The organism is Pectobacterium parmentieri, from assembly GCF_001742145.1.
Taxonomy (GTDB): Bacteria; Pseudomonadota; Gammaproteobacteria; order Enterobacterales; family Enterobacteriaceae; genus Pectobacterium; species Pectobacterium parmentieri.
The window spans coordinates 922742-1038084 of record NZ_CP015749.1 but is presented as its reverse complement, the minus strand read 5'-3'; the positions used below and the strand labels follow the sequence as shown (position 1 = coordinate 1038084).

Genomic DNA, 115343 nt, shown 5'->3' with positions numbered 1-115343 from the left:
CGCACGCTCAACGGCGTCTTTATTACCCGCAATAACCACCTGACCCGGTGAATTAAAGTTTACCGGCGACACCACCTGCCCCTGCGCGGATCCTTCACACGCTTTGGCTATCGCATCGTTATCAAGGCCGATGATGGCATACATCGCTCCAGTACCTTCCGGCACGGCTTCTTGCATCAATTTGCCACGCAATTCAACCAGACGAACAGCCTGTTGGAAATCCAAGACACCAGCGCAAACCAGTGCAGAATACTCGCCGAGGCTATGGCCAGACATCAACACAGGTGTTTTCCCCCCCTGTTGCTGCCAGGCACGCCAGATAGCAACAGAAGCGGTCAGTAATGCAGGCTGCGTCTGCCAGGTTTTATTCAACTCTTCAGCCGGCCCTTGCTGGGTAAGCTGCCACAAGTCATAACCTAACGCTTCAGAAGCCTGAGCAAACGTTTCGGTGACAATCGGATATTCTGCTGCAAGTTCAGCCAACATCCCTACCGTTTGCGATCCCTGACCGGGAAATACCATTGCAAATTGCGTCATATCACAATCCTGTTTAATTAAAAACGAACCAGCGCGGAACCCCAGGTAAACCCGCCGCCAAAGGCTTCAAGCAGCACCAGTTGTCCTGGTTTAATACGCCCATCGCGCACGGCTTCATCAAGCGCTGAAGGCACGGAAGCCGCAGAGGTATTACCATGACGATCGAGCGTCACAACCACTTTGTCCATCCCCATGCCCAGCTTTTTCGCCGTAGCACTGATGATGCGCAAGTTAGCCTGATGGGGTACCAGCCAGTCTAATTCACTTTTGTCCAGTTGAGCCGCTTGCAGCGTTTCTTCAACAATGTGTGCCAGTTCCGTCACTGCCACTTTAAAGACTTCATTACCCGCCATCGTCAGGTAAGCAGGTGTATCCGTGTGGTTACGATCCTGATGCGGTAACGTCAGTAGCTCGCCATAGCGACCATCGGCATGAAGATGGGTAGAAAGAATGCCCGGTTGCTCTGACGGCGTTAATAGTACGGCACCCGCACCATCACCGAACAGAATCAACGTACCGCGATCCTCAGGGTCCAATGTACGAGACAAGGCATCTGAACCGATCACCAGTGCGTATTTCACCGCTCCACTTTTAACATATTGATCGGCAACGCTCAGCGCGTAGGTAAAACCTGCACAAGCGGCAGCCAGATCGAAGGCAATCGTATCCTTTATCCCTAATAATTGCTGAACCTGACAGGCTGAGCTAGGGAAAGCATGGCTTGATGATGTTGTAGCAACAATCAGAAGGCCGACTTCAGAAGCATCGACATTCGCCATTTCCAGCGCTTTCTGCGCGGCACGGTATCCCATGGTCGCAACGTTTTCATCCGGCGCAGCAATACGGCGCTCACGGATTCCAGTACGTGTGACGATCCATTCGTCCGTTGTTTCCACCATCTTTTCTAAATCAGCGTTTGTCCTGATTTCTTCAGGCAGGTAGCTGCCCGTTCCGATTATTTTTGTATACATGTACGCTTAGTCACTCTTGGGTAATACCGCTTCTAGACGAGCGGCAATCCGCTCGGGAAGCTGCCGCCGTACCGTCTGCATTGCCTGTTCAATAGCAACCGCAAACGCTCTCTGGTTTGCTGCACCATGGCTTTTGATTACAGTTCCCCGCAATCCTAGCAGGCATGCGCCATTATATTGATCGGGGTTCAAATGACCGAAACGCTTTGATAAGCGTTTTTGTAACAAACGTCCTAGCCATTTCAACCACCAAGATCGTTTTTGTTTTTGCTCCGGGCCTGAAGCGGGTGATTTCAGCAGTGACAGAAACATCCTTACCACGCCCTCTACCGTTTTCAGTGTGACATTACCCACAAAGCCGTCACAGACCATCACATCTGTTTTTCCAGTCAGCAGATCGTTGCCTTCCAGATAGCCGATGTAGTTTATTGATGGTGCCTTTTTTAGCTGTGCCGCTGCTTCACGGATAGTGCTTAACCCTTTGTTTTCTTCTTCACCGATATTCAATAACGCAACCCGGGGATTCGTCAGTTCCAACACTTCTTCTGCCATCACTGAGCCCATCACGGCAAACTGAACCAGCATCGTACTGTCACAGTCAACATTCGCCCCCAAATCCAACACGACGGTTTTCCCATGTTGCTGGTGAGGCAACACCGTCACCAACGCAGGTCGCTCAATCCCTTCAAGTGGCTTAATCAGGAGCTTAGCGAGCCCCATAAGTGCCCCCGTGTTACCAGCGCTCACGCAGGCCTGTGCCCTGCCATCTTTAATCAACTCAAGCGCGATACGCATTGAGGTACCGCGACTCGCACGAATAGCCTGCGACGGCTTCGCATCACTAGCAATAACCGACTCTGCCGGAACAACTTCCAAGCGGGAGAGCAAATTAGAATCGACTTTGGCAAGTAATGGAATAATCGCAGCAGGATCGCCGACTAATAACAAATTGAGAGTTGGATTAGAAGTCAGTGCCTGCAATGCAGCAGGCACTGTTACGCAGGGACCAAAATCCCCGCCCATCGCATCTAACGCCAGAGTTAGGCGTGTCAAGGTATTGCCTTGCAAATAATTCGCAAGAATTACTTGGCAATGACCTTGCGACCGCGGTAGTAACCGTCCGCAGTGATGTGGTGACGCAGGTGAGTTTCGCCAGAAACTTTATCTACGGATACAGAAGCGGTAGTCAGCGCATCGTGTGAACGACGCATACCACGTTTGGAACGGCTAGGTTTGTTTTGTTGTACGGCCATGGACCTTACTCCTTAATTACTTACGCTTTAAACTGGCTAATACGGCAAACGGATTTGGTTTTTCCGCCTCTGCAGGCAGTTGACCAAAAACCATGTCCGCTTCGGACACTTCACAGTGTTCAGAATCATGCACCGGGGCGATAGGCAACATCAGAATAATTTCATCTTCAATCATTGCCAGCAGATCGACTTCGCCAAATTCATCAACGCCGATCGGCTCATACGCTTCCGGTAACGCTTCGGCCTGCTCATCATTGACGACCGGGCTGAAACAGAATGTCGCATGGACTTGGTGTTCAAACGGCTTTCCGCAACGTTGGCACATCAGAGTGACAGTAACGTCAGCGTTACCGTCAATCACTGCCAGACGCTGATTATCAATATTGAAAGATAAAGAGGCCTGAACATCACTATCCACACTCACCACTGATTCGGCAACACGCTCTACTTGTTCAGCCGAATAGATACCAACGTAATCTAAACGCTTCTGAGCAGTGCGGACCGCATCAAGGGTTAAGGGTAATTTTACCTTTTGCATAGGGCGCGCATATTAACGTCGTAACGACATAGAGTCAAAGAAAAAGGCAGTGGTGCACCACCTTTCACCAATATTCGCTTCCAGAGCGGCGCACAGTTTAAAATGCCTTTCATCATTACGCTACGGTTTATCAAAAAATTATGCAGCAGATTGTTCTCGCCTCAACCTCACCTTACCGTCGAGCCTTATTGGAAAAGCTAACGCTACCCTTTATTTGCGCATCGCCAGACATCGATGAAACCCCTCGCTCCGGCGAAGACGCCATCGATCTTGTAATCCGCCTTGCTGAAAGCAAAGCGCGAACGCTGGCTGCGCACTACCCCAATCACCTGATTATCGGTTCCGATCAGGTTTGCGTATTAGGTAACACCATTACGGGAAAACCACACAATAAGGTTAACGCAACACGGCAATTACAGCAGGCCAGCGGAAAATGTGTGTCTTTCTTTACCGGACTGGCACTTTTCAATAGCGCGACGCAGGAAATACAGAGCCTCGCAGAACCCTTTGATGTCCATTTCCGAATACTAACGAACGCGGAAATTGACGGTTATCTGGAGAAAGAACAGCCGTGGAACTGCGCGGGCAGCTTTAAAAGCGAGGGATTGGGTATTGCCCTCTTTGAACGATTATCCGGGAGAGATCCTAATACACTCATTGGGTTACCGCTGATCGCGCTAATACAGATGTTACAAAAGGAAGGCATGAATCCATTGACGGTATGAAATAAATCGGGATAGCCCAATAGAAAGCTATCCCGACAGACAAAGACATCGTGAGTGATTAGATTTTTGTCTTGCGCAGCACTTGCAGACAGCGGCGTAACCCGCTATCCAATGGTGCTTCAACTCTCAGTGTCTCACCCGTGTTCGGGTGCTCAAAACGCAGTGCCTGTGCATGCAGGAATAGACGCTTTAAACCCGTACCTGTCAGTTGCTGATCGAACTCGCGATCGCCGTAACGGTCATCAAACGCAATGGGATGCCCAGCATATTGGGCGTGTACACGAATTTGATGTGTACGCCCGGTAACAGGGCTCGCCCGCACTAGCGTCGCATGTTCAAAGCGCTCTTCTATTTTAAAACGTGTTTCTGACGGTTTACCTTCGCTGTTGACCCGCACTATGCGTTCACCGCTTTGCAGGATATTTTTCAACAGCGGCGCCTGAACGGCCTTACAGTGAGACTGCCATTGACCGCGAACCAGCGCCAGATAGTCTTTTTGCATACCTTTCAGCCGCAGTTGTTCATGTAGAGACCGTAAAGCCGAACGTTTTTTGGCTACCAGCAAAACGCCCGAAGTATCGCGATCGAGGCGGTGTACTAACTCCAGAAAACGCGCTTCTGGGCGTAAAGCACGTAGCCCTTCAATCACACCAAAGCTCAAGCCACTGCCGCCATGTACCGCCGTACCCGAGGGCTTATTCAGCACCAACAGGTAGTCATCTTCATAGATAATACACTCGGCTAATGCCGCCACTTTGCCAAGACTGGCGGAAACCGGCGTTTCATCTCGTTCGGCCTGTCGCACAGGCGGAATACGAATGACATCACCGTCGAGCAATTTATACTCCGGCTTGACCCGTTTCTTATTTATCCTTACCTCACCTTTTCGCAAGATGCGGTAAACCAGGCTTTTAGGCACGCCCTTTAAGTGGGTATGCAAAAAATTATCGATACGCTGCCCCGCTTCATCTGCGGAGATCGTCACAAATTGTACTGAAGGATTATCTGTTTTCATGATGCGCGATTCTAAATAGAGCAACCCGATAGCGCCACTTCTTTTTCTGTGCTTAACTGTGTGTCTGACTTATGAAGATATTGTTGCACTTCCGGATGCGTTGGGTTGTAGCATCAAACCCTGTCCGTTTTGGTGATCACAACAGGACTATCTTTATACAGACAGGCAAAGTCACCTTGCTATAACGGTATCAGCAGTGGAATAATGCTTTTGCGTTTCCCATGCGGATTTCCGGTAGAACAAGGGGAAATTGCGAAATTATTAAATTTGCCTGATGACGCACACACGCAGCAATGGCGTAAGACGTAATGCGAAATCAAGCAGTTAGCGGGCTGCGGATTGCAGCTTGGCCGGCAAATGGAATCAGATCTGGCGACATTATTCAGAAGCTGTTCCCTCAGTAAATGCGCTGTTTTCCATAAGGAAACACAGGCTACCGAAACATGCGTCTCTATGCAGGCGACAACCGGGAGGTTGACGTCCCTGCGATAAGCCACGAGGCCATCGGTTCACTCCGGTCATGCGGTTCTTTTGTCCGCAGCTCTATCAATAATGCAAGTAAAAATAACGAGTAAGTTGAAGATGAAAAGAATGTTAATTAACGCAACTCAGCAGGAAGAGTTGCGTGTTGCCTTGGTTGATGGTCAACGGCTGTATGATTTGGATATCGAAAGTCCAGGCCATGAGCAGAAGAAAGCAAATATCTACAAAGGTAAGATCACTCGTATCGAACCCAGTCTTGAAGCAGCCTTTGTTGATTACGGCGCTGAGAGGCACGGTTTCCTCCCTCTTAAAGAAATTGCCCGCGAATATTTCCCCAGTAACTATGCTTCCCATGGTCGGCCTAACATTAAAGACGTGTTACGTGAAGGTCAGGAAGTCATTGTTCAGGTGGACAAAGAAGAGCGTGGCAATAAAGGTGCGGCACTGACCACCTTTATCAGCCTGGCGGGTAGCTATCTGGTCTTAATGCCGAATAACCCTCGAGCAGGCGGTATCTCGCGCCGCATCGAAGGCGATGACCGTACCGAACTCAAAGAAGCGTTGGGATCGTTGCAACTGCCCGATGGCATGGGGCTCATTGTTCGTACAGCCGGCGTGGGTAAATCCGCTGAAGCACTGCAATGGGATCTGGCTTTCCGTCTGAAACACTGGGACGCGATCAAAAAAGCCGCGGAAGGTCGCTCGGCACCGTTCCTGATTCATCAGGAAAGTAACGTGATCGTCCGTGCTTTCCGTGATTATCTGCGCCAGGATATTGGCGAGATTCTGATCGACAACCCAAAAATTCTCGAACTGGCGAAAGAACATATTTCTGCGCTGGGTCGCCCCGATTTCAGCAGCAAAATCAAATTATACAGTGGTGAAATCCCACTTTTCAGCCACTATCAGATCGAATCGCAGATTGAATCTGCTTTCCAGCGTGAAGTGCGTCTGCCATCCGGCGGATCTATCGTTATCGATACCACTGAAGCACTGACTGCGATTGATATCAACTCCGCCCGTGCAACACGCGGTGGTGATATTGAAGAAACTGCATTTAATACTAACCTAGAAGCCGCAGATGAAATTGCCCGTCAACTTCGCCTGCGTGACCTCGGTGGTCTAATCGTCATCGACTTCATCGATATGACCCCCGTCCGCCACCAGCGTGAAGTTGAAAACCGCCTACGCGATTCAGTACGTCAAGATCGTGCGCGTATTCAGATCGGCCGGATTTCCCGCTTCGGTCTGTTGGAAATGTCACGTCAACGCTTGAGTCCTTCACTGGGTGAATCCAGCCATCATGTTTGCCCACGCTGTAGCGGCACAGGCACGATTCGTGACAATGAATCGCTTTCACTGTCGATTCTTCGCCTGATTGAAGAAGAAGCGCTGAAAGAAAACACCAAAGAAGTTCATGCGATTGTTCCAGTCCAGATTGCGTCTTATCTGCTGAACGAGAAGCGTGACGCCGTTAACGCCATTGAGACACGCCAGGGCGGCGTACGTGCGATCATCGTGCCACACGACGGCATGCAAACACCGCACTACTCCGTGGTTCGTGTCCGTAAAGGCGAAGAAAAGCCAACACTCAGCTATTTGCTGCCTCAGCGTTTGGAAACAGAAACGCAGCAGTTGCAAGACGAACAAACGATCGAGCGTAAACAGCCTGAGCAACCTGCATTAGCAACGTTCAGCATGGCTGAAATGCCTGAAGAAACCACGCCACCTGTTGCCAAAGCGACTCCAGCAGTAGTGAAAGCCGCGGAAGAAACGCAGCCTGGTCTTATTAGCCGTTTCTTCGGTGCCTTGAAAAGCGTCTTTGCTTCTGAACCAGCCGTAAAAGCTGCGGATAACGTTGACGAGAAGAAAGCTGAAGAAGAAAAATCTACTGAAGGCCAACGCTCTGAACGTCGGAATTCACGCCGTCAGGGTAATAATCGCCGTGACCGTGGCTCTCGTGACAATCGTGACAATCGTGACAATCGTGACAATCGTGACAATCGTGAACAGCGTGATGATCAGCGCCGTAACAAGCGACAAAATGATGAAACGGTTACTGAAACTCGCGTTGCGGAAAATGCGGAGAAAGCGGGTTCGGAAGAACAGCCACGCCGTGAACCGCGAGCTGAACGTCAGCGTCGTCGTCAGGACGAGCGCCGCCCAGCGCCAGCAGAAGAAAAAGTTCAGCCAGCGACCGCGGATTCCGATGACAATGCAGCCGATCAGGATAAACCTACTCAGGTTATGCAGCGTCGCCAACGTCGTCAGTTGACGCAGAAAGTACGCGTTCAGTCTGAAGCGCAGCAGGATACTCTCTCTGATAACACGGCACCGGTTTCTGAAGCACCAGAGCAGGTTCAATCTTACGCTAAGCCAAGCGATGCTGTTGTAGACGGTAACGAGAGCGATAACGAACAAAACGATGCAAATCGTAGCAATGGCGAAAATGGCGGTATGCCGCGTCGCTCACGCCGTTCGCCTCGCCACCTGCGTGTCAGCGGCCAGCGTCGTCGTCGCTATCGCGATGAACGTTACCCATCTCAGTCGCCGATGCAGTTGGAATTTGCTGCTGCATCACCGGAGATGGCATCAGGGAAAGTGTGGGTCAGCTACCCTGTCGCGCAGCCACAGCAGGCTGAAAGCCAACCGTTGGAAGAGGACGTGGCAGCTATCGAAACACCGCTGTTACCCGTCGTTGTCGACGTCGCTGTGACTGCACAAGTCGATACCGCTGAATCTAACGCGATTGAAAACGTTGCAGGCGTTACTGAAACAGTCGTTCAGGAAGATACTGTTGTAACAGCAACAGCGCAATCCGCGGACGTTGTTCAGGACAGCGATATCGCTGATGTCGAAGTGAGTGCGGCGGATCAAAACACCATCGTCGAGCCAGTTACTGAGCACACGGCGATCGATGATGTCATCGCGCCGGTTGCAGTAAGTGTGGTCGAAGAAGTAAAAGCCGCTGAGGTTGATGATACAGCTCAGACAACTGAAGACACACAGACCGTTGAAGCTGTTGTTGCTGTTGAAACTGCTGTTGCTGAAGAAAAATCAGCAGATGACATCGCTGCTGATACGACCGAGACAGTCGATGTGGCAGAACCGGTTTCTACCCCGGTGGTTTCCGCAGTACAGGAAATAAGCCAGCCACAAAGCGTTCAGGATGAGCCAGCGATCGCTACCAGCGCACAAGCTGTTGTAGAAGAACCTGTTCCGAGCGTAACAAAAGCAGTAACCGTCATTGAACAGCCTCGCTATAAACTCCATGCAACGGCACCAATGACTAAAGCTCCGGCTCCGTCATACCACTCCGAGCCTGCTCGACACAGTGATTGGGTCCGTCCAGCCTATCCGTTCTCAGGAAAAGGCTCGGCAGGCGGTCATGCCGCAGTTAATCAGTCAACTGCGCCAGCAACCAAGCCTACGCCAGCCAACGAGTAACGCTGACGTTTATAGACAAATACCCGCCAATTGGCGGGTATTTTTTTATTAACCTAAAAAATTCAATTGCTTGATATCGACACTGTCCGTTTTGCCACCCAGTTCGGCCAAGAAACTTTTGAAGTGCGCACTTTGTTCATGTGATGCCAAAGCGTCCCGATCCTTCCAGCGCTCGAAGAATACAAATGAACCGGGTTTATCTACGACTTCATGCAGATCATACTGCACGTTGCCCGCCTCCTGTCGGCTGGGTGACACCACGCGTTTTAGCGTTGCGGTAACATCAGCAATGAACTCTGCCTTTGCCTGAATAGTGGCAACAATACGAATTTCCATCTACATCCCTTATTTATCAATGAAAAGATAATACTATCAGATGCCAATCTGCGCTTAATTTCAAGCATTCATCAACAAACGGATGCATTCAAATGGCTTTACGCTTATCCTTATCCCCCGCCGTATCAGTCCCAAAACCAACCGAAAGACGATGTTTTTCTACTGACCGCCGGAGCGCAATTCCATGACCGCACAGCCCACTATTCTTAAAATCCGTCGCCCTGACGATTGGCACATTCACCTGCGTGACGATCGGATGCTGGAAACCGTTCTCCCCTATACCAGTCGTTTCTTCGGCCGTGCGATTGTTATGCCCAACCTGACGCCACCGATTACCAGCGTAGCCAGTGCGATTGCGTATCGTCAGCGTATTTTAGCTGCGATCCCGCAGGGCGATAACTTTCATCCGTTGATGACGTGCTACTTGACCGATGCACTGGATGCCAATGAAATTGTGAGTGGCTTTAAGCAAGGCGTCTTTACCGCAGCCAAACTCTATCCAGCCAACGCGACAACGAACTCCAGTCATGGAGTGACCAGCATCACCAATATCTCCGGTATTCTGGAGAGAATGCAGAAAATTGGCATGCCGTTACTCATTCACGGCGAAGTGACCGACCCCGCTATTGATATTTTCGATCGGGAAGCTCGCTTCATCGAAACCGTTCTGGAACCGTTGCGCCAACAGTTCCCTGAGTTGAAAGTCGTCCTTGAGCACATTACGACGAAAGAAGCGGTGCAGTATGTTGTTGCAGGTGATGATTATCTCGCGGCAACCATTACACCGCAGCATTTGATGTTTAACCGCAATCATATGCTGGTTGGTGGTGTTCGCCCTCACCTGTATTGTCTGCCGATCTTAAAACGTAACACACATCAGCAGGCGCTACGTGAAGCCGTCGCCAGCGGTTGTGAGCGTCTTTTCCTCGGTACGGACTCCGCCCCGCATGCCAAGCATAGAAAAGAATCCAGTTGCGGCTGTGCTGGTGTGTTCAATGCCCAGGCAGCATTGAGTACCTACGCCACGGTGTTTGAAGAAATGAACGCGCTTGATAAACTCGAAGCATTCTGTTCCCTGAACGGCCCACGTTTTTATGGCCTGCCGGTGAATGACGGTTGGATTGAGCTTCATCGTGAAACGGTCACGTTCCCAGAAGAAATTGCCCTCGGTGATGAGTCGCTAATTCCTTTCCTGGCCGGACAAAGCCTCAATTGGTCAGTCCGTTAATCGACAAGCCTATCGGCATTATGGCGATGGGCTAAATTTTATTGCACATCTTGTTCTTCATTCTTAATGGCTGTATAAATAAACAGTTAAAATTTGGAGGTCAGCATGCGCGTAGAAATCACTCTTGCAAAGACAACGCCTTTACCCGCTGGTGCCATCGAAGCACTCAGGTGTGAACTGGAAAAGCGGATTCACAAAATTTACCCCGATACCCCAATTCAGGTCCGCTATGCATCCGCCAATAGCCTGACGGTGATGGGGGCTGGCAAAGATGATAAAGATCGTATCTCCGAAATCTTGCAGGAAACGTGGGAAAGTGCCGATGACTGGTTTGCGATAGAGTAATCTAAAGCTTGAAAGATAACGGAGACATAGGCTGTAATGGCACTTTAAAGCGGCATTCCGCCATGTGCTATGACCGAGGGGATCTATTATGACGGTAGAAAAACCAGAAGAGGCAATGACATTCGGGGAACTGCTGGAGCTGATTGGCGAGCAACAACGCAAGATCGATGCTCTGGAGCTCGCCTTCTCGTCCTTGGCATTCTGCTTCGATGAAAAAGCAAACAAGCTGATGATTCACAATCTGACATTGGAATCTCAGAATGAGAATCGGGACCCTGCTGTGAAGAAATACCTTGCTAGACTGGCTGCTGCATTGGAGAAAAATGCAGGTTCCAGCACGGAATAATATTCTACCGCCCAGTAACCTCACCTTCGGGATGAAAATCTATTCGTCCCGATGTCTCATTAGATCCATCCTCTATCCCTTTGCCATCCCTGCAGATGTAATGTTTTACGAAAAATTGAAAATATTTCCCATAAATTAAATAAGCAGCAGTATACTGATAATGCTCGTTTAAGAATAATGAGCCACCTGAAGCCTCGTTAGTCACTCATGTTAGTAACTAGTCAATAAGGGGTATTTATGGATAGAAAAAATGAAGTTATTCAGACACATCCTCTTGTAGGTTGGGACATCAGTACCGTTGACAGTTATGACGCCATGATGATCCGTTTGCATTACTTATCCACCTCGGATCAAGCACCAGATGAAGCCCATGTGGACCGGACGCTTTGGCTAACAACCGATGTTGCCAGGCAACTGATACATATACTCGAAGCCGGTATTGCGAAAATCGAATCGACAGACTGTGACGTCAGTGATTATCGGAAACATTAGCAATTGATAGCGTTATTAATATTACATTCAATACCTATTAATTTTTATTGATAACATTTCCTTTAAAAATATTTTCTTTAGTAACAGTTGTTAAAATAAAAACACCGCCTTTTAGGCGGTGTTTTTATTTTCGGTATATTCTTATTCTTTCATTCCCCACCGCATTTAATGCTAAATCCTCCAATCATAATTAATCACTCCCGTCATTATTATGACGTAAACAGCATCAGTCAAATGCCATATCACCTTATTTTCTCTCACTAACCTTTCTCTTTTTCAGAGAAATAGCGTGTACGCAATACCTATTTCATAAAAATATTCATAACTAAATTGAATAAAATATAAATTTAAATTCAAAAAAATTGTTCATGATTATGATAATGTTAAAATTGAAAAATTTATATTGCTTTTATGTTTTGTGATGATTAATTATTAACCACCACAATGTTATCGATTAGATAAGGAGTTCTTATCATGCTTTGGCGTAATACCCCTTCGCGTTACGGCCATATCAGCATTCTTCTGCACTGGATTGCAGCATTAGTTATCTATGGGATGTTCGCTTTAGGACTATGGATGGTCACATTAGGATATTACGATACTTGGTATCACCGATCGCCAGAAATTCATAAAGCCGTCGGTATGCTGCTCTTTGCCATCATAATTTTTCGCGTAGTGTGGCGTTTTATCTCCCCCCCACCTGCACCGTTAAAAAGTTACTCTACATTAACTCGTGTCAGTGCAACGCTGGCGCATATCACACTTTATGTTGTGTTGTTCGGCATCCTCAGCAGTGGATATCTTATTTCCACTGCTGAAGGGCACCCTATCTCAGTTTTTGGCTGGTTTTCTATTCCGGCCACTATTAGCGGCTTGACGGATCAAGCCGATATCGCAGGTGACGTGCATCTTTATCTTGCATGGGCGGTTGTCGCTTTATCAGCGCTGCACGCTTTAGCCGCATTAAAACACCATTTTATCGATGGTGATAGCACGTTGAAACGGATGTTGGGTCGCAACGTCCCTTAACTTTCTGTACTTATGGAGAAAAATCAATGCTGAAGAAAACACTACTGAGCCTGACCGCTGTATCCATGCTTGCTTCTGCTGGCTCGGCCCTGGCAGCAGAATATAAGTTTGACAAGGAAGGCCAGCACGCGTTTATTGAATTCCGCATTAAGCACCTTGGTTATAGTTGGCTTTACGGTAGCTTTAACGACTTCGACGGCGCTTTTACCTTTGATGAGAAGAACCCATCTGCGGATAAAGTGAATGTCACCATCAACACCAACAGCGTAGATACTAACCACGCTGAGCGCGACAAGCATCTGCGCAGCGCAGAGTTTTTAAACGCATCTAAGCACCCGCAGGCAACGTTTGCTTCAACAGAAGTGAAGAAAGACGGTGAAGGTTACGATATTACCGGTAATCTGACCCTAAATGGCGTCACCAAGCCCGTTAAACTGGATGCCAAACTCATCGGTCAGGGGGATGACCCGTGGGGTAACTATCGTGCAGGGTTTCAGGCAGAAGGTACGATCAAGCTGAAAGACTTCAACATTACGACAGATTTAGGTCCTGCTTCACAGGATGTAGAACTGATTATTGCCGTTGAGGGTGTTCGCCAGAAATAAGGTTCCACCACGCATCTGACAGCAAAAAGCCCTTTCTTTTTGAAAGGGCTTTTATATTTACCACCGAGTCGTTAGCTATTCCGGTTTGTCTTTCGCTACAGGCGCTGGAATATGTAACGTTGACTGCAATAATCCTTTAGATTTATTGAAAATCTTCATTCCATTTTCACGCCCACTGCGTATTGCTCTTTGTTCTTCTAACGGAAGTTTCATTTCATCCTGACACTGCGAGCTACAACAGCCGCCATATTTTGCGGCGCAGTTCGGACATTGAATAAACAGAAGATGGCATCCTTCATTACGGCAATTAGTGTGACTATCACACGACGTACCACACTGATGGCAGTGTGCAATAACGTCATCAGATATACGCTCGCCCATACGTTCATCAAACACGAAATTTTTTCCGATAAACTTCAACGGTAGCCCTTTCGCCTTGGCCTGACGCGCATATTCAATAATACCGCCTTCTACGTGATACACATTCTTAAAGCCATGGTGCAACATATAGGCGCTGGCTTTTTCACAACGAATCCCGCCCGTGCAGTACATGACAATGTTTTTATCACGTGAGCCATCAAGCATATCCACAGCCATCGGTAACTGCTCACGAAAGGTATCCGACGGCACTTCCAGTGCATTCTCAAAATGTCCGACTTCATATTCATAGTGATTACGCATATCAACGAATACGGTATCAGGATCGTCGGCCATCGCATTAACCTGATCGGCTTTCAGATATTGCCCGACATTCGCCGGGTTAAATGTGGGATCGTCGATTCCATCAGCAACAATCCGTTCGCGTACTTTCATACGCAATACCCAGAAGGATTTCCCGTCATCTTCCAAAGCGATATTTAAGCGAATCTGATCGAGTGCCGGATGTGCGCTGAACAAGGTCGCTTTAAAGGCCTCGAACTGACTATTGGGTACGCTAATTTGTGCATTAATGCCTTCAGTTGCAATATATATGCGCCCAAAGACGTTATGCTGTTCAAGCTGGATATACAGACGATCGCGAAATGCTTTTGGATCATCAATCGTAAAATATTTATAGAAGGAAACTGTGGTACGCGGCTCGTTTTCCGCAAGCATACGCGCCTTCAGTTCCTCATTGGACACCCGGTTATGTAACACTGGCATGGTGTACGTTCCTGTCTTCATTGAGGTTAGTGAGCAACATTCACTGCCGAGTCGTAGCCTAGCATAGTGAATCGCCCGGCATCATACCTGATAGCGCCGAGGCTGTCAGGGCATGAAATGCATAGCGAAACGATAAAGAGTGATCTACCGTAAATAGATTACCCTTGAGCGTTCATGCAGCATCATCGAAGGATTTGTCATTATGAGTCAGCTTTTCTCCCCTGTATCTCTTGGTCAACTCAACCTGTCCAACCGAATCATCATCGCACCAATGTGCCAATATTCGGCCGAGAATGGCAAAGCGACAACCTGGCATACCATGCACTTAGGTAATCTGTCACATTCTGGCGCAGGACTGCTCATTATTGAGGCCACGGCAATCTCACCAGAAGGCAGAATTTCCCCGCATGACCTTGGGTTGTGGGATGATGCGACTGAACACGCGCTTGCTAGCGTGATCCGCTCCGTCAAAACCTATTCTGCCATGCCCCTTGGTATACAGTTGGGACACGCCGGGCGCAAAGCGTCAACGGGCGTTCCGTGGAGTGGGCGGGCATTCCTGCGTCCAGAGCAGGGAGGATGGCAGACTCTCGCGCCATCTGCCGTTCCTTATAATGCCAGCGATGATGAACCATTGGCGATGTCAGAACAGCACATCCGAACGCTCGTTGAATCCTTCGTTGACTCAGCAAAACGCGCAGACCGTTTGGGCTTTGATCTGATAGAGATTCACGCCGCTCATGGTTATTTACTGCATCAGTTCCTTTCACCGCTAACAAATCAGCGCACAGATAACTATGGCGGCTCACTTCAAAACCGGATGCGTCTGGTCATTGAAATTTACCGCGCAGTACGAGATGTTTTCCCTGCGCATAAAGCCGTCGGCGTGCGCATTTCTGCAACAGATGGGGTTGAAGGAGGCTGGGATCTAGAGCAGTCCGTACAGCTTAGTAAAGCACTACACGAGTTAGGTTGCGATTTCATCCATGTATCCAGCGGCGGACTCTCACCGTTACAGCAGATTCACCCGGCACCTAATTATCAGGTGCCCTATGCGCAAAGGATCAAACAAGAGGTTGGCATCACCACTATCGCCGTGGGGTTGATAACCGAGCCGGAACAGGCGGAAGCCATCGTTGCAACGGGTGAAGCAGACGCGATTGGGCTGGCTCGCGCTATACTTTTCGACCCACGCTGGCCATGGCATGCTGCCGCCAGACTAGGGGCTCATATATCTGCTCCCCCGCAGTACTGGCGCAGCGAACCGCGTTATGCCAGAGGCATTTTCAAACAATAATTAATACGCAGTTCGGGTGGGTGGGTCTGGTGGGGTCGTCCCTTTTCTATTGCACTACGCGTTATGCTACCAAAGCCCGAAAAAACACGTTCTGGATAGAATGCTATTAACGCTGCCTCTAGAATAGAAAGCAGTTAATAATATGGCAATAATTTGTTTTATTGGCGAATAACCGCAATAATCCGTCTTGTAGTTAACCATTAACTCGTTTTTTAACGGTTCGCGTGCTGACCCGTACCACAATGTTGATACTGAGACTATGACACAAATCCCTTCTTTTAATCGTTCATTACTACATCCACGCTACTGGCTCACCTGGGTGGGAATCGGTATCCTTTACCTTATCGTTTTACTTCCCTATCCCGTTATTTATCGTATCGGCCGCACTCTCGGCTATCTAGCGATGCGCCTGTTGCCGCAACGAGTCAAAATTGCCGCCCGCAACCTTGAACTGTGTTTTCCTGAGATGCCGCAAATTGAACGTGATGCGTTAGTCAGGAAAAATTTCGAATCTGTCGGCATGGGAGTGGTTGAAACAGGTATGGCCTGGTTTTGGCCGAATTGGCGTCTCGAACGCTGGTTTACGGTCACAGGCCTTGAGCACATACGCCCAGAGAATGAAAGAGAACAGGGTGTCCTACTCATCGGGCTGCATTTTTTAACGCTAGAGCTCGGCGCACGAGTTTTTGGCATGCACAACCCGGGTGTCGGCGTGTACCGTCCAAACGATAACAAGTTGATTGACTGGTTACAGACGTGGGGCAGACTGCGCTCCAACAAATCCATGATCGATCGAAAAGATCTTAAGGGCATGATACGCGCCCTCAAACAAGGTGACATCATCTGGTATGCCCCAGACCATGACTATGGCCCGCGCAGTAGCGTATTTGCCCCTCTGTTTGCCGTAGACACTGCGGCCACAACCCGCGGTAGCTATATGCTGATAAAAACAGCACGCCCGGTAATCATCCCTTTTGTACCGTGCCGATTGCCTGAAGGAAAAGGTTATGAACTGCGGATCCAGCCTGCTGAGCAAAGTGCGCCGGTAGACAGTGAAACCGTGACGGCAGCCTGGATGAATAAAGTTGTTGAAAAGAATATTCTGCTCGCACCGGATCAATACATGTGGCTGCATCGCCGTTTCAAAACCCGCCCAGAAGGCGAGCCATCCCTTTATTAACTCATTCAATTTCAGGGACAGTAGTCCCTTGTAAGAAGCGAAAAAAAAGCAACGGCGACTGCCGTTGCTTTATCTCTGACACTAACATTCTTTCACACTACACGCCGTTAGCCCTTGATATGAAGTATGGGAAGTTTTTGATAAGACTCAACCCATGCCGCATACGCTTCCGGCTTTTGCCACACGTGGTAGTGCAAGCGAGAGATCGTAACGGGATCGCTAAGCAGCGCCAGACGCTGATTATTGCTTACCTCTTCCGGTTTACGGCTCAAGGCATCACGTACATTCTGCTCACGCACGTCCTCAATCGCCTGACTGAACCGATGACGCGCCGTCGCCATTGCACTGGCAAGGGCGTTAACAGACGGATCGAAGACAGCCTGCATAAACCCGTTATCAAGCCTACGCTGGTGGTTCAATCGGCAATATTCATCCGTAGCAACCAGTTCACGCGGTGGATTGAACTCTTCCGGTATCATCAGCAGTTTCGCTCGTTTACAACCCAGCCCCAATACCGCTCGGCTTGAATAAACCGACACAAACGGCGACAGAATCAGTGAGAAGACAATCGGCGACAGCCACCACAAGAAGCGCAGATCCAACCATGCCATGCCAATCGCCCAAACCAGCCCGAGAATCAACTGGGAACCGTGGCGCACAAATGCCTCACTCCATGGTGTCGCATCATCGTCACGCTGCGGAGAATTCCACTGCACTGACCAACCGAGGAACGCGCTGACAACAAACACCGTGTGGAACAACATACGAACCGGTGCCAGTAGAACCGAGAACAGCATTTCCAGCAGTAGGGAAAGGAATACCCGGAAAGCGCCGCCGTACTCTTTTGCGCCTTTTGCCCACACCAGAATCACGCTCAACAGCTTTGGCAGGAACAGCAGGACCAATGTTGTAGAGAAGAGTGCGATAGCCAGTTCTGGCCGCCACTGTGGCCAAACAGGGAACAGTTGTCGCGGCTGTAAGAAGTACTGAGGTTCCATCAGCGTATGCACAACCTGCAACGCAGTAGAGAGCACAAGGAACATAAACCACAGCGGTGCCGACAGATAAGACATCACGCCAGTCAGGAAAACGGCACGGTGAACCGGATGCATCCCCTTAACCAGGAACAACCGGAAATTCATCAGGTTGCCATGACACCAGCGGCGGTCACGTTTCAGTTCATCCAACAGGTTAGGCGGCAGCTCTTCATAACTTCCCGGTAGATCATATGCGATCCAAACCCCCCACCCGGCACGACGCATCAGCGCCGCCTCAACGAAATCGTGAGAAAGGATCGCTCCGGCGAATGAACCTTCACCCGGCAACGGAGCTAGCGCACAGTGCTCGATGAACGGTTTAACCCGGATAATCGCGTTATGTCCCCAGTAATGCGATTCACCCAATTGCCAAAAATGCAGACCGGCGGTGAACAACGGGCCGTAAACACGTGTCGCAAACTGCTGGCAGCGCGCATACAGCGTATCCATGCCCGAAGCTTTCGGCGAGGACTGGATGATACCGGCGTTCGGGTTCGCTTCCATCAGTCTGACCAAAGAACTCAGACATTCGCCGCTCATGACGCTATCGGCATCCAGAATCACCATGTAGCTGTATTGGTTACCCCAGCGACGGCAGAAATCATCGATATTGCCGCTCTTACGCTTAACACGGCGACGGCGACGGCGATAGAAAATGCGCCCTGCTCCACCGACATCACGACACAGCTCCATCCAGGCTTTTTGCTCAGCAACACAGATATCGGGATCGTTACTGTCGCTCAGGACGTAAATATCAAAATGTTCAAGATTGCCCGTCGCTTCAACCGATTCATACGTTGCACGTAACCCCGCAAACACACGTTCTACGTCTTCGTTACAAATCGGCATGATCAATGCCGTGCGATGCTCTGGATTCAGGGCTTCGTCACCCACAGTCGTGGAAGAGATACTGTATTTATCCCGACCGATAAGCAGTTGCAGGAACCCCATCAGCGCCGTCCAGAACCCGGCCGATACCCAGCAGAACAGCACCGCAAACAAAACGAGTATCCCGCTTTGTAGCACATAAGGCAGCAGTTGCATCAGTGAGCGCGTCCAAGGCTGACCCGCCATTTCAAACGGATCGATCAGCGCCCAGCCCTGATAAGGCAGGATGGTTTTCATGTACCAGGTTGCAATTGCCGTCTGGAACAGCGTCAGCGCCAGCAGGATATAGCGGCGGATGGTTCCCACCAGACGCCAGCGATTTTCGGATATTTTCTCTTCCGGGCTATAATGAGGACGAGGTGGCACAGTCCGACCTAACAAGCTTTCCCACCAGCGAATCAGCGGGTTAGTCCGCCAAACGTCGGGGAACATCGAAGCGCGGGTAATGACAGGCATCGCTTTTAATGCCGTCCGTCCTTCTCTGTCTGTGCCGAGTTGCTTACCATTGTCCAAACCACCAGACCAAGCCACGTCAAGACGTGCCTCCACGGAATGCAGCGCAACATCATCCTCGGCCTGAACATTAATCTGATTACCTTCAGGCCGGCTACCTTCAGACAAAGCCTGATGCAAAACGGCCTGATCGTTCCAGGCCGCTTGCGGTAACTTTTCACGAAGAACCTCTGCCTGCTCGGCAGGCAGAGGAAGTTTCTCAATATAATCGAGAGAAGAAGTTGACTTATTCATTAGCAGGTAGCTGATTGCTCCAGGTTTCAGTCAATGTCGTCTCGCCATTAACCAACGCAGCCCTCATTTCGATCGGCTGTTTCGCATCTTTCACACGCAAACGCAGCGTCAGACGCCAGCCATGAGTTACTGGGTTATAGCGAACATTATTTTCTACAATCTCGCCGTTGTCGCCAATACTGACCTGAGAGGCTACCGGAGCGTTCTCATCCAACTCTTTTAAATTCGGTCCAACGAAATCCACAATATAAGCGATCGTGCCATCAGGCTGGCGGATCAGGTTAGATTGTTTGACGTCACCGGCAGAACGGCGAGTTTGTTGAACATAGGCAACATCTGGGGAATGCAGTTGATCTTCATCGCGCGTAAAGTGCAGACGATATTTGATATCCAGTGGTTTGCCCGTTTCCGGCAACACATCAGGGGTCCAGAAAGCAACGATGTTGTCATTGGTTTCATCCGCAGTAGGGATTTCCACCAGTTCAACTTTTCCTTTACCCCATTCGCCTTTCGGTTCAACCCAACCACTTGGGCGTAAATCGTAGCGGTCATCAAGATCTTCATAGGCAGCGAAATCACGGCCGCGTTGCAGCAGACCAAACCCTTTCGGATTTTCTACCGCATAGGTACTCACGGATAGATGCTTCGGATTATTCAGCGGACGCCAAATCCATTCACCATTACCAGCATGAATTGACAAACCGTTAGAGTCGTTCAGCGCCGGACGGTAGTTCAGCGTCGGGGACGGTTGGTTCGGCCCAAATAGATACATACTAGTCAGTGGAGCAATACCCAGTTTGCCCACCTTATCACGCAGGAAGACCCTAGCCTGCACGTCTACTACACTGTCACGGCCGGGATAGACGGTAAAGCGGTAAGCCCCAGCGGCACGTGGAGAATCCAGCAGTGCATAAATAACCAGATGCTTATCATTCGGCTTTGGACGTTCAATCCAGAATTCGCGGAAACGAGGGAATTCTTCGCCGGAAGGCAACGCGGTATCGATAGCCAAGCCACGGGCAGACAAACCATAGATCTGGCCTTTGCCTACCACACGGAAGTAGCTGGCACCCAGCATGCTGACGATTTCATCGTTCTTATCTGCTTTATTGATTGGATAGAGAACTTTAAAACCCGCAAAGCCGAGATTTTTAACCGCGTCAGCATCGTGGTTAACGGAACCAAAATCAAAATACTCAGGCGAGTATTTAATCTCATCAACCGTTGTCGCCGTGACTTCATTAACTTTCACCGGGGTATCGAAATACATCCCCTGATGGTAAAACTGTAGCTTGAAGGGTGTCTGTACATTATTCCAGTATGACTTATCGTTATTGAAACGAATTTGCTGGTAGTCCGCAAACTTCATATCACGGAATTGCGCGGGAAGATTACTTTTCGGCGCTTCAAAACCCTTTTGTGCCAGCTTTTCAGCCTGCTGTGCCACATCATCAATAGAGAATGCCCAAGCAGGCACTGCGCTTACAGACAGCATAATAGCGGCGGACAGCCAGCGAAGGCTAGCAACCCGCTGTTTAAACCCAAATTTATTATCCAGCACAGCTCCCCCTGTTGGTGTGCTTCAATCAACTAAAATCCATATTAATGGATAAGTTAGCTTTCCTACAACTTGATAAAGATATTGTTCATCATAATAGGCTAGCGTTTAAACAAAGAGAACGCTAAAGCACGATAAATCGGGTTGTAAAATGGAAAACAGCCACGGACTATAGCGAATATCGATCTATACGGGCGTAGGATTATTCCGTTTAAGTCTGCACCACCTTCTATGACTCCACCGATAAAAATCGGAACGTGTGGCTACGCTAACACACATATAGCCTAAAGCATGACTGGCATAAACATTTGTGTAACAAAGCAAGGCCAAGTAAAGTATCCCTCTTGGCTGAACCCGGTATTGTTAAATTAAGACTGCTATGCTTTTGTCCGCACTACGACGGCGAAGTTTCCCAGCCTGGGTTGGCATCTTCGCTATTTTGACCATCTTCATTGCACCAGTGATTTCACAGACACTGGTACCTCGCGGGCATGGACTTTATGAAGATGGCACAACCGCACATAGCACGACCCCACACGGTAGATCCGGGCATGATATAACCGCGCCTGCCAGTGACAGCGGCGCTATCGCTGAGCAGCATCACTCCCATACTGGACACACGGTGTCCGGGCATCACGCGACGCCATCACACCATTCCTCCTCATCTCCGTCCATGATGATGGATCATGCCGCTTGTGGTTATTGTGCCCTTTTTGCGTATACACCAGCGCTGTTCGCAACGGGCTCACCTAATCCCATATTGACAGCGTCCTTATCCGAAGCGCTAGCCATACATTTTATTTCCCGGATTGCTCTTCCCGATCGTTACGCCTCTCCTGTGGTGCGCGCCCCGCCGTTCTGAATCCTGCATTGCCATGCCTGCGGGCATTTATAACGCATCGCGCCATCCTCTTTCCGGTATGGTGTTTGAGCATTTTTCTGCTAAATGATTTTAGAGGGTTTTATGTCACACCCTAATCAGGCATCAGCCACTGCTGCCGCTTCTGGTGCGCGCCCAACCAGCGAGACTGCGTCGGATAAGCACATAATAGATAATATATCGCCGCGAGCCGCAATCGTTGCCCTGTTGATTCGGCTGCACTTTTATATTGGTATTTTTGTCGGTCCTTTTATTTTCGTCGCAGCCCTGACAGGAACGCTGTACGTCCTAACGCCGCAGATTGAAAATCGGCTGTATTCACACCAGCTTTTCACCGAAAGCCAAGGTACGCCGCACTCACTGGCAGAGCAAATTCATGCTGCGCAGGCGGAGCTTGCACATCATCAGGGAGCCAAACTGCTTGCGATACGCCCTGCCCCAGACGTCGGAGAAACCACTCGCGTCATGTTTGCCTTACCGGAATTGGGGCCATCGGAAAGTCGTGCGGTTTTCATCGATCCCGTTTCGCTGGAAAATCGCGGTAGTGAGATTGTCTATGGCACCAGCGGTATTCTGCCATTTCGTACCTGGCTTGATTACCTGCATCGTGGGCTGCTGTTAGGCGATGTCGGGCGTAATTACAGCGAGCTGGCAGCATCCTGGCTGTGGGTTGCAGCCTTGGGTGGCATCGTCATCTGGTGGTCAACCCGACAGATGACCTCAGCAGGCAAACGGCGGAAATTGAAAAATAGCCAGACGACAGCGGCGAAAACGCAGCGCCTACGTCATTGGCACGCCACGATGGGACTCAGTCTCGTACTTGGTTTGCTCTTTTTCTCCGTAACAGGGTTAACCTGGTCGCAGTGGGCAGGAAGCAATATCTCTGTCGCACGCACCGCTTTAGGGTGGCAAACCCCATCGGTAAAAACCCAGTTGCCCGCACCGATGTCTCACCACGACATGATGCACGGCCACGATATGACGATGACTACGGATGAACATGCGGAGCACCATGCATCAATGCCAATGGGGGATGTTGATGCCTATCCAGCAGCGTTATTTGATGAGGTGCTTATTGCCGCACGTCATGCGGGGATTGACGCCAATAAAATCGAAATTCGCCCCGCAACCAAGCCACACCGCGCCTGGACCGTCAGTGAAATCGACCGTTCCTGGCCAACGCAGGTTGATGCCGTGTCGGTTAATCCAGATACGTTGAATATCGTGGATAAAACCGATTTCAACACTTTCCCGCTTGCCGCCAAACTCACCCGTTGGGGGGTGGATGCACATATGGGTGTGTTATTCGGTTTGCCAAATCAATTGATTCTCGCGGCATTTGGGCTTGGGCTCTGTGCAATGATTGTGTGGGGTTATCGGATGTGGTGGATACGTCGTCCAAAATCTCGTCATAGCGTGAATCCAGTCAACACACTGACGGCAGCATTGTTAGTGATTCCTGTCTTTCAGCGAGTGCTCATTGTACTTATCACACTACTACTGGCAGTGAGTTTACCGGTCATGGGAATCAGCCTGCTCATCTTCCTGCTAATTGACACGGTTCGGTGGTCTATGAGCCATCCCAAGCAGGCTATCGTCAAACGCTGATTTCTTCGTGGGTATCCTCGCTCGACCCAGCAAAAAAACCGCCATTGTGCAACACAATGGCGGTCAATCAGCAATACACAATTAGCGACAAAGGATTAGAACGTAGTCCAGTCAGCCAAATCGCCTTTAGCAGGCGTTTTTTCTGCGCGATTATTTTTAGGTGCAGCCAGGGCAGGCGTTTCTACTTTTCTCGTTAACGCAGCACTTTTATAAGATGCGCCAAGGTTGAATACGCTGACCGTACGCGCGAGGCTATTTGCCTGATCCTGCAAAGAGAGAGCCGCAGCCGCAGACTCTTCAACCAACGCCGCATTTTGCTGGGTTGTGGTATCAATCTGCCCAACGGCCAAATTAATTTGATTGATACCATCACTTTGCTCACGACTGGCCTGCGCAATTTCACTGATAATTCCTGTTACGCCCTGCACGTTCGCCACCAGTGAATTCATCGTGATGCCGGTTTCTTCCACCAGTCCCATACCATCCTGCACTTTCTTAAACGAATCATCGATAAGTTCTTTAATTTCTTTTGCCGCCGTAGCACTTCGTTGAGCCAGTGCACGTACCTCAGTGGCGACAACGGCAAACCCTCGACCCTGCTCACCCGCACGCGCCGCTTCAACGGCCGCATTCAGTGCCAAAATGTTGGTTTGGAAGGCAATGCCATCAATCACACCGATAATTTCCGCCATACGCTGCGACGAATCACGAATGCCGCGCATCTCCTGCGTTACCGTTTCCATCATCGCGCCACTTTTCTTCACCGTTGCAGAAGCGCCAGCCGCAAGATCTGTCGCCTGCGTCGTATTATCTGCGGTATTTCTTATCGTTGACGTTAATTGTTCCATCGATGAGGCTGTTTCTTCCAGCGAACTTGCCTGTTCTTCCGTTCTGGCAGATAAATCCTGATTTCCCGCGGCAATTTGCGATGCCGCACTGGAGATCGTTTCAGCACCATCACGCACCTGACTGACGATCTGCCTCAGACTACCGTTCATATTATTCAAGGCGGATAGCAACTGACCTGTTTCATCTTTGCGATCGGTATAAATTTCAGAGGTCAGATCGCCTTTCGCGACATTTTCGGCAATAACGAGAGCTTCTTGTAGCGGTTGGGTTACGCTACGGGTAATCAATGAAGCAATAATCAACCCAGCCAACGCACTAATTAAAATGATCGTGGCAAGCACCATCAGCGCATTTTTATAGCTGTCACTCACTTCTTGCGCTGAGGATGACATCTTATCATCCTGTATATCGATGAATTCCTTTACTTTTCTGGTGTATTTCTCTTGAGTAACACGTGTTACATTGAAATATTCTTCAGCAGCCGCATCCGTATTCCCAGCAGAGACCAGTGAAGAAAGCTTATTCGCTGAACCAAGAAAATCGCGTCGGATGTCGCCGATATCGCGCAGTACCGTAACAGATTTATCGTCATTAACGGATTGATTTAAATATTCCATGAGTTCAGATATCTTTCCTGAACGCTCTTTGTTCAACGCAAACTGTTTATTGATTTCACTTTCTGATTTAAGTAATAACAACAGTTGCTGATTGTTGAGGTAACCATTTAGCTCATCAATGAGTGTATTGCTCTTGACGGTTAATGGGTAGTTTTGAGAAACGATATCATCCATTTTCTGATGAAAATCACTTAGCTTTGAAATTGCAACGCTGCCAATTATCAGAAGCATTAATACCAGAAAAGAAAACCCTGCTCCTAATCGATATCCTATACGCCAGTTGGACAAACCCATTAACATCTCCTTAACTAATGTTTTCTATCTGCATAAAAATATATAATTTGAAAATTAATATTTATTAATAAATGCAGATAATCCCAATACTCTTTTTCATAACAAAAAACACACATCCCTAAACAGATCGTTTATATTCTTTGGTAAGAAATACAAACAATATGCTGGTTGATATGTTCATCAAACCACACGCATCGTGGCGTAGCCGAATTGATCTAACCCGTTGCAGTACGCGGCACTAAAGCCCTACACCTGCAGACGGTAGAAAATTCATCATCCTTTCCACTTCATCTTTCAGTACGTTTTTCCGTACCATAGTCTGACGCTTGCATACCGCCCATCTCCCATAAAATCCAAGTGAATCACCGTCACTAAAATTAGGGTTGAATAGCAACGGCAAATACCAATACAAGTCAGAACAAATCTTCCATACGCCGAAGGCGGTATCGGCGTTTTTTAGATAATCTTTATATTTTCTAACTTATGGTATTCATATCTATTTAATCGATCATTTTACATAAATCTATCTACTTATAAGATATAAGTATTTTAAACAGACAGGAATATTGCATTTAGGATGTAACAATTAAATCAAAAACAAATAATAACAATTTGTCATAGATTTAAATAAATAACACTTGGATTTATATTATGTTACGGACGGGAAAGAGGAGGTAAACGCATGATACGAAATAAACTTATTTCCAATAACATTCAATTTCCATAAAAGCATCACACGTTGGGTAAAAAATTCACCCAGCCACTTTTTCATCAAGATAGCTGGGTGATTTAATGTTGTTGTTTTCGTTTATGCTACCCAGAGAACCTGGTTATATTCCAGCATCACTTTTTCTTGGAAGTTACTTTGGATTTACCTTTCAGCAATTCCCGAAGTTTCTTGAGTTCTTTTTGCGTCAGTGGCGCTTCGGTACCCACCTCTTCAGTACCCTGGCTGTCCACCGATTCAGACGACAGGTCAGAGGTTAGGTGGCTTTCATCAAAGCTCCGTAGTAAACGAGCACTGACTTCCGCACTGATTGATACTTCGTTTTCCAAAGCTGCAGCTTTGATTTTTTCTTTCAGCTCTGGGGAAATTTTCAGGGACAGGCTAGATATCTCACTCATTTTATTACCTTTCTCATGGGGTAAAAGAGTAACCTATGATACCCAGTCAGTAATGTCCATACTGAAATAAAAATTTAATATTTCTGTCACAAAAATAACCACGTCAATTCATTAGCAAGGGGATTATTATTTCGCTATTTTTATTTCTCCAACAGATGCTATTTATTTCCGTTTTTCATTCTCCACTCGTCAATCATTTTTCTGCTCACATCGCCTTTGTAACAAATTGGCGAATACCCCCCTGCTCGACTCCAGGCACTACGCTTACCACACTGACTACCATTACGAGTAGAATTATAAGGGCAAGGACAATTTCCTGAATAAGCAGCAATTGACGCCTGAATGATCTTTTCTTTGATCTGCTCATCAGAAATCCGAGAGTTTTTCGCCATACTAGGTGTAGAAAAAGAAAACAAGCTCATAGCAAAAACCATCGCGACAGCCAGCGTTATTTTCATACTGAAGGTCTCATTTTAAGCAGCGGTTATTAACAGTAATACGATATAAGTACCACCGAACGCAGCCTTCCCTGACTACTCATTATGGGTTAAAAAATTGATCATAGAATATTAACGACATAAAATGCAGGCGCTTCGAGAATAAAAGGAAACAAACGTGCCACATCACTCCCTATGGGAACTCATTAAGCTGACCTACATGATCGGTTTTGTTGTTTCCTTGATCGTTACTTTCTTGTTAAGTAAAGATAAATCCCTATTCATCCGATTTTTTGCTTCGTTAATAGTCGGGTTAACCTGGCCGTTGAGCTTTCCTGTTGTCTTGCTGTTCTCAATTTTTTAAAGCGGTGTCTATCTTCATGATGGCTCAATGCAGCAACGCCTATGCTCGTCTTTTAGAGGGAATACCCCGCGATGAGTAATATTCTGATCAGCGCCTGCCTATCCGGTTTCCCCATTCGCTATAACGGAACTGAAAAGAAATCTGTCGGCGACTATCTTGATCAGTGGCGACAACAGGAAAGGTTGATTACATTTTGCCCGGAACTGGCTGCGGGTTTATCAACCCCCAGGCCTTCAGCAGAAATTATTCCAGCCTCTGGTGACCATTCGGTCATCACGGCCGGCGCCAGAGTTGTCGAAGCAACCGGCAGCGATGTAACCGCGCGTTATATTCTGGGAGCCTGGTTAACACTGCAAATGGCACAACAGCATAACTGCCGCTTTGCTCTCCTCACGGAAGGGAGCCCATCCTGTGGCAGCAATATTATCTACAGCGGACGATTTGATGGTTCACAAACGGCAGGCAGCGGCGTTACCGCCGAGTTATTACGCCGCCATGGTATCGAGGTATTTTCCGATTGCGAGATCGAACGTTTAATCGAACGCGTTTCATATTGCGATCGTCATACTGATGCATAGCAACGCTGCTGCCGGTAACCAACCCCAAATGAGCAGCAGCGTTATACGAAAAATTAACGGACCACTAATACTGACATTTTCGCATGGCGAACGATGGCAGCGGCATTTGAACCAAGCAAATAGGTTTTCACATCCGGCCGTCGTGAACCGATTACGATTAAATCTGCATTAATTTCCTCTGCCAGCGATAGCACTTCGTCTCTGGCCGATCCAAAACTCACGCTGAATGACACACGCGATGCAGGAAGATCGATCGTTTTGATTAGTGATTTAAGCTTATCGTTCGCTTTCACCACGGCTTCATTCTCAAACTCTTTTATGCCGAAAGAATAAGCAGATAAAAATGCCGACGCATCCGGGAGAGAATGAAAGAGGTGTATTGCAGCACCCGACATTTTGGCCAACCGGACTGCATGCATAAGCGCGTGTGCGGTAAGTTCATCTTCTTCTATATCTACTGGCACCAGGATACTCGTGTACATAATCACCTCTCCCCTACGTGGATAACTGATTACCTGTCAGTATGTAAGAAGCGTAGTCTGCTCGTCGTCAGCAAAATATGATCCCGTTCACTTTTACGCATGTTGCCCGCGGTTTTTAACCTAATGGGGGCATAAAATGCGCCGCTAGCTCACCACCGGTTTGAGCGATCGGGTATAGATGCGTGACGACTCTCCCCAAGGGTGATAGCCCATTCCAGTAAAGTGGAAGCCATATCGCTCGTAAAAGCTGAACAACTCAGTGCACAGATGCAGCGTAGAAAAACCAGCACGCCGAGTTTCCTGAGCAAGGTGTTCGATCAATTGCCCCGCATACCCCTTCCCACGATGGCTCTCTTCAACGTAAAGCGCACACAGCCAAGGATAAAGATCCATACGGCTAATGAAATCATTGGTAATTAACCCTGCACCACCAATAGTGACCCCATCCTTTTCCAACAAATACCAATCAGGCAGTGGGTTTTCAGCATTAATGCAGTGGCTAATGCAGTCTTCATAAAGCATCAACGTTTCCTTTGATGCCCAGTGGCGTTGGAAATAATGGATCGCCTGTTCTTTGTATTCAGGACGATTTCGGATCGAAATAATATTCAACATGGTACTAGCGATCCATCTTCCATGAAGCAACGATGTGCGCCGTTGTTGCTAGCGTAATCGTGTTACCAGGAATAATAAAATTCCGCCACACATCGTTGTAATGCGTGATTAATTGTTCTGCTTTCAGTTCGCCACGATTGGCTGTCGTGTGTGCATCAGCGGCAATAGTCAACGCATAGCCTCGGCTAGCAGCATTTTTAATAGTCGCATCAACGCAATAATCTGTCGCACATCCGCAGATCGTAAGGTGATTAACACTTCGTTCAGCCAGCACATCAGCTAACGACGTGCGATAAAACGCATCGCACGCCGTTTTAGTGACAAACAAACTGCCTTCGGGTTGATGGAGTTCAGGTAATAATTGCCATCCGTCACTGCCTGATAGCATACCGTCCTCTTCATGCTGAATAAAAATCGTCTGATCTGCTGCGCCTGAAAGTTGGTTTATCAATGCGACCGTCTGCGCCTGTCGCGCTCTCGGCGTTGCAAACACGGCATTCTGCATATCAATGACGAGTAAAATCTGCATTTTCTTTCCTTTTTCGGCGCTTAATATCATCATCACGGAGGCAGTAGCGTACCATCATCCCAACAGTTAGATACCCGCTAGATCATGTCTACTATACCGTGAGGATAAAAGTTGATTTTCCCGGATCGCAGCAAATCAATATCAAACCAGCGAGTAACAATCGGAACACCATTTGTCTCGATACCATGAATGATATCTTGCTGATAAAGCGATTCATCCTGAAAACGGGCTTCATAGACAAAGACAATTTCATGCCCCGGTTTACCATTGTAGGAAAAGATATTTTCTGAAACACCCAATAGCGAAAAACCTTGGGTTGCGGCACTAATTTCTTCCAGGACTTCCCTCTCAGCAGCCGCCTGCGACGACTCGCCAAATTCAATACCACCACCGAGTGGCAACACATAATGCTCATCTTTTATGGGATCATACCCTTCAGCTAGTAGAATTTTGTTATTATTCCGGAAAAGACAAACTGCTTTTGATCTGATCTTTCGCATGCCAACGCTCCAGGTAAACAACCGCACTATGTGGGATAAAAAGACATTTTTTATAAAATGGTGTGTATCACAGAAAGATGCCATCTCCTTGTACAGATAAAAATCTGTAGGACGAGATCAAAATACATTAACAGTCTTTATATTCAGTTAACTTTTTCTTCTATCCCCCTCCCTCTCGTAATGCTTAACTCATTGAAGTCATGCTATCTCGTATAATTATTTCAGACATACTATTGGTGGGAAATAGCAATTTCATATTTATTCACCTGACATTGATCGCCGTCATTCTTTCACGATCTTACGAGTTACTGAGTAATCCCGTATTTATTTATCTTATCGACTGGTTTTATGCACGTGATGCGCTAAAGTTAACTAACTGTTTCTTCATACTCGGTGGATAGTGTATTAGCACTGTCTGGCAGCGTGTGCATAAACTCAGTCCAAAGTGCGAAAGTGAGGAAAAGCAATGCATCCAGAGGTGCCCCCAGACGAACTCCCAACATCAGGTGATCTTGGTCTTGACTCTCAGGCCAGTGATATGGAGATACTCGGTAACATCGTGGAAGAAATCATTCGATCCGGTCACTCCGTTAGTAACAAGGCCATCATTGCCCAATTAGTTAAAAAAATTGAAAAAGAGGCCAATATCGCTTTTCAGGAAAAATACCGAACGTTGCTGGAGTTAGTGGTTTATAAAACTCAGGACGATTTCCTGATTTAACGACCTATCAATACGTCCATTATTACCTCCATAAGGTTTTCGTATTATTGAGATGTCATATTATTTAACGAACAGCGACGTCGGTAATAAATAGACTAAGTCGAAATAATGAAAATACATTCATTGCCATACTACTGCCTATTACGAGTAGGTATACTTAAAACTCGATATGAAATATATTTATTTTTTTGCTAATCGTTAGTGTTCATTCACGAATAAATAAGCGATGAATAACTCCCACACAGATTTAAACCGCCTAACACATACCGTCTCTGGCAGAAATAACAACTCCACAATAAAAAAGACTATATCAAATTTCGACCACAGAAACGAAAACGGGTTAACCTAAGCTAACCCGTTGAATTTTTTGGCGGAAGGAGTAGTCCGTTTTTTTCAAGGTCCAAATTCGCCCCACGATGTGACATTTTTATATATAAAACAATATGTTATATTTATTTCTTTGTTCGGGGACGTGTTGCTAAATTCATCTCAATCAGGCATTTTATGCAGTACCGTATGCATGGCGGGTTGTATGACAGGATTTCACTATGCCAAAGAAAGCCAAGGAACTTTCAGGACTTGCTGTATCAAGATTAAAAAACAGAAGGAGCCTATGCTGTTGGTGGCGTTGACGGTTTATATCTTCGCATCAGAGGGCAATCCCGTTCATGGATCCTTTGCGTGGCGATGGGTGTCAGAGTTAACGCACTCGGTAGAACCATTCCAGGACGCTTGAACATGGGTCTTGGCCCCTACCCCGAAGCGTCATTAGCTGAAGCCCGAGACAAAGCGCGTGAACGGCGTAAGCAAATCCGTGATGGTATTAACCCACTTGAGGGAAAACATGCCTCCAGAGCGCAACAAGAAAAACTGGCATATAAGAAAAGGACTTTTGCCGAATGTGCTGCAGATGTTATCGAAATTAAGTCCAAGGAGCTAAAGAACAAAAACACATCGCTCAGTGGCGTTCCACGCTGGAAACCTATGCTTATCCATTTATTGGTCAAAAGGCCGTTAGCGAAATAATGAAAGCCGATCTTTTAGCCATACTGGAACCTATCTGGTTAACCAAAAATGAAACGGCAAGCCGTCTTCGTGGACGCATTGAGATTGTGCTGGGCTACGCGACCAGCACTTCAACATATTGGCCTGCTAATTGCGTCGCCAATGTCGCACAGGATTTATCTGGCACATGGCTTAGCGTGAGTTTTAGAACGTTTGCACCACTATATGCTGGGTTGTATTCCAATAAATAGATACTGCCGACGGAGCTTTAAAAAGGCTATCGACTGATAGTGCTTGTGATGTAAACCCACTGACTAAAAATATGCATAGCCATCTTGTTTTACTGAATGACATAATTCCCCCTGAAATTTTTACGTATACTGAGGAGATAATAAATTTATTTTATGTTGACAAGTATCTGGGATGTTATATTTATTTTTTAATGTTGCTAATTTAGCTCACACCTCTTATGATTAATTCGATAAATAGATTTCAGGATAATAAATTATGAGTGAAGCACTAAAAGTATTAAACAATATTCGTACTCTGCGTGCTCAGGCGCGTGAAATCGATCTGGTGACATTGGAGGAAATGCTGGAAAAGCTCACTGTGATTGTAGAAGATCGCCGTGAAGAAGAAGCTAGCGCGCAGCAACAAAATGCTGAACGTCAGGCCAAAATTGAAGCCCTTCGTGCTCAACTTCTGGAAGATGGTATTGATCCATCTGAATTGCTTGGTTCTGCTTCTACTGCCAAGTCAACAAAATCCAAACGTGAGCCTCGCCCTGCCAAATATAAATATGTCGATGAAAACGGCAATGAAAAATTATGGACAGGTCAGGGGCGTACACCTAAAGCGATTGCTGCTGCTATTGAAAGCGGTAAAAAGCTGGAAGAGTTTAAGATCTGATGCACGTATCAGCCTGCAACCCTATTTATTATAGGGTGCAGGCCGAATAAACATTCATTACTCAGAGTCTTTAAATAATGGAAGACCTTGAGATTTTCTCCACTCCTTAACAATAGAAAAAATTCGTTCTGGCTCTCCATCTTCAGGCGTTTCTGGATAAGCAATTAAATCCCCTTCTTCTGGATGCTCACTAACTAAAATAAAATCACTCAACAAATCATCAAGATATTTTTCTAAATTTTTCCCCTTGAGCATTTTAGCCTGTCGAGTACTTTTCTTGAACTCCTTCAATAAGGAAACAAACTCATCCTCAGTGTATTCAGAAATTTTATCTTTTAGAACTATATATTTCATGAAACTATCTCCGATAATGAATTTCATCATGCAGCTTAGGGGTAACAATGATCTGTCCCTGAAATTATACCCACCTAATTATGCTGCCATTTCATAATCCACCAGCGTTTGATAACCCAGCGTCGAGTGCTTGCGACGGCGATAGAGTTTTTTCCAGTTGTAGAGCGTGTTCTCTTTGATATCAAGCTCCTGTGCCATACGGGCAACAGACTTGCCGCTTTCGAGCAGTAACGCCACGGCTCTGCGCTTGAACTCCGGGGTATATTGTTGTCTCGTCATAGTGACCTCGCTTTCGTTGACTGATTTGAAAACAAGGTGGGCACTAAATTAAGGACAGATCACACCAAACTCCACTTTCTATGCACATCCTTTTAGCGATATCATCTCTTATCAAGCACAGAAATCACGGTCATTCACCTCAGTGAATAGCTATTCTGGCGCTGATACAGACACGTTTTTCGGGTTTTCAGTCGAAAAGTCGTAGCCTATAAGAAAAGTCCTGAGAAACATGCAAGTATTGTGGTGTACAGATATGATGGTAAAAGGAGAGAACGTGAGAGTAGAAATGAAGGAAAAGATCATCAAAACGTGTGAGGCAAAAATTGTGGCTAAGGGCAACAATGTAGGGCTGTCGTTTTATGCTTTTTTTGCCAATAAAAATGATGACCCGGAACTGCTGATGGAGGTTGCACATTGGTGGATTATAGAGATGAAACTGGATCACTTTGAAAAGGCTGAAAAGATAAAATCCCTCGTTTCGTCCATGTAATAAACCATTCGAGCTACGTGGTCTTCGGCAAGGCTGTTCACAACTCGTGATGTTATGATTAATTTTTTACTCAGATTGAACTACTGCTTTACCACTTTCATGACTTCGCTGGCTTTCACTCGCTTCCCTTCCTAATTGTTAGCAGAAATCTCTCAATCCATTTTCTATTGATTTCAACGCCTGGCAACAGGTAAAGATGAATTTTTGACGATATGGACAAGAGGAGATGAGCCGATCATCAAGGGAAATAAGATGAAAAAAACAGGTAGGCCAGAAACAAAAAAGCCTCCGATTAAGGAAGCTTTTATGCTGCACTTTATGCAGGACAGAATCAAAAAAAATTAATAAGCTATTGATTCTATTGAATTCGTGGCGGAGGAGTAGAGATTCGAACTCTAGAACACTTTCGCGTCGCCGGTTTTCAAGACCGGTGCCTTCAACCACTCGGCCACTCCTCCGCAATGACGCGAACTATAAACAGTGTGTGAGATCTTGTAAAGCATCACGGCGCTCAATTGCCTGAAAAACAACCTAACACAACCTAATTGAGCGCAAAACCGTCACACCATGCATGAAATAGAGCAATTTATCCCCACCATTATAAGAAGGGCAGGACAAAACACGAACGCAGGTACAGAGCCATGACAAATTTTGCAGCGTAAAGAAGGGTAAACCATCTTTAATAACGTCTTGAAACTATTTATTCTTTGACATTGAATAATAGCACCCTTAAGAGAGAGTCGCTGATATGGATCGCATTGTTGTTTCTTCTACCCGTGAAAGTTCGTTACTCAGTACTCACAAAGTGCTGCGCAACACCTATTTCCTGCTGTCGCTGACGCTGGGTTTTTCAGCCGTTACTGCAACGGCAAGTACCGTACTTAACCTGCCCGCACCGGGTTTAATTCTGATGCTAGTTGGGTTTTATGGTCTGATGTTCCTGACACATAAATTAGCGAACAGCCCTGCTGGTATTTTGGCTGCATTCGCACTGACTGGATTTATGGGCTATACACTAGGCCCAATCTTAAACTCGCTGATTTCTTCTGGCGCAGGTGACATTGTCATGCTGGCGCTTGGCGGTACGGCTCTGGTGTTCTTCTCCTGTTCAGCCTATGTCTTAACAACGCGTAAGGATATGTCCTTCCTGTCTGGCATGATGATGGCAGGGTTTGTTGTTCTGATTGTTGCCGTTATTGCGAATCTGTTCTTACAGATCCCGGCATTGCATTTGGCAATCAGCGCCCTGTTTATCCTGTTCTCTGCAGGGGCCATTCTGTGGGAGACCAGCAACATCATCCACGGCGGCGAAACTAACTACATCCGTGCAACAGTTAGCCTGTATGTCGCGATATACAATATCTTCGTTAGTCTGTTAAGCATCTTGGGCATCATGCGTAACGATTAAGCCTCATTGATCACCGTACCGAGAAAGCCCCAATTTTGGGGCTTTTTTTATTCCAGTGCAGACAGGAAAATTTGTTAAACTGCGGGCTGAGATATCGTAGGTGGAGAGAAGATGTTGAAGTTTGAAGGGCAAACGATAGCAACAGACGCACAGGGTTACCTGATGGACAGCACAACGTGGAGTGAAGCATTAGCTCTCGCGCTAGCTGAACAGGAAGGCATCGCGTTGACAGAACCACATTGGGAAGTCGTCCGGTTCGTGCGAAATTTTTATCAGGAGTTCAACACCTCACCCGCTATACGTATGTTAGTTAAAGCGATGGCGCAAAAATACGGTGAAGAGAAAGGAAATAGTCGCTATCTGTATAAACTGTTTCCAAAAGGGCCGGCAAAACAAGCAACCAAAATCGCGGGCTTACCCAAACCAGTGAAATGCATCTAGCTTCCCCGTTTCAATAGCGGATCGCAAAGCCTTCGTAGTCTATCTTGCCATGTGGCTCAATAAGCACCTTATCAACTCTGGCGCTTCGTGGGCCTCCTTGCTTCAGCCACTCAATCAACGCGTCTACCGCATAAGGTTCACCGCTTGCCACCACTTCCACGCTGCCATCATTACAATTGCGTGCGTACCCATTGAGACCAAGTTGCCTTGCCTGACGTTGCGTACTGTAACGAAAACCGACACCCTGAACCACACCATAGACATAGGCCGCCATTGCTATTGTTGTCATCTTCCCCACCTTTTTCACCCCAAGCCGCCAAACAACATTTATTAGCCGGACTGTATCTTCTAAAAATTTACACCATACTGTTAATAATGTGTTCAACCTGTGACGCACTAACGGCACATGGCATCATCACTTGAAAAAACCTCTGAACGTTAAAAACGTTATCGGATGCGGCTATCCTCTCCCCGCAACATCCGTAGCGATGTAGAAAGTATAATCAATTTCCAGGGGGTTATATGATCATCAGCAAATTCGGCATCGGACAACAGATTCGTCATAAACTCCTGGGTTTTCCAGGGATCATTATTGATATTGATCCCGAATATTCACTAGAAACACCTACCTGGGAAGAAATTAGCGGCAATGACACACCACGATCCGAACCGTGGTATCACGTGGTGATGGAAGATGACGAAGGCCAACCGATACATACTTATTTAGCGGAGGCACAGTTGATGAAGGAGGAGCTTTCTGAGCACGATCACCCTTCGTTAAATGAATTAGCTGAGGTCATTCAACGTCGTGTCCCCCAGTTGCGCCACTAATTTTTATCAAAAGCGGGGATTGGCGCCACTATCAGGTATCGGCGATGTTGTGATATTCAACATCGCCCAGTGCCTACCACTTATTTATCCAAACCCAGCCGTGGGATTTCAATTTTAGGGCAACGATCCATCACAACTTTCAGCCCTGCATCATGGGCCAAAATTGCCGCTTGCTCATTAATGACGCCAATCTGCAACCACAGGACAGTGGCACCGATGGCGATAGCCTCTTTAGCCACTTCATAAGCCGCCTCTGGCTGACGAAAAACATCGACCATATCAACAGGGTTAGGAATGTCCGCCAAGCTGACATACGCTTTTTGCCCTAAGAGGGTCTGCCCAGCCAGCTTGGGGCTGACGGGTATGACGTCATAGCCTTGCTCTAGTAAATACGCCATTACACCATAACTTGGACGGGACGGTTTATCGCTGGCACCCACTAACGCAATGGTTTTTACCGTTTTCAGTACCGATTCAATATCACTGTCATTCATGCTATTCAGCCTCTCTTGCGTGATTTATTACAGTGTATCTTACATTCAACGAATGGCGTGAAATGGCTTACAGCATCCGTGACCTAATGCAGCATGGCACGAAAAATGCCATAACAGCCTGTTTCAAATTGAAACCTTTGACACATTCAGACAATTCCTCAACAATACTCGAATGACGTACCATCTGAGAAAATTATGAAATTCGGCTTCATCACTGTCTGCCTTTTTATTGCAGGTTTAAGCACCTCGGCAATTGCGGCAACAACGTTGAAATTAGATCAGAAAATCGATCTCCTGATGGTTGACGGGCAGAGGATGTCAGGCTCGTTGCTGAAGGGTGCCGATAGCCTCGCGCTTGGCAGTGGACAACATCAGATCTTGTTCAAAGTTGTAGATACTGTCGATACTCAGACTGGCGCACCAGCGACCTATTTTCCTTCAACATTTATTGCCACCTTTAACACCGAAAAAGTGGCATCGGTGTCATTTAAGCTACCGCCGCTGCAAACCCTTCAGGATCGCAAAAACTTCACAGCCCTTCCCCAATATCAATTGCTTGATGAAAAAAATCAGGCTATCCCCGTGCGTACCGATGCACTTGTAATCGCAGACAATGAGCTACTCGATATAGAGCGAAAAATGTCGGAATACAATGCAGCAGCAAAAGGGGCTTCAGTTGCAGGTTTTGCTAGCGCACTGAATGAATCCGTAACCTGGTGATTTAACGCGCAGTTACATCAGATTTTTGCTATCCGTTCGCCTTTTCCTGCTTTTATCGCTTTGCACTGAAACAGCGTTTCCGTAATCTGTCTGTACCCTAGCGTCAGCTTTACTACACCAGATTGAAGGACGTAACCATGGAGTTCACCACCCGTACCATCCCCGCGCAAAAACATATTGCGCTGGTAGCACACGACCACTGTAAACAATCCTTACTGGATTGGGTTGGTACGAATAAAGAACAGCTCAAAGAGCACACGCTTTACGCCACTGGCACCACCGGGAACCTGATTCAGTTAAATACGGGTCTGCCCGTAAAAAGCATGCTGAGTGGGCCAATGGGGGGCGACCAACAAGTTGGCGCACTCATCTCCGAAGGGAAAATTGATTTAATGATCTTCTTTTGGGACCCACTTAACGCCGTACCACACGATCCCGATGTAAAAGCGCTGCTGAGACTCGCCACCGTCTGGAACATTCCTGTTGCCACCAACCGTGCAACGGCGGATTTCCTGATTAATTCTGCGCTGTTTAACGAATCGGTTCAGATAGCCATCCCTGATTATCAGCGCTACCTGCAAGACCGCCTCAAATAGCACTAACACATAAAAATAGATCAGCGGCGAGTTGCACACCCGACGCTGATCTCTACAGCCCCATTTCTCTATTTTTCCTTATCCTGGCTTACGCTGTGCTGGCACGCCTAAACGCCGAAGAGACTCAACAAACACTGAAGGGTTAGTCACGTCCTGTAACAGCCAGACGCGATGCTTTGCCCTCGTCAACGCGACATACAGCAAGCGACGCTCTTCCGCATCGGGAAAATTTTCAGGATCAGGTAGCAGCACTGCCTCAATCACCGATTCTCTTGCCGGAGCCGGGAAACCATCTTTGCCCTCATGCAACCCTACGATAATGACATACTCAGCCTGCTGCCCTTTACTGGCATGCACCGTCATGAAATCAATGTGTAAATTCGGCCATTTGGTCGCAGCCTTCTCTAAAACCGCAGGGCGTAAATGGTGATAGCGGGCAAGCACGAGAATGCGTTCATCAGCTTTAGCAAAACCGCTCAGCTTATCCAAGAGTGGTTCAAACTGATCCTGAGGCAGGATAGTCACCGCTTTTTTATCCCCCTTGCTCAAGCTATTAAGCGGCTTCTTTAACTGATACGGGTTTTGCTGTATGAACGTGTTGGCAATCTCACCAATGCGTTCATTAAACCGATAGGTCGTATCTAGCGCACACTGTTCGCCTACGCCAAAATGCTGTTCAAATGCTGTCGTTAACGCCAACTCCGCGCCGCTGAAACGATAAATTGCCTGCCAGTCATCTCCCACGGCAAAAAGGCAGGTACGGCTATTTTGTCGCCGCAGAGCAGCAAGCAAACTCGCACGCTGTGGCGAAATATCCTGAAATTCATCGACCAGAATATGTTTCCAGGGACTGACAAAACGCCCTTTATCCAGCAAGTTCACTGCCTGATGGATGAGGCCGGAGAAGTCGACCGCGTTTTCGTCCTTAAGCGCTTTTTTCCAGACTTTCAATAACGGTGCCATCAGGCGAATACGTTGCTGAAATTCAGCCCTAATCGATTCTGGCGCTTGTTCGACCATTTCGCTTTGGCTACCACCGTGCATACGCATCAATCCCAGCCAGCGCTCAAGTCGTCCAGCCAACCGCCCCGCCAGCATCGAGTCATTCCAAAAATCGCCTTCTGGTACATCCCACTCTAGCTCTTCCGTTAACCAACGTCGCCATCCGTTAGCCTGCGTTTTTTTCTCAGCACATTGCTGTTGCCAGTGAGAAATCAACAGTTCACGGCGCTGTTTCGCATCACTTTCAAGCTGACTTATCATCGGGGCCTTGCGGCTAGCCTGCTGAATGATGTGCAATGCCAGCGCATGGAATGTCTTAGCCTGAATTTCATCGGTATTGAGCCGCTCAAGAATGCGTTCATTCATCTCTTCCGCCGCTTTACGACCAAATGCCAGCAGCAAAATCTGATCGGGTGCCGCCTCTTGACGATGCATTAACCAGGCTGCACGAGCCACCAGCACAGACGTTTTACCACTGCCAGCCCCTGCCAGCACCAGTACGCCCTCTTCGCCATTAATCACGGCTTTACTCTGAGACACATTTAATGGCGAACTCTCCACCGTTTCAAAGAAAGGCTGCTCAGCCGCCAGCGTGCGATCCATCCATGCCTGATTCTCCGCAGTACGCATCTCATCGCCCTGCTCAAGCCAACGCACGCAATGTTGGTAGCTATCACGGCAGTTATCAAAGGTATCAAGCCGTTCAACGGGGAGAGGCAGAGACTCCAGAGAATTGCGGATAGCACTCTGCAACGTTAATAGAGCATGACGACTAAACCATTTATCCTGCTGCGTCAGCATATGAATGCTGTCCATTTGACGCAGCAAAACCTCAGCACTGATCAGACTCATCTCCTCGCTCCAGCCAAGCCAGGATTTGAGAAGGTGGCGGTAAAAAGCCTGCGTTTCCTGCCACTCCGTGCCGTGCAAACGCACCACTTTTCCGGCGGGCAACTCAAACTCTAACTCACCCCACACCAAGCCTCTTTTACAGTGAATACTCAGCAACTGATTAAAAGGAATTAGGTATTCATGCTTATCGCCGCTCACTTCGACACCGGCATTCAGTAACCGCACCCGGTTGTAAGGATGCTGGGCCAGATGTTTACCTAACGAGGTAGATTTCAGTTCCATGATGTTCGCGCCATGACTATGTGAGAGGGACAGTGGTACATTTGTTAGCGTTTCTCTGTTTCCTAGTTTACCCGTTATCGGACTTCACGCTCTAGCCTTAAAAACAGGTTAGGATATCCTGATGCTTAATGTGATAATTCTTTTACCATCAGCAAGTTTGGTTACCTTGCAAGCACAGGAGAAACTATGCGTACTGCGTTGAACATCCTTAATTTCGTACTAGGTGGTTTTTTCACCACATTAGCTTGGCTTCTGGCAACCGTCGTCAGCGTGCTGCTGATTTTTACCTTACCGCTAACGCGTTCATGCTGGGAAATCACCAAATTGTCGCTCTTGCCTTATGGCAATGAAGCCGTCCATGTTGATGAGCTACGCCCCGATGAAAAAAGCGCCATTCTCAGTGCGGGCGGTTCCCTACTTAATATCTTCTGGTTTATTTTCTTTGGCTGGTGGCTTTGCCTGTCGCATATCATTACCGGTATCGCGCAGTGCATTACGATCATTGGCATTCCTGTCGGCATTGCCAACTTTAAAATTGCTGCCATTGCGCTATGGCCTGTCGGACGCCGCGTGGTTTCCGTCGAATTAGCGCAGGCTGCGCGGGAAAATAATGCCCGCCGCCACTATCGCTAACGGCATCTAAGGATATTACGTTGCTCACCGTCGTCCCAGGAATTCGTCGCTATGTCTATAACAGCAGTTGGCTGTATAGCATCCGCATCTTTATTGCACTCAGTGGTGCGGCGGCCGTTCCCTGGTGGTTAGGCCAGCCAACCTCGACGATCCCGGTCACGCTGGGGGTTGTTGCCGCAGCCCTCACCGATCTCGACGATCGCCTCACCGGGCGTTTACGTAATTTGCTTATTACGCTGTCCTGTTTTTTTGTTGCTTCCGTTTCGATCGAATTGCTTTTTCCCTATCCCTGGTTGTTTGCCATTGGTCTGGCGGTATCAACCTGTGGCTTTATCCTGCTCGGCGCATTAGGGCAGCGCTATGCGACGATCGCATTCGGCGCACTGCTGATCGCGATTTACACCATGCTGGGGATATCCCTTTACGACAATTGGTATCAGCAACCCATCATGCTGTTGATCGGAGCCTCTTGGTACAATCTGCTGACGCTGCTCGGCCATCTGATATTCCCGATTCGCCCGTTACAGGACAATCTCGCACAGTGTTATCAGCAGTTGTCCCGCTATCTGGATGCAAAAGCCAATCTATTCGATCCCGATATTGAGGAAGACACCAACAAACCCTTGATTGATGTCGCAATGGCAAACAGCCAATTGGTTGCGACACTTAACCAAACCAAATCATCATTGTTAACGCGCCTGCGTGGCGATCGCGGACAACGCGGAACACGCCAAACGCTGCACTACTATTTTGTCGCTCAGGATATTCACGAACGTGCCAGCTCGTCGCATGTTTACTATCCACAATTGCGTGAAAAATTACGCTATAGCGATGTCTTATTTCGCTTTCAACGTCTGTTGAGTATGCAGGCCAAAGCCTGTCATCAGCTATCGCAATCCATTCTGCTGCACCAAAAATATCAGCACGACAGCCGTATTGAGCGAGCGTTTGTACATCTCGAATCCGCTATTGCGCGCGTCGCTGCCAGCAACATGGCGGATTCCGCACAAATTAAGGCGCTCACTTATCTATTGAACAATCTGCGTGCCATTGATGCTCAGTTGGCGACCATCGAATCCGAGCAGGCCATTGAACAAGAAAACAATCCGGAAAACACACTGGCAGATGAAAACATAACGGGTTGGAGCGATATCCACTTACGCATTAGTCGGCACCTGACGCCTCAATCAGCGCTGTTTCGTCATGCCATCCGTATGTCCGTGCTGCTTTGTAGCGGCTACGCGTTAATTCAAATAACGGGCTTGCAGCATGGATACTGGATTCTGCTGACCAGTTTGTTCGTTTGTCAGCCCAACTATAACGCCACTCGCCGACGACTGACGTTGAGGGTTATCGGGACATTGACCGGTATTTTAATCGGCCTTCCCATCCTATACTTCGTCCCTTCGCAGGAAGGACAACTCACGCTGATCGTCATTAGCGGCGTACTGTTTTTCGCCTTTCGTAACGTGCAGTACGCGCATGCGACCATGTTTATTACGCTGCTTGTCCTGCTCTGTTTCAACCTCTTGGGCGAAGGCTTTGAAGTCGCAGTGCCGCGTATTATTGATACCTTGTTGGGGTGTGCCATCGCGTGGGCGGCCGTGAGCTTTATCTGGCCAGACTGGCGTTTCCGCGGCCTGCCGACCGTTATCAATAAAACATTAAATGCCAACTGCCGTTATCTTGATGCGATCATGATTCAATATCATCAGGGGAAAGATAATAGCTTGCCTTATCGCATTGCCCGCCGCGATGCACATAATTGCGACGCAGAATTGGCATCGGTTGTGTCAAATATGTCCTCAGAACCTCACGCCACCAGGAACAAACTGGACAACGCATTCCGTTTCATGTGCCTGAATCATACGTTGTTAAGTTATATCTCAACGCTCGGCGCACACCGTGGAAAAATAACGTCATCGGAAACGCTGCAATGTCTGGATGATGCCGTGTGTCATGTTGATGACGCGCTACACTGCCGCGAAGAGGAAAGTTTACGTATCAATCAGGGATTGGAAACTATTGCCACCAGCATTCAATCCCTTTCACTTGAATCAGACAGTAAAGAGTCATTAGTGATTCAGCAAATCGGCTTGCTGATCGGCCTCTTACCCGAACTCGTACAGCTAAAAAATGACATGATTGCACAGTAAAACAGGGGGAAACGCTTAGTGTTTTGGCCCTTTGGAAACCGCATTATTCTTATACCACTCCAAAAGTTCATTACGAATGCTGTGAGGGAGTGCTGCCTGATGCGTGCCACAAATTGCGCCAGCCAGCGCCAATAGCACATTAACACTCAGATTAGCCCGGACTTTCCGCAACTCAAGATAGCTATTTTTCGCGCCATAATGCTGTAATTCATCAACATTCTTTATCCCCGCTTTCCACAGTAAACGTTCAATATCGTGATTAAGATTCGGAAGATCCTTTAACCGCCCGCTCGAATTTTTGACTATTTGATCATACTGCGCCCCCATCAACGCCAGTCGGGCAAAAGCCAATAACTGCACAGGTTCTTGCCATAATACTTCATCAACAAGAAAGTAGTTCAGCGGTAGCGGCATACCGCGTTTGGTATAAATCAGGTGTGGCATATCACGCTGCTGAAAATATTTTTCATCTTTTTTACTGGCGCGAAGATAAAGTTCCCCCTCCGACACCAATCCAAAAATCGTTTTATTTGCTGCGATGCTGTAGCCACCAAATTGGGAACGCGAAGTGATGTCCCCTAAAGATGAAAAAGAATGCTGAGATTGCAAAATCCTTTTTTTGCATGATTGCTTCATTGCCATAATCCTTAGTATTGAAATGATCTCTTCCTGAACAGTTAAAATATTTGTAGCAGGAACAAATAATTAACCACACCTCCGAGGGTGCTTCAAACAGTAAATGTGTTTACTATCTCTTGCATAAAGAATATGCGAAGCGCTTTCAAAAAATCAGGTTGATTTTCACGCACACAGCAGTTACTGTACATCCATACAGTAACACTATGGGTGGAACTCATTATGCGTACGCAATCAATCAGCTCTCACAACGTCCAGTCATCATCGTTTTCTACCAATCAACACACAGCAAAACCTTCGGTTGCCACGGGCGGTATTATCAGCGAAGTCGTGTACAACGCCGATCAGCCCATAGTCACACACCTGTTACTACCGCTCTTACAACAGCTAGGTGCACAGTCTCGCTGGCTACTATGGCTTTCTCCTCAGCAAAAATTGAGTCGCCCTTGGGTAGAGCAATCTGGATTGCCGCTGGATAAAATAGTGCAACTCAACCACATCAACCCCTTGTTTACCGTTGATGCCATGGAAAGAGCGTTACTGACAGGAAATTACAGCGCCGTTTTGTGTTGGCTGCCGCACGAATTGACGGAAGAAGAGAAAGTTCGGTTACGGGGTGCCGCGCAGGCAGGAAATACATACGGCTTTATTATGCGCCCAGAAAATGCCAGCGGGGACGCCTATAGACTGTTTCCCAGCCTTAAAATTCATTCGACATTGTATCATTAAGTAAATTAAGATTTTTCTCAGCTTAATCACGTTATATGTCCAGTAGATCGCCGCAAAGCGGTATTCTGCGGGCTTTTTGCCTATATTTAATACATCCCAACGGCATAAGATCTGTCAAAACCATCTACTATTTGTTAGTAAGTGTGTATGATTCGTGCGTTTTTCCTATGACGCAAGTCACATCATACTTGTAACTTTCTCATCACGTTGTAGACTTTAACTCGCTGGAGTTGCTCTTTTATAACGTCAGTTGACTGACAGTAAGTCATAAATAAGGGCAAAGTCTCCAACCAAAGGATTTTAACCAAAGGTTTATTAGCCCTCCAGGTTAATTGCCGATTTGGATGATAATGAGGCGTAAAATGAAAAAAACAGCTATCGCAGTTGCAGTGGCACTGGCTAGCTTCGCGACTATCGCGCAAGCAGCTCCTAAAGACAATACCTGGTACACCGGTGGTAAACTGGGCGTGTCTCAATTCCACGATACTGGTTTCTACGGCAATGGTTACACTGGTGTCGTTAACAACCCAATCAAAAGCAAGTTAGGTGCGGGTGCGTTTGTTGGTTATCAAGCCAACCCATATCTGGGTTTTGAACTGGGCTACGATTGGTTAGGCCGCATGAAATATGCTGGTTCTGATACTAATGCAGCAGACAGTGCTAGCTTCAAAGCGCAAGGCATCCAACTGGCTACTAAACTGAGCTACCCAGTGATGCCGGACCTAGACGTTTACACCCGTCTGGGCGGTTTGGTATGGCGCACTGACAGCCACGCAGACAGAAGCGGTACTCATCTCAACAACAACGACACTGGCGTTTCTCCGCTGGCTGCTGTTGGTATTGAATACGCTATCGACAAAAACTGGGCTACACGTGTTGACTACCAGTGGGTAAGCAACATTGGTGACGCTGGTACCGTTGGTGCCCGTCCAGACAACCTGCTGATGAGCGTTGGCCTGTCTTACCGTTTCGGCCAAGATGACCGTGTTGCCCCTGTTGTTGCTCCAGCTCCAACCCCGGCACCAGCTCCAGTTGTTGAAACCAAGCGTTTCACCCTGAAATCTGACGTCCTGTTCAACTTCAACAAAGCAACGCTGAAAGCAGAAGGCCAGCAATCACTGGATCAACTGTACACTCAACTGAGCTCTCTGGATCCGAAAGACGGTTCCGTTGTTGTTCTGGGCTTTACTGACCGTTTAGGTTCAGAGCAATACAACCAAGCTCTGTCTGAAAAACGTGCACAGAGCGTAGTGGATTACCTGGTTTCTAAAGGTATCCCTGCGAATAAAGTCTCTGCTCGTGGCTTGGGTAAATCTCAACCAGTTACTGGTTCTACCTGTGACAACGTGAAACCTCGTGCTGCGCTGATTGACTGCCTGGCACCGGATCGTCGCGTAGAGATCGAAGTTAAAGGCATCAAAGACGTTGTAACTCAGCCTCAGGCTTAAGTTATTAACGAAAAAAACCTCGCTTCGGCGAGGTTTTTTTTATGGAGTACATTCTTGTCCGTCACCCTGCGAGCCGTTGCTATGCAACGTTGGAAAACGCTCCCTGCACTTTTTTATGTCCGTTTTTCGGCAAGATAAATAACAAATACCAATCATTTTTCGTCTTTATTATTCAGAATGTCTTTAAGATCCTGCTTGAGCAGCGACATCTGGCTGGCATATTTCTCTTTATGCTCAGCATCTTCAATTAACTGTACAATCGTTTCTGACAAGGTCACCCCGCGCCTCTGAGCGAGAGCCGCAAGGCGCTGCCAGACCAAATATTCCAAATCGATTGATTTCTTACGCGTATGTTGGTGTTCCGCATTAAAATGGCGTTTACGCCGTGCGCGGATCGTCTGCTTCATACGATTTTCTAAGGTGGGATTCATACATTGCGCAATCCACTCCAACACTTTCACTGGCTGGTTTTCCATTTTCAGCAATGCCAGCACAGCATCATCCGCCGCACTTTGCTCCAGAAAACGCGTAATCGCTTCTCCCTCGCGATGCTTTTTCACCAGGTATTTCCATTTCCACCCGCACTCAAGATTTTCTAGTTGTTGATATTTCATATTAAATTCTTCAGTGACCGCGTAACGTTACTTTCAGCATAACAGTTTTCCCTGATTTTGACCGCTTTCTGGCAGTTCTCTCGCTGTTTTTAAGATGATTAGCCAAACATGATCCAACTTCAACGTGTGAAAGATGACGGAGAGATGACTCTCCTTATGCGCAGTCCGCATTATTCTTGTATAATCACGCTTTTCCTTTAGACGATTACATTGATACTTTGACCAGTAACCGACTCTCATGGCAGCATTTACTGCCTAATAATACGCCTTATCAAACGCTATTCACTCAGGCAGCTCAGCTTGCTCCTGCTGAATTCTCCGCTATTCAGTCGCGTCTGGCAGATAGCCTGACGCTCTTTTGCCACCCTCGTTCCCCTTCCCACTTTATGCTGTTGAAAGCGCAAGAGAACGATGAATACATGGCATTGATCGCCCGGGCGCTGAGCGCCATCAGGCCAGACTCCGGGGCGATACATGGCAGTAAATACATCATTGAGGGTCGTTATATCCGGGTCGAACCCGCCACACAGCCTGCGGATAATTTTGCCGCACAGCAATCCTGTGGCTATCAGGAATGGATCGAACCCGAACAACTCTTCGGCTGTCTGCGCAATTTCCACGATGAAATCACACTGCATCCAGGGCTGATTCATCAAGTTAATGGCGGTACATTGATCCTGTCAGCCAGAGCATTGCTGGCTCAGCCTTTAATGTGGCTGCGTCTGAAGCAGATTATGGCTGAGGGGATCTATCGCTGGCAGTCGCCAGACGAGCGCAAACCTCTTCCCGTTGATGTGCCCCCGATCCCACTCGATATTCGTCTGATTATTATCGGTGACCGGGAAAGTCTGGCGGATATTCATGATATGGAGCCAGAATTAGGCGAACACGCGATTTACGGTGAGTTCGAAGCACAACTACAGTTGATTGAGACAGATGATATGGCGCGCTGGTGTACTTACATCAATGCGTTATGCAACGAAAATCAACTGCCGCTGCTGGATGCAGATGCCTGGCCGGCATTCGTGAACAGTGCGGTGCGTTACAGTGGCGATCAGGGTAATTTGCCATTATGCCCACGCTGGCTAATCAGCCAGTTAAAATATGCGTCTCTGTACGCCAGAGATGGTCAGATTACGGAGCAGGCACTGGTCGATGCCATTGCCGCGCGCCAATGGCGTGAGGGCTACCTGCGTGAACGTATGCAGGATGAAATAGAACTTGGCCAGATTCTGATCGAAACAGAAGGCGAAGTTGTCGGCCAGATTAACGGGCTTTCCGTACTGGAATTCCCTGGCTACCCCATTGCCTTTGGCGAACCGACACGAATCACCTGTGTCGTTCATGCCGGCGACGGTGAGTTCACTGATGTCGAACGCAAAGCCGAACTTGCTGGCAATTTACACGCTAAAGGCATGATGATCATGCAAGCGTTCCTGATTACCGAATTGGAGCTTGATCAACAACTTCCTTTCTCAGCATCCATAGTCTTCGAGCAATCGTACAGCGAAGTTGATGGTGACAGCGCCTCACTGGCAGAGCTGTGTGCTCTGATCAGCGCCCTATCTTTACAACCAATCAATCAGCAGTTCGCCGTTACCGGTTCCGTCGATCAATTTGGTCACGTACAGCCAATTGGTGGCGTGAATGAGAAAATAGAAGGGTTCTTTGAGGTTTGCCAGCGTCGCGGATTAACGGGAACTCAAGGCGTGATTTTACCGGCAGCTAACCTACGCCATCTGTGCTTACAGGAGGATGTGGTTGAAGCGGTACGCGACGGGAAATTCCATTTGTTCCCAGTAGAAACTGCACCGGAAGCGGTGTCATTACTGACCAATTTCGCTTATGACGATGAGCAGCAGCCAAGTCTGTTAGCGGCGATCCGTGAACGAATTGGACAACTTTTACCACAGGAACGCAGACGTTTTCCTTGGTTTTTCCGTTAAACCAACTGGTTCAACCAGACGCAACAGACTTGCCCAGCGTACAGGTGTACGCTAACCTGCGTGCTTCATTAAAACAAGGCTTACAGAGACCATGGTAGATAAACGCGAATCCTATACAAAAGAAGACCTCCTTGCCTCCAGTCGTGGTGAACTGTTCGGCCCACAAGGCCCTCAGTTGCCCGCCCCTAACATGCTAATGATGGACCGCGTCGTTAAAATGACGGAAGACGGCGGTAACTACGGCAAAGGCTATGTAGAAGCCGAATTGGATATCACGCCTGACCTGTGGTTCTTCGGTTGCCATTTCATTGGCGATCCGGTAATGCCAGGCTGCCTTGGTCTGGATGCCATGTGGCAACTAGTCGGCTTCTATCTGGGCTGGTTGGGTGGCGAAGGCAAAGGCCGCGCACTCGGCGTGGGTGAAGTCAAATTCACCGGGCAAGTTCTGCCGACAGCGAAAAAAGTGACTTACCGCATTCACTTCAAACGCGTAATTAATCGCCGTTTGGTAATGGGTATTGCTGATGGCGAAGTGCTGGTTGACGGTCAACAGATCTATACTGCTGCTGAACTGAAAGTCGGTCTGTTCAAAGACACCAGCGCTTTCTAAGTACCAGACTGGATTGCGGGCGAAGAATTTTTCGCCCGCGCTATCTCTTCTATTTATCCGATTACATCCAACCGCAGCCCTAAATCACTCGACTTATCATGTTGGGCTTTTAAGTTCATTAGTGATCGACTGGCGCACGTCCTGCGGTATCTTCAGCTCCGTTGCTAACGCATCCAGATAGCTTTTCTCCATGAAGTGATCAACATCAATGACCGCGCAGCTAAGGAAATAGACCTCAAGCGCCTCTTCTTCATTCTTCACGTCTTTCGCCAGCAAAATCGGATCAAGCGGTTGTTCTATGGCTTCCTGTACCCAGCGTTGCGCCTCGCTGCCCAATTGCAGTTGCTGAATATTTTCATCAATCCGCTGTTTTTCCGTTGCATCAATATGTCCATCGCTCTTGGCAGCAAAAACCAGAGCCTGAATCAAACGCCGTGCACGAATATCATTAGCCGAAGACTGAGAGCCGAACTGCGGATCTTCCTGGTGTGTGTCACGAACGCGTTTCTTATACTGGTTCCATAACACGACACCCGCCGCCGCACTGCCACCAATGATCAGAGCATTTTTACCCAATGAACCCATGATTTTTCGCGTGGATTTATTTGATAGTAAAACTCCCGCCAACCCCCCCAGCGCTGCGGGCTTCAGCATATCACCCAAATTGCCGTTTTTTCCCCCTTGATGATGACTCCCCTGTTTGCTAGCGGAACCTAATAAGCCCTGAATTTGTTGCAGCCAATTATTCATTTTCATTCCTCAAGGAAAAGTGACATCACTAGATGGTGCTATCACTCATAGTAATGGTGTGGAGGGCATTTGTTTGTCAGATTGTGTATAACAGTGAAAAGTATGGAGCGCGTTTCTACTCGGCAGCACGATGGAGACAGTCCGGCGTTGTACGTTGATCATTCCGTTTGTCTTTACGCTGTTGTGACTCTCCATTTTCGGCAGCCGTGGGCTTTATCCGGTAACCCACCGTAACAGGGAAGCACGGAGCAATACGCTCACCTTCTCTGGCACAGGATCCCATCACCTATAATTCTGAAATAAATTACAATTTTTCAAAAACTTATCCCAACATCACTTGTTTTTCTTTCATCGTGTTTTTCCCAAATTTATGGGCTGTGCCGCATTCTTTGCTTCCACGATTTGCGCTTTATTTTTGAAACGGTATACTGCACACATCAAATTGAAATACAGTTTTAAAAAATGTATTTGTCCGTCACAGAAAAGGAACGAACATGAAAATTGCACTGATTAACGAGAACAGCCAGGCTGCTAAAAACGCCATCATCGCCGAGTCTCTGACCAAAGCGGTTGCACCGTTGGGTCACACTGTACACAACTACGGCCAATACGCCGTTGAAGATGCAGCGCAACTGACTTACATCCAGAACGGTATTCTGGCAGCTATCCTGCTGAACTCTGGCGCGGCTGATTTCGTTGTGACCGGTTGCGGTACTGGCCAAGGCGCAATGCTGGCTTGTAACTCCTTCCCTGGCGTAATCTGCGGTCTGGTTGTTGACCCATCTGATGCTTACCTGTTCTCTCAGATCAACAACGGTAATGCAGTATCTGTTCCTTACGCTAAAGGCTTTGGCTGGGGCGCTGAACTGAACCTGGAAAATCTGTTTACCCAACTGTTCAAAGAAGAAGGTGGTCGAGGCTATCCAAGCGATCGCGTTGTTCCTCAACAACGTAACAAGAAAATCCTGGATGCCGTAAAAGCAGTAACCTATAACGATCTGATCACCATCCTGAAAGGTCTTGATCAGGATCTGGTTAAAGGTGCCATTGCAGGTCCTAAATTCCAAGAATACTTCTTCGCTAACAGCAAAGACGAAACACTGACCAGCTATATCAAAACACTACTGGCGTAATCGTCCAATAGCTGACAAAAAAACCACAGGCCATAGAGGTCTGTGGTTTTTTTATGCCAACACCCCACTCATTTTGCCTATATTTTGACGACACAGTTACATGAACGACCCGTTACCGTTCAATGCTTAGCCAGACGTACCGATAGCGCGAAATACTGCTTGACCGAAGCTAAGTGACTCCCTATAGTAGCGCCCCGTTGCCCCTTGTAGGCAACCCCCGGTGAGGTGTCCGAGAGGCTGAAGGAGCACGCCTGGAAAGTGTGTATACGTGAAAACGTATCAAGGGTTCGAATCCCTTCCTCACCGCCATATTTCAAACAAAATCAATAAGTTATCTATCCAATTCGATTTTGTTCTATATAAAGTCATACATAAAAGTTCGCTCCGGCGGACTTTTTTGCTTTTGAGATCCAGCATTCCTCGCATTAAGCTAGTTTTTCTTGTACCAACAGACAGATAAAGAAAAGCTCAGGGTATAGCTATAACCCTCTTCATTCATTAGGTTTGAAAACATCACTGTCTGGCGAATGCCCCGCTCTCTCGGTATGGGATTGTTGACTACAATTCCCCACAGGAGACCTCAGGGGGGTCTGCAGGAAAAAGTGTGCTTCTCCTGTAGACACAGGCATAACCTTTAGATACACGCGTAAGAGCTTTCCTGAATTATCGCGAAAATGATGATAATATTTACCCGTTACTTGTTCATTTAGTTAATTTATTGACTTTACTAAGACAGGAGTCAGCGATGATAGTAAGAACATGGCATGGCTGTGTGCCATTGGAGCATGCAGAAGGTTTTGCAACTCATCTTCAATTAACAGGTGTAAAACATTCGCAAGGCATAACAGGTAACCAGGGCGCTTTTGTTAAGCGAGTCACCCAAGGGAACTGGGAACATTTTTTCCTTGCGACTTATTGGACTGACATTGATGCGATTAAGGCTTTTGCTGGTGAAGATTATCATATCGCCGTAACCTACCCTGAAGATGATAAATTTTGCCTTTTATCTGATCCTTATGTTTTTCAGCATGAAGTTCAGGCTATACAGTCGTTGTAAGTTTAGTGATCAGCCACATAGGAAAAAATAACGTCGCCTGATGCTGCAATGGTGGACTGATTTTCTGGACGCTAATAGCAACAATATGTAAGAAACTCGCTCCCGGCCGAACGTGTCGGCGAGTTGATGCACAAATCTCTTTCTTTGGGCACAGCCGAGTGGTGTGAGTTTATGTTGCTCGATGGGATCCTATGGCAACACACACGGAAAATGATGGTGTTAGTGCATCGTAAAGCAAAATTAAATTTACAGCACAGCCAACGGTAAAATCAGCATATCAAACGAAATACTCCTGTCATGCACAGGCCATTTCTCATTATGATTTTTCGTTTTAGCCACATGAACAAAAATAGAAATTAAAACAATAAAAACAGTTAGTTATAATATAAACCCAACCTCTTCCTTGGAAAAATCAAGAGTCGCTACACTGGTGTTTCATACCTTCCCCACCGAATTCAATAACGAAATTGCCACTGGAATTACTCTTGTCGAATAAGAATGATATTATTCAGGCCAGATGACACAAGCAGCAACTGACTGAGACCTTAAACCCTTGGGCTACTTATGAACAATGAAATACCACTTAAATATTATGACATCGCGGATGAATATTCGACGGAATCCGCAAAGTCGGTAAGCGAGCCAGAACGCGAACCTCTGGCGCACTATTTTCAGTTGCTGATCACCCGCTTAATGAATAACGAAGAAATTAGCGAGGATGCGCAGAAAGAGATGGCCAGCGAAGCTGGTATAGACGAACAACGTATTGATGAGATAGCGATGTTTCTGAATCAATGGGGCAATGAGTAGTTTTGAAAAGGATACAACATAGCGATGTTATGATTGCATACCGCTCATAACACCTAAGAAATCCTGGCACTGCTCACGGACGGGTAGTGCCTAAAACTGAATGTTGTATCCAATTCGGAGACCAACTAACGCCAACTGCAGACGGCTGCCTCCCCCAAATTCAAGTGACACAGCGATCAAATTCTGCAATCTGGTATAGCCTCAAAAATTACGGGTATAATCCCACACATTATCCAACTGGTTTAGAAACGAAGATGACAAAACTCACCTTACAAGAGCAGATGCTAAAAGCTGGATTAGTCACCAGCAAAAAAATGGCCAAAGTCCAAAGAACAGCTAAAAAATCACGTGTTCAGGCTCGTGAGGCAAGAGAGGCTGTAGAAGAAAATAAAAAAGCACAACTTGAGCGTGATAAACAGCTAAGCGAACAACAAAAACAAGCGACGTTATCTAAAGAATATAAGGCACAGGTTAAGCAACTTATTGAAATGAATAGGATTGACGTTTCAAAAGGCAATATTGGTTTTAACTTCACAGATAATAATTTAATTAAAAAAATAGATGTGGATAAGCTGACTCAAGCTCAGTTGATTAGTGGCCGTCTCGCTATTGCACGTTTGGTTCTCGATAACAGCGGAGAGAGTGAATACGCTATTATCCCCGCCATTGTAGCCGATAAAATCATGCAGCGAGATGCGGACAGCATTGTATTAAATAGTGCGCTTAGTCAGGAAGAGCAAGACGAAGAAGATCCGTATGCTGATTTTAAAGTGCCAGATGATTTAATGTGGTAATGAACGTCTTACAACTGCCTAGACTGAACAGTCCTCCAGGGCTTTTCAGTCATATTTTGTGTTCAGCCAGCCCATAAAAAGCGCTGTGTTTCCCTAGGTTGCTGCCGACCCCGTTGACGTTTCCGTCGCAGTTGAACGCAGCGCTTTACTCTCCATCGCTTATATCGTCATTGTCACCCTCCCCCTCGCATACCAGAAATTTATCGTCCAGACTTAAATCAAAGGCGTGGTCTGCGCAGGAAATGTGTTTTACACTGCGCGCTGCAAAAACTGAGTAGATAAACGATTAAGTAGGCGGTAATGGCGATGAACGGAACGATCACAACCTGGTTTAAAGATAAAGGTTTTGGATTTATCAAAGATGAAAACGGTGATAACCGTTATTTTCATGTGATTAAAGTCGCCAATCCTGAGCTGATTAAGAAAGATGCGGCAGTCACCTTCGAACCCACCACGAATAACAAAGGCTTATCAGCGTATGCTGTAAAAGTTGTGCCGGAAAGTAAATACATCTACATCGCGGGCGAACGCTTAAAGCTCACGTCGCTCAAGTCTTTCGTGGTTTACAGCGAAGAAGTGCCTGCCGATACCCGCATCGATAAAGAAAATGTGGTGCTGTCTGTGGGGGTACTGATGAATAGTATCAGACCGAAATCAAGCGCTAAACCTGGTGAAATGCGTTCTTTGAAAAAACTGGCGATCACCACCTTCCAGGGAACGACGTTAATCTTCTCGGAAGATGAAATAGACGTAGATGCCGCGGTGAAACAGCTAAAGATGTGAAATAATTCATACTGGCTTTGTGCCGAAATCCTGCGCACATTAATAAGCAAGATTTCGGCATTGCTAACTGACTAGCTCTCTATTTTTTCTAGTACTAAAATTTGTGCTCTTTGTTCCATAGGAACTGGGCAAGAAGCACAGCGCTCTGTCAATTTTTCTTCAAAGATACGTGTAATATTTTGTAGCGCAATAGCACTATATGTAATTTCCAAAGCAGAAAGTAGCGACGGCATAAACGTTGATCGAAAAAATAAAACTTGCTGCGCGGCCATTTCCTTAACATCATTATGAGCGAGGTAATGTTGCCAGGCAGGATCGGATAGAACATCAACTGAAAAATGAACAACGCGAAGACCACAATAGCTGATTTGATGAGTAAAGGGGGCTAATACTTCTTCAGAACGACGCATATATGTGGCAATTTTCATTACTGCACGTTCATCACTAGAAAAATAGCCATCTATCACCATTTCATCCAGTACTTGTGCTGCATTATCAATGATGACATCAAAACCAGAACGATTTTCATTATCGATACCAGCTAGTAATAGTACTAATTTACCACCGACTTGTAACTCCGTGGCTCGAGCCGCAAGAAATCTTCTCCAATCCTGTTCTCCTTGTTGGGCTAACTGTCTCTGGATGTTAGATGATGTTTTATAAGGAACAATATGATCCCACTGATTAATAGAAACATAACTTAACCACATCGCTGCATATGCTGACCACCCCAAAAGGATGGAGTTACTTGGGAGAATAGGCGAATAAAATGAACGACCAATCGCACAGTAAAAAACATCTTTATGGCTAGTATAACTTTCAGAATCATTTTCAAGCACATTAAACAATGTTGAATAATCATTATTAATTTGGTCAGTATGCATTACAAAAATAGGATGAGAAGGGAATCTTGAACGTATTGAATGAATGATCTTACCAATAGGAAGCAAAGAATTCTTCCCTTGAGATGAACCATAGTCAGCAATAGATATATACTTACCTTCAATGAAAACGCTCATATCATCAACAATTCCATCTAAGATTGGCATGGCAAAAAAATTGCCACTAGCCTGAACCTTTGCATGTTGATTATAAATGCCACGAGACTCCATAATTCCTTGACAATAAACACTATCTTCCAAAGTGAACTCTCCAAAATCATAATCAGGTCTATAAATATAGACAAATAAAAATAAATTGGATAAGTTTTCAACTAAATAATTAAAAATTGAATGTCATTTCATAATCAGATTAGATATTAGTAACATCATTCGCTTTTAAATTTATTAGCAACAAAATAATTATATACATTAAAGTGATATTTAAATGACAGAAACACATTAATACATTATTTATATGTTTCATCGTGCAATAAGCGGAGGAGGAATTTGGCCAGCCAGAGCCTGGATGAAATGAGAGACAGCTATCTCTCATTTCATCCAGCAGAGTTTGCGCAGATTAATCATTCGTGTGAAAGAGATTTCCTATACGACTATCGACTAAGTCCAGCTAGAGAAAACACAACCCGTCTCCGTGACACCAAATTAGCCCCTGACATCAATCCACAACAAACAGCTTAGCGCCAGTCTCCGTGTAGGAGCGATGCGCTTCCGCGTTATCCGCGACCTGATAGCTCATTCCAGGTTTGAGGACAAAAACACGACCATCGTCTAATTCCGTATGGAGTTCACCTTCAAGGCACAGCAGAACATGCCCTTTTGAGCACCAGTGGTCGGCCAGATAGCCCGGCGTATATTCGACAATACGAACTCGGATATTATCAAAACGCTGTGTTCGCCAATACGCGATCCCCGACTCCCCCTTATGCTCAGTGGGTTCTATTTGTGACCAATCAGTCGTACCAAACGGAATGTTCTTCATGTCCATACTACAGCCCCTATTCTCAACGTTATTGGTTAACACTCCGTTGACTATTTTTGCTACTCAGCGTTTGGCCCCACGGTTCCACGGCATTCTCATCAATAGCCTTGCCATACCGCAAAAACCAGTAACGCCAGCAAACAGCAACCCGGCCCCTACAAATCCAGAGAGCAGGAAGAAAGCGCTATTGACGCTGTAACCCAGTAATACACCACTCAGAATAAGTACACCAGCGGCGATTTGAACCTGCCGCATGACGTCAATTGGCTGTTTATTATTGATTTCTGTTGGAAAGCCCGCCTTTTTCCAGGCAGTCATTCCACCATCAAGTAAAAAAGCCGTTGCCGGAAACGCAGACTGCATCAGAATCTCAGCATTCTGTGCTGAACGCATACCAGACAAGCAATGGAAAATTATAATCTTTCCTTCCCTATCCTCTTTAGGAAGAACATATCCTGCTGCAGGATCCAGCGGGTGTAATCTCGCCGGTACGATATGCTCGCGGGCGTACTCTTCCGGCTGGCGAATATCGATGAGTATCGCGCCTTCATCTAACAATTTGCTGGCCTGTGCGGGTGAAATCGCAAGTGGTGTTGACATGATCGTGATCCTCTTTTGAGCCGTTGAAACCCGTCATAATGCGTCACTCAACACGGTGTTCAGCCAGCAAGAAAGATGATGTTGCTGATTATATGCGTGTTGCTATTAATTTAGATAAAACTAATTAAGTAAAATCTAAACTAAATAATGCACGCGTGCAACCACTTTCCGTGCAGGGAAAGCAATCGAGGCTGGACATCGATTTGGCGGCTGATACTCTGTAAATAGGAACACTATTTTAAAAACAGCCATGCTACCGCTATCGCACCAAAGAGATAAGTGTACTGTATAAAAATGATGCTATTTACGAGCCATCCTATGGTTCTGTTTACCTTACCGACCGGGAAACTTGAGATATCTCCAAGACCGTTTCATGAAAAAATTAAAAGATACAGACTGGTATAAAAAGCGTTACTCCAACCGCGTTCTCTTCTGGAGAGAAATCTCACCACTCGCCTTCCCTATCTTTATTGAAGGCCTCTGCGTCGTGTTGATGGGAGTTTTCAGTACGTTCCTGGTCAGTTGGCTGGGAAAAGAGGCCATGGCGGCCGTCGGTCTGGCTGATAGCTTCAACATGGTCATCATTGCATTCTTCACTGCGGTCGCATTGGGGACCGCAGTTGTTGTTGCTTTCAGTCTGGGGCAACGCAATAGAAAGCAGGCACGTTCTGCCGCTCGCCAATCAATGTCATTACTGGTTTTGTCATCGTTTCTGTTGGTCGCGCTGGTTGAATTTGCTGGTTCAGCAATCATCGATCTGATCGCAGGACAGGCCGATGAACAGGTTAAAACGCTGGCTCTCACGTTCCTTCGCTGGACAGTGTGGGGATATCCTGCTGTCGCTATCGCGTTAGTCGGTTGCGGCGCGCTCCGGGGCGCGGGGAATACCAAGTTACCCATGGTCATCAATATTGGGATGAACATCCTCAATATTGCCATCAGTAGCCTACTGATTTACGGGGCATTCTCCTGGGATGGACTCGGTTTTATCGGTGCAGGCATCGGAATTACCATTTCACGCTATATCGGAGCGATACTCGTGATTCTGACGCTGATGCACGGTTTTAACGGTGCGCTGCGCATACCCTTCAGGTCTTACTTTGCACCTTTTACCGTATCGATTCTCTACGAGGTGCTCAGCATCGGGATCCCCGCCAGCATCGAATCCGTGATGTTTAATATCGGTAAACTCATCACCCAACGTTTTGTGGCAGGCATGGGGACCGAAGTGATTGCCGGCAACTTTATTGCTTTCTCCATCTCGACGCTGATTAACCTGCCCGGCAATTCGCTCGGCGCAGCCGCCACGATTATTGTTGGTACACGGCTGGGGAAAGGTCAGATCATGCAGTCCACTCGTCAGCTAAAACACATTTTCTGGCTATCCAACATTGGGCTGTGTGCTCTTGCCGTACTTTCGGTCCCTAGCGCTAGCTTTTTGGCATCGTTTTACACCAATGAACCGGAAGTGATCGACGTAGCAAAACACCTCCTGTGGCTTAATGCGCTATTTATGCCAATCTGGGCGGCATCGTGGGTATTACCCGCCGGGCTGAAAGGGGCGAAGGATGCCAGCTACACCATGTGGGTAGCGATGGCGGGCATGTGGGGATGTCGGGTCATCGCAGGATACATCCTCGGCGTGATGCTCGGCTTTGGCGTGATCGGCGTGTGGATGGGTATGTTCTTTGACTGGATTGTGCGCGGATTCTTCTATTACCGCCGACTGATGAGCGGCCGCTGGCTATGGCGCTATCGTTCACCGACAGATTGATGATAGCGAGCGAGGAAGTTCGCTCGCTTACAACAAGAATAACGTGCTTAGCGGCCCAGACTCTTCAACGGAGCAAAACGGGTCGCCATGATAATCAACACAACCACACCAACGGTCATAATCATCCAGGCTTGCTCCAAACCTGCCGTATGCTGACGTATAAACCCGGCGAGCAGCGGCATTAAACTGGCGAGGATATAGCCACCACCCTGCACAAAACCCATCAGCGAGCCCGTTTTATGCGGTTCAGTCACCTGATCCAATGCCACGATCAGCGACAGCGGGAACAGCGCGCCAATCCCAATCCCCAGCATGATGATGATAGGGTATGTGAACGTCAGCGGGGCGGCAATCAGCCCAATCATGCCCACCAGCATCACAGCCAAAATAGGAAGTAGCAACTTCCGTCGATCGGGAAAACGGTTAATGAACGTTGATACCAGCAGACCGGAAATCACTTCCGTCATCGTTAATGCGCCTAACATCAGGCCACTTTGTGTCGCATCTAATCCCAGTTGCATGTAATACGGCGGTAACCATGCCAGCACCAGGGTATATGCGCCCGTCCCAATGCCAAAGAACACCATCAGCAGCCAGTCCATTCCACTTCGACGCGTCGCTAAAACGGCCACTGCATCTTGCTTCGTGGTATACGCTTTAGGAACGCATCGCCAGGCCACCACCGCAACCAACGCCACAATTCCCCAGCAGGCCAACGCACTTTGCCAGCCCCACGCATTTGCCATCGGAGAGACCGATGAAGCAGCAAACGCCGCTCCGGTCATTATCGCCGTGGTGTAAAAGCCCATAAGAAGACTGCTATGACGACCAAAATGGAGCTTGATAAACGACGGCACCAGCGCCTGAATCAAGGCAATTCCGACACCAGCAAGCGCCGCACTAACCAATAAAGCAGTACCGCTATTCAGCCACCAACGGGTGCTACACGCCAAGGCAATGACCACGATACCCAGCGTGACGCCTCGATACTCACCAAGACGCGCCTGTAATTGCCCGCCATATAACGCGCACCACCCCATAGCGAACACAGGGAGCGTCGTTAACATCCCGGCCATGCTGTCATCCAGGCCCGTTGCGGCCTGAATCTGATTCAACAACGGACCAATGCCCGCCAGAACAGGGCGTAAATTCAACCCCAACAGAATAATCGTAAAGAAAAGAAAAGCCCGCGTGCGGGCCGTTGGTGCCACTACCATGTATAACCTCAATAGCTTAAACAAGTCACTGCTTCCTGATGATCATTATCTTCACAGAAAGAATCTTCACATCAAGATAAAATCTTTAAACAGACCGTTACAGTATGCATGTGATCAATGGCAACAAGAACGACCGGATATCGATCGGTTGGAAGGTGACTGGATAAATTACGGGTAAAGCTCGTTGCTGGCTTAGACAAAAATCCATAAAAAATCCGCCCTAAAAAGAGCGGATTCTTTTGACACAGCTAACACCAACACTGAGGGATAAAAAACCCTACAGGGTTAGATTAGAAGCGATAACCTACGCCAACAGCCCAGGCACCAACGTCAACACTGCGGATACGGCTTTGTTCGTAACCAACATCCAGAGCAACGTCCTGAATTGGGTTGAACTGAACACCGGCGCCGTAAGTGAAGCCGTAATCATCATTGCTGCTGTTGGCAGAACCGCTGGTATCATTGCTCGTTACTTTACCGTGGCTGAAACCAACAACACCATACAGGCTTGCCCAATCATTCAGACGGTAAGCAGGACCAGCAGTAAAGCCCATGTACTGGCCTTTGTTATAGTCACTACCATCACTACCCGTTTTTTCCAGGTAGGTGAATGAGCTAATAACGCCCAGTGGGTTATTATCTTGCTCGTAACGATATTTCAGGTTAAAGCCTTTAACTTTATTTTGTACGCCCTGAGCATCACCTTGAGCATAACCGGCAGTTACGGTACTTTGACCAGCAAATGCAGAACCTGCGCCAACGGCTAATACACAAGCCAGAGCGGAAAGACACGCGATTTTTTTCATATTTACAGCCTCAAATTCATTTTATGAAAGACTAACTAACGCAGTAAATATAACAAAGAAGTTCGGAACTTGCCGCCCTATAAATATTTATCAATTAGGCTTTAGATGTAACAAATATTGTCAAAAACAACCTATACCACTAATTAAATTGAAGTTTTTATTGTGACAGTTAGATTAAAAATAAATTCATTACTGGACGGCAAAACAGACAATTCTGAATTTCTCGCTCAATTTGTATGCTAGTGGTATTGAATGAAAACATCCTGGTTAAATGATGCGTAAATAAAGGTCAATAAAAGTCAATTCATACCAGACAAATTGTTTACAATTGGATATAATAGCAACGGAATGTTATATCTTTTTTAAGGCCAAAAGAATGACCTTATTTTCCCACCGTTTGCCATCATTCATCCCTGTATTGCTCATCATTATCTCGATGCTGTCTATCCAAAGCGGGGCTGCTCTGGCCAAAAATCTGTTTCCGCTCATCGGTGCCACTGGCGTTACGGCATTGCGTCTGGGAATTGGGACGATCATTCTGTGCATCATTTTCAAACCGTGGCGTATGCGCTTCAGTAGTAACCGCCTGCCGCTGTTGATTTATGGTATTACGCTGGGCGGTATGAATTTTCTGTTCTATCTCTCATTGCAGACGGTGCCGCTTGGCATTGCTGTCGCACTGGAATTCACCGGTCCACTTGCCGTTGCTATGTTAGCTTCACGCAGGCCGATTGATTTTCTATGGGTTTTTCTTGCCGTTGCCGGTTTGTGGTTTTTATTACCGCTGGGTCATAACATCGGAAATGTTGATTTAACGGGCGCAGCCTACGCCATCGGTGCAGGCACCTGCTGGGCGTTCTATATTCTATTTGGGCAAAAAGCAGGGGCAAATCACGGACCAGGAACTGTCGCTATTGGCTCCTGTATTGCTGCACTGATCTTCTGCCCTATCGGTGCATATTACGCGGAAAGCACGCTGTTTTCGCTCACGATACTCCCGCTCGGCATTGCTGTTGCGATCCTATCCACCGCGCTGCCCTATTCTCTGGAAATGGTGGCGTTAACACGTCTACCCGCCAGAACGTTCAGTACCTTAATGAGTATGGAGCCGGCAATTGCCGCCTTATCAGGGATACTTTTCCTCGGCGAACACCTCTCGTTCATACAGTGGATGGCGCTGATATTTATTATCACCGCATCACTAGGCGCAACGTTGACAATAAAATCAGCAGAGGTACGTAAAGAAGAGAAGACGTAAATAGAATACGTTCTTATTTCATTTCCTCGGGAAAATGTTGCAGAAAAGTTTCACATTCCTGAGGTGAATGCAGGGTAATAAAGCGAATATGGCGATAACGAGGGTCGGCTAAATCCGCTAGGTATCGTTTCCGGTTTCTCGAATAAGTTTTTATTGTCCAGAGGATAATCGAATTTCGACTAAAGAAACTGCGAAGAAAGGACTCCTTATTACCTGTACCGCTCCAGAGTTCTTCTTTTCGCCAGGCCCGAAGATAGGCACGCCGCACAGCCTGGAAAAGTGTGCGAGTAAAAGAGTAATCGACCCATACCACGACATCAACATTGCGCCATTTAATATCTCGCGTTCGGTTATAGTTGCCATCCAGTACCCAGTTGTCTGGCCCCAGTGCGCTTTCAAGCCGTTGAAAGAAGTCGGTATCCGTTCTTCCTTGCCAGTCGCTCAGCCAAAACAACGCATCCATTTCAACGTAGGGTACATCCAACTGCTCAGACAAACGACGAGCGAGCGTAGATTTTCCACTTCCGCTGGTACCAATAAGATTGATTCTCATTCTTCATGACGCCTTTAATAACACATTATATGCCTTAAGAAAAAACAAGAGAATAATAACTATTTTCACCTCAGGAGTAATGATTTTTATCAATATATGTAATTGTGTCGCAAGGATAATATAAAATATTGCTATCACTCACCATTTATACATTATTGACATCAGATAAATTCTGACTACAAATAAGCATAATATCGTTATGCTATAGCTATTCATTTGATAGGTAATTCTTTTCAATCTTAATTTTTATCGCTGTTATAATTAATCACGTTGAACAGCAAGACTATCAATAATTAAAGAGAGGATAACTATTATGTCTACCGCCAAACTCGTGAAATCAGCACCGTCCGAACTGCTTTACACTCGCAATGATTTGGACGATAGCGTTAAGACCTCGACGATCGCACTGTTAAACCAACTGGTTGTTGATTTTATCGACCTGTCGTTGATTACCAAACAGGCTCACTGGAACATGCGCGGTGCAAACTTTATCGCCGTTCATGAAATGCTGGATGGCTTCCGCACCTCGATTATTGACCATCAGGATACCATCGCCGAACGCGTTGTGCAGATAGGCGGCGTCGCGCTGGGTACGGTACAAATTGTCGGTAAACAGACTTCGCTGAAAAGTTATCCGACTACCATCCATAGCGTTCAGGATCATCTAAAAGCGCTGGCCGAGCGTTATGCGATTGTCGCGAACAACGTTCGCCGTGCTATTGGTAAAACGGAAGATGAGGCCTCTGCGGACATTCTGACCGCCGCATCACGCGATCTGGATCAGTTCCTGTGGTTCATTGAATCAAACATTGAATAATTTGCGCTATCGTCCCACGGACGCACTTAAGGCTGCTCTCGGGCAGCCTTTTTACTGCCTGCTCAATCCACTCAGCCCCTCGATCTTCGTGTAATCTGCACAAACTTCGCATTTTTTCCGTTAAGACGCTCAAAAAATTAGCTTTCCGCCCCATTAATTGGCCATAACACCAATCAACGGTTGTTTCCCTCGTGTAAATCAGTTAATCATAGCAGCGCCTTGCCTGGGCCAATCGGAGATGAAAATTTCACCGCCTGCAAGGTAATAAAATAAAAACAACAGGTTAAGTACAACGCATGATAATTGACCTAATGTTCTAATGGGTTCCACTTTCGTACTATGCTTAAAACCCCTGTAAAACAAAAAGCTCCCACAACTGCTAAATAGGAAGGATTTGATGAAATCACTACTTAAGGCCTCTTTGGCTGCATTGACGCTAATGATGAGCGTATCCAGTTATGCCGCTGAGAAAGAACTGATTGTCGCGACAGACACCGCTTTTGTCCCTTTTGAATTCAAACAAGGCGACAAGTACGTCGGTTTTGACATCGACCTCTGGGATGCTATCGCTAAACAGCTCAACCTGAAATACACCCTGAAGCCAATGGACTTCGGCGGTATTATTCCTGCCCTGCAAACGCGTAACATCGATCTGGCGCTCGCAGGCATTACCATTACCGAAGAGCGTAAAAAAGCAATCGATTTCTCTGACGGTTACTATGACAGCGGCCTGCTGGTGATGGTTAAAGCGGACAACAACGATATCAAAGGCGAGCAGGATTTAGCCGGTAAAGTGGTTGCGGTGAAAAGCGGCACGGGCTCCGTTGATTACGCGAAAGCCAATATCAAAACCAAAGATCTGCGCCAGTTCCCGAATATCGACAACGCCTATATGGAACTGGGCACCAATCGTGCTGACGCTGTTCTGCACGATACGCCAAATATCCTCTACTTCATCAAAACCGCAGGCAATGGCCAATTTAAAGCGGTAGGTGATTCTATTAAAGCCCAGCAATACGGCATCGCGTTCCCGAAAGGCAACAACGAGCTGCGTGAAAAAGTGAATGGCGCCCTGAAAACGCTGCGTGAAAACGGCACTTATGCTGAGATCTACAAGAAGTGGTTTGGCGTAGAACCTAAGTAATTGCCGATTTAATCTGGAGATATTCCATGCAGTTTGACTGGAGTGCCATTTGGCCTTCTCTGCCCCTCCTGATGGAAGGGGCAAAAATGACGTTGTTGATTTCTGTTCTGGGTCTGATTGGTGGCCTGGTGATTGGCGTGGTCGCGGGCTTTGCCCGCGCCTACGGCGGCTGGTTTTCCAGTCGCATTTCGCTCGTTTTTATTGAAATTATTCGCGGTACGCCGATTGTTGTGCAGGTGATGTTTATTTACTTCGCCCTACCAATGATTTTCACATCCGTGCGAATTGACCCTTTTGCCGCCGCCGTAGTGACTATCATGATTAACTCCGGTGCCTATATCGCGGAAATTACCCGTGGCTCGGTATTATCAATTCACAACGGCTTCCGTGAAGCGGGTCTGGCACTAGGGCTGTCTCGTAGCGCGACGTTACGCCATGTGATTGCCCCACTCGCGCTACGCCGCATGCTGCCACCACTGGGCAATCAGTGGATTATCAGCATCAAAGATACATCACTGTTTATTGTTATCGGCGTGGCTGAACTCACTCGTTCAGGTCAGGAAATCATCGCGGGCAACTTCCGTGCGCTGGAGATCTGGACTGCGGTTGCCATTATTTACCTGTGCATCACGCTGGTCCTCAGCTTTATTCTGCGTCGTCTGGAAAGAAGACTTAAGATTATATGATTGAATTTAAAAACGTATCCAAACACTTTGGCAAGACGCAAGTCTTACACGATATCGATCTCACCATCGGTCAGGGTGAAGTTGTGGTTATCATTGGGCCTTCGGGTTCGGGTAAATCTACGCTGCTACGCTGCATCAATAAACTGGAAGAAATTACCAGCGGTGAATTGATTGTTGACGGCCTTAAAGTGAACGATCCCCGCGTTGATGAGCGCTTAATCCGTCAGGAAGCTGGGATGGTATTCCAGCAGTTTTATCTATTCCCGCATCTTACCGCGTTGGAAAACGTCGCGTTCGGTCCGATCCGAGTGCGCGGAGCGAGTAAAGCTGAGGCTGAGAAACTGGCGCTGGAATTGCTGGCGAAAGTAGGCCTGTCAGAACGCGCGCATCACTACCCTTCTGAGCTTTCCGGTGGCCAGCAGCAGCGTGTGGCCATCGCCCGTGCGCTAGCAGTCAAACCGAAACTGATGCTGTTTGATGAGCCGACGTCGGCACTCGATCCAGAGTTGCGTCATGAAGTACTGACCGTAATGAAAGATCTGGCCGAGGAAGGTATGACGATGGTGATCGTCACTCACGAAGTAGGCTTTGCGCATAAAGTGGCTTCACGCCTGATCTTTATTGATAAAGGCCGTATCGCAGAAGATGGCGATCCGGAAACGCTGATTACGAATCCACCCAGCGACCGCCTGCGTGAATTCCTGCAACACGTATCTTGATCAACAAGGGGGCTTTTGCCCCCTTGCTTCTTTTCAGCTTTATCCCTGTGAACGCGGATATTCCCGTTCAATAAACGCCGCAAAATCCTGACACATCTTCTCGTCGCCCTGTACGTTATCCGCTAACACACGGCTACCATCGACCACGCGAATATGGGCAGAGAGATCGAAATCTGCGGCTGGCTGAGGACGGCTAGCGGCCTGCTCCATCGTGCTTTTCGCCTGTGTCCAGGCATCTTCTACCGTCAGATTACAAGCCTGTGCCAGATAGGCGGGATTGAACCCCTCCCCCGTCAGGCTACGCAGCGTGTCGTCATGACTCACGCTATTACCCGGTAGCCAATAGTGCTGCGCCAGATCGGGACCGATAGCGGGGTTATCCGTCAGATAGCCGTCACGTTGCAGGAAATAGCTCCGAGTCTGCTCCACCGCCATCAACGCCAGCAGATAGCCCTGATAAGAACACGCCGACTCCATAGACAGCAGATGTGGAATCGCCAGCGTCGGCCGCGGGCTACCGTTAGTGCCCAGAACACGCAGCTCGGTATCACGTGCCAGTTTTGTCATCGCTTCCGGCGTGCGCGCCTCGTCATCCCACGAATAGAGCTGCCACTCAAAATACGGCACCAGCAGAATATGCCGATCGTTGAAGGCTCGCATCGGCTGCTGAGTACTGATATCCGCGCGGATCAACTCATCAGGAATCGTTTCTCCCTGCGCATTCTTTGCATAACGTTTTAACCAGTCAGCATCGCCCAACAGGCTGTCACAGAACATGGATTGTGTTTCGGCATAGGCCATTGAGGTTGGCGGAAACTCCTGCGAAAAACAGGGCGCATTCTGCTTAATATTGGCAAAATGCGCGGCGTGGCCCCCCTCATGAAACAGCGTATTAATGCCGCTGGCACCGCTACCGATTTGATCCGGCTTTGCCAAACTGGTGAAATTAATCCGTGCAGGAACCCATTTTCCCTCTTGTACAAACGGCGGCACCGGACCGTGCATAAAGCCGTTCTCGTATTTGCCTTTGCGCACCAGCAAATCAAGCTGCATTTCCGCCCCACTGAACCCAATGTGCAAGCGTTTAAAGCTGTTGACCCAACGTTCCAGCGACGCCGAGAAAGGAAAATAAGGATCGAGCTGGCGCGTCACATCCCCCGCGCTGGCATAGCGAATATTCCACGGTTGCAGCGCATCTTCACCCTTTTCATCCGCCAGGTTTTTCAGACTGCGAGCATTCGCTTCACGCGTTTGTTCTTCAAAAGGATCGAGGATGGCAAATAACTGCTCCGGCGTCATCCGCTCTGTCTTATTGACCTTATAGTCAAAATAGTTCCGGTAGCCCATCTGACGAGCAAAGCGGTTACGCAGCGAAACTAACTCAGGGAAACCGTTCTGCAACAGCCACTGTTCGAGAGAACGCAGCGCCTGCTGAGAGCTCTGACGATAAGCTTCGGTATCATTGGTCGCCTGATTGGTCAGCAGTTCCCCAAGCGAGGCTGGCACGCGCTCACCCTTGGCATCCAGATGCGTCATCTCATAGGATTTGCGCTTGGCGTATAATGCACTTTCGGCGGCAATAATCTCGTCCATCAACGCCTGAGCCTGCGGATCTTCAATCACGTTACAGTCGAAAAACCGATACCAACCTTGTAAACCGTGTAACAACGCCTGCTGCTGTTCATCACGTGGGCTATTTTCCAACGTGGCGAGATGAACTCTCAATTCAGCCAGACGTTGCGGCTGTGAAATAAAGCGCTTATACGCACTTTCTGCGGCGGAGAAATGCTCAGACACCTCATCGTTGCCCGTTCCCATATACAGTTGCCAAAACAGTTCTTCTTTTGCCTGATGGACCGCAAGATAGTCACGATTCAATGCATTAAAATAGTCCACTACCTGTTGCATGCTATTCCTTCTCTCTTCAAATGACAGCCGTCTGGCTGTGTGAAGTGGCGCGACAACCCGCGTTCTAATCCGCCCCGGTAAACCATTCAGCCAAGGCGTTTCTTAATCGTTGCGACAGCCTGCTCCATGGTTGCCGCCTCACCGGCAGCAACCAGACAGCACGCCAGTTGCAAGCGAATCGCCTGCGGTATAGCAATTTCACCTGTCAGGCACTGTACCGTCCAACGCGCCGTGGTTGCGGCATCCTTCGCAATAGGCAGCGCATCGGGCGCGACGCTAATATCCTGCCGAAGTTGTAGCACGTCAGTATGCTGCTGATGAATAAAATGAATTTCCGGGCAGCGTTGCGGGTTGGCGTACACCTCCCCTTCAGTGCCGTGCATCAGAAGCGCGCGCCCGTTGATATCCTTAAAAAACGTCCCCACGCGGGAAACGTATTCAGGGTGGGACACGCTAGCGACGCGCAGTGCCTCGCTTTCACCAAATGGCGTCGCCACCTTAGCCAGCGTATGACTACTGTTACGTACCCCCATGCGCCAGCGTAACTGTAGCTGACGATCGATAGCTGGGCACAGCACAGAGACGGGAATAAATACCGGGCTCCCCTTATCAAGCTCCTGCTGAGCCTGCCCGGCGTTCTCCGCAATCGTCACGCCGAGATGGCGCAAAATCTCCGCGCTGGTAACGCGAGTCGGATCGTCATTTACGCCGTGCACGACTACCGGAAAACCTAATTTTGCCAGCAAAAGCGCCAACAGAGGCGTCAGGTTAGCTTGCTTGCGCGCACCGTTGTAGCTGGGAACCACGATCGGCATGGGAAAGCCCACAGGCGGATTCAGGCGTAACACCTGTTCGTCCATCGCCTGATAAAAACCCAGCATCTCGGCTTCGGATTCGCCTTTGATGCGAAACGCAATCAACAGCCCGCCGAGCTCCAGATCCGGTACGTCACCGCGCAGCATCGCGCTATACAGTTCATAAGCCGTTGCCTGATCAATGTCACGCGCATGATTTTTCCCGCGCCCCACTTCTTTGATAATTTTAGTGTAATCCATGCTGGCCTCTCATTTTCGGCGACACAGTAAAGAACTTATCAATGAAAATAACATGTTTGGTGGGGTTCAGGTCACTCTGCCGCAGAGGAAATTGCTATTACAGTGCTTTTTAGCCAGCAGCAAGAACGCTATCCTTACTCCGTGCAGGAAAGTACTTGTAGATGGTTTTTTCTGATACACCGACGACATTCGCTACCTGAAAGCGCGTCGCCCCCGTCGCCAACATTGCTTCCGCTCGGCAAAGCGCATCTTGCGTCATCAGTCGTTTGCGCCCCTGCAACCGAGCGGCCTCGAGACCAGCCAGTGTACGCTCGACAATCAGCTCACGCTCCATTTCCGCCAGTGCGCTCATCACATGAAAGAAAAAACGACCTGCGGGGGTCGAGGTGTCAATACTGTCCGTCAGACTGCGGAAATGAATACCTTTCGCCTGTAATGCGGATACCAGCTCAATCAAATCACGCACGCTGCGTCCTAGTCTGTCCAGCTTCCACACTATCAGCGTATCACCGCGCCTTAATCTCCTCATCGCCCTTTTCAACCCCGCCCGCTGTGCATTCTTCCCACTGGCGGTATCCTCAAAAATCAGCTCACATTCTGCTCGAATCAGCGCTTTTTTCTGCAAATCCGTATTCTGGTCGGTAGTAGACACCCGCGCATAGCCAATCAGCATTTCATAACCTCATGAAATTATTGATTGTATTTTTATTGGGAGGTTCTCGCAAACCTCGGTTTGGGGGAAATGGGCGACGGGTATTATAAACTGTCGGGAGGTTTGATTATTCAGTGGGGCTATATCAGTCAGCCCAGCGCGGGTGTAGTTGAGATACCATTCCCGCTACCATTTCCAAATCGGCCTCTTTCTATTACTGCAACACCAATTCTCCTTAACCCAGCAGGGAATGATACAGTGAGTATCAGGAGTATTAGCAACACTGTATTTACTATCAATCGGATGGCGCAGGGTGCAGCTGCGTGGAGTGCATATTAATATAGCAATAGGGAATTGATGATAATGCCCATTGGGGCGCCTATCGGCGCACCCAATGGGTAACGGGCACTATACAATGTCATAGACAATAATCGTTGCCATGTCTGTATCACGAGGAGAAATAATATCTGTATCTGCAACAGAAAATGAAACGATATCCTTCCCCAACATTGCGGCACTAATTGATGTAGGTTGATTATCTGCACCTACAGTGACCGAACCTAACGTATCATCAAAATCATAATGAGATGAGGATGATGAGGAAATTATAGGTGCATTTGGTACTGAAATAGGTTTATTAAGAGTCATATAATACGAATTATATGATGCACCAGATGTACTTACATGTCCCATCCATGAACAGCCGATTTCACGATATATAAATCCTGCCACCCTAAATACTTTGCTACCTCCAATCGTCAATCCGTGATTTTGATAGTAAATCTTAACTGTTGCTAGATTATTATTTCCTGCGGGGAATGTTATTGATGTAACAATAAATTTCCCGACAGGATTGAAGCGACTGGTTCCTTTCCCTGATATAATGGTTGCATTATCGTCCAAAATAAATAAACGAGTTTTATTAATTTCAACAAAACGTCCATGCGATTTTATTTCTAAACTCACCTCTAGAGTATCATTACTAATTACTTTAAAATTTAACCGTTGCAGTAAATGCGATGAAAATTGCAGCAATGCAGCAGGTGCCAAATTAAACTCCCCAAAACCGAGGTTTACGGGAGTTAATGTAATATCCGCCGAGCCATCAAATGCTACACCGTTAATTTTACGCGGTGTGGCTAATTTTGCCGCAGCGGTAGCTGTTCCCGCAACGGGTAATGCGCCAATATCAGCCGCCACTAGCGCAATGTCTGCGGTTAATGCCTTCCCATTCACCTTACGCCCAGATGGTACACGCCCATTGGCGTTCGTATTCGCATTGGTCGCTGCAATAACAGCGTTGTTCGCGACGGTCATGGCTGCAGAAACTTTCGTATCAGTCTCGGCTTTGGTGTAGGCCCCCACATCCCCAGCCGCGAGGGTAACATCGTCCGCCAACGGCTTACCATTCACCTTACGTCCAGATGGCACGCGTCCGTTCGCATTGGTGTTCGCGCTCGCCGCAATAGCCGCAGCGCTGCTAGCAGAAGCCTTCACATCAGAGATGGCATTCAATACCGTTGTTGAAAAATTCGGATCATTCCCCAAGGCATTAGCTAACTCCTGCAACGTATCCAGGGCTGCAGGCGAACCATTTACCAATGCGGCAACAGCCGCTTTAACAAATGCCGTTGTCGCTACCTGCGTGTCATTAGATGCCTGCACAGCCGTTGGTGCCGTCGGCTTCCCCGTCAACGCAGGGCTCGCTTTCGGTGCATATTGCGTATGTGGATCAGCCGCTGCGGTGTGTGCATTCAGCTTATTCGCCGCCTCGGATTTGACATCAGCGATGGCATTCAACACCGTTGTCGAGAAATTGGGATCATTACCCAAAGACTTCGCCAATTCCTGCAATGTATCCAATGCTGTAGGCGCATCATTAATGAGTGCTGCAACAACAGATTTAACAAACGCCGTCGTCGCAACCTGCTGACTATTGCTATCGGTTGCCGGCGTTGGCGCTTTGGGCGTGCCGGTGAAGATCGGGTTCGCCTTCGGTGCATATTGCGTATGCGGATCGGCAGCCACCGCGTGTGTCGCCAGATCGCTACCTGTTTTTTCCTGCTCTTTTTTCAAATAGCGGGTACGACTGGCCAGTTCTTTAGCCTGTCGATTTGAGACACCGTCCGGTCCACCCACGACCGGATCTGACGTTTCAATTTGATAAATACCGTCAACCCATTGTGGGTTCTCTGACAAATTCGCCATGTTCAAGCGCTCCCATGATTGTAGTTACTGTCATATATCGCCGTCCGGTTGTAGCGGATAGGCACTTCCCAATATTCGATACTGGCCAGATGGCACCGTACTGGAGCAAACATCCCAATGGCATTGCGTAGCATTCTGGCCTGATCGTTGGTAATCGGTTGTTTTAACAACACGCGATAAACTGCCCACGCTGCTTTATCACCGTGTACATAAAGGTTGTTATAGGTGGTTTCGCCGTCGTAGTTCAGACGGCCAATGTTTTCGATCAGCGTGCTGTCGCCAAAACCAAAACGTCGAATGATCTCTTTAATGCTCCAGGGCGTCCCTTTGCTACGATGCAGATCGATTGCGGCCTTGATCAACGCGCGCTTGGAGTCATCCGATTCAGCCAGTTCCCAGCCATCACCAAACAATGAGAACTGTTCGGCTAGCCAGGGCAAGGCACTGCCATCAGCGATATCAACCAGATAAACCAGCAACGTATTCAGATCGATGTCATCAAAGCGGTCAGCCAATTCCGCCAGCGAACGAAAGCGTGCGTCAGCAGCCAGCGGCGGTGGCAGCAATTGCAGTGAATCAGCCATTCGATACCCCAACGATGCTGACGTTAACACCCGTACAGTTCGCCCATTCACTGTCATCAAGCACCATAAATGACGGCGAAACGAGCTCCACCTGATACACACCGGGGATGGAAAGCGTAGCGATAATCTGGCTTGGGACAATGTCCCGCCCCAACGTTGCCGTGCGGGTTTCCACCCAGGCCTGTACCGCTTTCTCCGCCGCGGCCTGAACAATGCTGGCCTGCTCGCCGTTAAACAGCGTCAATTTGGCATTAATGGCATAATCCACCTGTGTGGGGGACTTGGCGGAAACAAAATCAGTCAGTGGGCGAACCTGTTCGTCGGAGCAAAAACTCTCCACCAGCGAGAGTAGACTTTTGTCCGGCAAGCCAGTACTAAGCAACGGATAGAGCACCACCTCGCCCGGTTTCGGCGACATTACCGCGACATCGACAATGTTTTGATGTGCCCGCATCGCATGGAAGCGATATGCCAGCTTCGATCCTGCAGTGCTGAACGATTCCGGAGCCAATTGAATACGTTCGCGCAGGCGATCGTCCCCCTCTTCGGCGGAACCGCCGCTGCTTTTGGTGATATTGCTGACGCTTAAATCGCTGTCGCCAATCTCATCTAGCAGCGTACTGATCTGGGCTGGCAGCCAATCATTGCCAACATCACCACGCTCAGTACAGGTCGCCAGCACAGTGACACCGCTGCCGTTCGCTCTCAGCAGCGCATCGCTGTCGGTAGCAAAAGTCACGCTGTCCGACGCGCTAACGCGAGTACCCGCAGGGATCAGCAGATCGCTGACTAACGGCGTTTCGGGGGTAAAGCGAAGCTCTGCCCGCGCTGGCTGTGCCGCCAAACGATAAACACCGACCAGTTCTGCCAGATAATCCAGCATCGGTGCACGAGCAAACGCAACCAGGTTCTGCTTGGCGGCTTCCTGAACCGCACTACGCACTAAGGTTTCCCGGTAGGCAAAGAGGTTAATCAACAGGCGCTCGGCCTGCGCTGGATAGAGCGTTTTCCCTGAGTCAGCTTCATATTTCGCGATCATTTCAGCGGTAATTTTCGCCGCGTCGCGTTCAATAAAATTGGGTTCTGTCAGCGCCATAACAACTCCGTGGTCTGTGTCGCGCCGTTAGCGGTTTTCCAACTAACGAGCAGCGTCAAGTGAGCCCCATTAACAGAAGGTTTAACCGCCAGTAGCTGGCAGCGAGGTTCCCATCGTTTGATCGCTTCTACCGACTCTCTGACGACATGCGGGATCGCACGATCGATCGGATAATCGAGATACAGATGTAGATTGCTACCAAAGTCAGGCCGATGTGGGTCACTGCCGCAGGGTGTCCGCAGGATGATGTGAATCGCCTGCAGGATATCTGCCGTTCCTTCGACGATGTCGCCAGAACGTTGCAGAGCCGGTTGCCAAAAAACAGATTGAGTTTTCATAGGGGGCTATTGTCGCCCCCGAAGAGAGAAAGGAATTGTAAAGCGGTTTAGAGAACGCGTTAGTGTGAGTGGTGATTGGAATTGCCACCAGCGTCCATGACGCTGCCGCTGGCGCTGACGTTGCCGGAAATGCTAACATCGCCGCCGAGGCTGGCACCGCCGGAGCCGGACATCCCACTCTCGTAAGTGAATTGCCCTTGCACCAGCAGCTTGCCAGTCACGGTCGTTTCCGGCGCATTGATAGTGACTCGCTGGGCATTAACCACCACGTCAGTGCCGCTGCTAATTGCAATATGCTGCACGCCGCCGTTGATCGTTAACGTATGCGTTCGACGATCGTATTCAATATGTGCACCGTCGGCGAACGTCACCGCCCGCTTGTCCTTATCCGACAGCGTTGGTACATCGGCAGCAGAATAAATTGCTCCCAGCACCAAGCCGTCTTCGCCGTTGTCGTCTAGCAGGACTTCAACCTGTTCACCAATATCCGGCAACCAATAATCCTTATTATTCTGTGTATTGTGCTGTAACACTGGCAACCAGGCCGTGCGCAGATTGTCACATTCTGGCAGACGAACGCGCACCATAACATGAACCTCATCCACCGCGCTTATCGTGCCAATTCGACGAGATAAACTCATTCTACCTTCTCCTTGTTGCTATTGACCTTCCTCGCTATTGCGTTACCATCCGGGTGGTACGTCACCAGCGTTTTTCCGCTATCCGACTTTCTCTTGCCCGCCGTAATCGGCCCGCGAATCAACCCAATCGCCGTGGTGTAGCCACTGCCACGTTCCAGAATATGGCGAGCCGATTCGATCAACCAATGGCCAGAAAGTTGGCCGAACGACACCAACTCCACTTTATTTCCCGCCGCCAACTGCGGGCTGCCCATCAGCGTCATCGACCCCTTTTGTTGCTTTTCGTTGTGCGCATCCAATGCTGCATCCGTTTTCATCCTCGCTCCAGATGCATCCGCCGCGCGAACGTTAACTTTCAACGTATCCGCACTGGTCTCAGCACCGGCAGACTTCATCCCGTTGTTCGCGCTACCGTCGGCTTCACAAACCACCAGTTTCTTTTCACTCCCTTTCTGATATTTCGTCTTGGCATTTTTATAGACGTGGCTGATCGTGTCGCTCAGTGAAAAACGCGCGACGTCCGTTGGCTTAATTTGTCGAACAGACGCCTGATTGCGCAGCGTTGCCAGATGGGAAAAAATCAGTTGGTCGCTGACCACTTTCACAACATAGCCATATTCACTGGCGAGCCGCTTTAGAAAAGCGACATCAGTTTCCGCATATTGCGTAACGCGATCGATCTTGATGATCTGAATCATCCCCACGAGCATCAACCGATGCTTTTTCGCGATGCGCGTCGCAATGGCGGCTAACGTCGTATCTTCAAAACCGCGATTTGACTTGGTTCGCAACGCTCGATTAACCGATGTAGCCACCCCACGAATCATCACTTCGCTAGGCGGTCCACTAACCTCAATTTCATCAATCGAGAAAGTGCCGCAGTCAAACAGCATTTCACCGAGATAGCCTAGTTTGAGCGATAACGTATCGCCCGTACCGGGATACCACTTATCCATCCAGCGGCCATCGGTATCATCGAGTCTGACTTCAATCGCATCCGATTCATTCTTGATGCTGTCGGTATAAGTCACGCTGGTGACATACGGCGCGATATCATTGGTGATGTCTTTTTGCTGATACCACAGGGTGAACGCCGGTTGCAGGACTTCCGACACCGCAGGAGAGAGCAGGGTTAGTTCTTCCGTTAACGCAGCCATGGTGGGGTGTCCTCCGCTTTACTGGCCTCTACCTGTTCAATAATCGGAATCAGTACCACCAAACCCGATGGCAACAGCGGCACGATGGGGACATGCGGGTTAGCCGCAATAATCCGCGGATAGCCAAGCGGATCGCCGTAATACAGGTAGGACAAGGTATCCCAGCGTTCGCCCTGTGTAGTGATATGTTCAAGGTGCATATGCTTCAACCCTCTTCACGATTTCCGCCGTCAGTTTGCTCAGCGCAGGTTCAGCGCCTTTAAATGTGTCGCTCGCGGCATCCACATGTTTACTGATGGCTTCCAGCTTCTCGATAACGTTTTTGCTGTCGACGCCCTGCAACAAGGTGGCAACTTGCTTGACCTGCTTCAGCATTTCATTCGCCGCTTTATTAACCGCTGTAATTTCAGGCATCATCTTCTCTGCCTGAACCGCCGCATCAGAAATAGCTTCTGCCGCTTTTTTAAACGCCGGTTCCACCTCACTTAACGGCGTCAATACATTCCCGACTTGCGTTAGCAGCCCAGGAATTTGCAACAGCGCGGTTTCGGGATTGTTCTTCATCCGTTTTACAATCTGAACGGTGGTTTTCACCGCCTTAACGGCTGATTGAGCCTTCTTGGCATACGTGACAGCCGTGCGTAGTGAAGCTGCAAAATTGCTCACTTTATCGACTGCTTTGGTGATGGCGCTAACATTAGGAACAGGCGTCTCTATCGCAGGCGGCTTGAGCGGATTCTTCGGATCGCCAATATATTCTCGCAGCGTCAACTCTGCATTCATCGCCAAGACGTTACCCTTCGAATCGGTATGTTGGCTGGTCGAGGTGAGTGCAGTAATCACAAACCAGCCGCGATAATCCCCATTACCGAAGACCAACGCCATCGCCTGATGCGCCCGCATCGCTTCATTCAAGCGCTTCAGCTCCACATCAGGCGTGCAATACTGCTGGTGAAACGCCAGGCTAATACGAATCTCATCCAGCTTCGCACCGATAAATTGCAAACCGGGTTTACCCTCAATGCGGCTATGCTCGGCATAATCTGCACCGAACGACGCATCAAAACCGTCCCAATAAGCAATCACGTTAAATTCAATATTTCCTAATACCGCAAACATCAGGCGTACCCCCTGCGCTCGCGTTGGGCGAGCAACTTGTTCAACATATTTTCCAGCTCATTCATGCTGAGCGTCAGCGTCTTCGTCATTTCAGGCGTTGGCACAGCCTTCTGACCGCTGAGGTAAATGGTGGGTGAGAAAGCAACCTGAATACGTTCGGAAGGGTTTGCGTTGGCGGACTTGCCCTTCGTTCCGCCGGCAGGTGGTGCCAGTGAGACGCGCTGTTGCGGGGTTGGCGCGTCGCCCTTTTCAGCCACGAATTCATGTGGCGACAGAACAGATGCCGATGTAGGTTGCAGAATGGGCGAGGTGATAGCACTCGCAGCGATAGATTGCCCGCCAGTAACAGGAGAGACCGTTTGCGAGCCAATACCCAGAAAATCTTTAACGCTATCGGGAATAAATTCGTCGATCGTTTTCAGGACGTTTTTCAACTCAGGAAAAGCGCTCGTCAGGCCATTGACTAAGGCATCAATAATCACGCCGCCGAGTGCACTTAAACTACCGGGAAGTTGAATGCCCAACTCGCTGACGGTATCAGCAAAGATGGAGTACAACACGCCAAATGGCGACCAGTCGAACAGCAACGCCGTAATCCCCATTACACCGCCGGATACAGCATTATTGAGCGCCTCCCACCCCGCATTGAAAGCCTGACTCACTTGTGACCACAGGTTTTTAAAGAACCCACTAATCGGTTCCCAGTATCGGTAAATCAGATAAGCGGCTCCCGCGATTGCCGTTACTGTCAGGCCAATCGGATTCATCAACAGCATTCGTCCCAGAAACAAAACCGCCCGACCTGCTATCATCAAGCCGCTACGCAACACGCCCCCGAGCATGCGTGCTAATGTTCCGGCTCCGCTAGCCACCCCATTCAACATCGCACCAATACCCTGTAAGAAACCCGTCGTTCTTAATCCTGCGCTGAACAGTTGCCAGCCAAGCTTAACCTGTAAAATACCGTCCCAAAGTTTCTGCAACGCGGATAGCAGCGAGGTAATTCCCTGCTTCGCGCCAATTACCGCCTTTCCAAATATAAAAAAACCTGCAACCGTCATCACGATACCGCGCACTAACTCAGGGTTCGCGGCCGTCCAGGTCACCAGTTGGTCCAAAATAGGGATCAGCGCATCACTCAGAGAAACCAGCACCGGCGTTAGCGCCTCCCCCACGTTAAGCGCAATATTCATCAACGACGTTGTCATTCGATTCCAGCGCGCGGTCAGTGTGTCGTTTCGCCGGGCAAAGTCGCTACCCAGCGTTTGCGTGGCGGCCGGGCCGTTCATCGCCTGCTGGTTAGATTGATAGCTTTTCCAGTTCTGCTTCATCGATAGTGCGTGATTCACCGCTTCTGGCGTGCGGAATACCTCCTGCAATCCGTAACGCTGCATTAAACGTTGCTGCGCATCCACATTGCCCGCGCCCCGGGCCCACAGTTGCTGGAATTGACTGCCTTTACTATCGATAAGCTGATTACCGATCAAAACCGCAGCGTCGTACTGCGAATATCCGTCTTGCATGTGGCTTTTCAGCGACGCGTTATAATTCACACCCGCGCTACGGTAGCTGTCGGCAATGTCTGTTCGCCCCACGGCATGCAAAAAGCTACCCAGTTGCGCAGCCGCGTTTGCTTCCGTATCCGTGCCCTTCGTGGCACTAAGACTGGAAACCAGTTGGCTCAATGCCTGATCACCCGTCGCGCCCATCGCCGTAAAACCCGGAGCCAGCGCGGGGACATATTGCGCCATCGATGCCATGGAGAAACCCTGTTTAGTGCCTGCCAGCATCCGGGAGAAAGATTCCTCCAACGTCTTCGCCCCTTTCAGGTTAAACACATCATCCAGCGTGGTTGCGAGTTCAGTAAGATCGGACAGTGCAGTACCGGAGGCCGTTGAGGTTTTCCCCAACACCGTCACAACATCCGTTGCCTGATCCGCAGACATCCCGCTATCAAGCAATTGTCCTGCACCGCTTAACAACGCATCCGGCGTTTGGTTCACCCACTGTGAAGATTGACGTAGGCGCTGCCCCATCACCTTTTCCTGCTCACTCGACATCGCATGTGAAACACTGATGTCGCGCAATTGCGCCTCAAATGACGCATAGCGCGTGACCGACTCCACAATGGGTGATATCACCGAGCTAAATGTCTCCTTTATTTCCAGGGGGTTTTCAGTCTGTTCAGCACGATTATCGTGTAGCGTTTCCTGACGCAACTGACTGTGAGCCAGACGTTCTTGATTGATTTCCAGTTCACGGATCGACTGGTTTAGTTGAAACATGATTTGTACGCTGATAGCACCAAAGCGCTCCAGCGACTGATTAAACGAACGCTGCCGCTCCTGTACTTGTTTGAGGCTATCGCTCAGTGACAGCAACGATTTTTGTGTGTCATCCAGTGTGGTGCTAAACGCCTTGCCCAATATGGCTCCGTTTAAAAGTATATCCACGGTTCACTCTCATTCAGAAAAGCCCCTCGCGGGGCGGATTAGAGACGGTGGCTTACGCCGTTCCAGTTTGGTTTTCCCATCACAAATAAGGAGAAAAGCGAGTAAAGGACGGGCGATTAGCGGGAGAATGAAGACAGGTGGTGAGGAACAAAACGGCCAGCGTCCTGTCGCTGGCCGGGTTAGGGTGGATGGTGGCCTAATTACTCCTGTCAATAATCAGTCTTCCTCACCGTTCTCACGTTTTAGCTGTTCGCTGGCCTCATCCAGCCAGCGTTCAAAATCGTCCAGTTCCAACGCATCAATCTCACTCGGCTGAAAGCGAAACCACCTCGCCAGCAGAGCTTGCGCTTTCCACAGCAGCGCTGGCTGAGTTATCCAACCCAAGTAATTGCTGAAATCGTTTTTGCAGCGCCATGTAGTCCTGCGCATCCATCTCATCGATGTCTTCCGGCACCAGACCAGTCATGCGCGACAACAGGGCGTCGTCCCAGTTGCTTGGATCATCGCTGATTTTTTTCACCGCTTTGATATCTTTTACTTTCAGACGCTTGAATGAAATGGACTCCACACGTTGACCGGCAGAGGTGGTATAAGGGAATTGCAGAGAATAGGTTTCAGTGTGCATAACAGCTCCTTAGTAAATGTCGGGAGCAGTATCGCGTGCTGCAAGGAATAAGGATTTTAAAGCAAATTAGAAAACGAAACTGGCGAGCATAAGAAAGGGGCCGAAGCCCCTTTCTTACCAACCTTAATCAATAACGACCGAATTAACCGCCGATATTGGCGCGGTAGCTATTCAGTTGATCCACGCCGCCCACCATGAAAATGTTGGACATGTAATCCAACTCTAGCAGGTCTTCCCCGTTCATCACCTGCTTGATGTAGGTGCAGTTGAACGCGCTGCTGAAATCCGGGTTTTCGTGCTGTTTGAACGTCCCCAACGGATTCTTTTTAAACATAATGGTCATGTACGTCACCAGCGGCACTTCCTCGATACGACCCTGGGAACCATAGCGTTCCACGCTGGAGCGACACTGCAACGCCAGCGATTGGTACGGATTCGCCGCTGCCAGCATCGCTTCGCGATAGAAGGAGTTCCATTTGATCTCGCCTTCCAGCTTGTCGAAACCCGCAGGCAGTTCGATCTTGCCGACCATACCCAACGCCTTGTGCTCCTGCATGATCATCGAGACATCCGGCAGTTTGATTTCCTGTGCACGCCCCAACAGGTTGGTACCGTTGATGTAGATGTTGGCGTTGGTGATACGGTTTACTTCAATTTTCCCGGCCATCAGTTAGTGCCCTCCAGCGTTACCAGGTATTCCGAGGTGATTTCCGTCTCAAAGGTCAGACGTTCAAGCGGTGGCGGCGGAGTGAATTTGTAGTTAAGCAACAGGTGCCCTGCCGCCAGCTCGGTTTGCTCGTTACGAGCGGCATCGAACCAGCATTTGAAACCCAACAGCGCGCCGTCACCGATCAGCTTGCGGCCGTAGGCGTTAACCGATTCCACCAGAGCATCGATCAACGCCTGATTGATCGGCATGTCAATGTATTGTTGGCTGAAGTAGCGGATAGATTCGTTAATCACATCACCAGTACGACGCACGTTTTCAAAGTTCTTCATGTGCGTCACGGTTGGCCAGGCTGCGGTGCGGTTGCCCCACAGGCGCAGGCCGGAACCGTAGCTATTAAAGATAGTGCTAATGCCCTGCTCGTTCAGCAGGTTCACTTCACTCTGCGGATCGTCAATCATCGCAGACAATTGGCGCTCTACGCCGGTGATCCCTTTGATTTCCTGATTGGATGATGACCACCAGAAACCTTTCTCCAGATCGACTTTGGCACGCAGACCAGCGGCACGCGCCGACAGCGGCTCCAAGCGTTCGCCGTTGGTTTCTGCGTCGTATACTTTTACGTGCGGATAACACAGACGAGCGCGTTCAGAGCTGGTGTTGAAATTGATCGTGCCTTCCGGGCCACGACCGCTCAGCGCCTGTGCAAAGGTGGTACCGATTGGCGCATCGATGTAGGCAATCGCGCCCAGTTTGTCCGCCAACGAGATCAGTTCGGTCGTTACGCTGTTTTGCGTACAGAACACCGGAGAAATCAGAATTTTGGCGAAGAAGCCGTACAGATTGTAGGTATCGTTCAGCAGCTTCATACCGGTGCGTTTGCCCGCGGCGTTGATGCTGCCAATGATGTCAGCGGCAGTCACTTTCGTGACATCAGCAAAGTCATAAGACGCACTGACCACGGCAGCAACATCGATATTTTTACCCAAGTTTTTCAGTACACCGGTTTGAGCATCTTGCGTATAATCCTGACCTTCAACAAACGGCTCACCACCTTCTGCCGCAGTCAGTACCAACTTGGCGATAGCGCGGTTAGCCAGTTGCGCCGTCCCCGTTGCTTTATCAAACGTGACTTTTTCCGCGCTCACAGAGGATTTGTGTTTCGCCGGATCCAGCACGTTGATCACCAGTACGGTGCCTGCTCCATGATCGTAAATCGCATCCAGCGCCTGTGGGATGGTATAACCGCCGAACTGGTTACCAAACTGCGCCGCATCTTTTTCGGACAGGCACAGCGTGACGTCATTTACCGCTCCCTGCGGTGCCGTACCAATCAACCCAATTACCGCCGACTTGACGGTTTTCACCGGACGAGCACCCGTTTCAACTTCAATCGTTTCTACACCGTGTAAATAATTAGCGGCCAAGGGTCACCTCCGTTGCGCTATCAGCCAGAATCTGACCCACGACAGGCAACAAATAGCCCAGCGCGATCAGCGTTTTCACGTACTCATGATCTGCTGGCAGTTCAGTTACCTGAGCGGGCCAAAGCAGAATTTCCTGACCATCTGCCAGCGTGACTCCGCTGGCGGGGCCGGTATAGCGGTATTTCATGCGTCTTTCTCCTCATAATTAACCGTGGTAAGCAGCGGATCATCCGTCTGCTCGCGGCCTTCGATAAAAAGGGTTTCTGTAGTGCAATCGATGACGTAATGCCAGCGTCCTTCGGTGTAACCAACGTAGCGGTCACGTACTAACCGGATGCCGCGATGACAGTCAGGCAGTCGGTATCCTCCCAGCGCCTGACGAATGGTATCGAGCGTGGCCAGCACGCCCTCTTCGCCATCTAGCTTCGGCAGCAACACGGCAACCATCAGTTGAGGTCGCTGCGTCTGAACCGGAGAATCCACGTCTTCCGGTGCGGAAAACTCGGAGCCGCGATATCCCACCAGCACATCTCCAGGTGTCAGGAAGTCTGGCCCGATCAGAATACTTTCTGGACAGGAAGCGATCCGCCGCGCGGGTAAATACTGCTGAAGGCGGGCTATCACCGCATCGATAATTGGTTTGGTATTCATATCCTTTCACCCGCTGTGTTGGTGCTGCCCTGTTTTGATGGCGCTAGTATCCGGATAACGGTTGGCGGCGGCTTTTAATCTGTTTTAGAAAAAAACAGCGACAGGTTTTATTGGAAAAAACGTCTAATTACATGAAATATAAAATTATTTAGATAAAAAAAACGCCAACACAACCGTGCTGGCGTAAAGGAAGATGACGACACAGATAAAGAGAACGTGCAGAAGAAAAACCAGCGTTACGACTCACCGATCCCAGTATTTTTCCGGTCGGGCGATGCCAACCATACAGTCAACTGCATATTCCACGACATCCACACCCAGGCGGGTTAGGTTCGCCAGCCAGACACCTTCCATCTCTTTAGTTAATATCGCCATCTTGCGATCGGCCAAGTAATCCAGCGCCTGACGCAACTCCGGCTCTGAGGCATCAACATACAGCCGCTGCATCACGGCTAGCAGGAACATTTCATTCGCCGTATAAGGACGCGTTTTATTTAATGCGATGAGCAAATGCCAGCGCATCGATTCCTGTCGGATACCCTGCGTATCAGCCATGATTTCCTCCCGAATACCGTTGCTGCACTAGCTCCAGCTTGTTGTAAAGCGCATCCAGTTTGGCTTCAATTACCGTCTGACCACGGATGTAGTCCTCGCGACGCACGTAAATCAGCGGTAAATCAGCACGGAACTCCAGAAACTCGCGCTCCAGCCGCGTCCACCCTTGTTCGCTCTTTTGGCGAGCACTTTCCAGTGCAGCAAAACGCTCGTTCAGCCGCTTTTCAATCTGGATGAGTAGAATCCGACCAGCGGCAAACAGGAAGCTCATAAACGACAACAGCAGACCGACCAGCGACCAAAACTCCACTTCAATCTTCACGTGTTACCTCCCCTGTCGGTTGTAACGCTTCGATGTAGTCCAACAACGCATTAACCTGCGCACTTAATGCTTGATAGCGCTCTCCGTTGTCGCTGATGTTGGCGAGAATATCGCGCTGGGAGACGCCTGAAGGCTGTAATTCGGTGTCAGCGGTTGCGCCGAAACCGGACGCTGTGCCAGGGCGGCGGGTAGCGGCGGTAATATCTGAGGCACCGCCAGCAGACAGACCGAACGCGGCGTTGTAGTGCTGCACGAAGCCACGAGTAAACACGCACTGCATAGGCTGAACTTTGCCTTTCTCGTCAATATATTGCTGAGTAACATGGTCAATTCTCCGTTGCAGAGCGGCGTTATCCGCCGCCAGTTTTTGGCGCGCAACTATATAGCGCTGTTCGAGTTGGTTCCCATGCGCTACCTGCTGCTGGTATTGCTCCGCCGCCGCACGTAATCGCTGATTCTGAGTTTCGGCCTGCTGCTGCTGTAGCAAGTTGAATGCCGCCTGCTGCTTCGCCAATGCCATGTCCCCCTGCGCTTGCGCTAGTTGATAACCCTGATTACGGCCGGTCAGATAGACCGTAAATAGCAACACAACGGCAATCAGGGCGGTGACCACACGTGGAGAAAAAAGGGATTTCAGGCTATTGAGAAACAGACTATTCCACACAGGTCGCCCTCCCCCAACTCAAATAACGAGGTGCTAGTTGATGCAAAATGCGATCGGGATAATGGCGGTTCTCACGCCAGTTGGCAGCGCTGCGCCCAGCATTGACGGTTTCCACATGGCCGAACCAGCGAAGGATATCCTTCTCAGCGATCTTCGCACGCTGCTTATCACGCTGTAACCAGCCAAGCCCGCCGTTGTAGGACGACAAGGTCATTGCCATTCGTTCACAGTCATTACTGGCACTGATTCTTGTCCACAGCCAGCGATCGTAGCCCGTCAGAGCACGGATAGCCCAGGCGGGATTAAACGGTTGATTGGCGCGAAGTTCAGGAACAATACCGCTAAACCAGTCGGCGGTGGTCGGCATAAACTGCGCCAGCCCCTGCGCACCGACGGGTGAAACAGCCCGAGGATTCCAGCCGCTTTCCTGATGCAACTGCGCCGCAAAATCAGCAATCGGGGCATTCATGCCCCAATCCAGCCGTGCGCTGCGGATCACATCACTGCGGTACGCCTGCGCAGCACGGGGGACCGTGTCAGCGCAGACCGTAGCGCTAAAAAACAGGGAACTAAGAAGCAGAGTGATAAGGAGATGTCGCATATCACAGCCCCATCGCTACGCCGATGCAAACGGCTGACACAATCAGCGCTCGTCGTAACATTGCAGCGGCAAATACAGTGTGGTGACCATCCCGAACAGGAAAGCGTCCACGCGGTACAGGTTCATCGCCTTGTTCGAGGAATAAACCGGGGCGAGCTTTAGGAAATAGTGAACGATCCAGCCAATAACCTAATACGGCGGCGAGTGAGATAAGCGAGAGTTTATAGACGGTGACGGGAAGCTGTTGTGGTGAAATCAGCCCGATAACAGCAAAGAGAAAAGCCGATGTCACGATCCAGCCGGTAAGACGTGGTTTTTTGATTTGTTTCACGATAAAGCCTCCTGATAAGAATGGAGGCCATTATGCAAAATGAAGAGATTTGATGATTTTAAAGGAGTTTAAGTATGGCTAAGGCACAATATCCCACAGAATTGAACCATTTATATTCACCATACATAGGCGTCAGTATCCACACCAGACTCGTGCTAATTTTACGTCCACGCGAAAATCATACTCCTTTATCGAGTATGATTTTTATCATCTGTTTTAGTTTTTCATACCTTTATGAGTGTCTAAAGAATTCGTCGCTGGCTGAAACCAGGCTGCCAGTTCCAGAATATCTTTCTCGTTCAGCGTACCAGCCGTATAGCGCAGTAATAGCCATGCCTGAAGCCAACTATATTTCGCTTCCGCCAGCTCTCGTCGGGCGTTATACCAATCCTGTTCGGCCAGCAGAATATCCAGATTAATGCGTTCACCGCCCACGACACTCAATCGTGTGGCCTTGACAGCTTCTTGTGCCGACGAGGCCGTCATTTGCCAAGCGTTAATTTTCGCCGAGCCGTTATTGTACAAATTGTAATATTTTTTCAATTCTGCCAGCGTGGACTTGGTTTGATCGTCCAACTCTGCCTGACTTTGCTGATATTCTGCTGCCGCTTGCCGCATGGATGCCGAAACGGAACCACCGGAGTAAAGCGGGACATTCAGTTGCAAACCGACGCTCTGCGTGTCGTATTTCTGATTGTAGTTGTATTCACTTTCCGAACGACTATTGCGCGACGATGCCACCAGCGACAGCGTAGGTAAATGGCCAGCGCGACTGCGTTCGATTTCATAATGGCTGACCGCCAGCCCTTCTCGCTGCGTCGCCAGTTTGGCGTTGTGCTGCACAGCAAGATCGCGCCACTGCGCCAGCGTCTGCCTGGCTGATTCCGTAGACGGCAGTTGCGTGAGCGTTAGAGGATATAGCGCCGTGATATCCAGCGCCGCGCCCGTCATATTCTCCAGATCGACGATCGCAGAATCCAGATTATCCTGCTGTTCAATGCGCTGTGCTTCAGTCAGCGTAAAACGCGCCTCCGTCTCCCGCACATCCGTTAACGTACCTTCGCCTGCCAGCAGTAGACGTTTATTCAGCGCCAACTGCTCCTGATAGGCTCGCTGCTGCGCATCCAGCAGTTGTAGTTTTTCCTGCGCCAACAGCGCACTGCTCCAGGCTTTGTATAACCGTACCATGAGATCCTGACTACGATCGCGAAAACGCTGATCGGCCATCAGTGTGCGGGCAACGCCCTGCTGATAACGCGCCCAGGCCGCATAATCCAGCAACGGTTGACGCAGCGATAGCGTCGACGTGTAGCTGTTATAATCACGTTTTAGCGTGTTATTGTTGAAATTATCCGTTTGGGTGACTGTAGAATGGCTACGATTAGCACTATAGCCATATTGGAGGTTGGGGAGCAGGTTAGCACGCCCGATCGTCTCCTCTTCTTGACCTGCGGCATGCTCAAACCCCGCAGCACGAAACTGTGCGTCATTGCGCAGCGCCAACTCCCAGGCATCAAGTAACCCTAATGCGTTAGCACCCGAAGAAAGCAGCCCCAACAACACGACTATCGCGATCCTTTGCATGATTACTCTTCCGTTAATGCCAGATGCAGGCGATCCATTAAAGGCTTAAAGAGATAATTGACGAACGACCGTTCTCCGGTACGGACGAACCCTTGTACCGGCATACCGGGTTTAATCTCCAACCCTTCCAGCGCACGTTTCCCCTCATCATCCACCATCACTCGTAGGCTGTAATAGGGAGAACCGTCCCGCTCATCAAGCAGGCGATCGGCGGACAGCAGTTCGACGGTCCCCGCCACGCGCGGCGTCGTGCTTTGATTAAACGCTACAAACTGAAGCTCAACGGGTAGCCCCGGCCAGACTTTATCGACCAATTCAACGGGAAGGTGCGCATCCACTCGCAAAGGCTGGTCGTCCGGTACGATCTCCAGAAGCGTCTGCCCCGGAGCAATCACACCGCCTTCCGTAAACACTTTCAACCCGACCACCGTACCGGAAACTGGCGCACGTATCTGTATATTCGCCAGATTGAAATCAGCCTTCTCTTTCTTGCTACCCACATCGCTCAACAACGCCTGCACCTCTGCCAGCTCGCTGTTTACCTCTTTGTCGTACTCCTGCTGGCGCTGGGCGATCAGCAGCGTTTGCTGCTCAATATCATGGCGGGTGCGATTAATATCTCCCGCCAGTTGCGCGATATCACCGTTAAGCTGCGCCAGCAGACGTTCATTCTCCAGCATTTTATTGCGCGGTACGTAGTTCTCTGCTGCTAGTGAACGTAACCCTTCCAACTGTTGTTCCAACGTTCCGCGCTGTTTCTGCTTACTGAACATCACCTGACGCTGGGCACTGAGCGACGCCTCCATGCCCGCGATACTGGTACGCATCCCCTCAGCTTCAAGCTTGAGCGACTGCTGACGACTGCGCAATAAATCGCGCTGCAATGCCGTAATTACGCTCACCTCAGGTCTTTCCGCTATCGGTTGCAGACGTGGCGTCATCACCATGTCATTCAGGCGCTGCTGCTCAGCAAGCAACCGACCTTCCCGCGCCACCAGTTGTAAATACTGACCATCCAGCCCTTCACTCGCCGAACGCGCATCAACCTCATTCAGCGTTAGTAGGATCTGCCCAGCCTCAACGCTATCGCCGTCTTTCACCTGAATTTTATCGACAATGCCGCCCTGATTGTGCTGTACAACCTTGCGATTACCGGAAATCACGACGCTGCCATTCACCATGACGCCCTTATCCAACGGTGCAAACAGCGCCCACAGGAGAAAACTGCCGAACCCAGCAAGCACCAGTAGCCACCCCAGGCGTACCGCACGTTTTTCATCGCGCCGCGCCGTCTGGTTCATATTCTCTTCGCTTAATTCAAATGCGGACATGTCTTTCCCTGTTTTCTCTCATTCCCTGTTACTGCTGGACAGCGGCAGAAGGTGTCATTTGCGCTTGGTTTGCGGCGCGGCGCGACTGCAATTCGCTCAAAATGTCGCGTGCAGGCCCAAAGCGCTGTTGCCTGCCTTGATTGAGAACCAGAATCTTATGCGCCAGTGTGGTTAATGCTGGACGATGGGTAATCAATACCACCGTCGCCCCCCGCTTCTGAAGGTGGGAAATCGCCTGCGCCAGCGCGAGTTCCCCTTCGTTGTCGAGGCTGGAATTTGGCTCATCAAGTACCAGTAGGCAGGGGTCACCATACACCGCACGCGCCAAGGCGATACGCTGCCGCTGCCCGCCCGACAGACCGTTGCCGTCAGCCCCAAGGGGGGTGTCATATCCCTGTGGCTGACTAAGGATCATATCGTGAACACCAGCCAGCTTCGCCGCCGCGACAATCTTTTCCGCGTCATGCTCGCCAAAACGGGAAATATTTTCCGCTAACGTTCCTTTAAACAGTTGCACATCCTGTGGCAGGTAACCCATTGCCGGACCAAACGCCGCTTTATCCACCTGGCTGAGATCGGCGCCATCCAACCGAACCTTGCCGCGCGTTGGCGTTTGCGCCGCGACCAGCAGACGTGCCAGTGTTGATTTACCCGAACCCGATGCGCCCAGAATTGCCAACGTTTCCCCCGCCAGAAGAGAGAAATGGATGTCCTGCAATCGTGACGCCCCTTGCAGAGTCTGCAATAACACGTTCTCGACGCTAAGCTGCCCCACTGGTGCAGGCAACGCCATTGTCTCGGTTCTGGGCGGATAAGCGGTCATAATTCGATTCAGTCGATACCATGCTTGTCGCGCACTGCTCAGCGGTTTCCAAATACCGATAAACTGATCGATAGGGCTTAGCACTCGCCCGACAAGAATTGACCCCGCGATCATCATCCCCGGCGTGATTTCGCCCTTAATTGCCAACAGCGCCCCCACACCAAGCATCAGCGATTGTAGAAAAATACGAGAATGTTTTGATGCCGCCCCAACAACCGCAGCCCGTTCGCTGGCTAAATTTTGCAGCGTAATGAAGCGATAGTGTTGCCCCAGCCAACGGCGACGTAAATTAGGCAACATGCCCATCGATTCAATCACCTCGGCATTACGCAGTTGTGTATCCGCAAGATGGGTCGCCTGCAGTGCCTCGTGGCTAGCCTTTTCTAATGTCGACGTGGTGAGATACTGGTTCAGCCAGGCCAGCAGCACCAGTACCACCGTTCCCCCCAGTGCCAGCAGGCCGAGAACCGGATGGATCAGGAACAGCACCAATAAAAAGAAGGGAAACCAGGGAATATCGAAGAAAGCAAACAGTGAATTGCCCGTAATAAACTGCCGCAGTTGCGTGAGATCGTTCAGCGCCTGCCCCGCTTTTGCCTCACCGGCTTCCAGATTGCGCTCGAATGCGGCGTTAAATACCTGCTGATTCAATTGCAGATCGATCCGCGTACCGAGTCGGACAACAACCAGGCTCCTCACCCATTCAAGCGCCGCCATGAATATTCCCAGCCCGGCAATCAGCAAGGTCAGCATCAGCAACGTCGTACCATTCCCCGACGCCAGTACACGATCGTAAACCTGAAGCATATAAAGAGAAGGCGACAGCATCAGGATATTAACGATGGCGCTAAAAATCCCAATGCTCCAGAAGCTGCGCCGGAAAGGACGCAGTATACTCAACAACGAACGTTCCTTATCTGCTAGTTGACTCACTGCGTTTGTCTCTCCTGTCAGGGCTGTTTGTGCATTGTGCGTGTACCGCCATCAGGCAATATTAGCGTATAGCCCTCTTTTTCCTTGCTAAAGAACGCCACTGTCTGACCTTGCGCTTTCGTCAGCGTGATACCGTCCGGCGTCGGCCGCCACCCTGCTGGCACCTCGGATAACAGCACTTTTAAACATTGGGCATCACCGTCAAGACGCCAGGTGCTGTCCACTAACGGCGTATTGTGCAGCACAACCTCACACTGCTGCTCCCCGCCACGCAATTGCCATACGCCGCTTAGCTCACTTGCTGAAGGCAATTTCAGACTACTTGCCATACATCCTCCGCTTATTGCACTTAACAGCGCCGCGATGATTAACTTTTTCATAGAGGCCCCAGGTTGATAACAGAAAAGGACGGGTTGCCCCGTCCTCGCTACATCACACGATAAAATCGGTTGCCGCAGATGGCTGACCAACAATATGTACAACAAAATCTGGTGTGGTCTGGCCTGCAAAATTCAACCACAGATTGGTCGTGTTGCTACCCGCATCCCAGTCAAGCAGCACTTCATTGCCAAGCCCGGTAAGAGCGTCGACAAAATGCAAATCTTTATTTGGATTCAACGCAGACAGGTCGATCTTGTCGATACCGCGTTGGAAATCCGTGATGATGTCATAACCTGATTTATAGGAAGAATCGCTCGCGCTGGCATAGACAAAAATATCTTTGCCCGCACCGCCGGTCAGTATATCGGCACCGCCGCCGCCGTAAATGACGTCATTGCCCGCGCCACCCTGCAAAATATTATTCGCATCGTTACCGATGATAATATCGTTGCCGGAACCGCCAATGGCGTTTTCGATGGTAACACCGTGGGCAATGGAAACATTACCTTTCAGGCCGCCAACATCAGAGAACCCTCCTTCAGTAAGGTTGATACGCTGATCGTCTCGGTAACCAGAGAAATCAAACGTATCATTACCACCCGCATCCCAAACGGAGAAGATCAGCTTATCGCTGTTGCTATGCGCTGAGTAGAAATCACGATCGGCGTTGGAGTTGAAACCGTATACCGTGTCACCGGTACGCGTGTTCATATTTGCGCCGTAAAGATATTGGATCGCAGTGATGTCATCAATCAGCGGGCCTGCGGCATAGTGCCATTGGAAATCCCCCCCGGTGTTCTGCTCACTCCAGTAGCTCATCAGGCTGAACTGGCGTGTATCTTCTGCATAAGTCACATCACGGTAGGTTGGATCACCTTCACCCGCATTGTAAGAACCAGGGTGATTCAGGCCTAGCGCATGACCGATTTCATGTGTCAGCGTCTGCTTACCGTATTCCGTCGTCGGGTCACGCACCGTCTCGGCGTTGTAGTTAAACCAGGCGCTGCCTGCAGCAGAGTGGTTACCCGGCATATAAGCGTAAGCCTGCGTATCGTAGTCCATCTTACCGCTTGAATCACGGGTGTAGTTACCAAACGTGATGGTGGCTTTTTGGGTGGGACTCACCTCGGTGAACGTGAGGTTAGCGACATCTGACCATGATTGCAGAGACAGTTTGGCTTGATGTTCCTGAGCCGCGCTGAATTTCACAAAACCCTGATCGCCAGAAGGGATAGACTTCACGTTCTGTAAGAACGAATAGGTCAAATTAGCGGATTTACCAAATACGTTCGTTCCATTCCAGGTCAGACCGTCACGGACAATTTCCTTCGCTGCCAGATCGCTGGTGAACGAGGGTTTGCCATTAAGCTGTCCTTCACCACGGGAGTGGTAATTATACAGATCGTACACATCGCTATACCCTGTACCCGCGGCATGCAATGCAGATACTGAGGTATCGTCATCTCGTAAAGCCATCTTTTCTTCTCCATAAGTCTGATCGGGATGATCAGAATCCTAAATCCCTTCGTGCATGTGTTTTGCATTCGCCGCGAACTCATGGTCTCTTGGCGGGATACAATTAATCCAAAATTATTTATATACGAAAAATTATATAAACAAAAAATTATCTCCATAAGGAAATAATTCAGGAAAGGTGCTAATTATTTTCGTTATTATAAAATGATAAATAATAAGGTAATGATGACTAATTTTTATTATCGATGTAGAGAGAGAAAGCAAAACAAGCGGATATCAAACAGCATTCACTATTGAAAAGGAAAGGTTTTTTATTAATGGCATTCATTTTTATCATCGTACCTGTCCTTGGTTGACAAAACCGCGCTACGTAATGACATAAGTTGTCACCTGTATTAACGGCGTCCTTGCTGTTCCAACACAAATCTAACAAATAAGAATAAAAAAATATAGCGCAAAATAGGGACTAATTACCCCCTTATTCGGCGGACGGATATATAAAAACTCGTTATGGCATATCCCGCTGTTCAATCGGAAAAACGGGCAGTGCCGCCAGCAATTGTGCGCCATAGCCTTTTGTCAGCAGTCGCCTGTCGTAAATGACGATTTCACCAAAACAGTCATGGCTGCGGATAAGGCGCCCAACTTGTTGGATAAGGTTAAACGACGCACTGGGTAAGCTTTGTACGATGAACGGGTGTCGTTTGAGGCTTTTTAGCCATTCGCCTTCCGTCAAAATCACCGGGCTGTCGATCGGTGGAAACGCGATTTTGTGGATATGTACTTGAGAAAGCAGTTCGCCTTTCAGATCCAACCCTTCCGCAAACGACTGTAAGCCAATCAGCACGCTGGTCTGCCCTTCTTGTACCCGCTGGCGATGTAGCTCGACCAGCCTGTAGCGCGGCTTATCTCCCTGCACCAGTAGCATCAGGCGTAAATCGGTAACCTGCGTCAGAAAGAGTTGCATGGCACGCTGGCTGGCAAACAGCATCAGCATACCTTTATGTTTATCCTGCTGTAATTCTGCCCGGAAAAATTGCGCCATTTCAGCAATATGTTGCGCTTCAGACTCCATCAGAGGTTCATGACGCATTTTAGGGATCACCAGACGCCCCTGTTCACGGTGGTTGAACGGTGAATCTAACGCAATAAACGTATCGCCTTCCTGCTCGCTCAGACCGGAAAGCTCCTGTATTCGCGCAAAACTGTTTAGGGATCGCAGCGTTGCTGAGGTCACCACAACGTGTGACACCTTATCCCACAACAGCCTTTCAAGCTGATCGCAGACGCGGATCCCCGCGCAGTGCAGGTGAAGATGCGCCTGGTTATCACGCATTTCACGCGTTATCCATTTGGAAACTGGCGCATTAGAGGATTTCTCCATCGCCGCCAGCCGCCACAGTTTCCCTAGAGATTCTAGATACCCCTGCTGGCGGCTCATTTTCAGCAACGCGTGATAGACCCGCACCACATCATGCTTGCCGGTTTTCTCACTGAGATCGTTAAGCATGTACTCCACCAACGCCCGCAGCGTGTCGGTCAGCTTAAACAATCGCACACAGAGTTCACGCATTTCATCGGGCATTTTTCCCATCGCAAAACGGTATTCGGTTTCCTGCCCGTCATGTGGCAAAAACAGCGCGCACATTTGTGAGAAAGACAGCACACACTCGCGGATTTCCTCACAATGGCTGGTTAACCGTTCACTGTTAGCGAGCCGCGGTGGAGATTTAGGCGCGAATTGCGCCATACACTGCCCGATGAGCTGCACCAACTGTTCCAGTTGCGCCATCATATAGGCGGGATGAATATCGCCGGACATCTCCAGCGTATCGCGGGCAACGTCGGGAATGTGGTGCCCTTCATCGAGCACCAGCAGTAAATTTTTCGGGGGAGGAAGTACCGACTCGCTTTCCATCGCCGCCATCACCAACGCATGGTTAGTGACGACCACATCGGCCTGCTCGATCTCACGCCGCGCGATAAAGAAGGGGCACTCGCGGTAGTAATGACAGTTGTGCGCAAGACAGTTTGCTTTATCCGTACACAATTTCTGCCACAGGCTATCGTCAATCGAATCCTGATAATGGTCACGCAACCCGTCCCAGGCGTGGCCTTGCAGCGCTTTTTCAAGCTTTACACAGATGCGTTCTTCTTCCTTACTGGCAGACACCCGCTCGTCATCCAGAAAGAGCGGTAAATCCCCCTGCGCATCGGGATCGGTTGCCAGCATCGCCAGATTGCGCGGGCAAATATAACGACGACGGCCAAATGCGGCGGTAAATGTCAGTTCGGGAATAAATTTCTGCAACAACGGCAAATCTTTGCTGTAAATCTGATCCTGCAACGCCACATTCGCGGTACTGACCACCAGCGTTTTGTCCTCCGCACGCCCTACCGCAATCCCCGGAATAAGATAAGAAAGCGTTTTCCCGACGCCGGTTGGTGCTTCAATAGCCAGATGGCGCGGGTAATCACCCGCCAGCGTTTTCGCCACTTCGGCAATCATCTGTCGCTGGGGAACGCGGGAAATAAAATCCGGAATTTGCTCTTGCAGGGCCTTATACCATTGACCAATCTGCAATTTTATTGCGGGGGACAGCGTCATGCATACTCTGTATCTGCGTAATCTGGCCGCCATTGTCCCACAGACGCCCGGCGACGTCAGCCGATATCATATTGATGATGATTCCAGCCTCGACAATCTTCCGTACAGCGATTAGGGTAAGCTATTCTTTTTATCAAACACGTATTTTTATCAAACACGGTCTTTGTCGCGAGCGGTAAACGCGATCTTAGGTAAACAACAGCTTCGGTAAATTATGTCTTCGGTCCACACCATTAACCAATCGTACTGGTTTTCACCACGCTTACCGCATGTTGAAAGCCGCACTACGCGCAACAGCAATCAAGCCTATAAAACACACAGCCATGCGCAATTCTCGATTGGGGCGATCGAACACGGCGAGACGCTTTGCCATTATCGCAACGATGTTCATCATTTACAGATTGGCGATCTGATCTTTATCGATCCCCAGCAACCGCACAGTTGTAACCCGCTTCCAGGGAAAACGCGCAGCTACAGCATGCTTTATCTGGATACTGAGTGGTGCCTCGACCAGATCGCAACACATTGTGGTTATCAGGCAGACAGCTTACGTTGCAACCGTATCGTTCTACGCGATCCGACGCTGTTTATGCGCTATCAGCACGTAGTCACCCTGCTGTATCAGGGTGAAATCACATCAGCAGACAACCAACTCAAAGCGATGCTTGAGCCTATTTGGCGGCAATATTGTCTACCGGAACCTGCATTACCCCATCCGGCACCGCAAGCCACAACACGACACGTCCGCGAGCGTCTGCTGAATAATCTGCAAGAGTCCCCCTCGCTGGAAACGCTGGCAGATGAGCTAAATCTACGACGCGAAACCATCGTGCGACAGTTTCGTCACGATACCGGCATTACACCGATGGCATTCCTTAATAATGCCCGCATTGAGTATGCCAAATCGCTGATGAAACAAGGTACACCGCTGGTGGATACCAGCTATCAAAGCGGCTTCTGCGATCAAAGCCATTTCCACAAAACGTTTGTGCAATACACCGCTGCGACACCGGGTCAGTACGCGCGATCAATATTTGACAATAAATAGCCGAACACCTTGTCTAGACTGGCTTCGATTACTTATCGAGGTCAGAAATCTGATGTTTATCAATCCCCTTTTCTCCGCCGACTCCCTCTTTCCCGCTCATTTTCCTGCGCTGGCGCTGGCACATTTTGTGGCGCTACTAAGCCCAGGCCCAGACTTCTTTCTGCTGACGGCCTACGCCATTCGCTACCGATTGCGCGGCAGTGCGGGAATCTGTCTGGGTATCGCGTTAGGCAATGGCATTTATATCCTGCTGGCGGCGATAGGTTGGGCAGGTATTCAGCACTCGCCGATGCTTTTTACCGCTATCGAATTGGCTGGCGCGGCTTACCTGATCTGGATTGGCTACCAGTTACTAAAAAGCCGTTCTATTCCGTCCTTTCAGGCGGAAACCTCGTCAAACCGTTGCCCAACGCTGCGTAAACAAATTATGTTGGGGCTCGGTTCTGCGCTGTTGAATCCCAAGAATATGCTGTTCTACATCAGCCTGATGACCAGCATTCTTGGACAAAATGTGACGCCTTCTCAGCACGTTGTCAGCGGTAGTTGGATGTTTTCTGTGGTTCTGGTGTGGGATCTGCTAATCGCGGCGCTGATCGCAAGTCCGCGAGTTCAGCAGCGTTTAACGCGCTGGATTAATCCGATTGAACGCGGTGCTGGCGTCATTTTACTGTTTTTCGGCCTGCTGCTTTTATTTTGGTAATAAAGTGTATTTAAAAAACGAGGGGCGTTTCGGCCTTGTTTCATGAGCGGAAGGCATTATAATTCGGAGCAGTTAACAAAAGGATAACCTGATGACTCTTCAAAAAATCGGCATTATCGGTCTTTTTGCCTTTCTCGCCTTAGGCGGTATGTCCGGCATGATGCTGGTGGGCTACATTATTATCGAGCACGCGGGCTAAGGCTTTCGACCCACAACGCTGCCTCTACGGCACGTAGTGCACGAACAGTGCCGCACGGAAACGCGGCAATTCAGGCTACCGTGATGGCTCAGATTTGAACGCCTGCCAGTACTCAGGAATACGCGCGAAAGTCAGTTGGAACCAGGCCGTAAACTGCTCAGGTGTTGCCATCATCCGCCCTGCGATCGCATCTATCGACTGGTATTCATAGCTCGACACTTCATCGGGATTGATCTGCGGAGCGTCGTCCGTCACGCCAAAATATACATGCCCCAGTTCATGCTCAATCAACCCGTTATCCAGCGGCAGACGATAGGTCAGCGTAAACATCGGCGTCAGCGCACAGCGTAACCCCATTTCCTCATACAAACGGCGGTGTGCCGCCTGTAACGTCTCCTCACCGGGGGCTGGGTGACTGCAACAGGTGTTGCTCCACAAACCGCCGCTGTGATACTTCGCTTCTGCCCGCTGCTGTAATAACAACTGCTGACGAGAGTTGAAAATATAGACAGTAATCGCACGGTGTAACGCGCCTTTTACGTGCGCTTCCTGCTTTTCCATGACGCCCGTTGGCTTATCATTTTCATCAACCAGCACGACTTCAGTCAACGGCATACCTTCCTCCTGCAAACCTTATCCTCCGGTAATCACGCTTTAGTTCGAAAATCACACTGCATTTCGGTAATAACCATTCGTACATTCGCCGCCGGAAACACCGGCGGCGGATTGGCCTATTTATAGTAAGGTGAAGCTGTCGCTCTTCACACGCTGTGAATCCAGACCGATCATGACGTCGAACTTACCGGGCTCAACCACCTGCTGCATTCGGGCATTGTAGAACTTCAGCGCATCCTGATCGAGCGTGAAGGTAACCGTGCGCGACTCTCCCGGTTGTAGCATCACTTTCTCAAAGCCACGTAACTCTTTTAGCGGACGGCTAATGGAAGCCACCACATCGTGCAGATACAGTTGTACAACCGTTTCCCCTGCGCGGCTGCCGGTGTTTTTCACCGTCACGCTGGCATCGATCGTGCCGTTACGCTTCATGGTCTGGCTGGACAAACGCACGTCCGACACGCTGAACGTGCTATAGCTCAGGCCGTAACCGAACGGATATAGCGGCCCATTAGCTTCATCATAGTAGTGAGAGGTATATTTACCTGGGTTTTCCGGCGTGTAAGGACGGCCTGACGGCAGGTGATTGTAATAAATCGGAATCTGTCCGACAGAACGCGGGAAGGACATTGGTAACTTGCCTGATGGGTTATAGTCACCAAACAGCACATCGGCAATCGCATTACCGCCTTCCGTACCGCTGAACCAGGTTTCCAGCAACGCATCGGCCTGTTGATCTTCACGCACCAGCGCCAGAGGGCGACCGTTCATCAGCACCAGCACCAGCGGTTTACCCGTGGCTTTCAGCGCAGCAATCAGATCGCGCTGGCCTTGTGGCAGATCGATATTCGAGCGACTGGATGCCTCATGTGCCATCCCAGCAGCCTCACCGACAACCGCAACCACCACATCCGCCTTCTTCGCGGCGTCTACGGCCTCATCGATCATCACCTGCGGTGGACGTTTATCCACCTGCACAGCATCTTCATACTGATTCAGGAAGTCGATAATGCCTTTGTGATTACTGACGTTGGCACCTTTGGCATAGAGAATCGTGGCTTTATCACCGACGGCATTCTTCAGACCTTGATAAACGGTAATCGTCTGTTTCGTTACGCCAGCCGCAGACCAACTGCCCATGGTATCGCGCTGGCTGTCAGCCAATGGCCCCACGACGGCAATCGTGCCCTGCTTTTTCAGCGGCAGCGTTTGCAGACGGTTTTTCAACAGCACCAGACTTTTACGCGCCACATCACGCGCATCCAGGCGATGTAAGCGGCTTTCCGCATTGGTATCTACCGGATCGGAACTCGCGACGCCCAAATGACGATACGGATCTTCAAACAGCCCCATATCATATTTCACGTTCAAGACCTGACGACAGGCGTCGTCGATCTCCTGCACGCTCACCGCACCACTTTTCACCAGCTCTGGCAGATAGCGCACGAAATACTCATCGCTCATGCTCATCCCGATACCAGATTTAAGCGCCAGACGTGACGCATCGCGCGGATCGCTGGCAACGCCATGCTTAATCAGCTCTTTAATCGCACCGTGATCGGTAATGGTAATACCTTTGAAATTCCACTGATCGCGTAGCACATCCTTCAGCAACCAACTGTTTGAGGTGGCCGGTGTCCCGTTGATAGAGTTCAGCGCCACCATCACGCCGCTACTACCCGCGTCAATCGCAGCTTTGTAAGGCGGCATATAGTCCTGGAACATGCGCTGAGGGCTCATGTCTACGGTGTTATAGTCGCGCCCACCTTCAACCGCACCATAAAGCGCGTAGTGTTTGACGCTGGTCATCAGAGAGTGACGTCCAGTGACGTCATCGCCCTGAAAGGATTTGACTACCACACCGGCAATTTTACTGGTCAACCAGGTGTCTTCACCGAAGCCTTCCGACACGCGACCCCAGCGCGGATCGCGGGTGATATCCACCATCGGCGCCCAGGTCATATTCAGGCCATCTTCCGTTGCTTCATAAGCCGCTACGCGTGCGCTTTTGGCAATCGCGTCCATATCCCAACTGGAGGCTAACCCCAGAGCAATAGGGAAAATAGTGCGTTGACCGTGCACGACATCATAGGCGAAAAACAGGGGGATCTTCAGGCGGCTGAGCTGCATAACCTGATCCTGCATCGCACGAATATCCTGGCGGGTTACCGTATTAAAAATCGCACCAACCTGGCCGTTTCTAATCATTTCCCGGATGGCTTCTTTCGGGTTATCCGTCCCGACGCTAATCAATCGGAGCTGGCCGATCTTCTCTTCCAACGTCATTTTCTTCAGCAAATCCGTGACGAATGCATCACGCTGCTGATGTGAAGGCGATATTGATGCTGGCACAGGCGTCAACTCCTGCGCAAACGCCGGATTACAGGCAAGTCCAATTGCTATAGTCAGTGAAGTAAGCCATTTCATTCGTTATAAAGACCCAGTCAATCCAGGCGTCAGAGTCAGAACAGCGCGCTGAAGCACAAGACAGGTTGAAAATTCCGACGGTCACATCCCTTCTCTGACAAGGTGAAAAACATCTTCCCTGCCTTAAGCAACTAAAGCTTCCCGATAAAGGTTGCCGCACCGACGCACTCAAATGCACAGCGCGTAATATAGTGCATTTATTGAGATTTCATTTAATAAAAACTGCAGAATAATGCTAGCCGATACGCAAAACTAACATTCAACCCAGGCGGTGACAGAAAAGAAATATACGGGATGGCGACACATACGGCGGACCGTTGCCGACGCATGTGTCTCTGAAGGGAATTAACGTCGATGTGACTGCAAGTTTAACGCCCGATCGAGCGCCCCGACCAGCCAGTCAATATCACGCTCCTGAAATGCCAATGGCGGGCGCAACTTCAATACATTACCATGCGGGCCGGCAACCGATGTGAGGACGCGTTCAGCACGAAGTTGTTCAACCACGTCCAGCGCCAGCGCTTTATCCGGTGTTTTTGTTTCTCGATCGCTGACCAGCTCAAAGCCGATAAACAGCCCCGCCCCGCGCACATCGCCAATACACGTATGGCGATCGGCAAGCAGCGCCAGCTCCCGCTGCAATTTTTCCCCGACAATGCGGCTATGCTCCTGTAAACCTTCCTCGCGAATAACGTTTAATACCGCCTGCGCTGCCGCCATCGACACCGGGTTTCCACCAAACGTATTAAAATAGGGAATATCATCGCTGAATGCCGCCAACACATCGGCTTTTGCCAATAGCGCCGACACCGGTATGCCGTTGCCCATCGGTTTACCCAATGTCACGACATCGGGCACAATACCATGCCGGCCAAACCCCCAAAAATGTTCGCCCGTGCGGGCAAAACCGGGCTGGACCTCATCGGCAATGAAAATACCCCCATTGGCATGCACCACCTCTATCGCCGCTTTCAGGTAGCCAGCCGGCCCCGGCATTACGCCATCCGAAGAAAAAATGGAATCAACCAGAATACCGGCGAATTTGATGCCGTTCGCGGCCATATCATCAATTTGCCATTGAATTTGCTGCGCGAACCAGACACCTAGATCGGGCGCATTCACGCGATAGCGATCGGGCGCTGGCACAAGACGCGTAGTAGCCGCCAAAGGCTGCCCACTTCCGAGCGCAGGCGACGCACCGGACGTCAGCTCACTGGTCCCGTGATAGGCTTCTCGGCTCACAATAATGCCCGTCCCTCCGCTATAAGCGCGAGCCACGCGAATTGCCAGATCGTTGGCCTCCGATCCCGTACACATATACATCGCCTTATTGATGGCGGCTGGCACTGTGCTGAGAATATCCGCTGAGTAATCCAGAATACGTTCGTGCAAATAGCGGGTATGGGTATTGAGCTGACGCATTTGCTCGTGAACGGCGTTGATAACCGCAGGGTGACAGTGTCCGATACTGGCGACATTGTTATAGACATCCAGATATTTATGCCCGGCAGCATCCCACAGATATTGTCCCTCACCACGTACCAGATGCACCGGGTTACGGTAGAACAAACGATAAGAATCCCCTAACACCTCAGTGCGCCTATTCGTCAGTCTACGGGTGTCCTCATCCAGCGCATCCGCATGCTCAGTGCGAAAGCTATTGGTATCCATGATGGTTGAGCGTGTCGCCATAATGACTCCTGTATCAAGGTTGTGGCCCGACTGCGTATCACGTAGATAAAACGCATCGCGCATGTTCAGATAACGCCCACCCTACACCAAAAGCAATAAAATACACAAATACAAAAAAATGCACTTTTTTGATGCACGAAAATGCCAAAAAAGTGCAATGAAATCGTCAAGAAAACAATACATCGGTCAGTCCATTCGTTGCTTAAGTAATCTTACGCACAGAAAAAATCAACAACATATTGATTAAACTTAAAATTTTAACAATAAATATCATCAGGTCAGAAAATGGCACGATTAGTGCTAAAACTTTAGACCACTCGGAATAAACACAAAAATGCACATGGCGAGCGATATTCCGTTCGAGACGAGGGGGATACCGATGCCAACATTTTCCACAACAGTAGGGGAACATTTATGAACCGATCTTCATTTCGCCGCGTCAGTCTGCTCACTGCGTTCACCTGTGCCACGCTGGTTAACGCTGCCGCACACGCTGGCACCATCACGGTCTATACCTCACTGGAAGAAGATGAGATCAAAGATTACGTCGCACAGGCCAAGAAAGATTTGCCCGACCTGACCATTAACGTACTGCGCTTGTCCACTGGTGACCTTGGTCCACGGATCCTGGCCGAATCCAAAAATCCGCAACATGACGTCATTTGGGGCTGGGCGGTAACCAGCGTGATGGACCCTCGACTGTCTGCATTATTAGAACCTTACGATGCCAAAGGCAGTGACAGCCTCGCCGCTACTTATCGCGCGCCGGATCACAAGTGGTTTGCGGCAACCGGTTATATGGCCGCCTTTTGCGTCAACACCGAAGCGCTAAAAGCCAAGAATCTTCCCGTACCCGTATCCTGGCAGGATCTGACAAACCCGATCTATAAGGGGGAGATTGTGATGCCAAATCCCGTCTCGTCCGGCACCGGGTACCTGCAAATCGCCGCATTGCTACAATCGAAAGGTGAACAAAACGGCTGGGAATTTCTGAAGTCGCTGGATGGCAATATCGCCCAATACACCAAATCAGGCTCACGCCCGTGTAAAGCCGCACGCACGGGGGAATATGCCATTGGCGTGTCACTGGCTTTCGCCGCCATGCAGTCAATTGAAGAAGGCTATCCCGTCAAAATGGTGATCCCAAACGATGGCGCAGGCTATGAGTTGGAAGCCTCCGCCCTGATGGCGGCGGCCAAGAACAAACCGGACGCTAAACGGTTCCTTGACTGGACACTTTCCAGCCATGCCGCCGCGCTGTACACCAAATACAAAGAGATCGTAACCATCCCAGGCGTTGAACAGTCAAAAGCAGCGCAAATGGCGGGTCTGCCAGCCGATCTCACTCACGTTCTCTACCCTGTGGATTTTACCAAAAGCGCCAGCGATCGTGACGCTACCCTGGCAACCTGGCAAAAATCCATCGGCCGCTAATGGTCTGAATTCGCAGTAAAGGCTGCCGCGAAAAATCTGTTTAGCTGCGCGGCAACCGTAATTAAGAGGTCGCATTCATGGCACTGGTTATTCAAAATCTTCATAAAAGCTTTGACGGTTATGTCGCTCTCGATCGCATCAATTTGTCGATCGAAAATGCCGAATTTGTCTGCCTTCTTGGCCCTAGCGGCTGTGGTAAAACGACTTTGCTGCGCATCATTGCCGGGCTATTAAGCTGTGATGGGGGGAAAATCACGTTGGACGATCGCGATCTGGTCAACGTGCCGGCAAGGGAACGAGGTTTTGGCATCGTCTTTCAGTCCTACTCACTTTTTCCCCATATGACGATTGCACAAAATATTGGCTATGGTCTCAAAATCCGCCAGACGCCTGCCGAGGAAATTGCTGCACGCGTCAGCGACCTATTGGACACCGTGCGCCTAAACGAATTCGGCGATCGCTATCCTGCCCAGCTTTCAGGTGGGCAGCAGCAGCGAGTCGCGATTGCACGCGCGCTGGCGGTCAATCCTTCCCTACTGTTACTGGATGAACCCCTTTCGGCACTGGATGCACGCGTGCGCGCCGGATTGCGTCAGGAATTACGCGACGTGCAGCAGCGGCTCGGCATTCCGACCCTGATGGTCACGCACGATCAGGAAGAGGCCATGAGCATGGCGGATAAAATCATTTGCATGCACGGCGGGCGCATTGTGCAGGAAGGGACACCGCACGAACTCTATACCAGCCCACGCACGCGTTTCGTTGCCGAGTTCATGGGGCACAGCAATTTGCTGTCGCGTGATGTCGTCAACACATGGATGCCGGAACTGCTCCCCTCAGCGCAGGAAACAGCACTACCAGAAGGCGCCGAATTGTTTATCCGCCCGGAAAGGATTGCGCTGCATAAGCTAGAAGGTGCTGAAGGACGGGTCATCAATACCAGTTTCCTTGGCAGTATCCAACGTGTACAGGTGCTATGGAAGTCGCAGCCGCTGTTGGTCGAGACTAGCAGCACCGTGAACTGGAGCCCAGGCGACCCCATTCATCTCTCGATTCGCGCAGAAGACTGCGCTTGGGTGCAAGCATGAATCAGACACATCTCCCTCCGCAAACGGTCAGCGATCGCTGGCTTTCCCGTCTGTGTCTGTGGATCCCGCTGCTGGCGCTACTCATGTTTTTCGCTATACCGATGCTAAGTATCGTCTGGCATAGTCTGTTGAACGATCGCAACGGTACCGTTGGGCTATCAAATTATTTGGCGCTAATGGATTCGCCTGGCATCTGGCGCGCGACGATCAACAGCCTGTTACTTGGCATCGTCACCACATTGGTCACACTTTTTCTGGGATTTATTGTCGCCTATGGGTTGGAATGTACGGCGATGCCCGCAAAGCGTTTTATCGCATTTTCGACCTCGCTTCCTATCCTTGCTCCCTCGCTAGTGTTGGGATTGGGGTTGATTTTTCTGCTGGGAAGAAACGGAATTATTGGCAATATTCTTGGCGTGCGACTGGATATTTATGGTTTCTGGGGGCTATTGATCGCCAACGTCCTGTACGCGCTGCCGCAGGCGATTCTGATTATTCGCACCACGCTACGTCATAGTGATACTCGCCAGTATGAAGCCGCTAACGTTCTGGGTGCATCTGACTGGCGACAGTTTCTGGATATCACCCTCCCCGGCCTGAGATATGGCTTGCTGAGTGCGGCCTTTGTCATCTTTACCATCACAATCACCGATTTCGGCAACGCGATTGTCATCGGCGGCAACTTCTCGGTACTGGCGACCGAGATCTACAGCCAGGTCAGTGGTCAAATGAAATTCGGCATGGGGGCGGTTGTCGGGATCCTACTCCTGCTGCCTGCGGCTGCATCAATCTGGATAGAGCGCGCAACGACCAGACGGCAGAAGGCCATCGGCTCACATGCTGCTATCCCGCACGTTCCACAACCACTGCGCACGCGCGACATGTCGTTCTACCTGTCAACCATGACTATCGCACTCATGATTGTCACCGTTATCGGCACCGTCATTATTGCCAGTATGATACGCCTATGGCCGTACCGTCTGGATCTGACACTAAAACATTATGATATCGATCTCGCAGGGGGCTATACGCCACTGTGGACGTCAGTCTGGATCTCCGCGCTGGCGGCAGTGGCCGGCACCGCACTATTATTCCTGCTTACCTTCGGCATTCACCGCCAGCCGGGCAAAGTTGCCAACACCGCCGCACTACTTAGCGCGTTGCCTGTTGCCGTTCCCGGCCTGGTGTTGGGGCTATCTTATGTGTTCACGTTCAATACGGCCGATCTTCCCTGGGGTATGCTGTATGGATCGGCGCTGCTGGTGGCATTATGCAACTATTACCACTATCACACACAAGGCTACACCACGATGATGATGGGGATACGCAACGTCCCACATGCGATGGAAGATGCCACCACGGTTTTAGGCGGCGGCGTGGTGCGTATTTTACGAGATGTCTACCTGCCGGCCATGCGCGTAACGCTGATTTCGGTCGCCATGTTTTTATTCATGCGCTCAATGGTTACACTATCAGCCGTGATTTTTTTGGTCACGCCGTCGCTGCCTTTAGGTGCCGTCACCGTTATGCGGCTGGATGAAGCCGGTTTTACGTCACAGGCGGCTGCTTTTTCGACCTGTATTATGGGTATCGTGGCGATGACAGCACTGCTTCTACACTTTGTGACAGAGAAGCGGCAATCATGGTAACCGGTGTCAAAACATTAAAGAATGGACAGCTATGCTAGAAGAAACGCGGTTACATCGCATACAGGCCCTGCTCTCAACATTAAACCGGGTGAGCACCGAGAAAATTATTCAGCATCTCGGCGTTTCACGCGAAACGGTACGACGCGATATTCTCAAGCTGGAAGCAGCAGGGGCGTTGCGCCGCGTTCATGGCGGGATCGTAGCCACAACGGAAGAGCCGGAACCCCCGCTGTCCATTCGCAATACCGTGCGTGAAAAAGAGAAGCAGGCCATTGCCCGTGCAGCGGTGCAACAGCTAAAGGCCGGACAAACGCTGTTTATCGACGCAGGTAGTACAACCTCCCTGTTAGCCGACGAACTGCTTTCCATGCCGGGGATGATGGTGATTACCAATAGTCTCACCGTCGCGCAGAAACTTACCGCAACGGAGTCTGTCGCACAACATAGCGTGATACTACTCGGTGGATATATGGGGGCTTCAGCACAGGCAACCAGCGGTGATATCACCCTCAATGAACTGGGTCGCTACCGTGCCGACGTGGCGATCCTCTCTCCGGTCGGGGTGGACGCGGTCTCTGGCGCGACCAGTTTTGCTCACCACGAAGCGGCAGTTGCCCGATCGATGGTGCAATATGCCAGAACGCGGATTATCCTCGCGGATCACAGCAAAATTGGCGTCACGAGTCGCGTAGTCTATGCCACCATGCAGGAAATCGACATGATTGTGACTGATACGTCTAGCGTAGACAAACCCGAACTCTCGTTATTACAGAGGTATTGCCAGCAGGTTATTATCGCCTGATAAGCCATGATGGATCGCCTTTCCTGTGGTTCATCGCTGGCCTCATACCCGATTTTTATACTCGCCACACTGGCATATAGATGCAGGGTGATTTATGCCGTCTTTCGTGCTAATGCTAAGGCTTCGTTAATACAAGGAGCCTCAGACATGTATCAGTTGTACATCGCCAATAAGAACTATTCGTCCTGGTCACTGCGTCCGTGGGTGTTGTTGAAAACACTATCGATTCCTTTCGAAGAGAAACAGGTTGTTTTTGCACCGGGCATGGCACAGCCGGCATTTAAGGCCTTTTCCCCGACGGCAAAAGTCCCCTGCCTGATCGATGGCGAAACCACCATTTGGGATTCACTGGCGATTACCGAATATCTGGCTGAACAGCACCCCAACATCTGGCCTGACGATGCCAAAACCCGTGCCTGGGCACGCTGTGCCGCCGCCGAAATGCATTCCGGCTTTACTGCACTGCGCAATACCTGCGCCATGAGCTGCGGCGTGCGCGTCAAGCTGAACGAGATATCTCCTGCTCTCAGCAGCGATATTACCCGTATCAGTGAGCTGTGGCAGGAAGGGTTGACACGATTTGGTGGGCCGTTTTTGGCAGGGAAACAATTTTCGGCGGTAGACGCGTTTTTTGCTCCTGTCGTTTTCCGTATCAAAACCTATCAGCTTCCCGTCTCGTCAGAAGCCGCCGCCTACTGCGAACACTTATTGGCATTGCCCGCGATGCAGCAATGGCTACAGGATGCATTAGCAGAAACCTGGCGTGAAGCCGCGCACGAGGAAGATGTGACAAATGCAGGTGAAGTGATAGCGGATTTTCGCACACACGCATAGCGCAGACGGTGCCCCATTAGGCCACCGTCAAAACGCTCCCTCCCAAAACATGGGGAGGGGATAATCTGTTATTCGGTATCGATATTCGCCATGCTCTGCGGTTGGCGGGAAGCCAGCGATTTTTGTTTCTTATAGCTCAATGCCGCAGCGGGCACCTCGCTAACTTTACCGGTTTCAATCCACTTACGCAGGCGGTTAGCATCCGCAAAGTGCGTGTACTTACCGAATGCATCCAACACCACCAGCGCAACAGGCCGTTGATTAATGACCGTGCGCATCACCAGACAGTGGCCAGCCTGATTGGTGAAGCCCGTCTTGGTCAGTTGAATACTCCAGTCCGCCTTGTAGACCAGATGATTGGTGTTTCTGAACGGCAGGCTATACGCCGGGTGGGTGAACGTCGCCGTTTTTTCCTGTGTCGTGCTGAGCTGGCTCAGTAGCGGATATTGCTTGCTGGCAATCAGGAGCTTGGTAAGGTCACGAGCGGTCGAGACATTATTGATGGACAGGCCAGTCGGCTCCACATAACGCGTGTGGGTCATGCCTAAAGCATTGGCTTTGGCATTCATCGCGCGGATAAATGCCTGGTAGCCGCCCGGATAGTGGTGCGCCAGGCTAGCCGCCGCCCGGTTTTCAGATGACATCAGCGCCAGTAGCAGCATGTCATGACGGCTAATCTCACTGTTCAAACGAACGCGCGAGTACACCCCTTTCATTTCTTTCGTCTGGCTGATATCTACAGAGATGATTTCATCCAGCGGCAGGTTGGCATCCAGCACCACCAGCGCGGTCATCAGTTTCGTCACAGAGGCGATCGGCACCACGACGTCAGGATTACTCGAATAAAGGATATGGTTATCACGCAAATCCACCACCATCGCGCTACCGGAAGCAATTTCCTGATGCGCGCTGCCAGCGGAATACGTCGGCGCTTTCGCCATAGCCTGAGGCAGCATCACAGCATGGGTTGACAGTACCAACAGGCCAAAAAGAGAAAGCTTAAAATTTTTAGTCATTCTTCAATAACTTAAACAGTATTCTGTTAAATGAAAGGGATAGGCGTTGGCATTATAATTTACTGCCTCTCCCCACGCACTCATGCAGCAGAAAAAGCTTTGTGACAAATTTTGACAAAAGGATTTAGCAACATACTGTTTTTTATATCATTACGTTAGAGACGGTCTTATTTTACGCACCTGGTTGAACAAACGCAGGCATAAAGTCAGGTAACCCAAAATAGCCCATACCCAGTAAGGCGAGTGACGCAGGGTAATCAGCAGGTTTCCACGGCAGTGTGATTCCTTTATCCATCAACGCGAATGGTCACGATTACGGTGTTACTTTTGCCTGTTCCAGCGCCTGTTTCACCGCATTAATTACGCCCTGGCTTGATAATGTGGCACCCGTTACCGCATCCACCTTGTCAATATCCTGTTTCTCAAGAAGTTCCGGCACGATTTCATCGGTCGCACTCAGCATCATCGCTTCGGTATCGCCATGCTTCAGCACTTCAGCGTTAGCTATCTTCCCCTCTTTAATGCTGACCGTCACCTCAATCTCTGCCGCCTTACCCTGCGCTTTACCGATGTAGGTGCCATCTCTATATTGCGCCACATTATTACCATGAGCGGATAAAGAAAAAGCCATTACTAACGTGGTCAGTACGGCCGGAATAGATTTTTTCATCAGTTTCCCTATGTAAATAAAACAACAAAAGCAACAATTCAATAACCAGAAAAGAACAATCAGTTAAAACCTAATAATTGATAATACGATTTAGTTTCAATATTATCCAATGACAATTGAAGCTGTAGCGCACACGACATACACCGATCTCTGAGTGCTTTCAACTGGGTTTCATCATCGGTCATCATCGATATTTCCACGAAATAACCAAGCGATTCAATATAATCGAGCGTAATATGAAAAGCATTCAAAAAATAGATGCTGCGAATTTTATGAATTTCAAACAGAGGCTGATACCCTAACGTCTGTAGCATGCTGTCGGTTTTTTCAAAAATTTCGACGTTAACCGCTTCGCAGCGATCGGCTCCCGGCCCTTTAACAATCCAGAGTTTTATCCCCGATGGTTCCATCCGACGTACCAGCATTTTTATATTTTGCTGTTGCAGTCGCTTCTCTGAGTCATCGTAATAAATATCATGCTCTTTATTTTCAAAGACGAAAGCCTCTGGATGAAGACTAAAAAGCGTATTTCTGAAAACGGCGATATCTTCGATGTGAAATTTAAGTTCAACTTCATATTTCCCTATGAAATGTTCAACCATGTTCTTTCCCCTCACTGGATTCACTGAAATAAAATTGATCTTCCGTCACATTATTCAGCGCTTTATTACGCTGTCATGCGGAAATTCAAGAAAATAATGATTCAGTCATCCGAAAATAGATCATACCGGTAAAATATACTCTAAATAATTCGAGTTTCACGACAAACGTCATTATTTTGAACAACACGACGTGTTGGCTCTTTAGGGCGAGGCGCGCACAAGTGCGCCGAGTAACAACTATCCACCCATGATTTTCAAGCCCAAAAATACGGTCAGAATCGCACGGGATGCTGACCGCCGTTAATAGTAGCTGAGAAAGAAAAAACCGCTAGTTCTTCACGCAGTAACCGCAGGTAACAGCAAGATCAGTGCAGAATCGAAGCCGTGATGGTGCATAAACTCACGTAAAATAAGCAACCGGGCGGAAAAGGCGTTTTCTAGCGGAATGCCTTCCCAGCTAGCCGGACTCCCCAGCATGACACGTTCCAGGCGTTTAAATGTCCGTTCCATGTCATCCTGCGGTAAGCGCCAGCTCGCCTTCTCCTCTTCTACGCCCGAAATCTGTGCAATCGCCGCCAATGCTGGATCGAAAGAAAAGAGGACGGAATCCGCCGGGATATCGTACCGAATACGCGTCACCTCATCTTCTACCGCCATGATCGCCAATTCCATCTCATCTGGCGTTGGAGGAAGATCCTTGAAAAACGTCGCTGCTGTTTTGTCAAAACCGATGGTCAGTTGCAACGTTACCGACGGCTGTGATGCCGTTCCGCAGATGACAGCCGTCTGCTGTTCACCAATGCACAGCACCGTCACCGGCACATCCAATGCGACGCGCCGCCTGGCAAGCGCGTACATATGTTGCAGGTCCACCTCATTTTCCATCACAGCATTTCCTTATTTAGCGCTACCCCTCATGCTGGCAGCAGCGTGCAATACCGGCAATATCAGCAGGTGTGGTTCGGCAGCAGCCACCAATCAGACGCGCCCCTGCCGCCTGCCACTCCGGCAGATACGCCGCCAACGAGCAGGCAGCATCGTGACCGCTGCTCCAGGTTTTGGTGATTGCATCATACTGCTCGCCGGAATTGGGATAAACCACCAAAGGCAAATTCGTCAACGAGGACAAGTACGTCAGCGCAGGCGTCACATTCTCCAGCGCAATACAGTTAATACCAACGGCAACCACCTGCGAGCAGGCGTTAACCCGTTCCAGCACAGTGTGTAATGGCGTACCGTCGCTGAGGTGTTCGCTGTCACGCAGCGTGAAAGAGAACCAGGCTTGCGCCTGAGGGAATTCGGCCAGTAACGCAATCAGCGCCTCGACTTCGGCAAAAGATGGCAGCGTTTCGCAAGCCAACAAATCCGCCCCTGCCTCATGCAGCGCCGCTATACGCGGGCGATGAAACGCCATCATCTCAGCCTGCGGCAACTGGTAGTCGCCACGGTATTCTGAACCATCCGCCAGATAGGCACCATACGGCCCGACTGACCCTGCCACCAGCAGCACGCCAGCCTGCGAATTGTCACGACGATAATCATCCCGCGCCTGCGCCGCTAACTGTACGCTTTTGGCAATCAGCGTCAACGACTCCGCTTCGCTATACCCACGCGCCTTAAACCCTTGTGGCGTCGCCTGATAGCTGGCGGTAATCGCGCACTGCGCCCCAGCGTTGAAATAGTCGAGGTGTACCTGATAAATCAGAGCCGGATTTTCCACCAGCACTTTCGCCGACCACAGTGGATCCGTTAAATCACAGCCACGCGCTTCCAGTTCGGTCGCCAGCGCACCGTCCAGCACAATCGTTGATGCTGTCGCCAGCATGTTGGTCACCGTATTTTTACGCAATGTCTTCCACTCCCGTTAATCTACGCTTCTTCATTGACTGCGTGAAATAATAAGCACCGTAACACAGCGCGACAAATGGAATTCCACACCACAGCGCAATCCGCTGGCTTGGGTCAAACGCCAGCCCGACGCAGGCCAGCAGACACAGCAGGAATCCCAAAATCGGTGTTATCGGGAACCAAGGTGCACGATATTGCAGTTCGGAAAGGGGTTTTCCGGCACGGACATGGTGGCGACGAAACATATAGTGCGAGGCACAAATACTCAACCACACCGCCACCACAGCAAAACCGGAAATCGCGGACAGCGCCACGTAAACGGTGTCCGGCGCAATCACGCTGGAAAACAGCGCCAGCAACCCACCCAGCATACTGACAGAAATGGCAAAAAGCGGAATACCACGACGCGTCAGACGAGAAAAACGGCGTGGCAGCGTGCCTTCGTTGGACAACGACCACAGCATACGCCCTGAGGCATACAGCCCTGAGTTAGCAGCGGACAGGATCGCCGTCAAAATCACGAAATTAAAAATATCGGCGGCGTAAGGAATACCAATCTTTTCAAACACCAGTACAAACGGGCTTTTGGCGATACCGGCCTCTTCCATTGGGATTATCGCCGCCAGCACCAGCACCGTCCCCAAAAAGAAGATCACCAACCGCGCGACGGTCGTGCGGATCGCCATCGGTACAACCTTGTGCGGATTCTCAGTTTCTCCTGCCGCGATACCAATCAGTTCCGTACCGGAGAAGGCGAAATTTACCGCCACCATCGTCATCAAAATCGGCAGGCCACCGTAGGGGAACCAGCCAGACGCAGTAATGTTCTGGAAGAACGGGGCGGGAGAACCATCTTGCATCGGAATAAAGCCAAACATCGCCCCCCCACCAAGCACGATAAAAGCGAGGATCGTGACCACTTTAACAATCGAGAACCAGAATTCCCCTTCGGCAAAGAAGCGGGACGACACAACATTCAGCAAATAGATCAACACACAAAACAGCAGGCACCAGGTCCAGACTGGCACCTGTGGAAACCAATACTGCATACAAAAACCAGCAGCGGTCAGGCTGGAACCGAGCGCGACCGTCCACGTCAGCCAATATAGCCACGCCACGGTATAGCCTGTTGCCGGGCTGAGATAGCGGGATGCATACACATGGAATGCCCCGGTTTCCGGCATGGCAACAGACAACTCCCCCAGACTCAACATCACCAGATACACCACCAACGCGCCGATCAAATACGCCAATAGCGTCCCAGCCGCCCCCGTCGTGGAAATAATGTAACCCGTATTGAAAAACAGGCCAGTACCGATGACACCACCGAGCGAAAGCATCACCAAATGGCGAGCTTTCATGGTGCGTTTAAACTGCCCTTCCGAACCTGATGCGTGTTGTTCCATGATGACCTTTCGTTATCAATGTATCCGCCCTGCTTTATGCAACCGAACGGTATAGCCCCTAAGCGGGTATAGACGTCTAAACTTCCAGATAGATGGAGTGTTATACCGTCAACTGATTCGTAAAGTAAAGTACAGGCAGCGGGAGAGCGATGAGGTGGTTTAAAATTGAGCAAGAGGAAGAAACACGGTGAGCACCTACGGCTCACCAATCACACGAGCGATATCCGTAGAGGTCTTCAAGGTGCGAATTTCACTGAATAATTCGGTGGCATCGTCGTACTCTTTACGCAAATAGCCGAGCCACTGTTTGATACGCGCGACGTGGTACAACCCCGTGTCACCCTGCTTTTCCAGTCGCACATATTTTTGTAGCAGTAACATGACGTCAGGCCACGGCATACGCGGTTCGTTATACTTAATCACGCGGCTCAGGTTCGGCACATTCAGCGCACCGCGCCCCAGCATGATGGCATCGCATCCCGTCGTCGCCATACAATCCTGTGCGCTCTGCCAGTCCCAGATTTCACCGTTGGCAATCACCGGAATCCGCAGACGCTGGCGGATTTCCCCGATCGCTTGCCAGTTAATGCATTCGGCCTTATAACCGTCTTCTTTCGTGCGACCATGCACGGCCAACTCGCTCGCCCCCGCCTGCTGCACCGCATCGGCAATTTCAAACTGGCGAGCGCCGGAATCCCACCCCAGCCGTATTTTCACCGTGACAGGTAAATGCGCAGGCACAGCCTCACGCATGGCTTTTGCGCCCTGATAAATCAGCTCGGGATCTTTTAACAGCGTCGCACCGCCCCCGCTGCCGTTCACCAGCTTCGACGGACAGCCACAGTTAAGATCGACGCCATACGAACCCAGTTCCACTGCCCGCGCGGCGTTCTCCGCCAGCCATTGTGGGTACTGTCCCAATAGCTGCACGCGCACCAACGTGCCGGACGGGGTACGGCTAGCATGCTGTAACTCTGGGCAAAGGCGATAAAAGGATTTAACCGGCAGGCACTGATCCACCACGCGTAAAAATTCGGTGATGCACAGGTCGTAGTCATTTACTTCGGTCAGCAGTTCTCGCACTAATGAGTCGAGAACCCCTTCCATCGGGGCAAGCAAAACACGCATAACGCTACTCAATAATTCTTCGATCGTTAATAGCACGGCCCAAAAAGCAGGCAATATTAGGGTAATACAGGTCACTTAAGCCCGTGGTTAGGGGTATTGTACGGATAACGCAACGGGAAAGATAACGCCAGATAGGCCCAAAGGTTGCCTCTCATGGGCATATCATCAATAATTCGTTACGAATTTGTGCCAGTACCGTCCTCACGGACCACAACGAAGTGGCTATTTTTTATGTCGAATGTCAAAACCGCAGAATTCAAACGTCCGCAGCTTTCACTGCCCAATAGCGCAGACAAACTGCTGCTGCACTCTTGCTGCGCCCCTTGCTCTGGTGAAGTCATGGAAGCCATCACCGCTTCTGGCATCGACTACACCATTTTTTTCTATAACCCCAATATTCATCCGCAGCGCGAATACCTGATCCGCAAAGAGGAGAATCTCCGTTTCGCCGAACAGAATAATGTACCTTTCATTGATGCGGATTACGACTCAGATAACTGGTTCGAACGCGCCAAAGGCATGGAACGGGAGCCCGAACGCGGTATTCGCTGTACCATGTGTTTTGATATGCGCTTTGAACGCACCGCGCTGTATGCAGCGGAAAACGGCTTTAGCGTGATTTCCAGTTCGTTGGGGATTTCTCGCTGGAAAAACATGCAGCAGATTAACGAATGCGGCCAGAATGCGGCGCAGAAATATCCTGGTGTCACCTACTGGGATTACAACTGGCGCAAAGGCGGTGGTTCAGCGCGGATGATCGAAATCAGCAAGCGTGAACATTTCTATCAGCAAGAATATTGCGGCTGCATCTATTCACTACGTGATTCCAACAAATATCGCCAATCACAAGGGCGCGATATTATCCGCATCGGTAAACTGTATTACGGTGACGAAACCGAATAACCGCATAACACAGAAAGTCCGGCACAACGTGCCGGACTTTCTGCTTCTCACTTCTTCACATCGACCTGATAAAAAATATGCTTATCGAACGGGTCAACTTCATACCCGATCACTTCCTTTCGTACTGGAATAGAGAGCGTGGAATGCGCAATCATGACGGCCGGAGCCTGATCGTGCATCATCTGCTGCGCCTGCTTGTATAGCGCAATGCGCTGCTGGTGATCCTGTGAAGCACGCGCTTCGGTGATAATTTTATCAAACGGTGCGTAGCACCACTTTGCCGAGTTGGAACCACCGTTAGCCGCCGTACAGGTAAACAGCGGGCCGAAGAAGTTATCAGGATCGCCCGTCGCTGTTGTCCAGCCCATCAATGCTGCCTGATGTTCACCGCCCTTCACCCTTTTCAGGTATTCGCCCCACTCGAAGGTGACAATCTTGGCCTGCACGCCGACTTTCGCCCAGTCGGCCTGAATCATCTCCGACATGCGACGAGCATTCGGATTATACGGGCGTTGAACCGGCATCGCCCACAGTTCGATAGCGGTGCCCTCCGCTAAACCAGCTTCTTTCAGTAACGCTCTGGCCTTATCGGGATCATAGTCATAATCCTTCAACTCACTGTCGGCGCTCCAGACGCCCGGTGGCAGCAGATTTTTCGCCGCAGTGCCGGTGCCCTGAAAAACGGCTTCAATAATCGCCGATTTGTTAATCGCCATCGTCAAAGCCTGCCGCACTTTCACATTATCCGTCGGTGCCTTTTGGGTATTGAACGATAGGAAACCGGTATTCAATCCCGCCTTCTGCATCAGCACAATATCTTTGTTCTCTTTCATGCGCGGCAGATCGGCAGGATTAGGAAAAGGCATCACCTGACACTCATTTTTCTCCAGCTTGGCGTACCGCACAGAGGCATCTGGCGTGATGGTGAAGATCAACCGATCCAGCTTGGCTTTGCCTTCCCAATAGTCTGGAAAGGCCTTAAACAGAATGCGCGAATCTTTCTGATACTGTGCTAATTCAAACGGTCCGGTGCCAATCGGGTCCATATCCACGCGCTCCGGCGTGCCGGCGTTGAA

The 115343-nt window shown here is 49.3% G+C and carries 121 protein-coding genes, 2 tRNA genes and 1 pseudogene (2 of these 124 running past the window's edge); 51 read left to right on the top strand and 73 right to left on the bottom strand.

Translation table 11 applies throughout. The features are described 5' to 3' along the window. The 5 genes in view from fabD to yceD are tightly spaced (at most 29 nt apart) and all read right to left on the bottom strand, a layout consistent with a single transcriptional unit that may run on beyond the window. A protein-coding gene (gene fabD / locus A8F97_RS04600) for an ACP S-malonyltransferase (RefSeq protein WP_014700418.1) crosses the window boundary here: on the bottom strand, nt 1-537 show its 5' portion. The gene continues 393 nt to the left of window position 1, outside the view; 537 of the gene's 930 nt are visible here — the first part of the coding sequence; the start codon lies at nt 535-537; the stop codon falls past the left edge of the window. A 17-nt stretch (nt 538-554) separates the two neighbouring features. After that, complete coding sequence (locus A8F97_RS04595) at nt 555-1508, bottom strand: beta-ketoacyl-ACP synthase III (protein ID WP_014700419.1); 954 nt, start codon at nt 1506-1508, stop codon at nt 555-557. Nucleotides 1509-1514: 6 nt separating this feature from the next. After that, nucleotides 1515-2561 carry a phosphate acyltransferase PlsX gene (plsX, locus tag A8F97_RS04590; protein ID WP_015730743.1) on the bottom strand — a complete coding sequence of 349 codons (1047 nt, stop codon included), beginning with the start codon at nt 2559-2561 and terminating at the stop codon, nt 1515-1517. Between the two features lie 29 nt (nt 2562-2590). Continuing rightward, nucleotides 2591-2761 carry a 50S ribosomal protein L32 gene (gene rpmF / locus A8F97_RS04585; RefSeq protein ID WP_005970518.1) on the bottom strand — a complete coding sequence of 57 codons (171 nt, stop codon included), beginning with the start codon at nt 2759-2761 and terminating at the stop codon, nt 2591-2593. A 16-nt stretch (nt 2762-2777) separates the two neighbouring features. After that, a complete protein-coding gene (gene yceD / locus A8F97_RS04580; RefSeq protein WP_005970520.1) occupies nt 2778-3299 on the bottom strand; it encodes a 23S rRNA accumulation protein YceD in 522 nt (173 codons plus the stop codon). Nucleotides 3300-3439: 140 nt separating this feature from the next. Between yceD and A8F97_RS04575 the strand changes: the two genes are divergently transcribed. After that, entirely contained in the window at nt 3440-4024 is a 585-nt protein-coding gene (locus A8F97_RS04575; protein WP_033071682.1) for a Maf family protein, read from the top strand. 58 nt (nt 4025-4082) lie between these two features. Here A8F97_RS04575 and rluC read toward each other — a convergent pair whose 3' ends face one another. Further along, entirely contained in the window at nt 4083-5039 is a 957-nt protein-coding gene (rluC, locus tag A8F97_RS04570) for a 23S rRNA pseudouridine(955/2504/2580) synthase RluC (RefSeq protein ID WP_033071683.1), read from the bottom strand. A 582-nt stretch (nt 5040-5621) separates the two neighbouring features. Here rluC and rne point away from each other — a divergent pair. After that, entirely contained in the window at nt 5622-8969 is a 3348-nt protein-coding gene (rne, locus tag A8F97_RS04565) for a ribonuclease E (RefSeq protein WP_033071684.1), read from the top strand. 48 nt (nt 8970-9017) lie between these two features. On the opposite strand, the gene A8F97_RS04560 is transcribed toward rne, so the two are convergent. Next, entirely contained in the window at nt 9018-9305 is a 288-nt protein-coding gene (locus tag A8F97_RS04560) for a putative quinol monooxygenase (protein WP_014700424.1), read from the bottom strand. A 184-nt stretch (nt 9306-9489) separates the two neighbouring features. Between A8F97_RS04560 and pyrC the strand changes: the two genes are divergently transcribed. The 6 genes from pyrC to A8F97_RS04530 all read left to right on the top strand — a co-directional run bounded on the left by pyrC (nt 9490) and on the right by A8F97_RS04530 (nt 13350). After that, nucleotides 9490-10533: a dihydroorotase gene (gene pyrC / locus A8F97_RS04555; protein ID WP_033071685.1), complete on the top strand. Its 1044-nt coding sequence runs from the start codon at nt 9490-9492 to the stop codon at nt 10531-10533. Between the two features lie 105 nt (nt 10534-10638). Then, nucleotides 10639-10878: a DNA damage-inducible protein I gene (gene dinI, locus A8F97_RS04550; protein WP_014700426.1), complete on the top strand. Its 240-nt coding sequence runs from the start codon at nt 10639-10641 to the stop codon at nt 10876-10878. An 88-nt stretch (nt 10879-10966) separates the two neighbouring features. Beyond that, nucleotides 10967-11224 carry a hypothetical protein gene (locus A8F97_RS04545; protein ID WP_014700427.1) on the top strand — a complete coding sequence of 86 codons (258 nt, stop codon included), beginning with the start codon at nt 10967-10969 and terminating at the stop codon, nt 11222-11224. A 237-nt stretch (nt 11225-11461) separates the two neighbouring features. Continuing rightward, on the top strand, nt 11462-11716 hold the full coding sequence (bssS, locus tag A8F97_RS04540; protein ID WP_005970542.1) for a biofilm formation regulator BssS: 255 nt from the start codon (nt 11462-11464) through the stop codon (nt 11714-11716). Between the two features lie 474 nt (nt 11717-12190). Further along, nucleotides 12191-12745, top strand: coding sequence for a cytochrome b (locus A8F97_RS04535; RefSeq protein WP_033071686.1), 555 nt, complete (start codon nt 12191-12193; stop codon nt 12743-12745). 29 nt (nt 12746-12774) lie between these two features. Further along, nucleotides 12775-13350, top strand: coding sequence for a YceI family protein (locus tag A8F97_RS04530; RefSeq protein WP_025918602.1), 576 nt, complete (start codon nt 12775-12777; stop codon nt 13348-13350). Between the two features lie 75 nt (nt 13351-13425). Here A8F97_RS04530 and trhO read toward each other — a convergent pair whose 3' ends face one another. Further along, complete coding sequence (gene trhO, locus A8F97_RS04525; protein WP_033071687.1) at nt 13426-14493, bottom strand: oxygen-dependent tRNA uridine(34) hydroxylase TrhO; 1068 nt, start codon at nt 14491-14493, stop codon at nt 13426-13428. A gap of 202 nt (nt 14494-14695) precedes the next feature. Here trhO and A8F97_RS04520 point away from each other — a divergent pair, with 202 nt between their 5' ends. Both A8F97_RS04520 and A8F97_RS04515 read left to right on the top strand, forming a co-directional pair. Then, nucleotides 14696-15790: an NADH:flavin oxidoreductase/NADH oxidase gene (locus A8F97_RS04520; protein WP_033071688.1), complete on the top strand. Its 1095-nt coding sequence runs from the start codon at nt 14696-14698 to the stop codon at nt 15788-15790. Nucleotides 15791-16049: 259 nt separating this feature from the next. Then, nucleotides 16050-16970 carry a Kdo(2)-lipid IV(A) acyltransferase gene (locus A8F97_RS04515; protein WP_014700432.1) on the top strand — a complete coding sequence of 307 codons (921 nt, stop codon included), beginning with the start codon at nt 16050-16052 and terminating at the stop codon, nt 16968-16970. Between the two features lie 107 nt (nt 16971-17077). Here the strand turns inward: A8F97_RS04515 and mdoH are convergent, their stop codons facing one another. After that, nucleotides 17078-19642 (bottom strand): glucans biosynthesis glucosyltransferase MdoH, encoded by a 2565-nt coding sequence (gene mdoH, locus A8F97_RS04510; protein ID WP_033071689.1) that lies wholly within the window; start codon nt 19640-19642, stop codon nt 17078-17080. Further along, nucleotides 19635-21137 (bottom strand): glucan biosynthesis protein G, encoded by a 1503-nt coding sequence (locus tag A8F97_RS04505; protein ID WP_095522174.1) that lies wholly within the window; start codon nt 21135-21137, stop codon nt 19635-19637. Before A8F97_RS04505 ends, mdoH begins: the two co-directional genes overlap by 8 nt. Nucleotides 21138-21579: 442 nt before the next feature. Between A8F97_RS04505 and A8F97_RS22950 the strand changes: the two genes are divergently transcribed. Both A8F97_RS22950 and A8F97_RS04500 read left to right on the top strand, forming a co-directional pair. Then, the gene (locus A8F97_RS22950; protein WP_082218633.1) at nt 21580-22062 is read left to right on the top strand and encodes a DUF2946 domain-containing protein; all 483 of its coding nucleotides are present in this window, start codon (nt 21580-21582) and stop codon (nt 22060-22062) included. Between the two features lie 102 nt (nt 22063-22164). Next, nucleotides 22165-23688 (top strand): PepSY-associated TM helix domain-containing protein, encoded by a 1524-nt coding sequence (locus A8F97_RS04500; RefSeq protein WP_033071690.1) that lies wholly within the window; start codon nt 22165-22167, stop codon nt 23686-23688. 95 nt (nt 23689-23783) lie between these two features. Here A8F97_RS04500 and A8F97_RS04495 read toward each other — a convergent pair whose 3' ends face one another. The 3 genes from A8F97_RS04495 to A8F97_RS04485 all read right to left on the bottom strand — a co-directional run bounded on the left by A8F97_RS04495 (nt 23784) and on the right by A8F97_RS04485 (nt 27031). Continuing rightward, complete coding sequence (locus A8F97_RS04495; protein WP_033071691.1) at nt 23784-25448, bottom strand: methyl-accepting chemotaxis protein; 1665 nt, start codon at nt 25446-25448, stop codon at nt 23784-23786. Nucleotides 25449-26291: 843 nt separating this feature from the next. Then, nucleotides 26292-26573 (bottom strand): hypothetical protein, encoded by a 282-nt coding sequence (locus A8F97_RS04490; protein WP_015730755.1) that lies wholly within the window; start codon nt 26571-26573, stop codon nt 26292-26294. Between the two features lie 158 nt (nt 26574-26731). Continuing rightward, nucleotides 26732-27031: a hypothetical protein gene (locus A8F97_RS04485; protein WP_025918607.1), complete on the bottom strand. Its 300-nt coding sequence runs from the start codon at nt 27029-27031 to the stop codon at nt 26732-26734. 157 nt (nt 27032-27188) lie between these two features. Here A8F97_RS04485 and A8F97_RS22945 point away from each other — a divergent pair, with 157 nt between their 5' ends. Both A8F97_RS22945 and A8F97_RS04480 read left to right on the top strand, forming a co-directional pair. Then, nucleotides 27189-27374, top strand: coding sequence for a GhoT/OrtT family toxin (locus A8F97_RS22945; RefSeq protein WP_005970574.1), 186 nt, complete (start codon nt 27189-27191; stop codon nt 27372-27374). 71 nt (nt 27375-27445) lie between these two features. After that, complete coding sequence (locus tag A8F97_RS04480) at nt 27446-27952, top strand: 2-thiouracil desulfurase family protein (RefSeq protein WP_033071692.1); 507 nt, start codon at nt 27446-27448, stop codon at nt 27950-27952. Between the two features lie 53 nt (nt 27953-28005). On the opposite strand, the gene A8F97_RS04475 is transcribed toward A8F97_RS04480, so the two are convergent. From A8F97_RS04475 to A8F97_RS04460, 4 genes are all read right to left on the bottom strand, one after another. Next, nucleotides 28006-28434, bottom strand: a complete 429-nt coding sequence (locus tag A8F97_RS04475) for a universal stress protein (RefSeq protein WP_014700441.1) — start codon at nt 28432-28434, stop codon at nt 28006-28008. 144 nt (nt 28435-28578) lie between these two features. Further along, nucleotides 28579-29049, bottom strand: coding sequence for a GNAT family N-acetyltransferase (locus tag A8F97_RS04470; protein ID WP_033071693.1), 471 nt, complete (start codon nt 29047-29049; stop codon nt 28579-28581). 4 nt (nt 29050-29053) lie between these two features. Next, the gene (locus A8F97_RS04465) at nt 29054-29578 is read right to left on the bottom strand and encodes an isochorismatase family protein (RefSeq protein WP_015730757.1); all 525 of its coding nucleotides are present in this window, start codon (nt 29576-29578) and stop codon (nt 29054-29056) included. Nucleotides 29579-29655: 77 nt separating this feature from the next. Then, complete coding sequence (locus A8F97_RS04460; protein WP_033071694.1) at nt 29656-30078, bottom strand: NUDIX hydrolase; 423 nt, start codon at nt 30076-30078, stop codon at nt 29656-29658. A gap of 466 nt (nt 30079-30544) precedes the next feature. Between A8F97_RS04460 and A8F97_RS04455 the strand changes: the two genes are divergently transcribed. The 3 genes and pseudogenes from A8F97_RS04455 (at nt 30545) to A8F97_RS04440 (ending at nt 32713) form a co-directional block, all read left to right on the top strand. Then, a complete protein-coding gene (locus A8F97_RS04455) occupies nt 30545-30799 on the top strand; it encodes a biofilm/acid-resistance regulator YmgB/AriR (RefSeq protein ID WP_015730758.1) in 255 nt (84 codons plus the stop codon). 548 nt (nt 30800-31347) lie between these two features. Further along, nucleotides 31348-31926 (top strand): annotated as a pseudogene (locus A8F97_RS22940) (tyrosine-type recombinase/integrase); the annotation flags it as partial. A 385-nt stretch (nt 31927-32311) separates the two neighbouring features. Then, nucleotides 32312-32713 (top strand): H-NS family histone-like protein, encoded by a 402-nt coding sequence (locus A8F97_RS04440; RefSeq protein ID WP_014700448.1) that lies wholly within the window; start codon nt 32312-32314, stop codon nt 32711-32713. Between the two features lie 57 nt (nt 32714-32770). Here A8F97_RS04440 and A8F97_RS04435 read toward each other — a convergent pair whose 3' ends face one another. Further along, nucleotides 32771-33067: a bacteriocin immunity protein gene (locus A8F97_RS04435; RefSeq protein ID WP_033072060.1), complete on the bottom strand. Its 297-nt coding sequence runs from the start codon at nt 33065-33067 to the stop codon at nt 32771-32773. A 78-nt stretch (nt 33068-33145) separates the two neighbouring features. After that, nucleotides 33146-33346, bottom strand: coding sequence for a transposase (locus tag A8F97_RS04430; protein ID WP_014700450.1), 201 nt, complete (start codon nt 33344-33346; stop codon nt 33146-33148). 274 nt (nt 33347-33620) lie between these two features. Here A8F97_RS04430 and A8F97_RS04425 point away from each other — a divergent pair, with 274 nt between their 5' ends. Continuing rightward, on the top strand, nt 33621-33836 hold the full coding sequence (locus A8F97_RS04425; RefSeq protein WP_015730762.1) for a DUF6500 family protein: 216 nt from the start codon (nt 33621-33623) through the stop codon (nt 33834-33836). Nucleotides 33837-34206: 370 nt separating this feature from the next. Here A8F97_RS04425 and A8F97_RS04420 read toward each other — a convergent pair. Continuing rightward, nucleotides 34207-34294 (bottom strand) — tRNA-Ser (locus A8F97_RS04420). Nucleotides 34295-34584: 290 nt separating this feature from the next. On the opposite strand from A8F97_RS04420, the gene yccA reads away from it, so the two are divergent. Continuing rightward, nucleotides 34585-35244, top strand: a complete 660-nt coding sequence (yccA, locus tag A8F97_RS04415) for an FtsH protease modulator YccA (protein ID WP_014700452.1) — start codon at nt 34585-34587, stop codon at nt 35242-35244. 111 nt (nt 35245-35355) lie between these two features. Beyond that, nucleotides 35356-35685: a sulfurtransferase TusE gene (gene tusE, locus A8F97_RS04410; protein WP_014700453.1), complete on the top strand. Its 330-nt coding sequence runs from the start codon at nt 35356-35358 to the stop codon at nt 35683-35685. Nucleotides 35686-35695: 10 nt separating this feature from the next. Here tusE and yccX read toward each other — a convergent pair whose 3' ends face one another. Beyond that, on the bottom strand, nt 35696-35974 hold the full coding sequence (gene yccX, locus A8F97_RS04405) for an acylphosphatase (protein ID WP_033071696.1): 279 nt from the start codon (nt 35972-35974) through the stop codon (nt 35696-35698). A 233-nt stretch (nt 35975-36207) separates the two neighbouring features. On the opposite strand from yccX, the gene hspQ reads away from it, so the two are divergent. Then, nucleotides 36208-36516 (top strand): heat shock protein HspQ, encoded by a 309-nt coding sequence (hspQ, locus tag A8F97_RS04400; RefSeq protein WP_014700455.1) that lies wholly within the window; start codon nt 36208-36210, stop codon nt 36514-36516. 80 nt (nt 36517-36596) lie between these two features. Here hspQ and A8F97_RS04395 read toward each other — a convergent pair whose 3' ends face one another. Continuing rightward, the gene (locus tag A8F97_RS04395; protein ID WP_014700456.1) at nt 36597-37010 is read right to left on the bottom strand and encodes a CoA-binding protein; all 414 of its coding nucleotides are present in this window, start codon (nt 37008-37010) and stop codon (nt 36597-36599) included. A gap of 195 nt (nt 37011-37205) precedes the next feature. Here A8F97_RS04395 and A8F97_RS04390 point away from each other — a divergent pair, with 195 nt between their 5' ends. Both A8F97_RS04390 and A8F97_RS04385 read left to right on the top strand, forming a co-directional pair. Then, entirely contained in the window at nt 37206-37730 is a 525-nt protein-coding gene (locus tag A8F97_RS04390; protein WP_014700457.1) for a DUF2057 family protein, read from the top strand. A 137-nt stretch (nt 37731-37867) separates the two neighbouring features. After that, a complete protein-coding gene (locus A8F97_RS04385) occupies nt 37868-38326 on the top strand; it encodes a methylglyoxal synthase (RefSeq protein WP_015730765.1) in 459 nt (152 codons plus the stop codon). A gap of 78 nt (nt 38327-38404) precedes the next feature. Here the strand turns inward: A8F97_RS04385 and helD are convergent, their stop codons facing one another. After that, complete coding sequence (gene helD, locus A8F97_RS04380) at nt 38405-40462, bottom strand: DNA helicase IV (protein WP_033071697.1); 2058 nt, start codon at nt 40460-40462, stop codon at nt 38405-38407. Between the two features lie 186 nt (nt 40463-40648). Between helD and A8F97_RS04375 the strand changes: the two genes are divergently transcribed. Together A8F97_RS04375 and yccS are read left to right on the top strand one after the other, a co-directional pair. Further along, on the top strand, nt 40649-41095 hold the full coding sequence (locus A8F97_RS04375) for a YccF domain-containing protein (RefSeq protein ID WP_033071698.1): 447 nt from the start codon (nt 40649-40651) through the stop codon (nt 41093-41095). Nucleotides 41096-41115: 20 nt separating this feature from the next. Next, on the top strand, nt 41116-43251 hold the full coding sequence (yccS, locus tag A8F97_RS04370) for a YccS family putative transporter (protein ID WP_033071699.1): 2136 nt from the start codon (nt 41116-41118) through the stop codon (nt 43249-43251). 15 nt (nt 43252-43266) lie between these two features. Here yccS and A8F97_RS04365 read toward each other — a convergent pair whose 3' ends face one another. After that, the gene (locus A8F97_RS04365) at nt 43267-43887 is read right to left on the bottom strand and encodes a TfoX/Sxy family DNA transformation protein (protein WP_015730769.1); all 621 of its coding nucleotides are present in this window, start codon (nt 43885-43887) and stop codon (nt 43267-43269) included. A 222-nt stretch (nt 43888-44109) separates the two neighbouring features. Between A8F97_RS04365 and sulA the strand changes: the two genes are divergently transcribed. Continuing rightward, nucleotides 44110-44616 (top strand): SOS-induced cell division inhibitor SulA, encoded by a 507-nt coding sequence (gene sulA, locus A8F97_RS04360; protein WP_033071700.1) that lies wholly within the window; start codon nt 44110-44112, stop codon nt 44614-44616. Nucleotides 44617-44978: 362 nt separating this feature from the next. Then, a complete protein-coding gene (gene ompA / locus A8F97_RS04355) occupies nt 44979-46064 on the top strand; it encodes a porin OmpA (RefSeq protein ID WP_015730771.1) in 1086 nt (361 codons plus the stop codon). A gap of 152 nt (nt 46065-46216) precedes the next feature. On the opposite strand, the gene matP is transcribed toward ompA, so the two are convergent. Then, a complete protein-coding gene (gene matP / locus A8F97_RS04350; protein WP_014700465.1) occupies nt 46217-46678 on the bottom strand; it encodes a macrodomain Ter protein MatP in 462 nt (153 codons plus the stop codon). 176 nt (nt 46679-46854) lie between these two features. Between matP and A8F97_RS04345 the strand changes: the two genes are divergently transcribed. Both A8F97_RS04345 and fabA read left to right on the top strand, forming a co-directional pair. After that, the gene (locus A8F97_RS04345) at nt 46855-48624 is read left to right on the top strand and encodes an AAA family ATPase (protein WP_014700466.1); all 1770 of its coding nucleotides are present in this window, start codon (nt 46855-46857) and stop codon (nt 48622-48624) included. Between the two features lie 91 nt (nt 48625-48715). Beyond that, nucleotides 48716-49234, top strand: a complete 519-nt coding sequence (fabA, locus tag A8F97_RS04340) for a bifunctional 3-hydroxydecanoyl-ACP dehydratase/trans-2-decenoyl-ACP isomerase (protein ID WP_014700467.1) — start codon at nt 48716-48718, stop codon at nt 49232-49234. 96 nt (nt 49235-49330) lie between these two features. Here the strand turns inward: fabA and A8F97_RS04335 are convergent, their stop codons facing one another. Next, nucleotides 49331-49984: a tellurite resistance TerB family protein gene (locus tag A8F97_RS04335; RefSeq protein ID WP_014700468.1), complete on the bottom strand. Its 654-nt coding sequence runs from the start codon at nt 49982-49984 to the stop codon at nt 49331-49333. Nucleotides 49985-50478: 494 nt separating this feature from the next. On the opposite strand from A8F97_RS04335, the gene A8F97_RS04330 reads away from it, so the two are divergent. From A8F97_RS04330 to A8F97_RS04305, 6 genes are all read left to right on the top strand, one after another. After that, nucleotides 50479-51117, top strand: a complete 639-nt coding sequence (locus A8F97_RS04330) for an RpiB/LacA/LacB family sugar-phosphate isomerase (protein ID WP_014700469.1) — start codon at nt 50479-50481, stop codon at nt 51115-51117. A 219-nt stretch (nt 51118-51336) separates the two neighbouring features. After that, nucleotides 51337-51426: transfer RNA gene (locus A8F97_RS04325), tRNA-Ser, on the top strand. Nucleotides 51427-51862: 436 nt separating this feature from the next. After that, nucleotides 51863-52174, top strand: a complete 312-nt coding sequence (locus tag A8F97_RS04320) for a hypothetical protein (RefSeq protein ID WP_014700470.1) — start codon at nt 51863-51865, stop codon at nt 52172-52174. Between the two features lie 564 nt (nt 52175-52738). Beyond that, the gene (locus A8F97_RS04315) at nt 52739-52984 is read left to right on the top strand and encodes a YmjA family protein (RefSeq protein ID WP_014700471.1); all 246 of its coding nucleotides are present in this window, start codon (nt 52739-52741) and stop codon (nt 52982-52984) included. 254 nt (nt 52985-53238) lie between these two features. Further along, nucleotides 53239-53778, top strand: a complete 540-nt coding sequence (locus A8F97_RS04310) for a DUF2058 domain-containing protein (protein WP_014700472.1) — start codon at nt 53239-53241, stop codon at nt 53776-53778. A 300-nt stretch (nt 53779-54078) separates the two neighbouring features. Next, on the top strand, nt 54079-54561 hold the full coding sequence (locus A8F97_RS04305) for a cold-shock protein (protein ID WP_033071702.1): 483 nt from the start codon (nt 54079-54081) through the stop codon (nt 54559-54561). Nucleotides 54562-54632: 71 nt separating this feature from the next. On the opposite strand, the gene A8F97_RS04300 is transcribed toward A8F97_RS04305, so the two are convergent. From A8F97_RS04300 to A8F97_RS04290, 3 genes are all read right to left on the bottom strand, one after another. Beyond that, nucleotides 54633-55703: a class I SAM-dependent methyltransferase gene (locus A8F97_RS04300; RefSeq protein ID WP_127087979.1), complete on the bottom strand. Its 1071-nt coding sequence runs from the start codon at nt 55701-55703 to the stop codon at nt 54633-54635. Between the two features lie 415 nt (nt 55704-56118). Beyond that, a complete protein-coding gene (locus A8F97_RS04295) occupies nt 56119-56448 on the bottom strand; it encodes a DHCW motif cupin fold protein (RefSeq protein WP_033071703.1) in 330 nt (109 codons plus the stop codon). A gap of 57 nt (nt 56449-56505) precedes the next feature. Beyond that, nucleotides 56506-57042: a rhodanese family protein gene (locus tag A8F97_RS04290; protein ID WP_033071704.1), complete on the bottom strand. Its 537-nt coding sequence runs from the start codon at nt 57040-57042 to the stop codon at nt 56506-56508. 373 nt (nt 57043-57415) lie between these two features. Here A8F97_RS04290 and A8F97_RS04285 point away from each other — a divergent pair, with 373 nt between their 5' ends. Beyond that, on the top strand, nt 57416-58816 hold the full coding sequence (locus A8F97_RS04285) for an EmmdR/YeeO family multidrug/toxin efflux MATE transporter (RefSeq protein ID WP_014700477.1): 1401 nt from the start codon (nt 57416-57418) through the stop codon (nt 58814-58816). 47 nt (nt 58817-58863) lie between these two features. On the opposite strand, the gene A8F97_RS04280 is transcribed toward A8F97_RS04285, so the two are convergent. Beyond that, complete coding sequence (locus tag A8F97_RS04280) at nt 58864-60033, bottom strand: MFS transporter (protein ID WP_015730776.1); 1170 nt, start codon at nt 60031-60033, stop codon at nt 58864-58866. 290 nt (nt 60034-60323) lie between these two features. Continuing rightward, on the bottom strand, nt 60324-60839 hold the full coding sequence (ompX, locus tag A8F97_RS04275) for an outer membrane protein OmpX (protein ID WP_014700479.1): 516 nt from the start codon (nt 60837-60839) through the stop codon (nt 60324-60326). Between the two features lie 376 nt (nt 60840-61215). On the opposite strand from ompX, the gene rhtA reads away from it, so the two are divergent. Beyond that, a complete protein-coding gene (gene rhtA / locus A8F97_RS04270) occupies nt 61216-62097 on the top strand; it encodes a threonine/homoserine exporter RhtA (protein WP_014700480.1) in 882 nt (293 codons plus the stop codon). A 13-nt stretch (nt 62098-62110) separates the two neighbouring features. On the opposite strand, the gene A8F97_RS04265 is transcribed toward rhtA, so the two are convergent. Continuing rightward, a complete protein-coding gene (locus tag A8F97_RS04265; protein ID WP_014700481.1) occupies nt 62111-62650 on the bottom strand; it encodes an AAA family ATPase in 540 nt (179 codons plus the stop codon). Nucleotides 62651-62963: 313 nt separating this feature from the next. On the opposite strand from A8F97_RS04265, the gene dps reads away from it, so the two are divergent. From dps to glnQ, 4 genes are all read left to right on the top strand, one after another. Beyond that, nucleotides 62964-63467: a DNA starvation/stationary phase protection protein Dps gene (gene dps / locus A8F97_RS04260; RefSeq protein ID WP_014700482.1), complete on the top strand. Its 504-nt coding sequence runs from the start codon at nt 62964-62966 to the stop codon at nt 63465-63467. A gap of 397 nt (nt 63468-63864) precedes the next feature. After that, a complete protein-coding gene (glnH, locus tag A8F97_RS04255; protein ID WP_014700483.1) occupies nt 63865-64611 on the top strand; it encodes a glutamine ABC transporter substrate-binding protein GlnH in 747 nt (248 codons plus the stop codon). Nucleotides 64612-64637: 26 nt separating this feature from the next. Next, entirely contained in the window at nt 64638-65297 is a 660-nt protein-coding gene (gene glnP / locus A8F97_RS04250; RefSeq protein WP_014700484.1) for a glutamine ABC transporter permease GlnP, read from the top strand. Further along, nucleotides 65294-66016, top strand: coding sequence for a glutamine ABC transporter ATP-binding protein GlnQ (gene glnQ, locus A8F97_RS04245; RefSeq protein WP_005972679.1), 723 nt, complete (start codon nt 65294-65296; stop codon nt 66014-66016). The genes glnP and glnQ overlap by 4 nt, the downstream gene beginning before the upstream one ends. Nucleotides 66017-66055: 39 nt before the next feature. Here glnQ and A8F97_RS04240 read toward each other — a convergent pair whose 3' ends face one another. The 3 genes from A8F97_RS04240 to A8F97_RS04230 form a co-directional block, all read right to left on the bottom strand. Next, complete coding sequence (locus A8F97_RS04240; protein ID WP_033071705.1) at nt 66056-67924, bottom strand: M3 family metallopeptidase; 1869 nt, start codon at nt 67922-67924, stop codon at nt 66056-66058. A gap of 86 nt (nt 67925-68010) precedes the next feature. Next, nucleotides 68011-68979 (bottom strand): DNA-binding protein YbiB, encoded by a 969-nt coding sequence (ybiB, locus tag A8F97_RS04235; protein ID WP_033071706.1) that lies wholly within the window; start codon nt 68977-68979, stop codon nt 68011-68013. A gap of 109 nt (nt 68980-69088) precedes the next feature. After that, entirely contained in the window at nt 69089-69652 is a 564-nt protein-coding gene (locus A8F97_RS04230) for a recombinase family protein (RefSeq protein ID WP_033071707.1), read from the bottom strand. 69 nt (nt 69653-69721) lie between these two features. Between A8F97_RS04230 and A8F97_RS25110 the strand changes: the two genes are divergently transcribed. Continuing rightward, a complete protein-coding gene (locus tag A8F97_RS25110; protein ID WP_375154052.1) occupies nt 69722-69970 on the top strand; it encodes a gp53-like domain-containing protein in 249 nt (82 codons plus the stop codon). A 69-nt stretch (nt 69971-70039) separates the two neighbouring features. On the opposite strand, the gene A8F97_RS24545 is transcribed toward A8F97_RS25110, so the two are convergent. The 26 genes from A8F97_RS24545 to dinG form a co-directional block, all read right to left on the bottom strand. Beyond that, on the bottom strand, nt 70040-71839 hold the full coding sequence (locus A8F97_RS24545; RefSeq protein ID WP_227001582.1) for a hypothetical protein: 1800 nt from the start codon (nt 71837-71839) through the stop codon (nt 70040-70042). 2 nt (nt 71840-71841) lie between these two features. Further along, complete coding sequence (locus A8F97_RS04215; RefSeq protein WP_015730783.1) at nt 71842-72423, bottom strand: phage tail protein I; 582 nt, start codon at nt 72421-72423, stop codon at nt 71842-71844. Further along, the gene (locus A8F97_RS04210) at nt 72416-73519 is read right to left on the bottom strand and encodes a baseplate assembly protein (protein WP_033071709.1); all 1104 of its coding nucleotides are present in this window, start codon (nt 73517-73519) and stop codon (nt 72416-72418) included. Before A8F97_RS04210 ends, A8F97_RS04215 begins: the two co-directional genes overlap by 8 nt. Next, the gene (locus A8F97_RS04205) at nt 73510-73857 is read right to left on the bottom strand and encodes a GPW/gp25 family protein (protein WP_005972702.1); all 348 of its coding nucleotides are present in this window, start codon (nt 73855-73857) and stop codon (nt 73510-73512) included. Before A8F97_RS04205 ends, A8F97_RS04210 begins: the two co-directional genes overlap by 10 nt. 59 nt (nt 73858-73916) lie before the next feature. Continuing rightward, nucleotides 73917-74498: a phage baseplate assembly protein V gene (locus tag A8F97_RS04200; protein ID WP_015730785.1), complete on the bottom strand. Its 582-nt coding sequence runs from the start codon at nt 74496-74498 to the stop codon at nt 73917-73919. After that, the gene (locus A8F97_RS04195; RefSeq protein ID WP_033071710.1) at nt 74495-75655 is read right to left on the bottom strand and encodes a phage late control D family protein; all 1161 of its coding nucleotides are present in this window, start codon (nt 75653-75655) and stop codon (nt 74495-74497) included. The genes A8F97_RS04200 and A8F97_RS04195 overlap by 4 nt, the downstream gene beginning before the upstream one ends. After that, a complete protein-coding gene (locus tag A8F97_RS04190; protein WP_033071711.1) occupies nt 75643-75855 on the bottom strand; it encodes a tail protein X in 213 nt (70 codons plus the stop codon). The genes A8F97_RS04195 and A8F97_RS04190 overlap by 13 nt, the downstream gene beginning before the upstream one ends. Continuing rightward, nucleotides 75845-76774, bottom strand: a complete 930-nt coding sequence (locus A8F97_RS04185) for a phage tail protein (protein ID WP_033071712.1) — start codon at nt 76772-76774, stop codon at nt 75845-75847. Before A8F97_RS04185 ends, A8F97_RS04190 begins: the two co-directional genes overlap by 11 nt. Further along, nucleotides 76774-79227: a phage tail tape measure protein gene (locus tag A8F97_RS04180; protein ID WP_033071713.1), complete on the bottom strand. Its 2454-nt coding sequence runs from the start codon at nt 79225-79227 to the stop codon at nt 76774-76776. Before A8F97_RS04180 ends, A8F97_RS04185 begins: the two co-directional genes overlap by 1 nt. A gap of 216 nt (nt 79228-79443) precedes the next feature. After that, nucleotides 79444-79587, bottom strand: a complete 144-nt coding sequence (locus A8F97_RS25005) for a GpE family phage tail protein (RefSeq protein ID WP_099092847.1) — start codon at nt 79585-79587, stop codon at nt 79444-79446. After that, complete coding sequence (locus A8F97_RS04175; protein WP_033071714.1) at nt 79532-79852, bottom strand: phage tail assembly protein; 321 nt, start codon at nt 79850-79852, stop codon at nt 79532-79534. The genes A8F97_RS25005 and A8F97_RS04175 overlap by 56 nt, the downstream gene beginning before the upstream one ends. 142 nt (nt 79853-79994) lie before the next feature. Then, nucleotides 79995-80519, bottom strand: coding sequence for a phage major tail tube protein (locus A8F97_RS04170; protein WP_005972713.1), 525 nt, complete (start codon nt 80517-80519; stop codon nt 79995-79997). Beyond that, the gene (locus tag A8F97_RS04165) at nt 80519-81946 is read right to left on the bottom strand and encodes a phage tail sheath subtilisin-like domain-containing protein (RefSeq protein ID WP_015730790.1); all 1428 of its coding nucleotides are present in this window, start codon (nt 81944-81946) and stop codon (nt 80519-80521) included. The genes A8F97_RS04170 and A8F97_RS04165 overlap by 1 nt, the downstream gene beginning before the upstream one ends. After that, nucleotides 81936-82133, bottom strand: coding sequence for a hypothetical protein (locus A8F97_RS04160; RefSeq protein WP_014700503.1), 198 nt, complete (start codon nt 82131-82133; stop codon nt 81936-81938). The genes A8F97_RS04165 and A8F97_RS04160 overlap by 11 nt, the downstream gene beginning before the upstream one ends. Beyond that, entirely contained in the window at nt 82130-82597 is a 468-nt protein-coding gene (locus A8F97_RS04155; protein WP_033071715.1) for a Gp37 family protein, read from the bottom strand. Before A8F97_RS04155 ends, A8F97_RS04160 begins: the two co-directional genes overlap by 4 nt. A 243-nt stretch (nt 82598-82840) precedes the next feature. Next, nucleotides 82841-83152 carry a hypothetical protein gene (locus A8F97_RS04150; RefSeq protein WP_014700505.1) on the bottom strand — a complete coding sequence of 104 codons (312 nt, stop codon included), beginning with the start codon at nt 83150-83152 and terminating at the stop codon, nt 82841-82843. Further along, nucleotides 83145-83474 carry a hypothetical protein gene (locus A8F97_RS04145; RefSeq protein ID WP_014700506.1) on the bottom strand — a complete coding sequence of 110 codons (330 nt, stop codon included), beginning with the start codon at nt 83472-83474 and terminating at the stop codon, nt 83145-83147. The genes A8F97_RS04150 and A8F97_RS04145 overlap by 8 nt, the downstream gene beginning before the upstream one ends. Next, on the bottom strand, nt 83464-84138 hold the full coding sequence (locus tag A8F97_RS04140) for a hypothetical protein (RefSeq protein WP_015730792.1): 675 nt from the start codon (nt 84136-84138) through the stop codon (nt 83464-83466). The genes A8F97_RS04145 and A8F97_RS04140 overlap by 11 nt, the downstream gene beginning before the upstream one ends. Continuing rightward, complete coding sequence (locus A8F97_RS04135) at nt 84128-84739, bottom strand: transglycosylase SLT domain-containing protein (RefSeq protein WP_033071716.1); 612 nt, start codon at nt 84737-84739, stop codon at nt 84128-84130. Before A8F97_RS04135 ends, A8F97_RS04140 begins: the two co-directional genes overlap by 11 nt. Nucleotide 84740: 1 nt before the next feature. Beyond that, nucleotides 84741-85070 carry a putative holin gene (locus A8F97_RS04130; RefSeq protein WP_014700509.1) on the bottom strand — a complete coding sequence of 110 codons (330 nt, stop codon included), beginning with the start codon at nt 85068-85070 and terminating at the stop codon, nt 84741-84743. 216 nt (nt 85071-85286) lie between these two features. Beyond that, entirely contained in the window at nt 85287-86654 is a 1368-nt protein-coding gene (locus tag A8F97_RS04125) for a TolC family outer membrane protein (RefSeq protein ID WP_014700510.1), read from the bottom strand. Between the two features lie 2 nt (nt 86655-86656). Then, a complete protein-coding gene (locus tag A8F97_RS04120) occupies nt 86657-87985 on the bottom strand; it encodes an HlyD family type I secretion periplasmic adaptor subunit (protein ID WP_014700511.1) in 1329 nt (442 codons plus the stop codon). Nucleotides 87986-88013: 28 nt separating this feature from the next. Further along, nucleotides 88014-89741, bottom strand: a complete 1728-nt coding sequence (locus tag A8F97_RS04115; RefSeq protein WP_033071717.1) for a type I secretion system permease/ATPase — start codon at nt 89739-89741, stop codon at nt 88014-88016. Nucleotides 89742-89758: 17 nt separating this feature from the next. Then, a complete protein-coding gene (locus A8F97_RS04110) occupies nt 89759-90070 on the bottom strand; it encodes a protease inhibitor Inh/omp19 family protein (protein WP_014700513.1) in 312 nt (103 codons plus the stop codon). A gap of 103 nt (nt 90071-90173) precedes the next feature. Beyond that, the gene (locus A8F97_RS04105) at nt 90174-91598 is read right to left on the bottom strand and encodes a serralysin family metalloprotease (RefSeq protein WP_014700514.1); all 1425 of its coding nucleotides are present in this window, start codon (nt 91596-91598) and stop codon (nt 90174-90176) included. A gap of 508 nt (nt 91599-92106) precedes the next feature. Further along, nucleotides 92107-94206, bottom strand: coding sequence for an ATP-dependent DNA helicase DinG (gene dinG / locus A8F97_RS04100; protein WP_014700515.1), 2100 nt, complete (start codon nt 94204-94206; stop codon nt 92107-92109). A 214-nt stretch (nt 94207-94420) separates the two neighbouring features. On the opposite strand from dinG, the gene A8F97_RS04095 reads away from it, so the two are divergent. From A8F97_RS04095 to A8F97_RS25340, 3 genes are all read left to right on the top strand, one after another. Continuing rightward, a complete protein-coding gene (locus A8F97_RS04095; RefSeq protein ID WP_014700516.1) occupies nt 94421-95254 on the top strand; it encodes a helix-turn-helix domain-containing protein in 834 nt (277 codons plus the stop codon). A gap of 52 nt (nt 95255-95306) precedes the next feature. Further along, nucleotides 95307-95954: a LysE family translocator gene (locus tag A8F97_RS04090; RefSeq protein WP_033071718.1), complete on the top strand. Its 648-nt coding sequence runs from the start codon at nt 95307-95309 to the stop codon at nt 95952-95954. Between the two features lie 91 nt (nt 95955-96045). Beyond that, nucleotides 96046-96153, top strand: coding sequence for a hypothetical protein (locus A8F97_RS25340; RefSeq protein WP_005972753.1), 108 nt, complete (start codon nt 96046-96048; stop codon nt 96151-96153). Nucleotides 96154-96228: 75 nt separating this feature from the next. Here the strand turns inward: A8F97_RS25340 and idi are convergent, their stop codons facing one another. The 3 genes from idi to A8F97_RS04075 form a co-directional block, all read right to left on the bottom strand. Continuing rightward, complete coding sequence (gene idi / locus A8F97_RS04085; RefSeq protein WP_015730801.1) at nt 96229-96768, bottom strand: isopentenyl-diphosphate Delta-isomerase; 540 nt, start codon at nt 96766-96768, stop codon at nt 96229-96231. A gap of 120 nt (nt 96769-96888) precedes the next feature. Beyond that, complete coding sequence (bglX, locus tag A8F97_RS04080) at nt 96889-99195, bottom strand: beta-glucosidase BglX (protein WP_033071719.1); 2307 nt, start codon at nt 99193-99195, stop codon at nt 96889-96891. Between the two features lie 345 nt (nt 99196-99540). Further along, nucleotides 99541-100887 (bottom strand): aspartate aminotransferase family protein, encoded by a 1347-nt coding sequence (locus tag A8F97_RS04075; protein WP_033071720.1) that lies wholly within the window; start codon nt 100885-100887, stop codon nt 99541-99543. Between the two features lie 414 nt (nt 100888-101301). Here A8F97_RS04075 and A8F97_RS04070 point away from each other — a divergent pair, with 414 nt between their 5' ends. From A8F97_RS04070 to A8F97_RS04050, 5 genes are all read left to right on the top strand, one after another. Continuing rightward, complete coding sequence (locus A8F97_RS04070) at nt 101302-102321, top strand: ABC transporter substrate-binding protein (protein WP_033071721.1); 1020 nt, start codon at nt 101302-101304, stop codon at nt 102319-102321. A gap of 77 nt (nt 102322-102398) precedes the next feature. Next, nucleotides 102399-103409 carry an ABC transporter ATP-binding protein gene (locus A8F97_RS04065; RefSeq protein WP_015730805.1) on the top strand — a complete coding sequence of 337 codons (1011 nt, stop codon included), beginning with the start codon at nt 102399-102401 and terminating at the stop codon, nt 103407-103409. Further along, nucleotides 103406-105058 carry an ABC transporter permease subunit gene (locus A8F97_RS04060; protein ID WP_033071722.1) on the top strand — a complete coding sequence of 551 codons (1653 nt, stop codon included), beginning with the start codon at nt 103406-103408 and terminating at the stop codon, nt 105056-105058. The genes A8F97_RS04065 and A8F97_RS04060 overlap by 4 nt, the downstream gene beginning before the upstream one ends. Nucleotides 105059-105089: 31 nt before the next feature. After that, entirely contained in the window at nt 105090-105860 is a 771-nt protein-coding gene (locus A8F97_RS04055) for a DeoR/GlpR family DNA-binding transcription regulator (protein WP_014700524.1), read from the top strand. Between the two features lie 147 nt (nt 105861-106007). Then, entirely contained in the window at nt 106008-106694 is a 687-nt protein-coding gene (locus A8F97_RS04050; protein ID WP_015730807.1) for a glutathione S-transferase family protein, read from the top strand. A gap of 68 nt (nt 106695-106762) precedes the next feature. Here the strand turns inward: A8F97_RS04050 and pbpG are convergent, their stop codons facing one another. The 8 genes from pbpG to dusC all read right to left on the bottom strand — a co-directional run bounded on the left by pbpG (nt 106763) and on the right by dusC (nt 113364). Further along, nucleotides 106763-107710 (bottom strand): D-alanyl-D-alanine endopeptidase, encoded by a 948-nt coding sequence (pbpG, locus tag A8F97_RS04045; protein WP_014700526.1) that lies wholly within the window; start codon nt 107708-107710, stop codon nt 106763-106765. A 172-nt stretch (nt 107711-107882) separates the two neighbouring features. Beyond that, the gene (locus A8F97_RS24960; protein ID WP_257785660.1) at nt 107883-108005 is read right to left on the bottom strand and encodes a hypothetical protein; all 123 of its coding nucleotides are present in this window, start codon (nt 108003-108005) and stop codon (nt 107883-107885) included. An 18-nt stretch (nt 108006-108023) separates the two neighbouring features. Further along, nucleotides 108024-108380: an FMN-binding protein gene (locus A8F97_RS04040; RefSeq protein ID WP_033071723.1), complete on the bottom strand. Its 357-nt coding sequence runs from the start codon at nt 108378-108380 to the stop codon at nt 108024-108026. Nucleotides 108381-108439: 59 nt separating this feature from the next. Next, nucleotides 108440-108982 carry a class IV adenylate cyclase gene (gene cyaB, locus A8F97_RS04035; protein ID WP_014700528.1) on the bottom strand — a complete coding sequence of 181 codons (543 nt, stop codon included), beginning with the start codon at nt 108980-108982 and terminating at the stop codon, nt 108440-108442. 336 nt (nt 108983-109318) lie between these two features. Next, on the bottom strand, nt 109319-109867 hold the full coding sequence (locus tag A8F97_RS04030) for a hypothetical protein (protein WP_033071724.1): 549 nt from the start codon (nt 109865-109867) through the stop codon (nt 109319-109321). A gap of 22 nt (nt 109868-109889) precedes the next feature. Further along, nucleotides 109890-110831 carry a homocysteine S-methyltransferase gene (gene mmuM / locus A8F97_RS04025; protein ID WP_025918639.1) on the bottom strand — a complete coding sequence of 314 codons (942 nt, stop codon included), beginning with the start codon at nt 110829-110831 and terminating at the stop codon, nt 109890-109892. Beyond that, the gene (mmuP, locus tag A8F97_RS04020) at nt 110824-112236 is read right to left on the bottom strand and encodes an S-methylmethionine permease (protein ID WP_014700531.1); all 1413 of its coding nucleotides are present in this window, start codon (nt 112234-112236) and stop codon (nt 110824-110826) included. Before mmuP ends, mmuM begins: the two co-directional genes overlap by 8 nt. 195 nt (nt 112237-112431) lie before the next feature. Then, nucleotides 112432-113364: a tRNA dihydrouridine(16) synthase DusC gene (gene dusC, locus A8F97_RS04015; protein WP_015730810.1), complete on the bottom strand. Its 933-nt coding sequence runs from the start codon at nt 113362-113364 to the stop codon at nt 112432-112434. A gap of 231 nt (nt 113365-113595) precedes the next feature. On the opposite strand from dusC, the gene A8F97_RS04010 reads away from it, so the two are divergent. Further along, a complete protein-coding gene (locus tag A8F97_RS04010) occupies nt 113596-114267 on the top strand; it encodes an epoxyqueuosine reductase QueH (RefSeq protein ID WP_015730811.1) in 672 nt (223 codons plus the stop codon). A 47-nt stretch (nt 114268-114314) separates the two neighbouring features. Here the strand turns inward: A8F97_RS04010 and A8F97_RS04005 are convergent, their stop codons facing one another. Further along, nucleotides 114315-115343, bottom strand: the 3' portion of a protein-coding gene (locus A8F97_RS04005) for an ABC transporter substrate-binding protein (protein ID WP_033071725.1). Its footprint extends 567 nt past the window's final position; only the last 1029 of its 1596 coding nucleotides appear in the window; the start codon falls outside the window, past its right edge; the stop codon is at nt 114315-114317.

Excerpts from the sequence above, each read along its gene's own strand:
- A8F97_RS04230 (WP_033071707.1), bottom strand. The coding sequence starts at position 69,652 with ATGCTGATTGGCTATGCGCGGGTGTCTACTACCGACCAGAATACGGAT.
- A8F97_RS04010 (WP_015730811.1), top strand. The coding sequence starts at position 113,596 with ATGTCGAATGTCAAAACCGCAGAATTCAAACGTCCGCAGCTTTCACTG.
- A8F97_RS04305 (WP_033071702.1), top strand. The coding sequence starts at position 54,079 with ATGGCGATGAACGGAACGATCACAACCTGGTTTAAAGATAAAGGTTTT.
- A8F97_RS04215 (WP_015730783.1), bottom strand. The coding sequence starts at position 72,423 with ATGGCTGATTCACTGCAATTGCTGCCACCGCCGCTGGCTGCTGACGCA.
- A8F97_RS04150 (WP_014700505.1), bottom strand. The coding sequence starts at position 83,152 with ATGGCTGATACGCAGGGTATCCGACAGGAATCGATGCGCTGGCATTTG.
- dinI (WP_014700426.1), top strand. The coding sequence starts at position 10,639 with ATGCGCGTAGAAATCACTCTTGCAAAGACAACGCCTTTACCCGCTGGT.
- bglX (WP_033071719.1), bottom strand. The coding sequence starts at position 99,195 with ATGAAATGGCTTACTTCACTGACTATAGCAATTGGACTTGCCTGTAAT.
- A8F97_RS04190 (WP_033071711.1), bottom strand. The coding sequence starts at position 75,855 with ATGCACCTTGAACATATCACTACACAGGGCGAACGCTGGGATACCTTG.
- mdoH (WP_033071689.1), bottom strand. The coding sequence starts at position 19,642 with ATGAATAAGTCAACTTCTTCTCTCGATTATATTGAGAAACTTCCTCTG.
- A8F97_RS25340 (WP_005972753.1), top strand. The coding sequence starts at position 96,046 with ATGACTCTTCAAAAAATCGGCATTATCGGTCTTTTTGCCTTTCTCGCC.
- A8F97_RS04560 (WP_014700424.1), bottom strand. The coding sequence starts at position 9,305 with ATGGAAATTCGTATTGTTGCCACTATTCAGGCAAAGGCAGAGTTCATT.
- idi (WP_015730801.1), bottom strand. The coding sequence starts at position 96,768 with ATGCCGTTGACTGAAGTCGTGCTGGTTGATGAAAATGATAAGCCAACG.
- bssS (WP_005970542.1), top strand. The coding sequence starts at position 11,462 with ATGGATAGAAAAAATGAAGTTATTCAGACACATCCTCTTGTAGGTTGG.
- A8F97_RS04395 (WP_014700456.1), bottom strand. The coding sequence starts at position 37,010 with ATGAATGACAGTGATATTGAATCGGTACTGAAAACGGTAAAAACCATT.
- A8F97_RS04155 (WP_033071715.1), bottom strand. The coding sequence starts at position 82,597 with ATGAATACCAAACCAATTATCGATGCGGTGATAGCCCGCCTTCAGCAG.
- fabA (WP_014700467.1), top strand. The coding sequence starts at position 48,716 with ATGGTAGATAAACGCGAATCCTATACAAAAGAAGACCTCCTTGCCTCC.
- A8F97_RS04465 (WP_015730757.1), bottom strand. The coding sequence starts at position 29,578 with ATGCAGATTTTACTCGTCATTGATATGCAGAATGCCGTGTTTGCAACG.
- pyrC (WP_033071685.1), top strand. The coding sequence starts at position 9,490 with ATGACCGCACAGCCCACTATTCTTAAAATCCGTCGCCCTGACGATTGG.
- A8F97_RS04595 (WP_014700419.1), bottom strand. The coding sequence starts at position 1,508 with ATGTATACAAAAATAATCGGAACGGGCAGCTACCTGCCTGAAGAAATC.
- hspQ (WP_014700455.1), top strand. The coding sequence starts at position 36,208 with ATGATCATCAGCAAATTCGGCATCGGACAACAGATTCGTCATAAACTC.
- A8F97_RS04545 (WP_014700427.1), top strand. The coding sequence starts at position 10,967 with ATGACGGTAGAAAAACCAGAAGAGGCAATGACATTCGGGGAACTGCTG.
- A8F97_RS04120 (WP_014700511.1), bottom strand. The coding sequence starts at position 87,985 with ATGTCCGCATTTGAATTAAGCGAAGAGAATATGAACCAGACGGCGCGG.
- A8F97_RS22950 (WP_082218633.1), top strand. The coding sequence starts at position 21,580 with ATGCTTTTGTCCGCACTACGACGGCGAAGTTTCCCAGCCTGGGTTGGC.
- dinG (WP_014700515.1), bottom strand. The coding sequence starts at position 94,206 with ATGACGCTGTCCCCCGCAATAAAATTGCAGATTGGTCAATGGTATAAG.
- matP (WP_014700465.1), bottom strand. The coding sequence starts at position 46,678 with ATGAAATATCAACAACTAGAAAATCTTGAGTGCGGGTGGAAATGGAAA.
- yceD (WP_005970520.1), bottom strand. The coding sequence starts at position 3,299 with ATGCAAAAGGTAAAATTACCCTTAACCCTTGATGCGGTCCGCACTGCT.
- A8F97_RS04060 (WP_033071722.1), top strand. The coding sequence starts at position 103,406 with ATGAATCAGACACATCTCCCTCCGCAAACGGTCAGCGATCGCTGGCTT.
- A8F97_RS04280 (WP_015730776.1), bottom strand. The coding sequence starts at position 60,033 with ATGGTAGTGGCACCAACGGCCCGCACGCGGGCTTTTCTTTTCTTTACG.
- A8F97_RS04575 (WP_033071682.1), top strand. The coding sequence starts at position 3,440 with ATGCAGCAGATTGTTCTCGCCTCAACCTCACCTTACCGTCGAGCCTTA.
- A8F97_RS04440 (WP_014700448.1), top strand. The coding sequence starts at position 32,312 with ATGAGTGAAGCACTAAAAGTATTAAACAATATTCGTACTCTGCGTGCT.
- A8F97_RS04375 (WP_033071698.1), top strand. The coding sequence starts at position 40,649 with ATGCGTACTGCGTTGAACATCCTTAATTTCGTACTAGGTGGTTTTTTC.
- rluC (WP_033071683.1), bottom strand. The coding sequence starts at position 5,039 with ATGAAAACAGATAATCCTTCAGTACAATTTGTGACGATCTCCGCAGAT.
- dps (WP_014700482.1), top strand. The coding sequence starts at position 62,964 with ATGTCTACCGCCAAACTCGTGAAATCAGCACCGTCCGAACTGCTTTAC.
- A8F97_RS25110 (WP_375154052.1), top strand. The coding sequence starts at position 69,722 with ATGGGCGACGGGTATTATAAACTGTCGGGAGGTTTGATTATTCAGTGG.
- A8F97_RS04175 (WP_033071714.1), bottom strand. The coding sequence starts at position 79,852 with ATGCACACTGAAACCTATTCTCTGCAATTCCCTTATACCACCTCTGCC.
- trhO (WP_033071687.1), bottom strand. The coding sequence starts at position 14,493 with ATGCCAGTGTTACATAACCGGGTGTCCAATGAGGAACTGAAGGCGCGT.
- A8F97_RS24960 (WP_257785660.1), bottom strand. The coding sequence starts at position 108,005 with ATGGATAAAGGAATCACACTGCCGTGGAAACCTGCTGATTACCCTGCG.
- ompX (WP_014700479.1), bottom strand. The coding sequence starts at position 60,839 with ATGAAAAAAATCGCGTGTCTTTCCGCTCTGGCTTGTGTATTAGCCGTT.
- A8F97_RS04105 (WP_014700514.1), bottom strand. The coding sequence starts at position 91,598 with ATGGCTTTACGAGATGACGATACCTCAGTATCTGCATTGCATGCCGCG.
- A8F97_RS04170 (WP_005972713.1), bottom strand. The coding sequence starts at position 80,519 with ATGGCCGGGAAAATTGAAGTAAACCGTATCACCAACGCCAACATCTAC.
- pbpG (WP_014700526.1), bottom strand. The coding sequence starts at position 107,710 with ATGACTAAAAATTTTAAGCTTTCTCTTTTTGGCCTGTTGGTACTGTCA.
- A8F97_RS04335 (WP_014700468.1), bottom strand. The coding sequence starts at position 49,984 with ATGAATAATTGGCTGCAACAAATTCAGGGCTTATTAGGTTCCGCTAGC.
- A8F97_RS04160 (WP_014700503.1), bottom strand. The coding sequence starts at position 82,133 with ATGAAATACCGCTATACCGGCCCCGCCAGCGGAGTCACGCTGGCAGAT.
- glnP (WP_014700484.1), top strand. The coding sequence starts at position 64,638 with ATGCAGTTTGACTGGAGTGCCATTTGGCCTTCTCTGCCCCTCCTGATG.
- A8F97_RS24545 (WP_227001582.1), bottom strand. The coding sequence starts at position 71,839 with ATGGCGAATTTGTCAGAGAACCCACAATGGGTTGACGGTATTTATCAA.
- ompA (WP_015730771.1), top strand. The coding sequence starts at position 44,979 with ATGAAAAAAACAGCTATCGCAGTTGCAGTGGCACTGGCTAGCTTCGCG.
- A8F97_RS04310 (WP_014700472.1), top strand. The coding sequence starts at position 53,239 with ATGACAAAACTCACCTTACAAGAGCAGATGCTAAAAGCTGGATTAGTC.
- A8F97_RS04480 (WP_033071692.1), top strand. The coding sequence starts at position 27,446 with ATGAGTAATATTCTGATCAGCGCCTGCCTATCCGGTTTCCCCATTCGC.
- A8F97_RS04515 (WP_014700432.1), top strand. The coding sequence starts at position 16,050 with ATGACACAAATCCCTTCTTTTAATCGTTCATTACTACATCCACGCTAC.
- sulA (WP_033071700.1), top strand. The coding sequence starts at position 44,110 with ATGCGTACGCAATCAATCAGCTCTCACAACGTCCAGTCATCATCGTTT.
- glnH (WP_014700483.1), top strand. The coding sequence starts at position 63,865 with ATGAAATCACTACTTAAGGCCTCTTTGGCTGCATTGACGCTAATGATG.
- rne (WP_033071684.1), top strand. The coding sequence starts at position 5,622 with ATGAAAAGAATGTTAATTAACGCAACTCAGCAGGAAGAGTTGCGTGTT.
- A8F97_RS04095 (WP_014700516.1), top strand. The coding sequence starts at position 94,421 with ATGTCTTCGGTCCACACCATTAACCAATCGTACTGGTTTTCACCACGC.
- mmuP (WP_014700531.1), bottom strand. The coding sequence starts at position 112,236 with ATGGAACAACACGCATCAGGTTCGGAAGGGCAGTTTAAACGCACCATG.
- A8F97_RS04490 (WP_015730755.1), bottom strand. The coding sequence starts at position 26,573 with ATGAGTGAGATATCTAGCCTGTCCCTGAAAATTTCCCCAGAGCTGAAA.
- A8F97_RS04315 (WP_014700471.1), top strand. The coding sequence starts at position 52,739 with ATGAACAATGAAATACCACTTAAATATTATGACATCGCGGATGAATAT.
- glnQ (WP_005972679.1), top strand. The coding sequence starts at position 65,294 with ATGATTGAATTTAAAAACGTATCCAAACACTTTGGCAAGACGCAAGTC.
- A8F97_RS04470 (WP_033071693.1), bottom strand. The coding sequence starts at position 29,049 with ATGTTGAATATTATTTCGATCCGAAATCGTCCTGAATACAAAGAACAG.
- A8F97_RS04495 (WP_033071691.1), bottom strand. The coding sequence starts at position 25,448 with ATGGGTTTGTCCAACTGGCGTATAGGATATCGATTAGGAGCAGGGTTT.
- A8F97_RS04205 (WP_005972702.1), bottom strand. The coding sequence starts at position 73,857 with ATGAAAACTCAATCTGTTTTTTGGCAACCGGCTCTGCAACGTTCTGGC.
- A8F97_RS04055 (WP_014700524.1), top strand. The coding sequence starts at position 105,090 with ATGCTAGAAGAAACGCGGTTACATCGCATACAGGCCCTGCTCTCAACA.
- A8F97_RS04185 (WP_033071712.1), bottom strand. The coding sequence starts at position 76,774 with ATGTTTGCGGTATTAGGAAATATTGAATTTAACGTGATTGCTTATTGG.
- A8F97_RS04195 (WP_033071710.1), bottom strand. The coding sequence starts at position 75,655 with ATGGCTGCGTTAACGGAAGAACTAACCCTGCTCTCTCCTGCGGTGTCG.
- A8F97_RS04135 (WP_033071716.1), bottom strand. The coding sequence starts at position 84,739 with ATGCGACATCTCCTTATCACTCTGCTTCTTAGTTCCCTGTTTTTTAGC.
- yccX (WP_033071696.1), bottom strand. The coding sequence starts at position 35,974 with ATGACAACAATAGCAATGGCGGCCTATGTCTATGGTGTGGTTCAGGGT.
- A8F97_RS04455 (WP_015730758.1), top strand. The coding sequence starts at position 30,545 with ATGCATCCAGAGGTGCCCCCAGACGAACTCCCAACATCAGGTGATCTT.
- A8F97_RS04430 (WP_014700450.1), bottom strand. The coding sequence starts at position 33,346 with ATGACGAGACAACAATATACCCCGGAGTTCAAGCGCAGAGCCGTGGCG.
- A8F97_RS04520 (WP_033071688.1), top strand. The coding sequence starts at position 14,696 with ATGAGTCAGCTTTTCTCCCCTGTATCTCTTGGTCAACTCAACCTGTCC.
- tusE (WP_014700453.1), top strand. The coding sequence starts at position 35,356 with ATGTTGAAGTTTGAAGGGCAAACGATAGCAACAGACGCACAGGGTTAC.
- A8F97_RS04040 (WP_033071723.1), bottom strand. The coding sequence starts at position 108,380 with ATGAAAAAATCTATTCCGGCCGTACTGACCACGTTAGTAATGGCTTTT.
- helD (WP_033071697.1), bottom strand. The coding sequence starts at position 40,462 with ATGGAACTGAAATCTACCTCGTTAGGTAAACATCTGGCCCAGCATCCT.
- rhtA (WP_014700480.1), top strand. The coding sequence starts at position 61,216 with ATGACCTTATTTTCCCACCGTTTGCCATCATTCATCCCTGTATTGCTC.
- A8F97_RS04320 (WP_014700470.1), top strand. The coding sequence starts at position 51,863 with ATGATAGTAAGAACATGGCATGGCTGTGTGCCATTGGAGCATGCAGAA.
- A8F97_RS04240 (WP_033071705.1), bottom strand. The coding sequence starts at position 67,924 with ATGCAACAGGTAGTGGACTATTTTAATGCATTGAATCGTGACTATCTT.
- A8F97_RS04200 (WP_015730785.1), bottom strand. The coding sequence starts at position 74,498 with ATGAGTTTATCTCGTCGAATTGGCACGATAAGCGCGGTGGATGAGGTT.
- A8F97_RS04075 (WP_033071720.1), bottom strand. The coding sequence starts at position 100,887 with ATGGCGACACGCTCAACCATCATGGATACCAATAGCTTTCGCACTGAG.
- A8F97_RS04285 (WP_014700477.1), top strand. The coding sequence starts at position 57,416 with ATGAAAAAATTAAAAGATACAGACTGGTATAAAAAGCGTTACTCCAAC.
- A8F97_RS04030 (WP_033071724.1), bottom strand. The coding sequence starts at position 109,867 with ATGGAAAATGAGGTGGACCTGCAACATATGTACGCGCTTGCCAGGCGG.
- rpmF (WP_005970518.1), bottom strand. The coding sequence starts at position 2,761 with ATGGCCGTACAACAAAACAAACCTAGCCGTTCCAAACGTGGTATGCGT.
- A8F97_RS04210 (WP_033071709.1), bottom strand. The coding sequence starts at position 73,519 with ATGGCGCTGACAGAACCCAATTTTATTGAACGCGACGCGGCGAAAATT.
- A8F97_RS04535 (WP_033071686.1), top strand. The coding sequence starts at position 12,191 with ATGCTTTGGCGTAATACCCCTTCGCGTTACGGCCATATCAGCATTCTT.
- A8F97_RS04505 (WP_095522174.1), bottom strand. The coding sequence starts at position 21,137 with ATGCTGTCTGTAAGCGCAGTGCCTGCTTGGGCATTCTCTATTGATGAT.
- A8F97_RS04050 (WP_015730807.1), top strand. The coding sequence starts at position 106,008 with ATGTATCAGTTGTACATCGCCAATAAGAACTATTCGTCCTGGTCACTG.
- A8F97_RS04290 (WP_033071704.1), bottom strand. The coding sequence starts at position 57,042 with ATGTCAACACCACTTGCGATTTCACCCGCACAGGCCAGCAAATTGTTA.
- A8F97_RS04295 (WP_033071703.1), bottom strand. The coding sequence starts at position 56,448 with ATGGACATGAAGAACATTCCGTTTGGTACGACTGATTGGTCACAAATA.
- A8F97_RS04090 (WP_033071718.1), top strand. The coding sequence starts at position 95,307 with ATGTTTATCAATCCCCTTTTCTCCGCCGACTCCCTCTTTCCCGCTCAT.
- ybiB (WP_033071706.1), bottom strand. The coding sequence starts at position 68,979 with ATGGATTACACTAAAATTATCAAAGAAGTGGGGCGCGGGAAAAATCAT.
- A8F97_RS04460 (WP_033071694.1), bottom strand. The coding sequence starts at position 30,078 with ATGCGAAAGATCAGATCAAAAGCAGTTTGTCTTTTCCGGAATAATAAC.
- A8F97_RS04390 (WP_014700457.1), top strand. The coding sequence starts at position 37,206 with ATGAAATTCGGCTTCATCACTGTCTGCCTTTTTATTGCAGGTTTAAGC.
- A8F97_RS04070 (WP_033071721.1), top strand. The coding sequence starts at position 101,302 with ATGAACCGATCTTCATTTCGCCGCGTCAGTCTGCTCACTGCGTTCACC.
- A8F97_RS04385 (WP_015730765.1), top strand. The coding sequence starts at position 37,868 with ATGGAGTTCACCACCCGTACCATCCCCGCGCAAAAACATATTGCGCTG.
- A8F97_RS04065 (WP_015730805.1), top strand. The coding sequence starts at position 102,399 with ATGGCACTGGTTATTCAAAATCTTCATAAAAGCTTTGACGGTTATGTC.
- A8F97_RS04365 (WP_015730769.1), bottom strand. The coding sequence starts at position 43,887 with ATGAAGCAATCATGCAAAAAAAGGATTTTGCAATCTCAGCATTCTTTT.
- A8F97_RS04485 (WP_025918607.1), bottom strand. The coding sequence starts at position 27,031 with ATGAAAATAACGCTGGCTGTCGCGATGGTTTTTGCTATGAGCTTGTTT.
- cyaB (WP_014700528.1), bottom strand. The coding sequence starts at position 108,982 with ATGGTTGAACATTTCATAGGGAAATATGAAGTTGAACTTAAATTTCAC.
- A8F97_RS04330 (WP_014700469.1), top strand. The coding sequence starts at position 50,479 with ATGAAAATTGCACTGATTAACGAGAACAGCCAGGCTGCTAAAAACGCC.
- dusC (WP_015730810.1), bottom strand. The coding sequence starts at position 113,364 with ATGCGTGTTTTGCTTGCCCCGATGGAAGGGGTTCTCGACTCATTAGTG.
- A8F97_RS04500 (WP_033071690.1), top strand. The coding sequence starts at position 22,165 with ATGTCACACCCTAATCAGGCATCAGCCACTGCTGCCGCTTCTGGTGCG.
- A8F97_RS04475 (WP_014700441.1), bottom strand. The coding sequence starts at position 28,434 with ATGTACACGAGTATCCTGGTGCCAGTAGATATAGAAGAAGATGAACTT.
- A8F97_RS04435 (WP_033072060.1), bottom strand. The coding sequence starts at position 33,067 with ATGAAATATATAGTTCTAAAAGATAAAATTTCTGAATACACTGAGGAT.
- A8F97_RS04125 (WP_014700510.1), bottom strand. The coding sequence starts at position 86,654 with ATGCAAAGGATCGCGATAGTCGTGTTGTTGGGGCTGCTTTCTTCGGGT.
- A8F97_RS04110 (WP_014700513.1), bottom strand. The coding sequence starts at position 90,070 with ATGGCAAGTAGTCTGAAATTGCCTTCAGCAAGTGAGCTAAGCGGCGTA.
- yccA (WP_014700452.1), top strand. The coding sequence starts at position 34,585 with ATGGATCGCATTGTTGTTTCTTCTACCCGTGAAAGTTCGTTACTCAGT.
- A8F97_RS04265 (WP_014700481.1), bottom strand. The coding sequence starts at position 62,650 with ATGAGAATCAATCTTATTGGTACCAGCGGAAGTGGAAAATCTACGCTC.